The organism is Herbaspirillum sp. C9C3 (genome assembly GCF_013359625.1).
Lineage (GTDB): Bacteria > Pseudomonadota > Gammaproteobacteria > Burkholderiales > Burkholderiaceae_D > Herbaspirillum.
The window spans coordinates 1-114,799 of the sequence record NZ_JABFMQ010000002.1 but is presented as its reverse complement, the minus strand read 5'-3'; the positions used below and the strand labels follow the sequence as shown (position 1 = coordinate 114,799).

The window sequence follows — 114,799 nt, the reverse complement described above, 5'->3', positions numbered from 1 at the left end:
CATGTGAGATCGGACATCGTGGTTGAGCCATACCTTGAGGTTCTTATCCGTATACCATTTTTCAAGCGGAGAATCGTATGATCGCTCTCCCTTGGTTCGAGGATACCTTAGGGCGCCCGAGTCCATATCAGATGCGATTTTCCCCGCATACCTCCCAAGCTCGGCACGGATATCGGTCATTCCTCCGCTACCTGCCGTTGCGATTCGCATATCTTTGAGGTGCCGATTCACAGCGTCTGCCCAGAGCTCCGGGCTGTCCGCCTGCTTGCTGAGGCGGCTCCTCAGACGCGGCAGCGAGCCGATAGCATCTTCAACAGTCCGATATTCCATTTGCTTCTGCAAGGCGCTGGGAGCGACATCAATGTCATCCCTTACACCGATCAGAATGACGCGATGACGCGCTTGAGGAATGCCGTAGTCTTCTGCTCGTAATATGAAATCCTTCGGATTAATATCGTCAGGAACCATGGTCCGGTCAAAATACGTTTGGCACGACAGAGAATAAATACGATAGCCGTACTTTCCTGGCTTGTTGCCCATAGCCAAGTCTGGATCTGCCAAATCCCGCAAAATCGTTTCGAAGATAAGCTTCCCACCAACGGAAGCAGAAAGGATTCCCTTGACATTCTCCATGACAAACACCGATGGTCTGTAGCGCTGGATAATCTTCAAGTATTCCTTGTACAGAAAATGGCGGTGATCCTTTTCTGGCACGTAGTCAGCAGTTCCCATGTTGCGGGAGCGCCCGACCAAGGAATAAGCCTGACAAGGTGGGCCGCCGATCAATACCCACGGAATGCCGGGACCAATTTTCTGCTCTTTCAGCACACGCTCGAGGCGACGATTGTCCTCTTCGTTGCCCAACGTTAATTGGAGCGCTTCGCGCCCCGCACTTTCCCAGTCCGCGAGCGAAGCCATATCATAAGGAAGCTCCGCCTCGCCATTACAATAGAGATAATATGGGCGCAGCGCCTCCAAGCCTTTGCGTTTCAGGCTTCTGTAATAGGCTCTCAATCTAAGTGTTTGGTGAGCGGATGCCTCCATTTCAGCCGAAACGGCGATATGAAATGCGTTGTTAGGCAATCCGGAAAATCCTTCGCCAAGCCCCCCGGGGCCGGCAAACAGATCAACGATCGGAATAGAATTACTGGCGACTGGGTGAGTCATTCCCTGGGAGTCAATTAACTAAACGGCTAGGATACCAGGAAAGCATGGATGTAGTCGACAGATCCACACGATCGCGGATGATGGCTGGCATACGGTCTAAAAATACGCTACCCGAAAAGCAGGTCCGATTGTTCCTGCATGCGCGAGGATTCCGCTATCTGCTTCACGACAAAAGGCTTCCAGGTTCCCCTGATATAGTGCTTCCGAAGTACAGGGTTGCCATTTTCGTGCACGGTTGCTTCTGGCATCAACATCAACGATGCAAGAAAGCAGCTAAGCCCAAAACCAATCCAGAAAAATGGGCATCCAAATTTACGCAAAACGTCGAAAGAGACCGGAGCCATCTTGAAGCTCTTGAAAGTGCCAACTGGAAAGTGATCGTGATCTGGGAATGTGGACTCGGACGCTCTTCCGACAATTATGACGCCTTGCACTGGCTACCTGAGGCCATTCGTAACCCTTCCGTCTCCTTTAGGGAGTGGCCACTGATTAGCGACTGAGGCCGCTTACTCAAATCGCCCTCAGTCACCCTTGGTCCTGATGCCTCTGTGCAACTCATAAAGCGTCTAAGCCTCACAAAGAATGTTCATCGGCGATGCGCGATCGTTCCTACAGCTCCATTTTGAAAGCCCCACTTGGGATAAGCTGCTGGCCGTGGATCCAAGAGCAAGGTTATTCAGAACAGGTGGAATCGGTCGGTACGCCACTGACCAGACGCATTGATCACATGGTCGATCTGTCGCCACTGGCCTCCGGGTCACCCCGTCGTGAAATAAGGCACGATCATGAGCCAGTTTCCGAAATTCGTAAAATTTCAGACGATGTGCTCCAAAAGATTTCCTGAACACTGCCTGCCCCCGATCACTCACCCAACCCACCCGCCTCCAATACATCCCAGCACGCCCCCATGGTGTGATAGTCCACCTTCCCCGCTGGCGACTTGGTATCTTCCATCTTGCTGCCATCGGCAGCCAGAATACGAAACCAGCCCCCATGATGGTGATCGATCATGTGCGCCCAGCTCCACGCCCAGATGGCGTGATACTGCTGGCGGAAACGGACTTCCCCGGTCACGCGCCAAAGCCGCCACGCGCTGGCGAAAGACTCGGCCTGGACCCAGAAATATTTGTCCGTGTCATAGGGACGCAGGTCCGGATCGAAGCCGTAGATCAAGCCACCGTGGAGCGCATCCCAGCCGTGCTGCCACGCTGCATCCTGCAATTGCGCGGCACGCGTCACATAGGCCGGACGCGGCTCCTGCGCATGGGCGATCAGCAAGAGCTTGGCCCACTCGGTCTGGTGCCCGGTCTGGAAACCCCAGGGCTTGAAAATGTTCTCGCGGTTACCCCGGTTGTAGTCATGATCCAGGGACCAATCCTGCCGGTAATGCTCCCACACCAGATCCTGCGATTGCCGCGCCAGACCGAAAACGAAGCGTTCGATCAGCAATTGCGCGCGCTCCAGATAGAGAGCTCGTCCGGTGGCGACGTGGGCAGCCAGGCAGGCTTCGCACATGTGCATGTTGGCATTCTGACCGCGATAGGCGATCAGTTCACCGGCGGCTGTGATTTCATCTGCATACGCCTGATGCGCCGGCTCGAAGAAGGCACTCTCCATGCGCTCATACGCCAGCGCTACCTGCTGCGCATCGCACAAACCAATGCGATGCGCATGCGCCATCGCCAGCAGCACGAAAGCCTGACCATAAGCCATCACGGTGCCGTCTTCGATCTGCCCGTCACGCAAGGTCCACGCATACAGACCGGCCAGCGGCCCCGCTACATGACGGAAGCGCTCCAGGTGCGCCAGTGCATGGCGCGCCTGCTCCAGGTAGCGCGGCTGCGCCGTATGCAGGTAGGCCATCGATTGCGTGAAGACCAGGCGCGTCGCACTGACCAGATGACGATGACTGCGCTCATAGACGCTGCCATCGTCCTTCAGGTAATGAAAAAATCCGCCCTCGGGATCGATGGCATGACGATCATAGAAGGCCAGCGTATCGGCCACGTGCGCCTGCAGAAAGGCGCGGCTTTCGACATCGGGAAGAGGCATGGGGACTCCGGGGTGAGAAGAGCGTGTCATTGGGTCGCATCCTTCTGGCGCCATTTGTCGAGGATCACGGCCAGTACGATCACCGCCCCCTTGGCCACGTATTGCCAGAACGAGGACAGACCGAGAATGGTAAGGCCGTTGTTCATCACGCCGATGATGAGCGCCCCCACCACCGTGCCCCAGATCGTGCCCACGCCACCCATGAGGCTGGTGCCGCCCAGCACCACGGCGGCAATCGCATCGAGTTCATAGCCGCTGCCCCAGTTACCGTTGGCGCCATACAGGCGGCTGGCCGACATGGCCCCCGCCAGGCCGGAGAACAGGCCGCTGATCGAGTACACGAACAGCAGCACCAGCCCCACGCGGATACCTGTCAGGCGCGCCGCCTGCAGGTTGCCGCCGATGGCGTAGATGTGCATGCCCAGCACCGTCTTGCGCAGGATCACCCAAGACAGCAGCACCACTGCCACGGCCATCCAGATCAGCCAGGGCACGTGCAGGAAGTCGCCATTGCCGATCCATTCAAAACTGGGAATGTCATTGTTCAGGACCGTGGTGCCATCGGCCAGCAGGTAGGCCGCACCGCGAAAGGCCGTCATCGTGCCCAGCGTCACCACGAAGGCATTGATGTTGAGGAAGGCCACCATGCCACCATTGATCATCCCCATCAGCAGACCCGAGACGATGAACATGGGAATCGACCAGCCCGGTGCCGCGCTCAGCGATACCTGCATGCCCAGTACCGCCGACACCGCCAGGACCGAGCCGACCGACAGATCAATGCCGGCCGTGAGGATGACGAAGGTCATGCCGGCCGCCAGCACCAGATTGATGGCGACCTGGCGCAGGATGTTCATGGTGTTTTCCGCGCTGGCGAAGTTGGAGCTGCCGTCGCCGCTCAGATAAACCGTCAGGGCATAGAACAACAGGTATAGCACCACCAGCACCGGCAGCATGCCCAGCCGGTGCAGCAGCCATTGCGAAACAGTGGAAGAGACGCGCGTGGGAGCGCCGTTGTTATGTACAGGAGCAGAATGAGCCATGACTAGGAGGAATGAAAAGAGGAAGAAGACGGCAAGCCCGCACGCGGCATGCCGCAAGCCGGTTCGCCTTGGCCATGCGCAGCAGGCATGCCACCGGCATCCGTGGCCAGGTGCATGATGGCTTCCTGGGTGATGGCCGCACCGGCCAGTTCGCCGCTGATGCGGCCCTCACGCATGACCAGCACGCGATCACAGATGCCAATGACTTCCGGCAGCTCGCTGGAGATGACCACCACCGCCACGCCCTGTTCGGCCAGCTTGTGGACCAGTTGATAGATCTCGCTCTTGGCATAGATATCCACACCCCGCGTGGGTTCGTCCAGGATCAGGACCTTGGGCGCAATCTCCAGCCAGCGCGCCAGCAAGACCTTCTGCTGGTTGCCCCCGGAAAGCTTGCCCACGGTCACCTCGGGATGCGCGACCTTGACATTGAGGCGAGCGATGGCATCGCGCGCCACGCCCGCCAGCGCACGGCTGCGCAGCAGTCCCATCGTGCTGTGACGCGCGGCCACGTTCATGGTGGCGTTGGCGCCCACAGCCATCTGCAGAAACAGGCCCTGGCCCTTGCGGTCTTCCGGCACATAGGCGATACCGGCCCGCATCGCCGCACGCGGCCCGTCGATCCGCAGCCCCCGTCCTTCCAGCAGGACATGACCGCCACTGCGGGCATCGGCACCGAAGAGCAGGCGCGCCAGCTCGGTACGTCCGGCACCGACCAGTCCGGCAAAGCCCAGCACCTCGCCGGCCCGCACCGAGAAGCTGGCGGGCCTGACCTTGCCACCGGCCAGGTCCTGCACCTGCAAGACCACCGGCAGCGCCGCCGCGCGTTCCGGGGGCATGCGCTGGTGCTGATAGAACTCGCCCAGCGAGCGGCCCACCATCATCTGCACGATGCGCTCGGAATCGATCTGCTCGCGCGCCAGTTCGCCTACGAAACTGCCGTCGCGCAGCACCGTCACACGGTCGGCCAGGGCGTAGACCTCGGCCATGCGATGGCTGATGTAGATGATGGCCAGGCCTTCGTCACGCAGCCGCCGTACCACACCGAAGAGATGTTCGGTCTCGCGTTCGGAGAGCGCAGCCGTCGGCTCATCCATGATGACGATGCGGCTGCGATGCACCAGGGCGCGGGCGATCTCGACCTGCTGCTGTTCGGCGATGGAGAGTCGTCCGGCCTGGTCGGAGGCACGGAAGGCCGCGCCCAGTTGCCTGAGGACGGTATCGGTGCGCTGGCGCATGGCGGCGTGGTCGATCAGGCCCCAGCGGCTGCGCAGCTCGCTGCCCATGAAGACATTGGCGGCCACGCTGATGTTGGGCGCCACCGCCAGTTCCTGGTAGATCAGGTTGATGCCGGCGGCGCGGCTGGCACCGGGGTCGCGCAGCGACACCGGTTTGCCGTCCAGCAGGATCTGTCCGCCGTCCGGTGCATGCACGCCTGAGAGCACTTTCATGAGGGTGCTCTTGCCGGCGCCGTTCTCGCCCATGAGCGCATGGATCTCGCCGGGGCGAATGGTGAGCTGCATATCCGACAGCGCGCGCGTGGCCCCGAAGGACTTGCTGATGCCGGTCATCTGCAAAATGGGAGTGGAAGTCATGGCATTCGAAGAAAGCTGCCGCCTGGTGGCAGGAACGTCCCGAAACAGGGGCGTGTCCCGGCCGCAGGGACGGCGGATCCGGCTCGCCTGCCTGCGCGGCAAGCCGGTGCAGCGGCGGCCTCAGTTGGCCGGGACCCAGCCCTTGTAGTCGGCCACGTTGTCACGCGTGATCAGCTTGACCGGCAGCAGCTTGACGGCCTTCTCCGGGGTGTGCCCATTCATGACCTGATAGCCGATGGCCACGCTCTCGGCGGCCATGCCATAGGGGTCCTGCGCTGGCGATGCAGCAAAGAGCGACTTGCTGTCCTTGAGCGCGCGCTCGGCATCGGGCGCACCATCCACGCCGGTGATGAGCTTGATGTCGCTGCGCTTGGCCTGGCGGATGGCCAGTTCGGCACCGATGGCGGTGGGATCGTTGATGGCGAAGACACCGTCGATCTTGCCGTGCGCTGCCAGCAGGTTGGACATGGTGGTCATGCCGCCATCGCGACTGCCGCCGGCGTTCTGGTTGTCGGAGAGGATCTTGATGCCGGGCGACTTCTTGAACTCGGCCTTGCAGCCGGTGACGCGATCCATCACCGCCGATACCGGCGGCCCATTGACGATGACCACGTTGCCCTTGCCCTGCAGCTTGTCGACGATGAACTTGCAGGACTCGGCACCGGCCATGGTGTTGTCCGACATGACGGTCACGTCCGCGCCCTCTGCGGCCACGTCCACCGCCACCACGACGATGCCGGCTTTCTTCGCCTTCTTCACGGCCGGGCCGATGCCCTTGGAATCGGCCGCGTTGAGCACGATCATGTCGACCTTGTTGGCGATGAAGTTCTCGATCTGCCCCACCTGGGTGTTGAGGTCGTACTTGGAGGAGACCACGGTGACCTTGGCGGCCGGATTGATCTTGTGCGCGCCGCTCTCGGCCCCCTTGGCAATGGCCACGAAGAAGGGATTGGCGAGGTCGCCGAGGGTGACGCCAACGGATTTCAGGGGCTTGTCCGCTGCCTGCGACGGTATTGTGACGGCAGCCAGCCAGACAGTGGCGCAGGCAATGGCGAGGGTTTTCTTGATCATGCTTGTCTCCGTTCTTGTTGGAAGTGCGAGGGGGATGGCCGGGCCCGTTGCGGCCCCATTTCTTCTTGCTGCTTGCTGCTTGCTGCTTGCTGCTTACATGTGCGCCGGGCAGCTCAGTCCCGGCGGAAAATCTGGTCTGCGCGATTCCGCGTGGTCTCGATCAGCGCTGCATTGACTTCGTCGCTGTTCATGACCCAGGCCGCGGCTTGGTCGGCAGTGCGACCGAATTGCACGTGGCGGGCGATCAGGCGCTGCCGGCGCAGTGCCGGGTCAATATCGACGTACCACACCTCATCGAGCAAAGGCCGCACGTGCGCCCAGTGACCGCGGTCGAGCAGCAGATAATTGCCTTCGGTGATGATGAGCCGTGTCTCGGGGGCAATGGCGATGCTGCCGGCGATGGCTTCCTCGATCTCGCGCAAGAATTGCGGGGCGTAGATGACTTCATCGGCACCCTGCTGCCGCAAACGTGACAGCAGCCGGACATAGCCCGCACTGTCGAAGGTATCTTCCGCGCCCTTGCGTGAGGCGCGGCCCAGCCGTGCCAGCTCGGCATTGGCCAGGTGGTAGCCATCCATGGGCAAGATCACGGCCTGCCTCAGGCCCTGGTTATGAACATGCGCCAGCAGCGCCTGGGCCAGGGTGGACTTGCCGCTGCCGGGTGGGCCGGCAATGCCGAGTATGGTGCGCTGGCCACGGGCCAGCAGCGCCGCAAGCCGGTCGCTGAAGACTGCCGGAATCATGGTCGACTCATTCCTTTTTCTAAGGACCGCACCGAGGGCAGTCCGTACGCGCCAGGCGTATTACTTATTGAAATACAGCACAACAGCAAGGCCTTCTGCCGTGCTTGCCTCTCCCGTTGTCCAGGCTGCTGGCGGCTGTCGTGCCAGCCGGATGGCAGCATCAGAAAATTTCGGAAAGCCGATAAACTAAGCGATTCTTTCTCTCAAATCTCAGCGCTCCTGAATATTCATACGTAATTTCTAATTATTGCTAGTTCCGCGTCGTCAAGGCGATGAAATTTTCCTCGAATATTTTCAATATCGATCTGCTTATGAGTAAGTCAGAGACATGAAAAAAGGACGCTACCGGAGGGGGAGCGTCCTTGCTTGTTTCCTTAATGCGCCGGGAGGCGCAAGGAAGATTGCCGAACCCTTTCAGGCCATGGCCAGCGCTGCCGCGTCGGCCACGACGGTGGCATAGCGGTCGGCCAGCTCGGTCAGCGCCACGCGCTGGACCTCGGCTGCTTGCACCGGTGCACCGCCCAGCGGATCCGGCAGGTCGCGGGTGGCGCAGGCGGCGGCCACCACGGTCGAGGTATAGCCGTGGTCCAGCGCCGAACGTACGGTGGCGCTTACGCACATGTGGGTAGCGAATCCGGCCACGATCAGGGACTTGCGCCCGGTCTTGCCAAGGGCCGCATCCAGGGTGGTCCCGGCGAAGGCATTGGGCAGGCCCTTGGGCAGGACCAGCTCGTCACCCTGCGGCCCCACGCCATCGATGATGGCCACATGCGGCCCTTGCGGATCGAACATGGCCCCGCCCGGCTTGCCGTGGTGGACGACGTGGATCACCGGTGCACCGGCGGCACGGGCCTGGCGCAACAGCTCGGCGATCTGGCCGACGGCAGCATCGATGCCGGCCAGGGGCGCACGCCCGGTGGTGTATTCGGTCTGATGGTCAATGATGAGCAGGACGGCCTCTTGCCAGGTGGCGGCACGCGCGCTGCCACCGGCAATCTGGATCAGGGTCTGAGGTGTGGACATGGCGGTTCCTTGTGAAAAAAAGTTCGAGAAAATTGAAAAAAAACGCGGTAGCTGTTCGGAAATGCACAGGGACGGATCATCTTAGTCCGATAAAATTCGCACTGCCATTCACCGAAATCGCCACCCACCTGTGAAAAAATTAACAGCCTCCTCGAAGAACGTGCGCGTACCTGCGCACCAGACCGTGCATGCAGCCCTGGATGCCGACTGGGAGAGCCTGCGCAGTTTCGCCGCCTTCATCGAGGCCGGTAGCCTCTCAGGTGCGGCGCGTGCGCTGGGCGTCACGCATGCCACCATCGGCCGTCGTCTGCAGCAACTGGAAGACGCCCTGCAAGCCCCGCTGTTCCTGCGTCGCGCCGAGGATGTGGAACTGACGCGCCTGGGCGAGAGTGTCCTCACTGCCGCGCGCGCCATGCAGGAACAGACGCGCCAGCTGGCGCGCACTCTGGCAGGCGAGGACCTGCGCCTGGAAGGCAAGCTGCGCCTGGCCTGCACCGATGCCATCGGCACGATGTTCCTGGCCCCGCGCCTGCCGCAGCTGTTGCAGCAATGGCCGGCGCTGGATGTGGAACTGGCCATGGGGCACCAGACCCTGAGCCTGGCCCGGCGTGAGGCCGACCTGGCATTGCGCTTCGGCAAGCCGCAGGATGGCGAGCTGATCGCCAGGCCACTGGGTGCGGTGCGCTTCTACCTCTGTGGCACGGCCGAGAAGATTGCGCACTGGCGGCGCGCCCCCAGGTCGACGCCCTTCGTGGCCTATGACGATGGCGTGCCCGACATTCCGGAGACGCACTGGATCGCCGCCCATGCGGCCGGCAACCCGGTACGTTTTCGCAGCACCAGCCTGGTGGCGCAGTGCATGGCGGCGCGCGCCGGGGTCGGGATGGCCCTGCTGCCGAGCTATCTGCTGGCCCCGGAGCTGCAGACTGTGGAGTCCACGCCACAGCTGCAGCGCGAGCTGTGGGCGGTGTTCCATCGCGATCTGAAAGCCCTGCCGCGACTACGGGCGGTGCTGGCCTGGCTGCAAGACTGCTGCGCGCAACTGTGATATCTGCCTTGCAGACAAGCCCGGCGCGCCCTCGCGGGCGCTGGCCGCGACGCTCGGTGCTATAATCGCGAACCTCCGGGGATGGGCTCCTCCACCGCTGCAGCAACCGATTCCAGCGGCCCGCCGCCCTCCTCCTCGCCGGCGCGCGCATGTTCCATGCGTCCTTCCTGCGCTCTTGCCCTGATAACGATTTATGCAGAAAAAAGTATTCATCAAAACCTTCGGCTGCCAGATGAACGAGTACGACTCGGACAAGATGGCCGACGTGCTCCATGTCGCCGAAGGCCTCGTCAAGACCGACCGTCCGGAAGAGGCCGACGTGATCCTGCTCAACACCTGCTCCATTCGCGAGAAGGCGCAGGAGAAGGTGTTCTCCGACCTGGGCCGCCTGCGCGCGCTGAAGAAGGACAATCCTGATCTGTTGATCGGCGTGGGCGGCTGCGTGGCCTCGCAGGAGGGCGACGCCATCATCAAGCGCGCGCCCTTCGTGGACATGGTGTTCGGCCCGCAGACCCTGCATCGCCTGCCGCAGATGATTTCCGAGCGGCGCTACAGCGGCCGCCCGCAGGTGGACATCAGCTTCCCCGAGATCGAGAAGTTCGACCACCTGCCGCCGGCGCGGGTGGAAGGTGCCACCGCTTACGTCTCCATCATGGAAGGCTGCAGCAAGTATTGCAGCTACTGCGTAGTGCCCTATACGCGCGGCGAGGAAGTCTCGCGCCGCTTCGAGGATGTGCTCACCGAAGTGGCCGGACTGGCCGACCAGGGCGTCAAGGAAATCATGCTGCTGGGCCAGAACGTCAACGCCTATCGCGGCGTGATGGAAGATGGCGAGATCGCCGACTTCGCCCTGCTCATCGAATACATCGCCGAGCTGCCGGGCATCGAGCGCATCCGCTTCGTGACCAGTCATCCCAAGGAATTCTCGCAACGCCTGATCGACACCTACGCCAAGGTGCCCAAGCTGTGCAATCACCTCTACCTGCCGGCGCAGCATGGCTCGGACCGCACGCTGGCCGCGATGAAGCGCGGCTATACGGCGCTGGAATACAAGTCGGTGATCCGCCGCATGCGCAAGGTGCGCCCGGATATCACGGTGCAGTCGGACTTCATCGTCGGTTTCCCCGGCGAGACGGAGGAAGATTTTGAAGCGCTCATGAAACTGGTGGCCGATGTGGGCTTCGACAACAGCTTCTCCTTCATCTTCAGCCCGCGTCCCGGTACGCCGGCCGCCAACCTGGCCGACGACACCCCGCAGGAGGTCAAGCTGGCGCGCCTGCAACGCCTGCAGGCCGCGCTCAATGACAACGCGACAAAGATCAGTGCGGCGCAGATCGGCACGGTGCAAAAGGTGCTGGTGGAAGGCGTTTCCAAGCGCCGCGAGCATGAATTGCAAGGCCGTACCGAGAGCAATCGCGTGGTCAACTTCGACGGTGGCCCGAACGGTCAGCGCCTGATCGGCGAGATCATCGAGGTCCGCGTTACCGAAGCCTTCCCTTTCTCGCTGCGTGGCGAGATCGTGCCCCGTCATTGATGATTCAATCCCCCTAACCGGAATCGTGCGTTGAAAAAAATCCCCAACCAGCCCCATCACTTCACGCCCCAGCCGTTGGACAACAGGCGCCTGGCCAACCTGTGCGGTGCGCTCGATGAAAACCTGCGCCAGATTTCGGCCGCGCTGGACGTGACCATCTTCCGCCGTGGTGACCGCTTCGTGGTCACCGGCACCAATGCCGAGCGTGCGGTGGAAGTACTGGAACGCTTCTACGAGAAAGCCGACCGCCCCGTGGCGGTGGACGATATCCAGCTGGCCCTGGTCGAGCAGCGCGCCAACGCCGCCGCCGATGAAGAAGCTGGCCTGCCGCCGCTGCCCGCGCGGCGCGGCAGGGCAGCCGCTGCTGCCGCCGCTGCCGCTGCCGCCACCGAAGACAAGGACAGCCAGGACCCGCTGCCCGAGAGTCCCATCCTGAAGACCCGCAAGCATGACCTGCGCGGACGCACGCCGCACCAGAGCCAGTATCTGAACGCCATCCTGGAACACGACATTACCTTCGGCGTCGGCCCGGCCGGCACCGGCAAGACCTACCTGGCCGTGGCCTGCGCGGTCGATGCGCTGGAGCGCGACGCCGTGCAGCGCATCGTGCTCACCCGTCCGGCGGTGGAAGCCGGCGAGCGCCTGGGCTTCCTGCCGGGCGACCTGGCTCAGAAAGTCGATCCCTATCTGCGCCCGCTGTATGACGCGCTGTATGACCTGCTCGGTTTTGATCGTACGCAGAAGCTCTTCGAAAAGCAGGCCATCGAGATCGCACCACTGGCCTACATGCGCGGCCGCACGCTGAACCACGCCTTCATCATTCTCGACGAGGCGCAGAACACCACGCCGGAACAGATGAAGATGTTCCTGACCCGCATCGGCTTCGGCAGCAAGGCCGTCATCACCGGTGACGTGACACAGGTCGACCTGCATCACGGCCAGAAGAGCGGCCTGGTCGATGCACTGTCGGTGCTGCACGATGTGCGCGGCATCGCCTTCTCGCGCTTCACCAGTGCCGACGTGGTACGCCATCCGCTGGTGGCGCGCATCGTCGATGCCTATGATGCTGCCGGCAACGCCAAACCCGATACCGCGCGCGCCACTGCCCGCACTGCCACCAATCTCCTGACCAAATCCGCCAAGCCGCGCCATGCCAAAACATAAACTCACGCTGTCGGTGCAATATGCCGACGACCGCCTCAAGGACAGCATCACCCGCCCTCTCCTGCGCCGCTGGGTGCAGGCGGCCCTGTTTGCGCCGGCCGAACTGACGCTGCGCTTCGTCGGTTCGGAAGAAGGCCGCGACCTCAACCGCGACTATCGCGGCAAGGACTACGCCACCAACGTGCTGACCTTCGCCTATACCGAGGATGAGGACAGCGAAGTCACCGAAGCCGACATCATCTTCTGCACCGATGTGCTGGAGAAGGAAGCGGCCGAGCAGAAGAAGACCGTGGAAGAACATACCGCCCATCTGGTCGTGCATGGTGTGCTGCATGCGCAAGGGTATGACCACGAGGACGACGAGGAAGCCAACGAAATGGAAGCCCTGGAAACCGAGATCCTGGCGACCCTGGGTTATGACAATCCCTACAAGTCACGCTGAACGCGGCAGCGCTCTTGCCGTTGAGGCAAGAGCCGGCTGGTTGCTCCGGACGGTCTGCTGATGCAGGCCGTTTTTTTTCGGAGGCCTTTCCGCCGATTTTCATTTTTGTTGCTTTGCCTCACGTTATTGCTGATTTATCCATCAAAAAAGTGATCGGTTTTCCCGATGCGATCATCGAATTTTTCGTTTGATATCAGAGCAACAATCGAACCGTGATTTCCCTTGATGTTTAACTCCACATTTCAGGAAAATCCCGATGGGAAGCGCGTTCTGGCTGAACGAGAATGCTTGCATACCAATTCCTATCGGGGGGATGTCATGAAGAACTTGAAGATCGGCCAACGACTTGGCCTTGGTTTTGCCGCCGTACTGGTCCTGCTGGTGGCGGTGGCCGCCTTCGGCCTGCAGCAGGTATCGCGTCTGAATGATCGCATCGTCTTCCTGACCTCCGTCGATGAGGGCAAGCTGGAAGCCCTTTCCAAGGTGCAATTCGCCATCGGCCTGCGTGCCATTGCCGCACGCAACCTTGCGCTGGTGCAAGGGACTGCCGAGCAGAAGGGTGACCTGAACCTGGTTGGCAGCTCGCAGAAGGATATCGATGCCGGCATGAGCCAGTTGTCCCAGCTGATGCAGCATCCGGTCACCACACCGCAAGAGCGCGAGATGCTGGAGCAGTTGCGCAAGCTGGAAGCGCAATACCTGCCGATCGCCGTCAACATCGTCAATCTGGCGACCTCGCAGCAACAGGAGGCGGCACGCGCTTCTCTGGTCAAGGACTGCATGCCCATTCTCAACCGCGTGATTGCACACGTGGAACAGTTCAAGAAGGAGCTGCGCAAGAATTCCGAACACAACGTGGAACAGGCCGAAGCCGCCTACAACATGGCCAAGTGGACCATGATCGTGGCCTGCCTGGCAGCCCTGACGCTGGGGGGCCTGGTCGCCTGGCTGCTGACCCGCTCGATCTCCCGTCCGCTGGCCCAGGCCGTGAGCGTGGCGCAGAGCGTGCAGTCGGGTGATCTGGGCAGCCACATCGAAGTCACCAGCAAGGATGAGATGGGTCAGTTGATGGCAGCATTGAAGGGCATGAATGACAGCCTGGTACAGATCGTCGGTGAAGTGCGCCAGGGCACCGACACCATCGCCGTGGCCTCCGATGAAATCAAGCGCGGCAACATGGACCTGTCCCACCGTACCGAGCAGCAAGCCGGTTCCCTGCAGGAAACCGCCTCGGCGATGGAACAGCTGACGGCCACCGTCAAGCAGACTTCCGACAATGCCCGCCAAGCCAAGCTCCTGGCCGACAAGGCATCCGATGTGGCGACCCGGGGCGGGGCTGCGGTGGGCCGTGTGGTCGAGACCATGCACGCCATCAGCACCTCGTCGCACAAGATCGTCGACATCATCAGCGTGATTGACGGCATCGCCTTCCAGACCAACATCCTGGCTCTGAACGCGGCCGTGGAAGCCGCCCGTGCCGGCGAGCAGGGTCGCGGTTTCGCGGTGGTCGCCTCCGAAGTACGCTCCCTGGCCCAGCGCTCGGCCGTGGCCGCCAAGGAAATCGAGGCTCTCATCAATGAATCGGTCGCCAAGGTCGTCGCGGGTGAAAAGCAGGTCAGCGAAGCAGGCTCGACCATGGATGAGGTCGTCATGAGCATCCAGAGCGTGACCCACATCGTGCAGGACATCAGCGCCGCCAGCGCCGAGCAGACCGCCGGCCTGGAACAGATCAACAATGCCGTGGCCCAGATCGACGAAACCACCCAGCAGAACGCCGCCCTGGTGGAAGAGGCCGCCGCTGCCGCTGCCTCGATGCAGCAGCAGAGCGTGTCCCTGACCGAACTGGTGAGCGTGTTCAAGCTGGCACCGGCCCAGGCCACGGCCAATCCGGTCCGGTACCTGGAACAGGCACCGGCGCAGGCGCTGAGCGGCCGCGGGCTGCAAGAACTGGGCTACGCCTGAAGACCACACTGACGATTTTTCCCTGAGGACGTATTTGCCGGCATCGCGGATGCCGGTTTTTTTTTGCAGCCTGCAGCGAGATGAAGACGTCACCATTGCCAAGATGCAAGCAGGGCCGCAGCCCGCTGTGGCGGGGCCTTTAGTGGACTTGTCACATAATTGTTGTATCCTATGGCTCTTCGAAACTACGTCGGGCTCGCGCCTAACGCCATGCAAGATCACCCTAGTAGCGTCAAATCTGACGCTAAACCTCATCGTTCCCTGTTTGAACGACTCACCGCACTGATTTCCCCCGAGCCCGAGAACCGGGCAGAACTGCTCGAAGTGTTGCACGACGCCCACGAGCGCAATCTCATCGATGCCGACGCGCTGTCGATGATCGAAGGCGTGTTCCAGGTCTCCGACCTGGCCGTGCGCGACATCATGGTGCCGCGCTCGCAGATGGACACCATCGACATTTCCAAGCCGATCGAAACCTGGATGCCCGAAGTGCTGGCCACGTCCCACTCGCGCTTCCCCGCCGTGGATGGCGAGCGCGACAAGGTGATCGGCATCCTGCTGGCCAAGGACCTGCTGCGCTACTACGCCGAGGACTCCTTCGACGTGCGCGACATGCTGCGCCCGGCCATCTTCATTCCCGAATCCAAGCGTCTCAATGTGCTGCTGCGCGACTTCCGCGCCAACCGCAACCACATGGCCGTGGTGGTGGACGAATACGGTGGCGTAGCCGGCTTGATCACCATCGAGGACGTGCTGGAACAGATCGTCGGCGACATCGAGGATGAATACGATTTCGACGAAGCCGAAGACAATGTGCTGGCCCTCAAAGATGGCCCGCACGGCCCGCGCTGGCGCGTCAAGGCGCTGACCGAGATCGAACAGTTCAATGAAGAAGTGGGCAGCCGCTTCTCCGATGACGATGCCGACACCATCGGCGGCCTGGTCGCCAATCATGTGGGCCGCGTGCCGCGCAAGGGTGATGAATTCGACATCGATGGCCTGCACTTCGAAGTGCTGCGCGCCGATGCGCGCCAGGTGCATGTGCTGCTGGTGTCCAGGCTGCCAGCAGCGCCGCTGGACCAAGAATGATCGCCTGACCTGCCTGCCGTAGCCAACGTGACTTCCCCCTCTTCCCACAACCTGCCGCTGCCACGCGGCGCCACTGCTGCGCGCGGTCGCCTCGGTACGGCGCTGGCGCTGTTGCTGCCGGTACTGGCAGGTGCCGTCAACGTCTTCGCCTTTGCCCCCTTCAAGCTGTGGCCCCTGCAGATCCTGGCCCTGGCCTGGCTGTTCCATGGCGTGCTGGCGCAGCCGCAGGCGTCCACCGGCCGGCAATTCCTGCGCGGCTGGTTGTACGGATTCGGCTGGGCAGCAGCGGGCGTGCACTGGCTCTACATCAGCATGCACGACTACGGTGGCATGCCGGGCTGGATGGCGGCGCTGGCGGTGGGTCTGCTGGCACTCTACCTGGGCTTGTATGCCGGTGCGGCCACGGCACTGGCGGGCTGGCTGCGCCATCGCTGGTCGTCTTCTCCGCTGCTGCTGGCGCTGTTCATGCTGCCGGCACTATGGGCCTTGTCGGAATGGATGCGCGGCTGGGTGTTGACGGGCTTTCCCTGGCTGGTCTCGGGCTATGCCCACACGGTGGGTCCGCTGGCCGGTTTCGCGCCGCTGGGCGGGGTTTATTTCATCGGCTGGATCGCGGCGCTGATCGCGGGCAGCCTGGCACTGCTGTGGATGGGCCTGTCGCGCAAGGGCGTGGCCGGTACCGGCCAGCGCATCATCCTGCCATTGTGTGTCGCCGCCCTGCTGTGCGCCGGCGGCGTGGCGCTGCGACTGGTGCAGTGGACCACGCCGCAAGGCCAGCCGATCACGGTGCGCCTGTTGCAGGGAAATATTGCGCAGGAAATGAAATTCTCCAGCGATGCCCTGGTCGCTACCCTGGGCATGTATGAACAGATGATCAGCGCCGCCCCGGCCGACCTGATCGCCACCCCCGAAACCGCCATCCCGCTGCTGCCACAACAGTTGCCGCCGGATTACCTGGAGCGACTGGCCCGTTTCGCGCAGAACAGCGGCAGTCACCTGGCGCTGGGCATCCCCTTGTCCGACGGCCCGCAGCTCTACGCCAATTCGGTGCTGGGTTTCGGTCCGGGCGTGGGTTCTGCCTTGATGCCGTATCGCTACGACAAGCATCACCTGGTGCCCTTTGGTGAATTCATTCCGACGGGCTTTCGCTGGTTCGTCGACCTGATGCACATCCCGCTGGGCGACATGACGCGCGGAGCGCCGGTGCAGTCGCCCTTCGGCGTAAAGGACCAATGGGTGCTGCCCAACATCTGCTACGAAGACTTGTTCGGCGAAGAAATCGCCCAACAGCTGCGCGCTGCCTATCGCGCCGGGCAGCCGCAGGCCAGCCTGTTGCTGAACCTGTCCAACATCGCCTGGTTCGGCAATTCGATTGCCCTGCCCCAGCACCTGCAGATCTCGCAGATGCGCACCCTGGAAACGGGCCGTCCGATGCTGCGCGCTACCAACACGGGCGCCACGGCCGTGATCCTGCCGGGTGGTGCCACCAGCGAACTGGCTCCCTACACGCGCGGGGTGCTCTCCGGGCGGGTACAGGGCTATGCCGGCCAGACGCCCTACATTCTGCTGGGCAACAAGCTCGTCGTCGGACTGGCCCTGCTGATGCTGCTGCTGGCCTGGGGCCGCAACAAGGCCGCGCGCATCCGTCACTGAAATCCTCCCCGAGGGCCGGCCGGCGCCGCGCCCCGGCAAAACCGGGTCAAACGCCCCAAAAGGCGCTAAAATTCAAGGTTTTCGCAATTCCTCCGCCGGTTCGCCAGGCCACCACACACGATGCTGACATTTCAACAAATCATCCTCAAGTTGCAAGAATATTGGGACGCCCAGGGCTGCGCACTGCTGCAACCCTACGACATGGAAGTCGGCGCGGGGACCTCGCACACCGCGACCTTCCTGCGCGCCATCGGCCCGGAACCCTGGCGTGCCGCCTACGTCCAGCCCTCGCGCCGTCCCAAGGATGGCCGCTATGGCGAGAACCCCAACCGCATGCAGCATTATTACCAGTACCAGGTGGTCCTCAAGCCGGCCCCGGAAAATATCCTGGACCTGTACCTGGGCTCGCTGGAGGCGCTGGGACTGGATCTGAAGAAAAATGACGTGCGTTTCGTCGAGGATGACTGGGAAAACCCCACCCTGGGCGCCTGGGGCCTGGGTTGGGAAGTCTGGCTCAATGGCATGGAAGTGACGCAATTTACCTATTTCCAGCAGGTCGGCGGGCTCGACTGCAAGCCGGTGCTGGGCGAAATCACCTACGGCATCGAGCGTCTGGCGATGTACCTGCAGGGCGTGGAAAACGTCTATGACCTGGTCTGGACCGAATGGACCGAGAACGGCGTCAAGAAGCACCTGACCTATGGCGACGTGTTCCACCAGAATGAAGTGGAACAATCCACCTTCAACTTCGAGTATTCCAACACCGAGTTCCTGTTCTCGCTGTTTTCCAACTACGAAGCCGAAGCCAAGCGCCTCATGGAAGTGCCGCTGGCGCTGCCGGCCTACGAGCAGGTCCTCAAAGCCGCCCACACCTTCAACATGCTCGATGCCCGTGGCGCCATTTCGGTCACCGAGCGCGCGGCCTACATCGGCCGCATCCGCAATCTCTCGCGGGCGGTGGCGCAGGCCTATTTCGAATCGCGCGAGCGCCTGGGCTTCCCCATGCTGGGCGCAGGTCCGGCCAAGGCTGCGGCCTGAAGCGCAACGCCATGACATGATGCGGCGCCGGTCCGGTTTTCGCCGGACCGGCGTCCCGAGCAAGACAGCAAGACAGACAACATGAACCAGACACTCCTCGTAGAACTCGTCACCGAAGAACTCCCGCCCAAGGCGCTGGCCAAGCTGGGCGATGCCTTCGCCAACGGCATCTTCAATGGCCTGCAAAGCCGCGGCTATCTCGATGCCGGCGCTGCCGCCACCGCCTACGCGACCCCGCGTCGCCTGGCCGTCTCCATCACCCAAGTACGCGCCGCCTCGCCGGACAAATCGATCCGCGAAAAAGTGCTGCCGGTGGCCGTCGCACTGGACGCCGAAGGCCGCCCGTCGGCACCGCTGGTCAAGAAGCTGGCCGCACTGGCCGCCTCCACCGGTGCCACCGTCATCACCCCGGACCAGCTGGAACGCGCCCAGGATGGCAAGGCCGAGAGCTTCTTCTACACCTATACCGCCAAGGGCTCGGCCCTGGCCATCGGCCTGCAGGCGGCGCTCGACGAGAGCCTGTCCAAGCTGCCCATCCCCAAGGTCATGAGCTACCAGCGCCAGTTCGGCCGCGCCGCCGGTGAGACCGTGCACTTCGTGCGTCCGGCCCACTACCTGGTGGCACTGCTGGGCAACGACGTGGTGCCGATCAATACGCTGGGCCTGGATGCCGGCCGTACCACGCTGGGCCATCGTTTCCTGTCCTCGGGCGCGCTGCAGATCGCCTCGCCAGACGCCTATGTCGAGGCACTGGCCACCCAAGGCAAGGTCATCGCCAGCTTCACCGAGCGCCGCGAAAAGATCCGCACTGCGCTGCTGGCCAAGGCCGGTGGCGATCAAGTGCTGATGCCGGAATCGCTGCTGGACGAAGTCACTGCCCTGGTGGAATGGCCGGTAGTCTATGAATGCAGGTTCGAGGATGAATTCCTGGCCGTGCCGCAGGAATGCCTGATCCTGACCATGCAGACCAACCAGAAATATTTTGCGCTGACCGACGCCAATGGCCGTCTGCGTTCGCGCTTCCTGATCGTCTCCAACCTGGAGACCGATCGCCCCGAACACATCATCGGCGGCAACGAGCGCGTGGTGCGCCCGCGTCTGTCGGATGCCAAGTTCTTCTTCGAGCAGGACAAGAAAAAATCCCTGGCCGATCGCGTGCCGCAACTGGCCAACGTGGTCTACCACAACAAGCTGGGCAACCAGCTGCAACGCACCGAGCGCGTGCAGGCACTGGCCGGCAAGATCGCCAGCCTGCTGGGCGGCGACGTCAAGCTGGCCGAGCGCGGCGCACTGCTGGCCAAGGCCGACCTGCTCACCGATATGGTCGGTGAATTCCCCGAGCTGCAAGGCATCATGGGGACCTACTACGCCCGTCACGATGGCGAAGCCGACGAGGTGGCACTGGCCGCCTCCGAGCACTACCAGCCACGCTTTGCCGGCGATGCGTTGCCGACCACCGCCACCGGTACCGCCGTGGCCCTGGCCGACAAGCTGGAAACCCTGGTCGGCATCTGGGGCATCGGCCTGCAGCCCACCGGCGACAAGGACCCGTTCGCCCTGCGCCGCCATGCCCTGGGCGTGCTGCGCATGCTGGTCGAGAAGCGTCTGCCGCTGTCGCTGAGTGCCTTGCTGGATGCGGCGGTGGGGCTGTTTGCCGGCAACGCCAACTTCAAGGATCCGCGTGCCGATGTGCAGGCCTTCATCTACGACCGCCTGCGCGGCCTGCTGCGCGAGCGCGGCTTTGCGCAGAACGAAGTCGAAGCCGTGGTGGCCCAGCAGCCCGACGTACTGGACAACGTGGTCGAACGCCTGCAGGCCGTGCAAGCCTTCGCCGCCCTGCCCGAAGCCGAAGCGCTGGCTGCGGCCAACAAGCGCATCACCAACATCTTGAAGAAGATCGAAGGCGTAGCCATCGACGCCCATGGCGCCGTGCAGGAAAACCTGCTCAAGGAAGCTGCCGAGCAAGGGCTGTTCGCTGCCATGCAGACCACCCGTCCGCAGGTCCAGGCGGCCTATGCAGCGGGCGACTTCGCCGGTGCGCTCAAGGCCCTGGCCCAGCTGCGTCAGAATGTCGATGCCTTCTTCAATGACGTGATGGTCAACGCCGAGGACGATCAGCTGCGCAAGAACCGCCAGGCTCTGCTGGCATCGCTGCATGGCATGCTCAACCAGGTGGCTGACATTTCCAAGCTGGCGGCATAATCCATCACGCTACCAGTTGTCGCACCAGCAACACCGAACCGCCGCGCACGGGCTTGTCCTGGCGCGGCGGTGTTCATGAAGGAAAGCAGGAATGAAACTGATCATTCTCGACCGCGATGGCGTCATCAATCATGATTCCGACGCCTTCATCAAGTCGCCCGACGAGTGGATCCCCATCAAGGGTTCGCTGGAAGCCATCGCGCGCCTGAACCAGGCCGGCTATCGCGTGGTGGTGGCCACCAACCAGTCCGGCGTGGCGCGCGGCCTGTTCGACATCCAGACCCTCAACGCCATCCACCAGAAGATGCACAATGCGGCCCAGCAGGCCGGCGCCGATATCGACGCAGTGTTCTTCTGCCCGCACTCGGCCGATGACAATTGCGATTGCCGCAAACCCAAGCCGGGCATGTTCCACGAGATCGCCAGGCGCTTCAACATCAGCCTGCGCGGTGGCGTGGCCACCGTCGGCGATTCGCTGCGTGACCTGCAGGCTGGCTATGTGGCCGGTTGCGCGCCCTATCTGGTACTGACCGGCAAGGGCGAGAAGACCCAGGCCAAGGGCGGCTTGCCGCCGGGCACGCTGGTTTTCCCGGATTTATCGGCGGTGGTTGATTTCATTCTGAAGTCGCCCGTCGGGGTCTCGGTATAGTGCCGTCACTGCGACCGCGCAGCCAACCCCATTCATTACAACAACATGCTCCGGCATGGGAGAAACGATTTTGCGCCTTGTCCTGATTCTGCGTTCGGTGGTCTTCATGGTCCTGATGGCCGTGGCCACCATCATCTGGTCCTTCGCCTGCCTGCTGTCGGCCCCCTTCCCTTACGCCCAGCGCTACTGGTGGACGTCACGCTGGAACGTGTTCGTGATCTGGACCGCGCGCGTCATCTGCGGCATCCGCTACGAAATGCGCGGCACCGAGAACCTGCCTGATGCGCCGGTGATCCTGCTCTCCAAGCACCAGTCGGCCTGGGAAACCATCTTCTACGTCATCAACATGCCGCGTCCGCTGGTGTTCGTATTCAAGAAGGAACTGACCTACATTCCCTTCTTCGGCTGGGGCATCGGACTGTTGCGCATGATCCCGATCGATCGCAAGAAGGGCCGCGACGCCTTTGCGCAGGTGCTGGAACATGGCCGCCGCCGTCTGCGCGATGGCCAGTGGATCATGATGTTCCCGGAAGGCACACGCACTGCCGTGGGCTCGCAGGGCAAGTACAAGGCCGGCGGTTCGCGCCTGGCGGTGGAAACCAACACGCTGGTGGTGCCGGTGGCGGTGAACTCGGGCGAGTGCTGGCCCAAGGGCAGCTTCGTCAAGAAGCCGGGCGTCATCACGGTCTCGATCGGCAAGCCGATTTCGCCGGAAGGATTGAATCCCCAGGAGTTGAACGAGCGCGTCGAAAATTGGATAGAATCCGAGATGCGCGTGATTTCGCCGGACGTCTACAAAAACAGCGCGCCCCGGCCGGCCGCCTCGACTGCATCGCAGTAATGCCGCGCGGCCAACTCCTTAGCCAACAGCAACACAGGACGCCGCGACTGCCTTGATACTGCTCCGCAAACCCAAACCCAATCCCGACCAGCTCTCGCTGCAACTGGATTTGTTTGGCGCGCCCGCCGCTGCCCCGGCAGCGGCGCCCGTCGATCCGGGCCCGGCGCTGCCCTCGCCGACGGTGCAACCCCCGCTCATCGTGACACCGCATCCGGTCGTCCATGCGGCACCGCTGCCACCACCGCTCATTGCCGAACCGCCTGCGCCCCCCGGCCCGCTGCTGGCGCCGCCGACCACGGCCCGTCCGGCCGATGGCAAGCGCCGCATCCAGCTGGGCGAACACACCATCGATTTTGCGCTGTTGCGCTCCAAGCGCCGTACCATCGGCTTCCTGGTCAGTGACGAAGGCCTGCGCGTGACCGCGCCCAAGTGGGTCACGTTAGCCGAGATCGACAACGCCATCCGCGAAAAGCAGCGCTGGATACTGAGCAAACTCAACGAGCGCCGCGAGCGTTCGGCGCGCCGCCTGCAACCGCAGATGCAGTGGCGCGATGGCGCCACCCTGCCCTACCTGGGTGCCGACATCACGCTGCGCATCCGTACCGGCCAGCGCCAGGCGGTGTTGCTCGACGAGCTCACGCGCGAACTCAACATCAGCCTGCCGGCCGATGCCGGTGAGCAGCAGTTGAAGGATCGCGTGCAAGGGTGGATGCAGGCGCGGGCTGAAGAGCTGTTCGGCAAGCGCCTGATGATCTATGCAGAAAAACTGGGTGTACGCTATCGCTCCTATGCTCTGTCCTCGGCCACGACGCAATGGGGTTCCTGCACCTCGGACGCGCGCATCCGCCTGAACTGGCGGCTCATACACTTCGCCCTGCCACTGATCGATTACGTGATCGCCCACGAACTGGCACACCTGCGCGAGATGAACCACAGCCCGCGTTTCTGGGCGACGGTGCAATCGATCTTCCCCGAATTCGAATCGGCCAAGAAAGCCCTGCGCGACAGCGCACCGGAGACCCTGCCGATCTTCTGACCGGCCCGGTCCCGGCCATTGCGGCTCAGAACCGCACGTTGACGCCCACATCCAGCGAGCGCCCGTAGCCCGGCAAAGCTTGCAGGCTACCGCTTCTGGACTTGGCCAATCCCGACAGATAAACCCCGCCCAACGCATCCGCATAGTTGCGGTTGAACAGGTTGCTGATGCCTGCGCTCACGCTGATGGCCGCATTGAACTGATAGCTGCTGCGCAGATTGAACACCGTGTAGCTGGCCGTGACCGGTTCCAGACGATTGCTGTCCACCAGCGTCTTGCGGGCGACGTAACTGACTTCGGCACGATGGGTCCAGGGCCCCTGCTGCTGTTCCAGCGCGGCCAGTACGTTCAAGGGCATCATGTGATACAGGTTGCCGCCATCGACACGCTTGCCACGCGTGAGGCCGGCCTTGCCGGTGAAGGCGATGTCCCCCAGACCGGCCGAGCGCCACAGTGGCCACTTCCACGACGCATTGATGCCAAACAGGCGCGCATCGTGGTTGGCAAATTGCAGCAGTGCGCCGGAGGCCGTGCTGACGCTGTAAGGCTTGAAGGTGCCGATGACATCGGCATCGATATAGTTCTCCACATAGCTGAAATACGGTGTCAGCTTGAAGAACCAGCGCGGCTCGCTGCCCTGCTTGTCTGCCGCATGCCAGTCGGCGGTGGCCGAGAGCGTATGCGCCACTTCGGGCTTGAGGTCGATGTTGCCGACGTAACCGTTGCCATCACCGAACCAGTTGGTCATGGTCATGGCCATGGTGCCGCGTCCCCAGGTATAACGCTCGTACAGATTGGGGGAGCGCGTCTTGCGAGCGTATCCGAATTCCCAGCTCTGCCCGTCATCGGGCGTGAAGCGCGCCAGCGCGGTGAGGTCGATGTTGTTGTCGGTCTTCGCATGGCCGCGTGCGTTGAAGGCGTTGGCGGCCGTCAGATCAGCCATGTTCATCATGTTGGTGCCGTAGGACTGCACGTTGCCGGCGTCGGTCCTGACCAGCTCATCGCGCAGTCCCACGATTGTGCGCCAACGTTCACTCAACTTGCCCTCCCATTCGGCGAAAAGAGCGTAACGATCGCGTTTTCCGTCGTTGATGTTCACATAGGTGCGCGGGCCCATCATCATCGAACCCGGCACGGCGGGCCAGTCGTCATCCAGATGGAAGCTGTGGTACTCGTTGCCCAGGCGCAGCACGCTGCTGCCATCAGGCGCCAGGTCGATGTCGGCCCGCAAGCTGTAGCCCAGGTCGCGACCTCGCGTCTGCATGGGCATGGTGCCGGTGCGCTCGGCACTGAAGAAGCCCATCTCGTGCTCGGTACGCTGCCAGTAGAGACGCCCCATCAGCTTGCCCCAGTCGAAGCGGCGCTCATAGCCCAGGTTGGCGAAGGTGGAGCGGTTGCCGGTCATGTCCATGTACTGATTGGGGAAGCCCTGGTAGGGGATGTATTGCTGCCCGGCCTTGAACACCAGCTGCTGCCCGTCGCCGCGCGCGGCCACCGTCACTGCGTGGTTGTTGCTCTGGAACTGGCTGCCCAGCACCTTGTCGCCGCGGCCGTTGACGTAGCTCTCGGCACGCGACTGGCTGGCCACGTAATGGACCGAGAGACGGTCGCTGGCCACCGTGGCATCGACCGAGGCCGATACTTCCGAGTTGACGCTGCGTGCAGCCACCGAGAAGCCGCCCTTGGTCAAGAGTTCACCGGCTTGCGCGGCGAACTGCGGGGCCGGGGACGCCAGTTCGATGGTGCCGCCGATACTGTCGCCGCCCACGCTGACCGGCGTGAGACCGGCCATCACCCGCACCATCCCGACCTGCGCCGGCGGCATATAGGACATGGGGGCGTTCATCTGGTTGCCGCAGGCGGCCGTGACCTCCATGCCATCCAGGCGGATCTTGAGGCGGTCGGCGGCAAAGCCGTTCAAGACCGGCAGTGCCGAGACACCACCGGCCGCCGCACGGGAATAAGCCGCTTCATCGGCGAGCAGCGCATTGCTGTCGGCCTTGAGCGGCGTCGTCACGGCAGGCTTGTCGCCGCGCACGGTCACGGTGGGCAAGGATGCGCTGTCGGATTCTGAAGTGGTTTCGGCCAGGACGTGGCCGCAAGCGCTGAAGGCCAGCGCGATGGCGCAGGCGCGAGGAGTAAGCTGCATGGAAATCCCCAGGTTGTCGTTATCGAACTGCCCGTCTGCGCGGGCAGGTAGAGCGCGCGATTATGGGCGAGCAAAACGACGAGGGACTGCGACATATTGTCGCGTGCAGCACGACAATATGACGAAGGGGGCGGGCAGGTGCGTGGAGTGCGGGTATTGGCGGCTGCGTCAAATTGACGCAGCCTGTGAAGCAACGCCGGGGTCAGTGCTTGATGTAGCGTTCCGCGAGGGTTTCGTAGAGCGGCGGGGCGAACACCTTGGACACGGCCGAGGCAATGAGCGCCGTGGCCATCAGGGAAATCACCAGCGCATGGCCGTCAACCATTTCCATCACGATCACGAAGGCGGTGATGGGCGATTGCGTCACGGCCGCCAGGTAACCCACCATGGCCAGCGCCACCAGCATCGGCAGCGAGGTGCCGCCGAAGAGCAGGTGCAGCAGGTTGCCAAAGCCGGCACCGATGGACAGCGAAGGCGCGAAGATGCCGCCCGGCAGGCCCGGCAGGTAGGAACCAACCATGGAGGCGAACTTGAGGAAGGGATAGAACACCGACAGTTCCTGGCCATCATTGAGCAAGCCATGCGCCTGCTCGTAGCCGCTGCCGAAGGTGGCGCCGCCGGCCGCCACACCGATGACCGCGACGATGAAACCGCACAGCGCAGCGAAGGCGACGGGACGTTCGGCACGCAGGGTCACGATCGTGGCGGGAATCCAGCGCGTCGGATTGAGAATGCACCAGCAGAACAATCCACCGGCCACGCCCATGAGCACCGCCGTGACGATCACGGCCAGGATCAGGCGGCCGCTGGTTTCTCCAGGGAAGGAGATGGAGCCGAAATAGGTATAGTTGCCATTGAGTGACAGGGCCACCAGGCCGGCGAAGATGATGGTGGTGATGACCACGCCACTGGCCTTCTGCTCGAAGCTGCGCGAGAGTTCCTCGATGGCGAACACGATACCCGCCAGCGGCGTGTTGAAGGCGGCCGCCAGGCCGGCAGCGGCACCGGCCAGGATCAGACGGCGCTCCATGTGCTCGTATCCGGCCGGATACAGTCGGCGCAGGTTGTACATGATGGCCGCGCCGATCTGCACCGTCGGACCTTCACGACCGATGGTCATGCCACCGGCGATGGCCACGATCGACAGCACGATCTTGCCGACCATCACGCGCAGGGACAGCAGCACGCTGCCGCGTTCGGCGGTGTCGCCATGCAGGGTGGCGATGGCCTGCGGAATGCCGCTGCCTTCGGAGCCCTCGAAGTAGCGGCGCGTGAGCCAGACGCAGGCGGCGCAGACTGCTGGCGTGAGCAGCAGCGGCAGCCAGGGGGATTTGTGCTCGATGCTGCGGAAGACACCGAAACCGATTTCGATGGCCTGGGCATACAGCACCGCGACCAGGCCAACGATGATGGCGCCGCTCCAGAGGATGCCGTATTCGACCCACAGGCGGCGCAGATGACTTTTGGAGAGTTGGTAGAGGCTCAATTGGCGTTCCTGTTGTTGTTCTGTTGATGCACGGATGCACGTGCATCCTCGATGGACCGGACACGTGTCGCATCCATCCCGCGGCGCGTCCATGCCATGAAAAAAGCCCGCATGAGCGGGCTGGCAGGCTGACAGCAAGGCGCCTCAATCGGCGGCACTGTACTGTTCCTTCTTCTGGATGAACTCGATCTTGTAGCCATCCGGATCGGCGACGAAGGCGATCACGGTCTTGCCGTGTTTCATCGGACCGGCTTCGCGGGTCACCGTCCCGCCCTTGGCCTTGACTGCGTCACAGGCGGCATAGGCGTCATCGACCTCGATGGCGATGTGACCGTAGCCGGTGCCCAGATCATACGATTCGGTATCCCAGTTGTGGGTCAGTTCGAGCACGGTGTGATCGCGTTCTTCGCCGTAACCGACGAAGGCCAGCGTGAACTTGCCCTCGGGATAGTCATGCTTGCGCAGCAGTTTCATGCCCAGCACCTGGGTATAGAACTCGATGGAACGATCCAGATTTCCGACGCGCAGCATCGTATGCAGCATTCTCACTTGGCGACTCCTTTTCATGGCTAACGTGAAGCAAGCCGCTATTATCCCCGATTTGGCGAGCTCCCGCCGAGCCCGCTCCCCGGACTCAGTCCCGGTCGCTGCCGCGCAGGCGCCGGATCTGCTCTTCCAGGGCGCTGATGCGGTATTGCAGGCGGCGCTCCGTACTGATGTCGACGATCAGTCCATACCAGCGCTGGATGCGTCCCTCGCTATCGCTGTGGGGCGAGGCGCGGCTGCGCATCCAGCGCCACTGGCCATCGGGCCAGAGCACACGGAACTCGGTACGGAAGGGTCGTCCGCTGGGCAGGTTGGACAGCCATTCCTGACGTACCCGTACACGGTCTTCCTCCGGCATGCGCGCCAGCCACTGCTGGTGGCGCTGCGCCGTGGTCAGCTCGGGGAGCCATTCGAAGGTCGGCCCGATGTAGTCGATCACGCCCTGTGCATCGGCGGCCCAGGGGATATTGGGACTCAGGTCGATGGCCCGATGGAAATGTTCTTCACTGTCACGCACCGTCCGTTCGGCAGACACCCGGGCGGTGATATCCACGGCCGATCCCGAGATGCCCAACAGTTCACCCAGGTCGCTGCGCACTACCTGGAAGGCCAGCAACGAGGTGCGACCGGTACGTGAATTGAAGAATTCGATGGGAGCAGGCAAGACGCCATCGACCACCTCGGCCACCCTCTGCAGCAACGGGCGGTGTTCGCTGCGGTCCAGCAGGTCGATCACGGGGCAGCCCTCCAGCTCGCTGCCGGCGTTGCCACCGAGCAGGTCGATCATCATGGCATTGGCGCTGACCACGCGCAGCAAGGGATCGAGGAAGCACAGCCCCACCGGGGCGCTGCGATAGAGCGAATCGAGCTGGTGCCAGCGCTGGAAGGGTGAGGTGTCGATGCCCGCACTGTGACGCTGCCACACGCCGCGCTCGTCGATCAGGCGAGCCGCGTCGGTCAGCGGCAGCGGTCGGCCCAGATGGTAACCCTGACCGAACTCACAGCCCATGCGCCTCAACAGATGGGCATGATGCTCGGTCTCGATGCCTTCCGCGACCACGTGCATCTTCAGGCTCTGCCCCAGCCCGGCCACTGCCAGCACGATGCGGAAATTGTCCGGATCCTGGTCCATGGTGCGCACGAAACTGGCGTCGATCTTGATTTCGTCAAAGGGGTAGGACTGCAGCCGGGTCAGGCTGGAATAACCGGTGCCGAAATCATCCAGCGACAGGCTGGCACCGGCCTGGCGCGCGGCCAGAATGGTCTGCAGGGTGCGTTCGTGATCCTGTACCAGCACGGTCTCGGTGATCTCCAGCTGCAGGCGCGACAGCGACAGCCCGTGCGCAGACATGACTGCCGCCAGGCGCTCCAGCAGGCTGGTGTCGAGGAACTGGCCGGGCGACAGATTGATCGCCAGCCGCAGCTCGGGCGGCCAGTGGCGCAGGCTGGCGGCCACGGTATCGAGCAGTTTGAGCAGCAGGCCATCCAGCACCCCGCCGCGTTCGGCGACGTCGATGAAATCGATCGGCGCCACCACCCCGCGCTGCGGGCAGCTCCAGCGCGCCAGCATCTCGAAGCCCGCAATGCGCCCGGTACGCAGATGCACCAAGGGCTGCAGCGCCGGCCAGAGATGGCCAGCGTCAAGGGCAGTCCTGATGTCATCGGCGGCGATGGGAGCCATCATCGAGGATACGTCTCCTTGCTGGGTGGCAATGTGCGCGGCGTCGTCATTCTGACGAGACTTCACTCGCCATTATGCTGACAAAGTGACGACCGCTTCGTCATTATGTCGCGTTTTACTGACGTCTTGCTTGCTGGATTGCGCTCCCGGACACCGACAAAGCAAAACGGGCAACCTGCAAGGGTTGCCCGTTTTCCTCAAGATGGCTTGCGCCGGGATGTCCTGCCGCCAGGACCGCCGTCCTCCACGCCCCTCAGCGGCCGTAGTAGGAATAGTAATCCGGTCGATCATCGTAGCGGTAGGTACGCACCTCGGTGCGCTCCACGTAACGCACCGGACGCGGCGGCGGCGCGTAGTAGCGCGGCTGCTCATAGACCACCTGTTGCGGCGGCTGGTAGTACACCGGCTGCGGGGCCTGGTAATAGACCGGTTGCGGCGGCGCCTGGTAGACCGGCGCCGGAGCGGAATTGGCGATGAGCGATCCGATGGCGACCGCGCCGATGATGCCGGCAGCAATCGCCACGCCGTTGCCGCCCCGGTCATGCGCCATCGCAGGCGTGCTGACGACGGCGGCCGAAGCCAGAAGAGTAGTGGCGATCAATACCGATGCGATTTTTTTGCTGGCCATGATTGGCTCCTGTCAAAGAAGTCCGCGATCTGTCGCGGCACGATTCCAATATAAGACAGGTTCAGCTTTAAACCTCGGGATATGAAACTTCGTTACAGTTCTTACGGGTGGCGGCGCGCCTGTAATAAAGTGCAACAGCGGGGCGCCGTCAGGCCTGGCGCACCGCCAGCAAGTTGGCCAGGGCCACGAATTGCTCGACCGGCACGGCTTCCGGACGCGCCTGCGGATCGACGCCCGCCTGACGCAATTCGTCCTCGGTGAAGAGGCCCGCCACGCAGTTGCGGATCACCTTGCGGCGCTGCGAGAAGGCCTTGGTGACCACCTGTTCCAGCAAAGCCTGTGGGCAATCCATGGGCTGCGCCAGCGGAATCATGCGCACGATGGCCGAGTCGACCTGCGGGGGCGGGTCGAAGGCCGTCGGCGGGACCACGAACAGCAGTTCCATGTGATAGCGCCACTGCAGCATCACCGACAGGCGGCCATAGGCCTTGCCGCCCGGCTCGGCGACCATGCGCTCGACCACTTCCTTCTGCAGCATGAAGTGCTGGTCCTGCACGTTCGGCGCGATCTCGGCCAGGTGGAACAGCAAGGGGCTGGAGATGTTGTAGGGCAGGTTGCCGACCACGCGCAGCTTGCGGCCTTGCGGCACCGGGATGCTGGCAAAGTCGAACTTGAGGGCATCGGCCGAATGCACGGTCAGCCGCTCGGCGCTGAAACGCTTCTTGAGGCGCTCGACCAAGTCGCGGTCCAGCTCGACCACGTGCAGGTGGCGCAACTGTTCCAGCAGCAGTGCGGTCATCGCGGCCAGGCCCGGGCCGATCTCGACCATGGCGTCGTCGGCAGCGGGTGCGATGGCGCCGATGATGTCGTGCAGCACCACGTCGTCGGTGAGGAAGTTCTGGCCGAAGCGTTTGCGCGGGATGTGTTTCATGGGGATTCCAGTAAGTTCGTGCGATCTCAGGCGGTACAGCGGCGGCGTGCCATGTCGGCAGCGGCGCGGATGGCTACGCACAGGCTGCCATGGTCGGCGTGGCCCAGGCCGGCGGCGGCCAGGTCCAGGGCCGTGCCATGGTCGACCGACGTGCGGATGAGGGGCAGCCCGAGGGTGATGTTGATGCCATGGCCGAAGCTGGCGAACTTCAGGACCGGTAGGCCCTGGTCGTGATACATGGCCAGGACGCAGTCGGCTTCTTCCAGGTACTTGGGCTGGAACAGGGTGTCGGCCGGATAGGGGCCGCGTGCGTCGATGCCGCGCGCCCGGGCGGCTTCCAGAGCCGGCGTGATGACCTCGATCTCTTCGCGCCCCAGATAGCCGTTTTCACCGGCGTGGGGGTTCAGGCCGGTGACCAGGATGCGCGGATGGGCGATACCGAACTTGCCGCGCAGGTCGGCTTGCAGGATATCCAGCGTGCGCGCCAGGCTCGACGCGGTGATCGCGGCCGGGACATCCTTCAAGGCCAGATGCGTGGTCGCCAGCGCCACGCGCAGGTGCGGGTTCTCGCCGCCGGCCAGCATCATCACCACCTGCGGCGTTCCGGTGACCTCGGCCAGATATTCGGTATGACCGGTGAAGGCCACACCGGCATCATTGATGGTGCTTTTCTGCAAGGGCGCGGTCACGATGGCGGCAAAGGCGCCATCCAGTGCGCCCTGCACCGCCAGGTCCAGAGTCTGCAACACGGCGCGGCCATTGCGCGCATCCAGCACGCCGGCACGCACCGGTTCGGCCACCGGGCAATCGATGACGGTGAGGCAGTCGATCGGGAAATGCGGCAGGCCGCTGTTGCGCCAGGCCTGGATGGAGAGTGCCGCCACGCGCATCTGCGGATCGATCTCGTAAGCCGTCTGCGCCAGCAGGGCGGCATCGCCCAGCAGGATGCAGCGCGCTTGGTGGCGCAGTTCCCAGGCGGCACGCAGGGAAATTTCCGGGCCGATGCCGGCCGGTTCGCCGCAGGTCAGCGCGAGGATGGGGCGGTTCATGGTGATGTCACTCATGGCCTGTGAGGGCAAAAACGGGCTTCAAAAAGCAAGGGCCGGCGACATGGCCGGCCTCTTGCGCGCAATGGGGAAACCTGCGGCCTCCCCTGCCGGATGGACGATCAGTCGTCGTTGCGATATTCGACGTAGGCGCGGTCACGGATCTGGCGCATCCAGTCCTCGGTGGCTTCCTCGATCTTGCGCTCGCGGATGGCCTGACGGGCAGCCTGGCGGGCACGTTCCTTGGAGGCGTCGTCAGTCTTGCGCTCGACCACCTGGATCAGGTGATAGCCGAACGGGGTTTCGATGGGCTCGCTGACTTCACCCGGCTTCAACTTGTCCATGGCACGCTCGAACTCGGGCACGGTATCGCCCGGGTAGATCCAGCCGAGGTCGCCCCCCTTGGAGGCGGACAGGTCGTTGGAATACAGCTTGGCCAGTTCTTCGAAGGTGGCCGAACCGTGGTCCAGACGTTCCTTCAGTTCGGTCAGCTTGCGCTTGGCTTCGGCAGCCGTCACCACCTGGTTGACCTTGATGAGGATATGACGCACATGGGTCTTCTGCACTGCCGGGGCGGCAGCCTGGGTGGCGCCGGCAGCGCGACGGCCGACCAGCTTGAGGATGTGGAAACCGTTACCGCTCTTGAGCAGGCCGCTGACCTGGCCATCCTGCAACTTGGACACGCCATCCAGGAACAGCTGCGGCAGGCGGTCGGCCGGACGCCAGCCGAGGTCGCCACCGGAAAGGGCATCGGACGCATCGGAATAGGCGGCCGCGGTCTTGGCGAAGTCGGCGCCGGTCTTCAACTGGCGCAGCACGTCTTCGGCGCGTTCGCGGCGGGCGGACAACTGCTCGGGGGTGGCGTTCTCTGGCACACGGATCAGGATCTGGGCGATGTCCAGTTCCTGGCGTTGACCACCGGCATTGGCTTCGGCGGCGAGGTAGTTGTCGATCTCGGATTCGGTGACCACCACCTTGTTGTCCACTTCACGCTCGCGCAGGCGCTGGCTCAGGATTTCACGGCGGATCTCTTCACGGAAGCTGGCGTAGTTCATGCCCTCAGCTTCCAGGCGGGTGCGGAACTCCGGCATGGACAACTTGTTCTGCTCGGCGATGCGCTGCATGGCGCGGTCCAGCATGGCGTCGTCGACCACGATGCCGCTTTCCTTGGCCATCTGCGCCTGGGCGCGTTCGACGATCATGCGTTCGACCAGCTGGCGCACCAGCTGCGCTCGCGGCGGCAATTGCACGTTCTGCGCAGCCATGCGCTTTTCCACGCTGGCCAGGCGCTCGGCGACTTCCTGGCGGGTGATGACTTCGTTGTTGACCACCACCAGGATGGAATCCACCGGACGCGGTTCCACACGTGCCCGGGTCGCCGCCGGCGCCGGCGCCGGGGCAGCGGGCGCGGCCACCGGGGTGGCCGGCTTGCTGGCGGCAGCCTTGGGCGCGCTCTTGGCCGGTGCTGCCGGTGCGCTGCCGGTGGTTTCGGTCGGCGTCACCGGGATGATGGTGGTGGCGAACTGCGCATGCGCATTGCTGATCACGCCCAGCATGCACAGCAGCACGGTCACTGTTTTGGTTGTTGCGAGGAGTGGTGTACGCATATTACGCATGGACTAATCGTTGGTTCGGAAAAGGTTAGAAGTTGTTGCCGGTCATGGTGTCCGGCAGGTTCACGTTCTGGTAACCGGGCACGCTGCTCTTGATGGCCTCCATCGGGTTGGAACCGATCTTGGAGAAGCCGTTCAGTTCAAGCTGGATGAAGAAGCCCGTCGACGCCTTGGTGGACGAGGTCGGGATGCGTTGCGCCACCACCCGGAAGACCCAGCAATCGGCCTTGTATTCGAAGCCTGCCAGACCTTCTGCCACGGTGCGGTCGGGGATCGAATAGTTCAGGCGACCCACGGCATAGATACGCTGGGTGATCGGCCACTGTCCGGACACATCGACCTGCCTGAGCGGATCGAGCACGCCCGTGTAGGGGTTGATGTAGGTGCGGTCCAGCCGGTATTGCAGGTTCAGCACGCGCTTGGGCGCCGGCTGCCAGCGGATGCCGAAGGTCGAACGCACCATCTGGCGCAGCGTCTCGCTGTACTGCACCGTGTTGTCGGTGGAGAACTCGCGCGTGATCTGGCCGCCCAGCGACAGCAGCAGGTCGGACTTGCTGCCCAGCGTGGTAGTGGTGGTCCCGGTGATATCGACCTTGGGGTCGACAAAGTAATAGCGTTGTCCCACGGCTGCGCGCAGGCGTTCCAGGCCATTTTCCTCGATCAGGCGCGAGGTCACGGCGGCCGTGAGCTGGTTGGCGTCGCTGATGCGGTCGTGGCCGACGAAGCGGTTCTCGGTGAAGATCTGCGCGAAGTTGAAATCGGACAGGCCGGAATCGAACACCGGGAACTGCGACTGGTCGCGATAAGGCGTGCGCACGTAGAACAGGCGCGGCTCCAGCGTCTGGGTCATGCTGCGACCGAGCAGGTTGGACTCACGTTCGAAGATCATGCCCGAGTCCAGCGACAGGGTCGGCAAGGTCCGGCTGAAACTGGTCGGCTGGCCCGCCGTGACGTTGGTGAGGTTGTAGCTGGTGGCATCCAGGATCACCTTGGGGGTGATGAAGTAACCCGGCCGGATGATGGGATAGGACACCGTCTGCGTGACGTAGGCACGGTCACCGCCCACCAGGTCGCCACTGGCGAAGCGGGTGAAGTCAGCGGTGGTGCTGAAGTCGAAGCCGCCGATATCGTAGCGGTTGCCGTTGAAGGTGATCTGCGGCACGCGATCGTAGGGCTTGGTGATCGGTGCGTCGACGTCCTGCAGCAACTGGTACTTGGACACCAGCCCGGTCACGCTCCAGTAGGTGCTGCTGTAGCTGAGGCTGACGTTGCGCGCCAGCAGGCGCTGCGTACTGCCGGTGATCGAATGCGAGAAGTCCGAGGGATAGTCGTTGTCGGAGGCCTTGTTCAGGTTCCAGGCCAGTTGCAGGCCGGGTGCCAGGGTCTGGTTGTGGATCGAGGACAGCGAATAACGGCCCGTGCCGGTGACGCGGTCCTGGATGCCTTCCACGTTGGTCGAACCGCTGTAGGTTTCGCCCATGTAACGGGTCTCGGCGCCCAGTTGCAGGCCCCGCCGCGCAATGAGCTTGGGCACCAGCGTCAGATCGTAGTTGGGCGCCAGGTTGAAGTAGTACGGTACCGCGATCTCGGCGCCACCGTTGGTGGTCATGCCGATGGTCGGCGGCAGCACGCCTGACTTGCGCTCGCCCGAGAGCGGGAACGACATCCAGGGCGAACCCAGGATGGGGACATCCTTGAAATACAGCAGTCCGCCGTGCATGGTGCCGACGTCACGGCCGCTGTCGAGGTCCATGGTGCTGGCGCGCAGATACCAGTCGGGATCGGGGGCCTCGCAGGTACTGTAGGTACCCTGGGTGACCTTGGCCTCGTCATCGGAGAGGAAATCGATGCGCTCGGCCTTGCCCCGCCCGCCGCTCTTGCCCAGCAGATAAGTCGGGCTGGTGACGTAGCCGGAGCCGGTACCCATGTTCATCTCGGCGCGGTCGCCGGTGTACTGGTCCTGCAGACGACGCATCCAGACGTGGCCGGTGGCCTCGACTTCATCCTGGATGATGCGGTATTCGGCCTTGTCGGCCTTGATGGTGGTCGCCCCCTTGACCAGTTCCACGTCGCGGTCAAGGTTGACCTGGCGGTCGGGACGGCCGGTCATCTGCTCGGCGCTGACGTTGACCGGCGCATCCGCGTCCTGCGCCGGGACCGGCGTGGCCGCAGGCAGCGACATCTGGGCGTGCACCGACAAGGGCAACAGGGCAGAGGCCGAGGCCACCACCATTGCCGAAGAGAACAGACGCGCCAGCCGCCAGTTGACAGTACGTTCAGTGAAAGACTTGGAAAACCGGATCATGAAAAGAGAGGCTAGATACCGTGCAGGCGGATTTTTTGGGTTGAATCCCTTATTATATGGGAACTCAACCACGTCAAACGATTTCCTCAGATAGTTCATGTCTTCACCTGGTTCCACCCCCGATCTCCGCCTGTCCGAACTGCAAGCCTGGCTGGCCACCCTGGCCGATACCCCGGTGCTGTCCGCCACCCTGCGCCCGGCCTCGGCCGACGCCAGCTTCCGCCGCTATTTCCGGGTGGATACACCCGAGGGCGGCAGCGCCATCGTGATGGATGCCCCGCCGCCGCAGGAGGACGTGCGCCCCTTCGTGAAAGTCGCCGGCCTCTTCGGCGAGACCGGGGTGACCGTGCCGAAGGTACTGGCGCAGGATACCGAGCGCGGTTTCCTGCTGCTCTCGGACCTGGGTTCCACGACCTACCTCTCGCAGCTCTCGGCCGACAGCGCGCACGCACTATACATGGATGCGATCGAGGCCCTGGTACTTTTACAAGCGCAAAGCAAGCCCGAAGCCCTGCCCGAATACGACCGTGCCCTGCTGCTGCGGGAGCTGGAGCTGTTTCGCGAGTGGTACATCGGCAAGCACCTGGGCGTGACGCTCACCGACGAGCAGAACGCGGTGCTGGACAAGACCTTCGACGCCATCCTGGCCAACAACCTGGCCCAGCCGCAGGTCTACGTGCACCGCGACTACCATTCGCGCAACCTGATGGTGCTGCCCAAGGGCAACCCCGGCATTCTCGATTTCCAGGATGCGGTCTACGGCCCCATCACCTACGATCTGGTCTCGCTGCTGCGCGACGCCTACATCCAGTGGGATGAAGAGATGGTGCTGGACTGGGCCATCCGCTACTGGGAAAAGGCGCGCCGCGCCGGCCTGCCGGTCACGCCCGACATCGATACCTTCTACCGCGATTTCGAATGGATGGGCCTGCAGCGTCACCTGAAGGTGCTGGGCATCTTCGCCCGCCTGTGGCACCGCGACGGCAAGGATGGCTACCTGAAGGACATCCCGCTGGTGATGGAATACACCCTCAAGACCGCGCGCCGCTACGTGGCCTTCACGCCCCTGGTGCGCCTGATCGAGAAGCTGGAGCAGGAACACGCGCCCAAGTTCGGCTACACCTTCTGAGGCGGCGACCATGAAAGCCATGATCTTCGCAGCCGGGCGCGGCGAGCGCATGCGTCCGCTGACCGATACCTGCCCCAAGCCGCTGCTCAAAGTCCGTGGCCGCCCATTGATCGTCTGGCAGATCCTCTCGCTGGTACGCGCCGGCATCACCGAGATCGTCATCAACCACGCCCACCTGGGCCAGATGATCGAAGACACCCTCGGTGACGGCAGCCGCTTCGGCGCCAGGCTTTTTTATTCACCTGAAACCACGGCCCTGGAAACGGCAGGCGGTATCGCGCAGGCGCGCCACCTGTTGGGTGAAGAAGCTTTCATAGCGGTCTCCGGCGACATCTGGTGCCCGCATTTCGACTACAGCGAACTGCTGACCGTGCTGGAAGACGAAGACCCCTGGGGCAATCCGCTGCCGCAAGACCAGCGCGACATGGCCTGGCTGTACCTGGTCAAGAATCCGCCCTTCCATCCCGAAGGTGACTTTGCACTGAACAACTTCGCCATTGCCAACGAAGGCCAGCCCAAGCTGACCTTTGCCAACATCGGCGTGTATCGCCCGCAGATGTTCGACGGCATCGCCCCCGGTACCCATGCCAAACTGGGTCCGCTGCTGCGCCAGTATGCCGACCAGGGCCGCATCGGCGGCGACGTCTACCGGGGCCAATGGCACAACGTCGGCACCACCGAACAACTGGAAGCACTGAACCTGCCACCGCAAGGAAACCGACCATGAGCTTCGACGCCTCCCCCTTCGCCGCCCGCCGCGCCCGCCTGTTGGCCAGCCTGCAACAAGCCGGGGGGGGCGTGGCCATCATCCCGACCGCGCCCGAGGTGATGCGCAATCGCGATGCCGATTATCCGTATCGCCATGACAGCTATTTCTACTACCTGACCGGCTTTACCGAACCCGAAGCAGTACTGGTGCTGGTGGCCGGCCAGGAAAACCGCAGCATCCTGTTCTGCCGCGACAAGAACCTGGAACGCGAGATCTGGGATGGCTACCGCCACGGCCCGCAGGCCGCGCAGCAAATGTTCGCGCTGGATGCAGCCCACCCCATTGAGGAGCTGGACAAGAACATGCCCGCCCTGCTCTCCGACGCCCGCGCCGTCTATTACGCGCTGGGCCAGGATGAGAAGCGCGATGCCCAGTTGCAGCGCTGGCTGCAAGGCGTGCGCGCCCTGGCACGCAGCGGCGTGTCCGCGCCCGGTGCCGTGGTCGATGTGAGCGTGCTGCTGGACGATATGCGCCTGTTCAAGGATCCCTACGAGATCGACGTCATGAAGCGCGCCGGCATCATCTCCGCCGAAGCGCATTGCCGCGCCATGCGCATCTGCCGCCCCGGCCTGCGCGAATACCATCTCGAAGCCGAACTGCTGCACGAATTCCGTCGCAACGGTTCGCAATATCCGGCCTACGGTTCCATCGTCGCCACCGGTGCCAACAGCTGCGTGCTGCACTATCGCGCGGGCGATGCCGAAATCAAGGACGGTGACCTGGTCTTGATCGATGCCGGCTGCGAACTGGACAGCTACGCCTCCGACATCACCCGCACCTTCCCCGCCAATGGCAAGTTCAGCGGTCCGCAGAAGGCGCTCTACGAGATCGTGCTGGCCGCACAAGCCGCCGCCGTCGCCGAGACGGCGCCCGGCAAGCGTTTCATGGATGGCCATGACGCCGCCGTGCGGGTGCTGGCGCAAGGCATGCTCGACACCGGTCTGCTGGACAAGTCCAAGGTCGGCTCGCTGGACGACGTCATCGAAAAAGGCGACTACCGCCAGTTCTACATGCACCGTACCGGTCACTGGCTGGGCATGGACGTGCATGACGTGGGAGATTACCGCGACCCGGCCACGGCCGACGGCAACAAGCCATGGCGCACGCTGCAACCGGGCATGGTGCTCACCATCGAGCCGGGCATCTACGTGCGTCCCGGTGAAGGTGTGCCGGAGCAGTTCTGGAACATCGGCATCCGCATCGAGGATGATGCCCACGTCACGCCATCGGGCTGCGAACTCTTGACCACGGGCGTGCCCAGCAAGGTCGAGGACATCGAAGCGCTGATGCGCCAGGGCTGAAGCGAGCGCCTGTGCAGACCGCGCATGCGCCGGATCAAGCCCGGCCAGCGCGGCTCCGCTACAATGATGCCTTCCTGAATCTTCTGTAGAAGGCATCTCCCGGCATCATGGAATCCGTCGATTTCGACCTGATCATCTGCGGCGGCGGCCCGGTCGGCCAGAGCGTGGCCGGCCTGCTGGCCCGGCGCCAATTGCCTGCCGAGCGCATCGCCCTGGTCGACATGAAGTCGCCCGAGCAAGCCGCCGCCGACCCGCGCACCATCGCCCTCTCCTACGGCAGCCGCCAGATCCTCGACGAACTGGGCGCCTGGAACGATATCGGCCGCAGCGCCACTGCCATCGAACAGATCCACGTCTCGCGCCGAGGCCACTTCGGGCGCACCCTGCTGGACCGCAAGGATTACCAGCTGCCCGCGCTGGGCTATGTGGCGCGCTATGGCCAGGTCAACCGCGCCCTGGCCTCAGCCATCACGCCGCTGGGACTGAGCCTGATGCGCCCGGCCGAAGCGCAGGAGATTGTCGAGGAAGACGATCACGTCGCCGTCACCCTGAAGGATGGCCGCGTGCTGCGCGCGCAATTGCTGATCCAGGCCGAGGGCGGTGTCTTCGGCGAGCAGCAGCAAAAGACTTTGCAGCGCGATTACCATCAGTTGGGCATCATCGCCCACGTGCTGGCCGATGGCGTCATCGCCCATCGCGCCTTCGAACGCTTCACCGATGAAGGCCCGCTGGCCCTGCTGCCGCAGGACGACGGCTATGCGCTGGTCTGGTGTGTGCGCCCGGCCACCGGCGAGCAATTGATGGCGCTGGACGATGCGGCTTTCCTGGCGGCCTTGCAGCGCACCTTCGGCCAACGGGTCGGCCGCTTCACCCGCATCAGCGCGCGCCATGCCTTCCCGCTTGGCTTGAATGCCCGTCCCGGCCAGAGCCGGCGCGTGGTGGCCATCGGCAATGCCGCGCAAACCCTGCATCCGGTAGCGGGCCAGGGCTTGAACCTGGGCCTGCGCGATGCCCGCGTGCTGGCCGACGTGCTGGCGCGCGAGATTTCTCCCCAAGCCTTGCAGGCGTTCGAGCGCCAACGCGGCCAGGATCGCGGCCTGACCATCCGCCTGACCGACCTGATGGCCCGCATCTTTGCCGGATCGCCCCAGGGCTCGCCTCTGCAGGCCGCCCTGGGCTTGTCCCTGGGCGCCATCGACCTGCTCCCGGCAGCACGCGGGCTGCTGGCGGAACAGATGATGTTCGGTCGCCGATGAGGTGAACAATGCTGCATATGCGCGACGTCCTGTCGTCGCGCAGGCGGTCAGGAAATGCGACAATGCTGACTTGCGGCGCCCGCCGCTCCACTGAGCACTCCATCCAGCAGACACGCATTTGCCATGAAACAAGACCCGCGCTTCAAGAATCTCTTCATCCTCGACCACCCGCTGATCCAGCACAAGCTGACGCACATGCGCGACAAGCGCACCTCCACCCGCACCTTCCGCGACCTGCTGCGCGAGATCACGCTGCTGATGGGCTATGAAATCACGCGCGACCTGCCGCTGACCACCGAGACCATCGAAACCCCGCTGGTAACCTATGAAGCCCCGGTGATCGCCGGCAAGAAGCTGGCCGTGGTGCCGGTGCTGCGCGCGGGCGTGGGCATGAGCGATGGCCTCCTGGAACTGATCCCCTCGGCGCGCGTGGGCCATATCGGCGTCTATCGCGACGAGAACCACAAGCCGGTGGAATACCTGGTGCGGCTGCCCGACCTGCAAGACCGCATCATGATCCTGTGCGACCCGATGGTGGCCACGGGCAACTCGGCCGTCTATGCCGTGGATGCGCTCAAGAAGCGTGGTGTGCCGGCTTCGCACATCGTTTTCGTGGCGCTGGTGGCGGCCCCGGAAGGCGTACAGGTGTTCGCTGATGCGCATCCGGATGTGAAGCTTTACGTCGCTTCTCTGGATTCCCACCTGGATGAGGATGCCTACATCGTCCCAGGACTGGGCGATGCGGGGGATCGCATTTTTGGTACCAAGTAAGCGGCACTCTCCGCCTGGGCTGAAGCAAAGAAAAACGGGCTGCGCAATCACTGCGCAGCCCGTTTTTCATTTCTGCTGGAGCAGACCAGACTCAGTCCACCGCCTTGACCATATCCTCGATGACCTTCTTGGCATCGCCAAAGACCATCATGGTCTTGTCCATGTAGAACAGTTCATTGTCCAGGCCGGCATAACCGGCGGCCATGGAGCGTTTGTTCACGATGACGGTCTTGGCCTTGTAGGCTTCCAGGATCGGCATGCCGGCAATGGGTGACTTGGGATCCTTCGCCGCCGGGTTGACCACATCGTTGGCGCCCAGCACCAGCACGACGTCGGCCTGGGCGAATTCGCTGTTGATGTCTTCCATCTCGAACACCTGGTCATACGGCACTTCGGCTTCAGCCAGCAGCACGTTCATGTGGCCGGGCATGCGACCCGCCACCGGGTGGATCGCGTATTTCACGGTCACGCCGTTGTGGGTCAGCTTTTCGGTCAATTCCTTCAGTGCGTGCTGCGCACGTGCCACGGCAAGCCCGTAACCCGGCACGATGATGACGGTTTCTGCATTTCCCATCAGGAACGCCGCATCATCGGCCGATCCCGACTTGACGCTGCGCTGCTGCTGCGCCCCGCCACCGGCGGTCGCCGTCTCTCCGCCAAAGCCGCCCAGGATCACGTTGAAGAAGGAGCGGTTCATCGCCTTGCACATGATGTAGGAGAGGATCGCTCCGGATGAACCCACCAGCGAACCCGCGATGATCAGCATGGAGTTGTTCAGCGAGAAGCCGATACCCGCCGCTGCCCAGCCGGAATAGCTGTTCAACATCGAGACCACCACCGGCATGTCCGCCCCGCCAATCGGGATGATGATGAGCACGCCCAGCGCAAAGGCGATGGCGGCCATGATGATGAAGGGCAGCCAGTTTTGCGTCAGCACGAAGATGATGCCGAAGCCGATCATGGCCACCGCCAGCAGCAGGTTCAGGAAATGCTGGCCGGCGAAGTTGACCGGCGCCCCCTGGAACAGGCGAAACTTGTACTTGCCCGAGAGCTTGCCGAAGGCGATCACCGAACCGGAGAAGGTGATGGCGCCCACGAAGGTGCCGATGAACAGTTCCACCCGGTTACCCACGGGGATCAGTTGCCCGTGCGCCGAAATGCCCAGCGCCCACGGCTCGGCCACCGCCGCCACCGCGATACAGACCGCCGCCAGACCGATGAGCGAGTGCATCGCCGCCACCAGTTCGGGCATCTTGGTCATCTCCACACTGCGCGCCAGATAGGCGCCGATGCCGCCACCGACGATCACGCCACCGGCCACCAGCAGGTAACCGATGTCGCCGGAAGGATTGCCGCCCTCGCCCTTGAGCTTGACGATCAGCGCCAACGTGGTCAGCACCGCGATGACCATGCCGGCAATGCCGAAGCTATTGCCACGACGCGCCGTGGCCGGGTGCGAGAGGCCCTTCAAGGCCTGGATGAAACAGATCGATGCGATCAGGTACAGCAGGGTCACCAGGTTCATGCTCATGCTTGTTCTCCCGACTTGGCCTTGGGCTCTTTCTTCTTGAACATTTCCAGCATGCGCTGGGTCACCATGAAGCCGCCGAACACGTTGACCGCCGCCAGCGCCACGGCCAGCGTGCCGGCGATGCGGCCGACCGTGCCTTCAGTGAGGCCCGCCGCCAGCATGGCGCCGATGATGATGATGGCCGAGATGGCATTGGTCACCGCCATCAGGGGCGTGTGCAAGGCCGGGGTCACCGTCCAGACCACGTGGTAGCCGACGTAGATGGCCAGCACGAAGATGATCAGGTTGATGATGGTGTGGCTGACTTCCATGGTGTTCCTCCTTGTGAGGCAGCCCGCCGGTGAAACGGGCCGCATGGTTCTTGTCGAGGGTCAGATTGCCTTGAGGCTGGTGATGCGGTTCTTGTCGTCCACGAAGACCACCTTGGGCTTGTAGGTGGCGACTTCTTCATCGCTCATCGGGGCATAGGTACAGATGATGAGCAGGTCGCCCAGGTGCGCCAGGCGGGCAGCCGCGCCATTGAGTGAAATCTCGCCGCTGCCGCGCTTGCCGCGAATGGCATAGGTGGAGAAACGTTCACCATTGTTGACGTTGTAGAGTTCGATCTTCTCGAACTCGCGGATGTCGGCCGCTTCCAGCAGGTCTTCGTCGATCCCGCAGGAACCTTCATAGTTCAGGTCGCACTGGGTGACCGAGGCGCGATGGATCTTGGCGCGCAGCATGATGCGTTGCATGGACTTCTTCCTTCTTGATTCTGAATGTAATGGACTTGAGGGGGGCTAAACGCCCGGGTTTTCTGCCGACCCGGGCCGGCAGATTCATTTGCGCAGGATCTCGCCGCCCTGGCAGAGCAGCGTGGCCGCGACGATATCGTCTTCCTTGTTGATGACCAGCTTGCCCTCGGCGTCGATGATCAGCTTGAGGAAATCCAGCACGTTGCGCGCATACAGCGCCGAGGCGTCGGCTGCCACCAGGGCCGCCAGATTGCCTTCGCCGATGATGTGCACGCCGTGCTTGATGACGGTCTTGCCGGGTTCCGACAGGGGACAGTTGCCGCCCTGGTCGACTGCCATGTCCAGGATCACTGAACCGGGCTTCATGGCCTTGACCGTGTCTTCGCTGATGAGCACCGGTGCCTTGCGGCCGGGGATCAGGGCGGTGGTGATGACGATGTCGGCCTGCTTGGCGCGTTCGTGGACCAACTCGGCCTGGCGCTTCATCCAGTCCGCAGGCATGGGGCGGGCATAGCCGCCCACGCCCTGGGCAATTTCTTTTTCTTCCTCGGTCAGGAAGGGCACGTCAAGGAATTTGGCGCCCAGCGATTCGATCTGTTCCTTGACCGCCGGACGCACGTCGGAAGCCTCGATCACCGCCCCCAGGCGCTTGGCCGTCGCAATGGCTTGCAGGCCCGCCACCCCGGCGCCCATGATCAACATGCGCGCAGCCTTCACGGTGCCGGCTGCTGTCATCAGCATGGGCATGAAGCGCTGATAGGTGTTGGCGGCCATCAGCACGGCCTTGTAGCCGGCAATGTTGGCCTGCGAGGACAGCACGTCCAGCGATTGCGCGCGGGTGGTGCGGGGTGCGGCTTCGAGAGCGAAGGCGGTGAGGCCGGCGGCGGCCATGGCGGCGATGTTGTCGGCATCGAAGGGATTCAACATGCCGATGACCACGGTGCCCGGCTTGAGGCGAGCCCGTTCGGCCTCATTGGGGGCGCGCACCTTGAGCAGGATCTCGGCGGTGTAGACGGCTTCGGCGCTGCCGATGCTGGCACCGACGGCCACATAGGCCTCGTCGGGAATGCTGGACTTCACCCCGGCGCCGGACTCCACCATCACTTCGTGCCGGGCCGCCACCAGTTTCTTGACGGTTTCGGGGGTGGCGGCGACACGGGTTTCGCCGTCCCGGCTTTCGGCGGGGATCGCTATCCTCATTCCTGACTCCTTTTTTTGTGGATTCTTGGCCCAATCTTACACGACTCGCCTTGCCGGGCGAGAAATTGTCCAGCCTGCAAGAAAGCCGCGCGATGCCGCGCCACAGCGGCGCTGGCGCTGAAGAATGGGCCTCGACAGGGTAAAATGAGGGATTCACGAGGTCATCAATGTCTGAAGTCTGGAAACCCTCTGTCACCGTAGCCGCCATCATCGAGCGCGACGGGCGCTTTCTGATGGTGGAAGAACATAGCGCCGGCGGGCTGCGCATCAACCAGCCGGCCGGCCATCTGGAACCGGGCGAATCCCTGATCGAGGCGGCTGTCCGCGAGGCGCTGGAAGAATCGGCGCATGTCTTCACACCCACGGCGTTGGTGGGGACTTATCTTTCGCGTAACGTGTCGTCCTCGCGCGGTGGCCTGTCGGTCACCTACCTGCGCTTTGCCTTTGCGGGAACGGTCGGCGAGGCCCTGGACCGGCCGCTGGACGAGGGCATCGTGCGTGCCGTCTGGATGACACGCGACGAACTGGCGGCCTGCGCCGGACGACATCGCAGCCCATTGGTGTTGCGTTGCGTGGACGATTACCTGGCCGGCCAGCGCGCAGCGCTGGAACTGGTGCATACGGATCCCAGCGCCATCGGCACCCTGCCCGCCTGACGCGGGCGCATCACCTGGCGGACCTCTTTACGGGAGGCCGCATTGAACGGAAACAACATGAGCAAGAAAAGAGTAGTCATCGGCATGTCGGGCGGCGTGGATTCGTCGGTATCGGCATGGCTGCTGAAGGAACAGGGCTATGAAGTCATCGGCCTGTTCATGAAGAACTGGGAAGATGACGACGATTCGGAATACTGCTCCACCCGCGAAGACTGGATCGACGCGGTCAGCGTGGCCGATGTGGTCGGGGTGGATATCGAGGCAGTCAATTTTGCTTCCGAATACAAGGATCGCGTCTTCGCCGAATTCCTGCGCGAATACCAGGCTGGCCGCACGCCCAATCCGGATGTACTGTGCAATGCCGAGATCAAGTTCAAGGCTTTCCTCGACCATGCCATGAAGCTGGGGGCCGACCTGATCGCCACCGGCCACTACGCGCGAGTGCGCCAGGGGCCGCAGGGTGACTTCCAGCTGCTCAAGGCGCTCGACGCCAGCAAGGACCAGAGCTATTTCCTGCATCGCCTGAACCAGGAGCAACTCTCGCGCACCGTCTTCCCCTTGGGCGAGATCCACAAGACCGAAGTGCGCAAGATCGCCGAGCAGTTGCAACTGCCCAATGCGAAGAAGAAGGACTCGACCGGCATCTGCTTCATCGGCGAGCGGCCTTTCCGTGAATTCCTGAACCGTTATCTTTCCTACAAGCCCGGCCCCATCAAGACCGCCGATGGCAAGACCGTGGGTGAACACGTGGGCCTGTCCTTCTATACGCTGGGCCAGCGCAAGGGCATCGGCATCGGCGGCCTGAAGGCGCACCAGAACGCCGATGGCCATGGCGATGCCTGGTACGTGGCGCGCAAGGATGTGGACAACAACACCCTCTATATCGTCCAGGGACATGAGCATCCCTGGCTGCTCTCGCCGACGCTGTCGGCCGGACAGATCAGCTGGGTGGCCGGCCACGCGCCGCAACTGCCGGCACTGTCGGCCAAGACGCGCTACCGCCAGGCTGACGTACCCTGTGGCTTTGCCGATGCCGGCAGCAGCTTCTCGCTGGCCTTCGACACGCCGCAATGGGCGGTCACCCCGGGACAGTCGGCAGTGCTGTACGACGGCGACGTCTGTCTGGGTGGCGGCATCATCGAAAGCGCTGCCCTGCCGGACTGATCTTTCATCAAGGCAATTCTTGAACGCCCCGTGCGCGAACTTCGCGGCGGGGCGTTTTCTTTTGGGCAAGCTTGACAGCCTTGTTAGCCTTGAAGTGTTTCCCGCAAGACCCTAAATGATAAAAATTATCAATCAGGGCGATAAAAGGACTTGCAATCCCGCCGCAAATCGCAAATAATCTAAATAAGAATTGTTCGCATTTAATAGGAGGTGATTGTAATGAGCCAACTGAACGACAACAGCATGGACCGTCGCAACAAGCCGGGCACGACCGCCAACGGGACTCCGATCACACGCATCAAGAGCACGGACCTGTTCCGTCAGATGCGCGAACTGGAGATCGATCATGGCGGCCGCATCTACAAGCTGCGGCTGACGCAGTTGAACAAGCTGATCCTGACGGCGTAAGCCGGCAGCATCAAGACCAGGTGGATCCATAAACAGGCCAGCCAGTGTCGTCCGTCATGACGCACCGCCAGCCAAGCTAGCCCAGCGAGGAGAGTTTGATGGTCAACGAGAACATGACGTCCACATTCGTGGAACCGAGCAACGCACCGGCCCAGCCTGAACTTCTGGTGTCCGCCGTGCTGCATCTGATGTCGCACTACACCGCCAACAACAGCCAGGAAACGCAGAGCTGCGTGAAGCTGGCTTCGGTGATCGAAAGACACCTGAAGGCGCTGGCGGATTTGCCCAATCTGGCACCGGTGCTGCGGGCGACCTGCCAGCAGTTGTCGGAACAGTGGGCGCATGTGGTGGAACGGACGATGCCGCCGCAGGAAAAATTCAACTTCTTCTCGCGCATGGTTGCAGGAGCGAGATCCTAGCCATCGTCAAGACAAGAGCCTGATGAAGCAGGCAGCAAGGCGTAAAATGATCGTATGTGTTTGTAACAACATCTCTGAAGGCAAGATCCATCAGGCGGTCGACGCAGGCATGACCTCCATGGCCGAGCTGCGCAAGCAGCTTGGCGTGGGGACTTGCTGCGGCAAATGCCATTCCTGCGCCAAGAACGTCCTGCGCGAATGCCTCAGCAGTTCCCGTCAAACACAGCAAGGTGCGCGTCCGATGGTGTTCCATCCCTCGCTGGTCGCCGCCTGATTCAGATCAATGAACGCCATTTCACCGTCTCTCATGAGTATCAGCCCACCCAGCGCCCTGATGCGCCAGGCACGCAAGATCGGCCCCCTGGGCCTGATCATCCTGTTGCACATCGCCTTTTTCTGGGCGCTGCAAAGCGGCCTGGTCCACCAGGTTGCCAGCGCCGTCCCCAAGGAAGTGATCGCCACCTTCATCGTCCCCGAGAAGGCGCCCGAACCCGCGCCGCCCAAGGCCGAGCCGGCCCCGCCCAAACCGGTGAAGATCGTCAAGAAGGTCGTGACCCCGCCCAAACCGATCCCGGTGACCGAAACCCCGGCCCCGACCGCCATCACCGCACCGCCCCAGCCGCCGCAACCGGCTGCGCCCGCGCCGCAGGTGGCCGCCGAACCGACCCCGGCCCCGGCCGCCCCACCCGGCCCGGTACTGCCCAAGCAGATCACCTCCGGCATCGAATACATCGAGAAGCCCAACCCGACCTATCCCAGCGTCTCGCGCCGCATGGGTGAAGAAGGCGTGGTGGAGTTCCGCGTGACGGTCAACACCAGCGGTCGTGCCGAAAAGGTCGAGATCACCAAGTCTTCCGGTTATTCGCGCCTGGATGATGCTGCCCGCAACGCCATCATGCGTGCCGTCTTCAAGCCGTACATCGAAAACGGCCGTGCGATCACCGTCAGCACGGTCGGCAGCCTGGCCTTCCGCCTGAACTGAGCAAAGCATCTGGCCTGGCCGGGGTTTTCCCGGCCAGGCAGTCATTTCGTTTCATCATTCCCCATCTGATAGCCAAAAATAGAAGGAAACATCATGGAAGTTAGTCCGTACGGATTGGAAAGCCTCTGGGCCCAAGGCGATTTCGTTACCAAGGGCGTCGCCGTCCTGTTGCTGGCCATGTCGATTGCGTCCTGGTACGTGATCTTCACCAAGGCCTTCCAGCTGCTGCGTTTCCGCAAGGCCTCGGCCGCTGCCGGTCACCAGTTCTGGGATACCACCAGCCTGCCGGAAGGCGTAGCCACCTTGGGTCATGACAATCCCTTCGCCGAAGTGGCCAAGGCCGGTGTTACCGCCATGAGCCACCACACCGCCCACAAGGGTCACCTGCATGACCAGCTGTCAGTGAGCGACTGGGTCACCCTGTCGCTGCGCCAGGCCATCGACGAAGCCTCCGGCAAGCTGCAGACCGGCATGGCCGTGCTGGCCTCGGTCGGCTCGACCGCACCCTTCGTTGGCCTGTTCGGTACCGTCTGGGGCATCTACCACGCGCTGGTGTCCATCGGCACCACCGGCCAGGCCAGCATCGACAAGGTCGCCGGTCCCGTGGGCGAAGCCCTGATCATGACCGCCCTGGGTCTGGCCGTGGCCATTCCCGCCACCTTCGGCTACAACGCTCTGGTGCGCGGCAACAAGACCACCATCGCCAAGCTCAACAAGTTCGGCTTCGACCTGCATGCCCTGTTCGTCACCGGTGCCCGTGCGGCCGGTGAAGATGGCCAGCCCAATGGCGGCAAGGCCAAGCTGACCGCCGTCGGGAGAGCATGATGGGCATGGGTTCCCTGTCCGATTCGGACGACGATTTCAATCCCGAGATCAACACCACGCCGCTGGTGGATGTGATGCTGGTCTTGCTGATCATCTTCATCATCACCATCCCGGTGATGAACCATGCGGTCAAGATCGATCTGCCCAAGGCCAGCAGCCAGCCGGACCAGGTCAAGCCGGAAAGCATCAATCTTTCCATCGACGCGGCCGGCAACGTGTTCTGGAATGAGGAAAAGATCGACAGCAGCGCATTGAGCGTGCGCATCGCCACAGCGGCACAAAAGCAGCCGCAACCCGAAATCCACCTGCGCGCCGAGCGCACCACCCAGTATGAAAAGGTGGCGCAGGTGATGTCGGCCGTGCAATCCGGGGGACTGACCAAGATCGGTTTCGTGACCGATCCTGACAAGAAGTAATCCCCCATCGCAAGCCCACCAGGGACTGCTGCCCGGCAAGGCGCATCCCCGCATGCGCCTGCCAGGCGGGCCTGCTCCCGGAAAACCTCCCTCGCGTCGCGAGGGAGGTTTTTTTTGATTTTCAGTCAACGAGACAATCAAGGTAAGAATGATTACTGCTAATTCTTGATGAACAATCAAACCAACTCGACTATCATCCGACCGTCCGCGGTCCGGCAGCTATACGTCACCCATAATTAACGCGGTTTTCCTCTCACATCATTTTTAAAGGTAATCCCCATGAAAGGCGATCCCGCAGTCATCAAGTTGCTCAATGCTCAACTGACCAATGAGCTCACCGCCATCAACCAGTACTTCCTGCATGCGCGCATGTACAAGCACTGGGGCCTGGACAAGATCGGCGCCAAGGAATACGCCGAATCCATTGGCGAAATGAAGCACGCTGACAAGCTGATCGACCGTATCCTGATGCTCGATGGCCTGCCCAATCTGCAAGCGCTGCACAAGCTGATGATCGGCGAAAACACCCAGGAAATGCTGCAATGCGACCTGAAGCTGGAACAGGCGGCCCACAAGACCGTCAAGGAAGGCATCGCCACCTGCGAGCAGCATGGCGATTACGTCTCGCGCGAACTGTTCCAGATGATCCTGGACGACACCGAAGAACACATCGACTGGCTGGAAACCCAACTGGATCTGATCGACAAGGTCGGCATCCAGAATTACCTGCAAAGCCAGATGTCCCCGGCCAGCGAGTAATCGCCAGCCCCGGGCAAACAAAAAGCGCGCTCATCCGGGCGCGCTTTTTTCATGGGTCCATCACCAGGACGGCAATGTTGCCATGCCTCACAGATGCGGCACGGTCTCCTTGAAGCTGGCCCGTTCCGACACTTTGTCAAACAGGCGTGCCAGCTGGGGATGATCCTCGCGCCACGCCAGGTCCGGGAAACGGAATGCCAGCCAGCCCAGTGCACAACCCACGGCCACGTCGGCCAGGGTGTAGTGGTTGCCCACGCAGAAGGGCTTTTCCCCCAGGCCATCGGCCATCGCCTTCAACGACGCCTCGACCTTGCTCCATTGGCGCTTGATCCATTCCGGACTCTGTTGCTTGGTTGGACGCAAGGTCTTTTCCAGACGTACCAGCACGGCCGCATCCAGCGCGCCGTCGGCCAGCGCCTCCCAACACTTGATCTCGGCGCGTTCGCGACCGTTCGGCGGCAGCAGCTTGCCTACCGGCGTGAGAGTATCGAGGTATTCGACGATCACCCGCGAATCGAACATGGCACCGCCATCATCCATCAACAGGCAGGGCACCTTGCCCAGCGGATTGCTTTCCTGGATGGTGGTCGATGCACTCCAGACATCTTCCAGGAGGAATTCGTAATCGATCTTTTTTTCGGCCATCACGACGCGCACCTTGCGCACGAACGGACTGGCATTGGAGCCGATGAGTTTTAGCATAGCGTGTGGAGTAATGATCTCGTTCGATTATAACATTCGCATTTCCTGACAAATTTATGAAGAATCAAGCCAGGAACGGAAAGCAACGGTCCCTGCGGACCGCACCGGACGGGAAAATTGGGCCGTCCGGCGTGCCGATGGTAAAATGCTTGGCTCGGGCGGTTCGGGTTTTGGCACAAAAGCCTGCCAAAACTCGCCAATCTTCAGTCAACGCATCTCATCCGTTTTCATCTTTTCCATCATGTCCCTCTCTGCTCTCTCGGCCCTGTCCCCGCTGGATGGCCGCTACGCCTCCAAGACCGATCAACTGCGTCCGCTGCTGTCTGAAGCGGGCTTCATGCACCATCGCGTGAAGGTCGAGATTGCCTGGCTGCAAGCGCTGTCCGAAGCCGGTTTTGCCGAGATCAAGCCGTTCTCGGCCCAGGCGCGCGCGCTGCTGGACAAGCTGGCCGCCGACTTCACCGAAGCCGACGCCGCCCGCATCAAGGAAATCGAAGCCGTCACCAACCACGACGTGAAGGCGGTCGAATATTGGCTCAAGGAAAAAGTGAAGGATGTGCCCGAACTGGTGGCCGCTTCCGAATTCATCCACTTCGCCTGCACCTCCGAAGACATCAACAACACCTCGCACGGCATGATGTTGAAGGCCGCGCGTGACACCGTGCTGCTGCCCTCGCTGCAAGCCGTCATCGCCAAGCTCACCGCGCTGGCCCACGAACACGCCGCCGTGCCGATGCTCTCGCGTACCCACGGCCAGCCGGCCAGCCCGACCACCCTGGGCAAGGAAGTGGCCAACGTCGTGGCGCGCCTGCAACGCGCAGCCAAGCGCATCGCCGCCGTCGAGATCCTGGGCAAGATGAACGGTGCCGTGGGCAACTACAACGCCCACCTGTCGGCCTACCCGCAGACCGATTGGGCCGCCTTCTCCAAGGATGTCGTGGAAAAGCGCCTGGGCCTGACCTTCAACCCCTACACCATCCAGATCGAGCCGCACGACTACATGGCCGAGCTGTTCGATGCCGTGGCCCGCACCAACACCATCCTCTTGGACCTGAACCGCGACATCTGGGGCTACATCTCCCTGGGCTACTTCAAGCAGCGCACCAAGGCCGGCGAAATCGGCTCCTCGACCATGCCGCACAAGGTCAATCCGATCGACTTCGAAAACTCCGAAGGCAACCTGGGCATGGCCAATGCGGTCCTGAAGCACCTGGCCGAGAAGCTGCCGGTCTCGCGCTGGCAGCGTGACCTGACCGATTCCACCGTGCTGCGCAACATCGGCGTGGGCTTCGGCTACACCCTGCTGGCCTACGACAGCTGCCTGCGCGGCCTGAACAAGCTGGAAGTGAATCCGCAACGCCTGGCCGACGACCTCGACGCCACCTGGGAAGTGCTGGCCGAGCCGGTACAGACCGTCATGCGCCGCTATGGCATCGAGAATCCGTATGAGCAACTCAAGGAGCTGACCCGCGGCAAAGGCATCTCCAAGGACGCCCTGCGCGACTTCATCAATGGCCTGGCCATCCCGCAAGAGGCCAAGGATCATCTGCTGGCCATGACCCCGGCCAATTACATCGGCACCGCCGTGGAACTGGCCAAGCAAATCTGATCGTTCCTCTTCAAGATCCACAAACTGAACGAATGGCGCACAGCAATGTGCGCCATTTTTCATTTATGCCATCAAAATAGTGAAGCATTCTTAGGATTACTCGCAAAACCGGACGGCTGAAGTGCCATTTCAGCGAGTAATGCGAGCAGCCAAAGCTCTTTATACTCGGCAAGGTCAAAAAAAGTGGCATGATCGCCTGCCGCCAGGAATCTTTCGGGATTTCTCGACGCCAGCCCGGCCCGCCCGCCTGCAGAACCATTGCAGAGCCAGCCGCTCCAAATGCCACCTACGCTCGCCACATCCTATGGAACGCTATACCAAACCCGCCGTGCTGCTGCACTGGCTGATTGCCCTGTTGATCATCTCCGCCTTCGGTCTGGGACTGACCATGGTCAACATTCCCGGCCTGACGCCGACCAAGCTGAAGTATTTTTCCTGGCACAAGTGGCTGGGCGTGACCGTGCTGGCCCTGGTCTGCGTGCGACTGCTGTGGCGTCTCACGCACAAGGCCCCGGCCTATCCGGCCAACATGCCGGGCTGGCAGCAATCGGCCGCGCATGGTCTGCACCTGGGGCTGTATGTGCTGATGTTCGCCATTCCGGTCTCGGGCTATTTCTACAGCCTCTCTGCGGGCGTTCCGGTGGTGTATCTCGGCGTGGTGCCGCTGCCGGTGCTCATGGCCCCCAGCCCTGAGCTCAAGCCGCTGCTCAAGGAGGTGCACTACTGGCTCAACATGACCCTGCTGGCCGCCTTTGCCCTGCACGTGCTGGCTGCGCTGAAGCATCAGTTCATCGATCGCGACAATATCTTCAAGCGCATGCTGCCCTGATGCCCTGCAAGCCGCTTGTTACGCAAGAACATTCATATTGCTCGTTTTTTTTACGGAACCCGACATGACCGCCACTTCCTCCCTCCACTTCCTCAAGCCCACCCTGCTGGCCCTCGCCACGGCCTGCTTCACCCTCTCCGCCCAGGCGGCCCCGCTCAAGGTGGATGCCGCCAAGAGCACTGTCGTCGCCACCTTCAAGCAACTGAACGTGCCGGTCGATGCCAAGTTCAAGAAGATCAACGCCGCCATCGACTTCGACGCCGCCAAGCCGGAACAGGGCAAGGCCTCGGTGGACATCGACGTCTCCAGCTTCGACCTGGGTGAAGCCGAGTACAACAAGGAAGTGCAGAAGAAGGAATGGTTCAACGCCGCCCAGTTCCCCAAGGCCAGCTTCGTGAGCAGCAGCATCAAGGCCGCCGGGGCAGGCAAGTATGACGTGGCCGGCAAGCTGACCATCAAGGGCAAGACCACCGATGTCAGCTTCCCGCTGACCGTCAAGAAGGACGGTGCTGCGCAAGTCTTCGACGGTGTGCTCCCCATCAAGCGCCTGACCTACAACATCGGCGAAGGTGAATGGAAGGATACCGGCATGGTGGCCGATGAGGTGAGCATCAAGTTCCACATCGTCGCCCAGTAATTCGACCCGACAACATCACAAGAAGTCGTTCCGCGCCATGACGCACCGCCCTGCAAGGGGCGGGCTCCCCAGCGGTTTTTCTCACTCAAGGAATCAATACACATGAAACTGAATCACCTCCTGCTCGCTCTGCTCACGGCCACTGCCGCCGTCTCCGCCAACGCGGCTGACACCTACAGCATCGACCCCAGCCACACCTATCCCAGCTTTGAAGCGGACCACATGGGCGTGTCCATCTGGCGCGGCAAGTTCGACAAGACCAGCGGTACCGTCACCCTGGATCGCGCCGCCAAGACCGGCACCGTGGACATCATTGTCGACACCGCCTCGATCGACTTCGGCATGGCCAAGATGAACGATCACGCCAAGAGCGCCGACATGTTCGACGTCGCCAAGTACCCCACCGCCGAATACAAGGGCACGATCAAGTTCAACGGCGACAAGCCGGCCACGGTCGAAGGCAAGCTGACCCTGCACGGCGTGACCAAGCCGGTCACCCTGACCCTGAACAAGTTCACCTGCATCCAGCATCCCATGCTCAAGCGCGAAGTCTGTGGCGGCGATGCCTCGGCATCCTTCAACCGCGCCGACTTCGGTATCGACTACGGTGCCAAATATGGCTTCTCGATGGAGACCAAGCTGGCCATCCAGGTCGAAGCCATCAAGACCAACTGATCTTTCCCGGTACGGGCGGGACCTGGTTCCGCCCAGGCCAGGCGTGAAAGCCGATGCGATAATGCATCGGCTTTTTTATTGGCGTGCCTTGCTTGCGATCATGGAGCAATCGGCTGCCAGGCCGCACAATGGCTCGCATTCGCCGTTTTGCTGCTCTGCAAAACATTTTGAAACGCGCTAATCTAGCGCCACTCCCCAAGGAGCAAGAAGCATGTCGTTAGCAGACCTACGTAAAGACTACAGCCGCGCCAGCCTGTCCGAAGTCGACACGGCCGCCGACCCGATAGACCAGTTTGCCGTCTGGTTCGAGGAAGCGACCAAGGCCCAGGTCCCCGAGCCCAACGCCATGAGCGTGGCCACCGTCGGGGCCGATGGGCGGCCTTCTTCGCGCATCGTGCTGATCAAGCAGTTCGATGCGCAGGGCTTTACCTGGTTTACCAACTACGACAGCCGCAAGGGCGTCGATGTAGCGGAAAATCCCTACGTGGCGCTGCTGTTCCACTGGGTAGAACTTGAACGCCAGGTCCGCATCGAAGGAAAGATCGAGCGCGTGAGCATGGAAGAAAGCGACGCGTACTTCTACAGTCGCCCGCTGGCCAGCCAGCTCGGCGCGATCGCCTCGCAGCAGAGCCGGACCGTGGCCAGCCGCGAGGCACTGGAGCAGCAATACGAAACGACCAAGCAACAGTTCGGGGAGCATCCGACCCGTCCGCAGCACTGGGGCGGTTACCGCGTGATTCCCGATCGCATTGAATTCTGGCAAGGCCGCCCCTCCCGCATGCACGACCGCGTGCTCTATACGCGTTCCGATGCGGGCCAGTGGCAACGGCAGCGCCTGCAGCCCTGACGACATCCCCATGCCAGGCAGGGCCGTACAGCATTCATCACTGACGCGGAGGACATCGTGTTTTGGGAAAAGAAGCTAGACGCCTGGGTAGAAAACATTCGCAACGTGTCGGCCCTGCCACTGCGGCTGGAGCTATGGAACGGACAGCATTACGACTTCAGCAGCGGCACGCCCGAAGTCACGCTCAAGGTTCCTCATGCCTCAGCCATCACTTCACTGCTCACGCCCTCGCTGGCCAACCTGGGCGAAGCCTACGTCGAGGGCAAGATCGAGGTCGAGGGCAAGGTCAAGAGCATCATTCAGGTCGCCAACGGCCTGGCTTCCAACACCCTCAAGGCCGAGGGCCGGCTGGGCCGCATGGTGCGCAACGTGACGCACACCAAGAAGCGCGACGCCGAAGCCATCCAGTATCACTACGATGTCTCCAACGACTTCTACAAGTTGTTCCTGGATGAGAACATGGTGTATTCCTGCGCCTACTTCGAGAACGGCGACGAGGACCTCGCCACGGCCCAGCTCAAGAAGATCGACCACATCCTGCAGAAGATCCAGTTGAAGCCCGGCCAGACCCTGCTCGACATCGGCTGCGGCTGGGGCGCGCTGGTATTGCGGGCGGCGCAGAAATTTGGCGCGCGCTGCGTGGGGGTGACGCTCTCCAGGAACCAGTACGCCCTGGCACGTGAGCGGGTGGAAGCGGCCGGTCTCAGCGACCGCATCGAAATCCGCCTGCAGGACTACCGCGACGTCACCGGCACCTTCGACCGCATTACCTCCGTGGGCATGTTCGAGCATGTGGGCATCAAGAATTTGCCGACGTATTTTGCCCAGATCAGGAAGCTGCTGGCCGATGGCGGCATGGCCATGAACCACGGCATCACCAGCACCGACATCGAGAATGGCGAGTCGCCCTATGGCGCCGGTGAGTTCATCGACAAGTACGTCTTCCCCGCCGGTGAACTGCCGCACATCAGCACGGTACTACGGACCATGCAGGAAGGCGGACTGGAAGCCTTTGACGTGGAAAACCTGCGGCGCCACTATGCCCGCACCTGCGGTATCTGGGCCGACAATTTCGAAGCCAATGCCGAGGCCATCCATCGCGTGACCGACGAGAAGCGCTACCGCATCTGGCGCGTCTACCTGGCCGGCAGTGCTTACGGTTTCGAACGTGACTGGATTTCGCTGCATCAGGTCATCTGCACCAAGGCCGGCCGCAGCGCACAGCAGCTGCCCTGGTCGCGCAAGTACATCTACGCACAACAATAAGCATTCGCCAGCCCCATGAAGCAACGGGCCTGCCCTCTTCCGGGGGCAGGCCCGTTGTACGTCATACGTGGTAAGTAGTGATGCGCAGCGAGGCTTTATTCAGGCTTGCTCTTCTCGGCAAACACCTCCCGCAACTTGGCCACCTTGGGCGCCACCACGAAGGCGCAGTAGCCCTGGAAGGGATGCTGCACGAAGTAGTTCTGATGGTAGTCCTCGGCACGATAATAGGTTTGCGGCGGCGAGAGTTCGGTCACGATGGGGGCATCCCATACCAGCGCCATCTCGGCGATGATGTGTCTGGCCGTGTCGTGCTGGATGTCGTCCTGATAGTAAATAACTGAACGATATTGCGTGCCCACGTCATTGCCCTGTCTGTTGAGCGTGGTCGGATCATGGATGGTGAAGAAAATTTCCAGAATCTCGCGGAAGCTGATCTGCTGCGGATCGAAGGCCAGCTTGACCACTTCCGCATGCCCGGTCTGACCGCCACACACCTGTTCATAACTGGGATTGGCGACGCTGCCGCCGGTATAGCCAGACTCCACCGACTGCACGCCCTTGACCTGCTGGTAGACCGCTTCCAGGCACCAGAAGCAACCGCCGCCCAGTACTGCAATTTCCGTGGCCATGATGTTCTCCCGTTAAGTTGCTTGTTGCCAAACTTTACCCCAATTCAGTGCTTCAGGTGCGGTCGATGTGAAGCAGTGTCAAGCTGCCAGGCAACCGTGACCGGCCAGCACGGCAAGACTGCGCGCGATCCGCTATCATGTGCATCTCTGCGCATTGACCGGCTGTCCGCAAGGCAAATGCCGGGCGCTTCGACCTCCAACCAGACTCCCGATGCACACACGTTTCCCCCGCGCCGAAGCGCGTCAGTTCGACGCGGCGCACTTTCGCCAGGCCCTGTCGCAGTTCGCCACGGGCGTCACCGTCATCACCACCCGACTGGCCGATGGCAGCTTGCTGGGACTGACCGCCAGCTCCTTCAACTCGGTCTCGCTGGACCCGCCCCTGGTGCTGTGGAGCCTGGGTACGCGCGCCAACAGCCTGCCGGTGTTCTCCGGCAATTCGCATTACGTCATCAACATCCTCGGCGCCGACCAGGCACATCTGGCGCAACAGTTCGCCAGCAAGATGGAAAACCGCTTCGAAGGCGTGCCCTACTCCCTCTCGCGCACCGGCCAGCCCGTGCTGGATGGCGCCTCGGCCTGGTTCGAATGCCACAACCGCAGCCAGTACCCGGAAGGCGACCACGTCATCTTCGTCGGTGAAGTCGAACACTGCGAAGTCGATCCGAAGGCTGCCCTGGTCTTCCACAATGGCCGCTTCGTCAAGACCGAAACATTCTGAACACCAGGGCCGGCGCTGTTGCCGGTCGCATCAATGAAAATGGCGCCCGGATTTGCTCCGGGCGCCATTTTTTTGCAGCGGGTTTTCAGTCTTAGAACTTGTAGCCCACCGACAGGAAGGTCACGATCGGATTGATCGTCAGGCTGGTGCTGGAGTGCGTAGTACCACCGGCCAGTGCTGGCAACTCGGTGGTAATCGTGGCATCCGTCTTCAAGGGAATGTACGACACGGACAGACCCACGGACCAGCTCTTGTCGAAGTTGTAGTTGGCACCCACGGTCAGCACCGGCGCCCACGATGAGCTCAGGCTGGCGCTGGACTTGGCGCTGGTAACGGCACCATTGGTGTACTTGCTGGAGATGGTGCTCTGGAAGCCATTGGTCAGCTCAACGCTGTCGTACCAGACGTAGGTCACGCCGGCACCGACGAAGGGGCGGAAGGCGCTGTTGGCATCACCGAAGTGATACTTCGCCACAATCGCCGGGCTCCACTGCTTGGCCTGGCCGATCTTGCCCACGCCGGCCAGCGTGCCGGTGCCGTCGAGCTCGAAGGTCGGCGGAATGCCCAAGTCAGCAGTCAGCGAAATGTTGTCGGTGAAGAAGTGGGTGAAGGCGATACCCAGTGTATCGGCGTTGCCGATGGTGGCGCCCGAACCAGCGACCGGGCCAGCGCCAGGACCATCGTTCTTGCGCAGGGTCTCGCTGGAATCCTGCGGCGCCAGATGGAACCAGCCCAGGTTGACGATATTGCTGCCCGCCGTCTGCGCCATGGCCGGTACAGCGCACGCCGCCATCACGGACAGGGCGGCGATTTTGGGCAGGAAGGAAAATTGTTTTTGCATTGCTGTCTCCAAGAGTTGCGGGCAGTGCCCGGATTTTTTATTCCCGACGTCTGGCGTCTGACGGGATTGGGTTCACGGCTGGTTACCGTTTTTTCATTATTCTGCGTAAGTTCACGTAACTGATGGATACGCGTTTTTACGCTGACGAAACAAAAAGAACGCACGTGCTATTTCGTGGAGATACTATGCCAGCTTTGTCACAGTTTGTATAGAAGATGTGAAGAGCACGACCGTGCTTGTCTTCTTTTGGCAACCGAGTACTGACCCGAAAGTCAGTACCAGAGCGGCAGACCGGGATAGGGCCGGACAAGGGAGGGACTGCAGCGACCAGACCGGGGGGGCTTTGCAAGCACGATACGAGCGCCGTCGCGCTAGTGGCGTGCAATGGCGTGTGCGCTGCCGTGGTGTTGCGGTTCAGCGCTCCAGCAGGCGCGCCAGCACACCCTGCGAATCAAAAGCGGCGCGCCGCAGGCGGTCATTGACGCCCTGCCATTCTGCAGCCGGCGGCAAGGACTCCACCACGATCAGGTCAGCCCCGGCATGATCCATGTCACGCAGCGCGGCGTAGAGGTCATGGGCATAGGCATCGGCGCTCTGGGGCATGGTACGGGTGGCCATCACTGCGGGCAGCTCTTCGCCACGGAATTGGCGTTGAATCAGGGCGAGCTTCTGGCCGATGCCAGCCAGCCTGTGCAACAGATCAGGGAGCTCGCTCACCGCCGCCTGCACCACCGGCGTATGCGGCGCGTAATGAGCATCGAGCGTCCCCGAAGCACGCGGTGCAGTGGCATCGGGCGTGGCCAGGGGAACGCCCAGTACCGCAGCGATACGGTCGGCGCTGATCTGGCCTGGACGCAGCAGCACCGGACCATGCGTGTCGATGCGGGACAGATCGACGATGGTGGACTCGATGCCCACTTCACTCTGCCCACCATCGAGCACGTAATCCACCAGGCTGTGGGCATCGTTGCCGAATTCCTCGCGCACATGCTCGGCGGTAGTCGGGCTGACATGTCCGAACTTGTTGGCCGAGGGACCGGCGATGCCGCCCTTGCCGCCGCGGAATTCCCGCAGCAGCGCCTGCGCCACCGGATGCGAAGGGCAACGCACACCTACCGAATCCTGGCCACCGGCCACGGCATCGGGAATGTGCGCCGCACGCTTGAGAATGAGCGTGAGCGGACCCGGCCAGAACGAGGCAATCAGGCGACGCGCTTCCACCGGTACCGAGGCGGCCCAGTAAGCGATATCAGCTTCGGGCGACACGTGCACGATCACCGGATGATTGGCCGGTCGTCCCTTGGCCGCATAGATGGCGGCAATCGCGGCCGGGTTCTCGGCATCGCCACCGAGGCCGTAGACGGTCTCGGTCGGGAACGCCACCAGGCCACCCTGCTCCAGCTTGCGGGCGGCATACATGATGGCCGCCGCATCGATGACCGGTGTGGAAGAAGCGCGCTTGTCGTTCATCACCCGCCTCGCTTACAACGTGATGCCGAGGATGGCGCAGGCTGCTGCCAGCTGGCGCTGCGCATCAGCCAAGGTAGCAGCGGTGAAGGTGACATGGCCCATCTTGCGGCCACGGCGCGCTTCGGCCTTGCCGTACAGGTGCAGGTGCGCACCGGGCAGCGCCAGCACCTGATCCCAGGCAGGCTCGCGCTGCTGATCGCCCTCGCCTTCGTACCAGACATCACCCAGGATGTTGAGCATCACCGAAGGCGAATGCTGGCGCGTATCGCCCAGCGGCAGGCGCGCCATGGCGCGGGCCTGTTGTTCGAACTGGCTGGTGACGCAGGCATCGATGGTGTAATGACCGCTGTTGTGCGGACGCGGGGCCATCTCGTTGACCACCAGCGCGCCGTCTTCCAGCACGAAGAATTCGATGCACAGCACGCCCACGTACTGCATCGCACCGATGATCTGCAAAGCCGCCTGCTGCGCACGCTCGGCGGCATCGGCCTTGATGTTGGGGCCGGGTACGGTGGTGGTGAAGAGGATGCCATCGCGATGCACGTTCTCGGCAATCGGATAGACCACGGCCTGACCATCATGGCCGCGCGCCACCAGTACCGAAACTTCATAGGCCAGCGGCAGCATCTTCTCCAGCACGCAGGTCACGCCCTTCATGGCCGCGAAGGCGCTGCGCACTTCTTCCACCGAACGCACGCGTACCTGGCCCTTGCCGTCATAACCCATGCGGGCCGTCTTGAGGATGCCCGGCAGCAGGTTGGCATCGAGGCCATCGATGTCGGCCTCGCTATTGATCACCAGGTGCGGTGCCGGCAGCACGCCGGACTGCGATCCGCATTCGGTGAAGAAAGCCTTCTCGGCCGTGCGGTCCTGCGCAATCGACACACCAGACGCAGCCGGTGCCACGAAGGTCTGCGCCGCCAGCGTGGCCAGGCTCCTGGCCGAGACATTTTCAAACTCGGTCGTCACCGCTGCACACAGCGCACCCAACTCCGCCAGCGCCGCACCGTCGTCGTAGGCGGCGTTGATGAGGCGGTCCGCCACCTGCCCGGCCGGGCAGTCGGCATCGGCTTCCAGCACGGCGACCTTGAAGCCCATGCTCTGCGCCGCGTGGGCGAACATGCGACCGAGCTGGCCACCGCCCATCACGCCCAGCCAGGTGGCCGGGGTGGTCGAGGGAACGGCGGGACGAAGGGTGGAGGCGGACTGCTGGGTCATACAGGCAACTTCATGTCGAGGGCGACTTGCGTCTGGGTCTTGCGGAAGGCTTCCAGCTTTTCAGCCAGAGCCGCGTCGGTGGTGGCCAGCATGGCGATGGCGGAGAGCGCCGCATTGGCGGCACCGGCTTCACCGATGGCATAGGTGGCCACCGGAATGCCCTTGGGCATCTGCACGATGGACAGCAGCGAATCCTCGCCACGCAGGTACTTGGAGGGCACGGGCACACCCAGCACCGGCACGATGGTCTTGGCCGCGATCATACCCGGCAGGTGCGCGGCACCGCCGGCACCGGCGATGATGGCGCGCAGCCCGCGCGCGCGGGCGCTCTCGGCGTAGGCAAACATCTGGTCCGGCATGCGGTGTGCGGAAATCACCTGGGCTTCGAAGGGCACGCCAAAGTCCTTCAGGATGGCGACCGCATTCTGCATCACCTCCCAGTCCGAGGACGAGCCCATGACCACGCCGATCAGCGGTTTGACAGTATCGTTCATATCCGCCCCCGTCAGTCCTTGAGCTTCTCGCCGGTGAGGCGTTCCAGCGCCTCGCGGTACTTGGCGCCGGTCTTTTCGATCACATCGGCCGGAAGCGCCGGTGCAGGCGGGGTCTTCTGCCAGCCCTCGACGGTTTCCAGGTAGTCGCGCACGAATTGCTTGTCGAAGGACGGTGGCGAGATGCCGACCTGGTAGCTGTCTGCCGGCCAGAAGCGCGAAGAGTCCGCAGTCAGCACTTCATCCATCAGGTGCAGCACGCCATTGTCATCCAGGCCGAATTCGAACTTGGTATCGGCGATGATGATGCCACGCGTGGCCGCATAGTCAGCGGCTTCCTTGTAGAGCTGGATGGCGACGTCGCGGATCTTGTGGGCCAGCTCGGAGCCGATGCGCTTTTCGGTTTCTTCAAAGCTGATGTTTTCGTCGTGTTCGCCCAGGTCGGCCTTGGCGGCCGGGGTGAAGATCGGCTGCTCCAGCTTGGAAGCCTGTTGCAGACCGGCCGGCAGCTTGATGCCGCAGATCGCACCGGTGGCCTGGTAATCCTTCCAACCGGAACCGATGATGTAGCCGCGCACCACGGCTTCCACCAGGATCGGCTTCAAGCGCTTGGCCACCACGGCGCGTCCGCGCACCTGCTCCACTTCGGCCGGGCTCACCACGGACTCGGGATCGACGCCGGTCAGGTGATTGGGCACGATGTGGCCCAGCTTGTCGAACCAGAAATCGCTCATCTGGTTCAGGACCTTGCCCTTGCCGGGGATCGGTTCATTCATGATGACGTCGAAGGCCGACAGGCGGTCGGTGGTCACGATCAACAGCTTGTCGTCGCCGACGGCATAGTTTTCGCGGACCTTGCCTGTGCCCAACAGCGGCAGGGAAGTGATCGAGGATTTGTAGAGACTGCTCATGGTGGTCTTCTCGTAAAGTCAAAAACCGGAATCGCCATTTTCAGGGCGATTCCGGTCGGTGGGGCCTTGCGTCCGGCGTAGGCCGATGAACGCTTGTGCGCTTACTGGACGATCTGTGCCAGTTCGCCGCTCTTGTACTTCTCGGCGATCTTTTCCAGCGAGACCGGCTTGATCTTGCCAGCCTGGCCTTCGCAACCGAAGGACAGGAAACGCGCCTTGCAGACCAGCTTGGCGGCTTCGCGGGCGGGCTTGAGGTAGTCGCGCGGGTCGAACTTGGACGGGTTCTCGAACAGGTAGCGGCGGATCGCACCGGTCATGGCCAGACGGATGTCGGTGTCGATGTTGATCTTGCGCACGCCGTGCTTGATACCTTCCTGGATTTCTTCGACGGGCACGCCGTAGGTTTCCTTCATGTCACCGCCGAATTCGCGGATCTCGGCCAGCAGTTCCTGCGGCACCGACGAAGAACCGTGCATCACCAGGTGGGTGTTGGGGATGCGGGCGTGGATTTCCTTGATGCGATCAATCGCCAGGATGTCGCCGGTGGGCTTGCGCGAGAACTTGTAGGCACCGTGCGAAGTACCGATGGCAATGGCCAGCGCGTCGCACTGGGTGGCCTTGACGAAGTCGGCAGCCTGATTCACGTCGGTGAGCAGCTGTTCGCGGGTCATGGTGCCGTCGGCGCCGTGGCCGTCTTCCTTGTCACCCTTCATGGTTTCCAGCGAACCCAGTACGCCCAGTTCGGCTTCCACGGTCACGCCGATGGCGTGCGAGAACTCCACCACCTTGCGCGAGACTTCGACGTTGTACTCGTAGCTGGCCACGGTCTTGCCGTCGGCTTCCAGCGAACCATCCATCATGACCGAAGAGAAACCGGACTTGATGGCGGCCATGCAGACGGCCGGCGACTGGCCGTGATCCTGGTGCATCACCACCGGGATGTGCGGATAGGCTTCCACGGCCGCCGAGATCAGGTGGCGCAGGAAGGCTTCACCGGCATATTTGCGGGCACCGGCGGAGGCCTGCATGATCACGGGCGCGCCGACTTCGTTGGCGGCTTCCATGATGGCGGTGACCTGCTCCAGGTTGTTGACGTTGAAAGCCGGCAGGCCATAACCGTTTTCAGCGGCGTGGTCCAGCAATTGACGCATGGATACGAGAGGCATGATGAAACTCCAGAACGATGAAAAAATCAGTACTCGCCAACGCGCAGGATCTTCAGCGCATTGGTGCCGCCGACCTGACCGATGGGCTCGCCCCAGGTCACGACGATGAGATCACCCTTCTGCACCACGCCTTGCGCCAGCAGCAGATCCTGGGCGCCCTTCAACATGGCTTCGGTGTCGGGCGCCTGGGCCAGTTCCAGCGTGTGCACATTGCGGAACAGGGCCGCCTTGCGGCGCGTGGCGACATTGGGGGTGATCGCGAAGATCGGGATATCGATGTTGTGACGGCTCATCCACAGCGCCGTCGAACCGGATTCGGTGAGCGCGGCAATCGCCTTCACGCGCAGGTGGTGCGCGGTGAACAGTGCGCCGTAGGCAATGGACTGGTCCACGCGGGTAAAGCGCAGGTTCAGGAAGTCCGCATCCAGCTGCACATTCTCGGAGCGCTCGGCTTCCAGGCAGATGGCCGACATGGCTTCCACGGTTTCTACCGGATACTTGCCGGAGGCGGTCTCGGCCGAGGTCATGACGGCATCGGTGCCATCGAGCACGGCGTTGGCCACGTCCGAGACTTCGGCGCGGGTCGGCACGGCGTTGACGATCATGGACTCCATCATCTGGGTCGCGGTGATGGTCAGCTTGTTGGAGGCGCGCGCCATCTTGATCATGCGCTTCTGCAAGCCCGGCACGGCGGCATTGCCCACTTCCACGGCCAGGTCGCCACGGGCCACCATGATGCCGTCGGAGGCATCCAGGATTTCCTGCAGCAGGGGGATGGCTTCGGCGCGCTCGATCTTGGCGATCATCATCGGCTTGTGGCCGAAGGGCTCACCGGCCACGTTGGAGAGCTGACGCGCCATTTCCATGTCGGTGGCGTTCTTGGGGAAGGACACGGCCACGTAATCAGCCTGGAAGCTCATGGCGGTCTTGATGTCGTCCATGTCCTTGGCCGTCAGCGCCGGTGCGGACAGGCCGCCACCCTGGCGGTTGATGCCCTTGTTGTTGGACAGCTCGCCGCCGATCTTGACCACGGTGTGAATCTCGTTGCCGATCACGCGCTCGACCTTGAGCACGATCAGGCCATCGTTCAACAGCAGGATGTCGTTGCCCTTCAGGTCACGCGGCAGTGCCTTGTAGTCCAGGCCCACGCGTTCCTGATTGCCCATCTGGCAATCGGAATCGAGGATGAACTTGTCGCCGTTGGCCAGCATGATCTTGCCATTCTCGAACTTGCCCACGCGGATCTTGGGACCTTGCAGGTCGGCCATGATGGCGACCTTCTTGCCGCATTCGTCGGCCACTTCGCGCACCAGGGTAGCGCGGTCGATGTGGTCCTGCGGCTTGCCGTGCGAGAAATTGAGGCGCACGACGTCAACGCCGGCGCGGATCATGCGGGTCAGGGTCTCACGGTCGCTGGAAGCGGGACCGATGGTGGCGACGATTTTTGTTGCTCTGGACATGAATACCTTCTGGTTGCGACTTGGTGATAGAAGCCCGCTGCCCGGCCCGATGCAGGGCCGATCAGGCGGAGAGCTTCCGCCCCGAACGCGCGTCTCGGACGCGTTCATCATTGGTGGTGCTACAGACTCAGAATCCGGATGGAACAGCCGGGCGCCGCGCCCGGCAACAGGGCGCAGCGCCGGTCATGCTTACTGCGCGCGTTGCAGCAGGATCTCGACAGCCGGCAGGGTCTTGCCTTCCAGGAATTCCAGGAAAGCGCCACCACCGGTGGAGATGTAGCCGACCTTGTCGGCGATGTCGTACTTGGCAATGGCGGCCAGGGTGTCGCCACCACCGGCAATCGAGAAGCCCTGGGAAGCCGCGATGGCGCGGGCCAGGGTCTCGGTGCCACGGCCGAACTGGTCAAACTCGAACACGCCCACCGGACCGTTCCAGACGATGGTGCCGGCGCGGCCCAGCTGCTCGGCCAGGGCGGCCGCAGTTTCGGGGCCGATGTCGAAGATCATGTCGTCGTCGGCCACGTCGCTAGCCGCCTTCACGGTGGCCGCTGCGGTCGGAGAGAATTCCTTGCCCACCACGACGTCGGTGGGGATGGGCACCGAAGCGCCGCGCTTGGCCATCAACTCGATGATGGCCTTGGCGTCATCCACCAGGTCAGGCTCGGCCAGCGACTTGCCGATCTTCAAACCGGCAGCCAGCATGAAGGTGTTGGCGATGCCGCCACCGACGATGAGGTTGTCGACCTTCTCGGCCAGGGTCTTCAGGATGGTCAGCTTGGTGGAGACCTTGGAACCGGCCACGATGGCCACCAGCGGACGGGCCGGCTGATTCAGTGCCTGGCCCAGGGCATCGAGCTCGGCGGCCAGCAGCGGGCCGGCGCAGGCGATGGGGGCAAACCTGGCTACACCATAGGTGGTGGCTTCGGCACGGTGTGCGGTACCGAAAGCATCGTTGACGTAGATATCGCAGAGCTTGGCGATCTTTTGCGCCAGCTCGTCGCTGTTCTTCTTTTCGCCCTTGTTCAGGCGGCAATTTTCCAGCAACACGACCTGGCCCGGCTGCACATCCACGCCATCAACCCAGTTGGCGATCAGCTTGACTTCACTGCCCAGCAGTTCGGAGAGACGCCGGGCCACCGGGGCCAGCGAATCCTCGGGCTTGAACTCGCCTTCGGTGGGACGGCCCAGGTGGGAGGTCACCATCACTGCAGCACCTGCCTGCTGGGCCTCGCGAATGGCCGGGACCGACGCGCGGATACGCGTATCTTCGGTGATATTGCCGGCATCATCCTGCGGGACGTTCAGATCAGCACGGATGAAGACGCGTTTGCCTTGCAATTGGCCAGCGGAAATCAGATCGCTCAGTCGGTTGAATTTCATAGGTAGGAATTCGAAGAAGGGGGCGAAAAACGTCGTATTTTACTCCAGCCTGACCCGCTCCTGACGGCTTTTTGGCAGCCTGAACAACATCCGGAGCGGCGCCTGCGGGTCTGCGCAAAACTTCACAAGAACCAGCGCAGCAGTGTAAAGAGTGACATTCCTGCCACAATAGTTCCCAAAAGATGACGTGTTGCCACAAAGAAAGCGCCGGCACCGATGCCGGCCAGCAACTTGGGATTGGCCAGGCTGATCTCGACGGCACCGCCCGTGGTCACCAGATCGGGGAAGATGATGGCCGCCATGGCGGCCGCCGGCGCATAGCTCAGCGCATGCTTGAGCCGAGGTGGCAGCTTGACCGCATGGCCGAACAGGAAGAAACCGCTGCGGGTGATGACGGTGGAAACGGTCATCAGCACGATGGCACCCCAGACATACCACTCATTCATGCTGCCGCCTCCACATCGCCATCATTACCGGGAAGCAATTTGTCGACCAGCATTGCCGTGGCCATGCCCAGCACCATGGCCAGCAACAGGCCCAGCCGGTAGGGCAGCCCCAGCGCCAGCACCGCCACTGAGCCCGACACCACCACGCCGGCCAGGGCCGGCAGACTGCTGGTCATCGGAATCATCACCGCAATCAGGGCCAGGGTGCCGGCAAAGCCGATGTTCCAGCTTTCCGGAATCTGGCTGCCCAGCAGGATGCCGATGGTCGCCCCCAATTGCCAGGCAAGCCAGCCGGGGTAACAGATCGCCGCAAAATAACCGACTTTGCCAGCGGGTTGATGAAACGTAGACGGAGGATAGCGCTGCGGAAAGAAGGCCATCGAGATATCGCCGTTGAAGAAGCCGTACCAGACCCGGCGATACCAGGGCAGATGCTCGAAGTGCGGCGCCACCGCCGCCGAGAAGATCACGAAGCGCAAGTTGACGATCATGGCCGTGAAGAACACCACCAAGAGCGGCACCCCGGCCGCCAGCAGCGGCAGCGCGGCAAACTGGGCCGAACCGGCGTAGACCAGGAGGCTCATGCCCAGCGACTGGTAGATCGTCAGTCCCGACTTGACCATGGCCATGCCCGAGACCATGCCCCAGGCCAGCACGGCCGGAATGGTCGAGGCACTGGCGCGCCAGCCTTCCTGGAAAGCTTCCTTCTCGATGCGGCGGGCGGCTTCGGAACCGGGCGCGCGGGTGCGCGGCGCTGCTCCTGAATCGTCCTCGCCTGTCTCCTTCTGCATGCTTGTTCCGTGACGGGATGGATGACGCGACCGGCGTCGGGGCGCGCGGTGATGTGTGCATTTTCGCTCAGTACTTTCATTCTACAGATGAAAGTTTTTACTCGCGTGAATCCGCTAGAATGGAGCTCTTTGCTCAGTTCTTCATGACCGAACTGAGGTCCATTTCAGGAAATCTGCAATCACTGCACAGAGGGAGACCACCATGTCCATGGCTGACCGCGACGGCAAGATCTGGAAGGATGGCGCGCTGATCGACTGGCGAGACGCCACCATCCACGTACTGACCCACACCCTGCACTACGGCATGGGTGTCTTCGAGGGCGTGCGCGCCTACAAGACCCCGGAAGGCACGGCCATCTTCCGCCTCAAGGAGCATACCCAGCGCCTGTTCAACTCGGCCAAGATCTTCCAGATGGAAGTTCCGTTCGACCAGGCCACCCTGGCCGAGGCGCAGTGCCAGGTGGTGCGCGAGAACAAGCTGGAATCCTGCTACATCCGCCCCTTGATCTGGATCGGCTCGGAAAAGCTGGGCGTGTCCGCCAAGGGCAACCAGATCCACGTGGCCATCGCCGCCTGGCCGTGGGGTGCCTACCTGGGCGAGGATGGCATCAACAAGGGCATCCGCGTGAAGACCTCTTCCTTCACCCGCCATCATGTCAATGTGTCGCTGGTGCGCGCCAAGGCCAGCGGCTACTACATCAATTCCATCCTGGCCAACCAGGAAGCGCTGGCCGACGGCTACGATGAAGCCCTGCTGCTGGATACCGACGGCTATGTCTCGGAAGGTTCGGGTGAAAATGTCTTCATCGTCAAGAACGGCAAGATCTATACTCCCGACCTGGCCTCCTGCCTGGATGGCATCACCCGCGACGCCGTGCTGACCATGGCGCGCGACCTGGGCATCGAGGTCATCGAGAAACGCATCACCCGCGACGAAATGTATTGCGCCGATGAAGCTTTCTTCACCGGCACCGCCGCCGAAGTCACGCCGATCCGCGAACTGGATCGCCGCATCATCGGCAATGGCGCCCGCGGCCCCATCACCGAGAAGCTGCAGACCCTGTTCTTCGACGTGGTCTCGGGGCGGGCACCGCAGTACAAGCACTGGCTCACGCTGGTGTAAGCGCGGCCGATCAGCGCGGGTTTTCACGTATCAACTTCAGTCAATTGCAAGCAACGGAGAACAACATGAGCCAAGCTCAAGCATCGCAGGGCGTGATCCTGCTCGAAGGCAAGGACCTCCCGGCCCATTGCCCCAACCCCAGCATGTCGGCCTGGAACTCGCACCCGCGCGTGTTCCTGGAACTGGACGCGCACGGCGCGGCCAAATGTCCTTACTGCGGAACCCAGTACCAGCTCAAACCGGGCACCGTGGTCAAAGGCCATTAAGATTCAGGTTTCGCACCAGACACGAGAGGGCCCACAAGGCCCTCTTTTCATCTGATCCGGAGATTCTCATGTCCCGCAACAAACTGATCCATGGTTCGCCCGATGAAATCGAAGCTGCCTACTACGACGCCCTGGCCCGCGCCGATCTGGACGCGCTGATGGACCTGTGGGCCGATGATGAGGAAATCGTCTGCATCCATCCCGGCGCACAACGCCTGGTCGGCCATGCGGACATCCGCGCCGTGTGGGAAGACATCCTCTCCAACGGCGGCCTGCATATCCGCCCGCGCCAGCTGCACGCCACCCAGAACATGATGACCGCCGTGCACAGCGTGGTGGAAGACATCGACCACGGCGGCGAGCCGCAACCGGACGTGCACGTCATCGCCACCAATGTCTACCTCAAGACCGCCCTGGGCTGGCGCCTGGTGATGCACCACGCGTCGGTAGCCCCCGGTGCGGCACCGCTGGAGCCGGTGATCAGCGGGGCCATGCTGCATTGACGGCAGCCTGATTTATCCACAGGCGCTTGCGCCATCCGATTCCGAGCAAGGCTGCATCATGCTTTACGTCCCACCCCGCTGGCTTCCCGGCGGCCATCTCCAGACCATCTATCCGTCCACCTTCCTGCCCAAGCCGCAGGTGGCCTACCGGCGCGAGCGCTGGGAAGCCCCGGATGGCGACTTCATCGACATCGATTTCGTCGATGGTCAGCCGGGACGACCGCTGCTGCTGCTGTTCCACGGGCTGGAAGGCTCGTCCGACAGCCACTACAGCCGCGCACTCATGGCAGAGGTGGAGCGGCGTGGCTGGCATGGGGCAATTCCGCATTTTCGCGGCTGCTCGGGTGAAATCAACCTGGCACCGCGCTTCTATCACTCGGGCGATAGCGCCGAGCTGGACTGGATCATCCGTCGCCTCAAGCTGCGCCAGCAAGACCTGGCCGCCACCCACCTGTACGCCTGCGGTGTGTCGCTCGGTGCCAATGCGCTGCTGCGCTGGCTGGGCGAATCGCAGCACCAGGCCGAGATCGTCGATGCCGCCTGCGCGGTATCGGCCCCGCTGGATCTGGCCGGTGGCGGCGCGGCCCTGGCCAGCGGCTTCAACCGGCTCTATACCTGGGTTTTCCTGCGCACCATGCGGCCCAAGTGCCTGGCCAAGCTGGAGCAGTTCCCGGGCCTGTTCGACCGCGACGCCCTGCTGTCGGCGCGCGATCTGTATGCCTTCGACAACGTGGTCACCGCGCCCCTGCACGGCTATCGCAATACCGACGATTACTGGGACCGCGCCAGCGCCAAGCACATCCTGCACGACATCAGCGTGCCCACGCTGGTATTGAATGCGCAGAACGATCCCTTCCTGCCGGCCCGCCATCTGCCACGCTCGGCGGCGCCGGAAGTGGTGCTGGAATATCCCGAACAGGGCGGACATGTCGGCTTTGCCGCAGGGGGGCCGCCGGGCAGCCTGGCGTGGCTGCCGCAGCGACTACTGCATTTCCTCGAAGGCCGGGCCGAGAGTGCCTTCGACGTCCGCCCGGAGCTGGCCCATGGATGAGATCGTCCACCAGGCCATGGCCCGCTGGCCCAACGTACCGCACTGCTTCGGCTGGCTGCGGCTGGACGCGCGCGGCCAGTGGCGCATGCGCGATGAACGCGCGCAGCAACTGAAGCTGGCCGGCGATCCGATTCGCCACCCTGCCCTGCTGGCCTTCATCGAACGCAACTATGCCGCCGACGACACGGGACGCTGGTATTTCCAGAACGGGCCGCAGCGGGTCTATGTCGATCTGGAATGGATGCCGCATCTGCTGCGCACCCAGCCCGGCGCGGACCAGAATGCACCCGCCCTGCTGCTGCATACGCAGGGCGTGGTGGAGCAGGTCGATGCCGCCTGGATGGATGAGCGCGGACGGCTCTATCTGCGCAGTGACCAGATCGTTGCCGGGGTCGATGACCGTGACCTGGCCAGCTTGCTACCCTGTCTGCATCCGGCCGATCATGCCGACGAAGACGCCCTGCTGCGGTGGCTGGAGGGCAGCGACGATTTGACACTTTCCTTCATCTGGAAGGGACAGGAACTGGCGCTGCAACGCATCACCAGCGACCACCTGGAAGAAACCTTCAGATTCGTCGCCAACCCCCGCCAGTACTGACTTTCCGGCCGGTGCTCAGCCGCGCTCTTTCAGATCTTTCTGCTCATCCTTCCAGCGCGCCTTCCATTCGCGCTCGAGGGCATCGACCTGCGACTGGTCGTAGAAGGTCGCATCCGGTGCCTTGCGTGCAATTCCCAGCTGATCGATGGCGGCCAGCAGGCTGCCGTTGAGCGCATAGGATTGCGCCAGTGCCAGGTGCTGCAAGGCCTGCTTGCCCTGGGCGGCGTAGACCTTGGCCAGCAACTCCTGCACCTGGGCGTCCGAGCGATACAGCTGCGCCTGGTCGCGCAGGTAGGCCACGGCCTGGTCATAGCGCCTGGCGGCGATCAGGGCATCGGCATACTGGCGCGCGATGGCGCGCGAGATGGGAAACTGCTGGCGCAAGGTCTCCGCCACCTGCAGAGCCTGCTGGGTCTGCTTGCGGGCGATCTTGATATCGATGTCCAGACTGCCGAAGAAGATGCCGGTCTTCATCGGAACGGCTGCCTCCTGCGCCTCCTTCAAGGCCGTCTCGGCCTGCTCGAAACGGTTCTGGCGATAGTAGGCGTAGGCCAGTCCGTACTTGGCGGCGGCCGTCATGAGCTTGGTATTGCCTTTGGCCTGGTCGGTGAACTTGGCGACGTTGTCGCGCAATCCCTGTACGCCGTCATTCTGCAAGACCTGGGTACGGGCGCGCGCCAGCTGGAATTCGGGGCTGTCCACCCGCTGCTTGTAGCGCTGCTCGCGGATGCGGGCCTGGATGTCGGCGATGCGTTCGGTGGTCAGCGGGTGCGTCATCAGGTAGGGCGGCACGGCATCGCTGTAGTTGCGCGAGGCCGCTTGCAGTCGACCGAAGAAGGTCACCATGCCGGACGGATCAAAACCGCCGTCGCGCATGATCTGCAGGCCGATGCGATCAGCTTCGCGTTCGGCGTCGCGGCTGAAGTTGAGCTGGCGCTGCACGGCCAGCCCGGTGCCCCCCATCATGGTCGCCATGGCGGCATCGCCCCCGGCCTTGGACACGCCGGCCAGTGCGCCCAGCACGATGGCGGCCAGCTGGATCATCGAATTCTGCTTCTGCTGGCCCAGCATGCGGGCGATGTGGCGCTGGGCCACGTGGCCGATTTCGTGCGACATCACACCGGCCAGTTCGGACTCCGACTGCGCCGCCAGCAGCAGCCCGCTGTTGACGCCGATGAAGCCGCCCGGCAGCGCGAAGGCATTGAGCATGGGATCACGCACCATGAAGAACTGGAAGTCGAACCCCGCCTCGCCACGCACTTCAGGATGAATCGAGACCAGGTGCTGGCCGAAATTGTTGAGGTATTCCGAGACCGGACCATCGTCGACGTAATCACGATCGGTGCGGATGTCGCGCATGATCTCTTCGCCCAGCTTGCGCTCCATCAGTGGCGAGAGCCCTTCCCGTTCGGTATCGCCCAGCGTCGGCAAACCCTGGGCCACGCCGGGATGCGGCAGCAGCGTCAACGGGGCAGCGGGCAGCAAGAAACAGGCGGCACTCACGGCAGGCATGAGCAGGCGACGCAAGGGTCGGCGGGAAGGATCAGTCACGGTTCGCTGCATGGACCAGTCATCAATGTCGGACAGGAAAAAGGAGAGGCAGCGTGCGCTGCGGGCTGCCTGCTATGATACCCGCTCCTTTCCCTTCATTTCATCTTCAGTACATCACCATGAGCACATCCGGCGAACCCGCGCCCAACGGCGGCCTCACTCACTTCGACCAGGGCGGACAAGCGCACATGGTCGATGTCGGCGGCAAGAACGAGACTCACCGCGTGGCCCTGGCCACGGGCGTGATCCGCATGCAGCCGGCCACGCTGGCCATCATCGAAGCCGGCACCGCCAAGAAGGGAGACGTCCTGGGCATCGCCCGCATCGCCGCCATCATGGCGGCCAAGCGTACCGGTGAACTGATCCCGCTGTGCCATCCGCTGGCGTTGACGCATGTGTCGGTGGAGTTCGAGACTGATGCGGCCAGCTCATCGGTGCGCTGTACCGCGCGCGTGGAAACCTTCGGCAAGACCGGGGTGGAGATGGAAGCGCTGACGGCCGTCCAGGTAGGACTGTTGACGGTCTATGACATGAGCAAGGCGGTCGACAAGAGCATGGTCATGACCGATATCTGCGTGACCGAAAAGCGCGGCGGCAAGAGTGACATCAACATGGCGCGGCCCTGAGCCGGGGCTGCGGTCGATGCTCCCGTGGATAAGACAAACGCGCCCGAGGGCGCGTTTTTTCTTGCCGGAATCCGCAGCGTGCACCTGCGAATCAACCGCGGCAGTTGGCCGGTGCAAATTTGGCCGGCAGGGTACCGGCGACGAAACCGGTGTTGGGCGTGGCGCCTTCCGGAGTGGGGGCTTGCTTGACATCCTTGGCTGCGCATTGCCACTGAATCGTGCCGGAGGTGATGGTGGGCGTCAGTGTCAGGGTGCCGCCGTCACCCACGCGCGGGCCGTAGGTGATGGTGATGACGCCGCCCACGCCACGCTTTTCCATGGGAGAGACCTCGATCTTGCTGACGTTGTCGGTCGCCGTGAAGGCCGGCAGGCCCAGTTGCGCCACGGTGAAGACACCATTGTTGGAGCTGATCTGCTCGGTCACGGCCAGCTTGTAGGGCTCGGCCAGGTTGAAGCCTTCCGAAACGCGCGCACGGGCGATGTAGTCCTGATATTGCGAGGCGCCCAGCATCGCAAGAATGCCGATGATGGCCAGCGTGACCATCAGTTCGAGCAAAGTAAAGCCTTGTTGGGGGCGACGGGTGACGACGGGTTTCATGGGATCCTCGTAAAAAAGAAAAGGGCGTTGCCAGTATCGGCAGCGCCGGTCATGCGCACTAGCGAAAAAATTGCAAAGCTATCAGGTTTGTGGGGCCATGGCGCTGATATGGCTCAAGCAGGGAGAGCGGGCTTGGGCGGATCAGAGGGCAGGCCCCTGCCGCTCCTGCTTCCTGCGCTTGAGCGTGAGGCCGGTCAGCACCACCCCCAGCGAGCCGACCAGGCCCGGCAGACTCAGGTGGACGGCTGCGCCCGGCAGCACGAATTCGGTGTCGGCGATGAGGCCCTTGAGCCAGCCCTGCACGGCCACGTCGCTGAAGATCATGCCACCTGCGATGTAGCCCAGCAAGGCCGCGCCGAGGGTGACGATGACCGGGAATTTCTCCATCAGCTTCAATACCAGGGTGCTGCCCCAGACGATGATGGGGATACTGACCACAATGCCGAACACCACCAGCAGCAACTGGTGCTCGCCCGCCGCTTGCTCGGCCGCACTGGCGATGGCAATCACGTTGTCCAGGCTCATCACCAGGTCCGCCACGATCACCGTCTTGACCGCACCCCACAGGCGGTCACTGCCGTTGATGTCGGCGTGATCGTCGTCTTCATTGAGCAGCTTGATGCCGATCCACAGTAACAGGACGCCGCCGACCAGCTTCAGGAAAGGCAATTGCAGCATCGTCACGGCAAAGGCGATGAGCGCAATGCGGATGCCGATGGCGCCCACGGTACCCCAGACGATCCCCTTCATGCGCAGCTTGTCGGGCAGGTTGCGACAGGCCAGCGCAATGACGATGGCATTGTCGCCGCCGAGCAGGATGTCGATCAGGATGATCTGTGCCACTGCCACCCAGTTCAGGTTGGTCAGGAATTCCATGTATGTCCTCTTGGAAAAACAGCGCCTCGGGTTGGGCACATGGCTGGATGACCGCGCCGTGCGCGATGAGTGCCCGCCCTTTAGGACAGCTCTCCAAAAATGACATGGGGAGCCGGAGCTCCCCATGCTGGTCTTGCGGGTACTGATCTTGCTGCTGTGGCTGGTTCAGCCAGACGCCGATTACAGCACCGACTTCAGCAGACGGCCCATTTCGGACGGGTTGCGGGTGACCTTGATGCCGCACTCTTCCATGATGGCCAGCTTGGCTTCGGCGGTGTCAGCACCACCGGAGATCAGGGCACCTGCGTGGCCCATACGCTTGCCCGGGGGCGCGGTCACGCCGGCGATGAAGCCAACCACCGGCTTCTTCATGTTGTCCTTGATCCAACGAGCAGCGTTGGCTTCGTCAGGACCACCGATTTCACCGATCATGATGACGGCATCGGTGTCCGGATCGTCGTTGAAGGCCTTCATGACGTCGATGTGCTTCAGACCGTTGATCGGGTCGCCACCGATACCGACGGCGGAGGACTGGCCCAGGCCAAGGGCGGTCAGCTGGCCCACGGCTTCATAGGTCAGGGTGCCCGAGCGGGAAACCACGCCGATGCGGCCCTTCTTGTGGATGTGGCCGGGCATGATGCCGATCTTGATTTCGTCCGGGGTGATCAGGCCGGGGCAGTTCGGGCCCAGCAGCAGGGTCTTGGAACCGGCCTTGGCCATGCGGTCCTTCAGGGCCAGCATGTCGCGCACGGGGATGCCTTCGGTGATGCAGATGGCCAGGTCCAGCTCGGCTTCAACGGCTTCCCAGATGGCAGCAGCAGCGCCGGCGGGCGGCACGTAGATCACGGAAACGGTGGCGCCGGTGGCGTTCTTGGCTTCGGTGACGTTGGCATAGATGGGAATGCCTTCGAAGTCTTCGCCGGCCTTCTTCGGGTTCACGCCTGCGACGAAGGCATTCTTGCCGTTCGCGTAGTCGCGGCACATGCGGGTGTGGAACTGGCCGGTCTTGCCGGTGATACCTTGGGTGATGACCTTGGTGTCTTTGTTGATGAGGATCGACATTTCTCTTCCTTGACTGTGATGCCTGCGCCGCGGGCGGCGCCTGGGCTGCAATGGCTTGCAGCCGGCGGCTCGCGCCGCGCAGGCTTGCGTGTTGGGTTACTTACTTGGCAGCTGCCACGACCTTTTGGGCGGCTTCTTCCATGGAATCGGCCGAGATGATCGGCAGACCGGAATCGGCCAACAGCTTCTTGCCCAGGTCTTCGTTGGTGCCCTTCATGCGGACCACCAGGGGCACCTTCAGCGAAACGGCCTTGGAAGCCGCGATCACGCCTTCGGCGATCACGTCACAGCGCATGATGCCGCCGAAGATGTTGACCAGGATGGCCTTCAGTTCGGGGTTCTTCAGCATGATCTTGAAGGCTTCGGTGACCTTCTCGGTGGTGGCACCGCCGCCCACGTCCAGGAAGTTGGCCGGCTCGCCGCCGAACAGCTTGATGGTATCCATGGTGGCCATGGCCAGGCCGGCGCCGTTGACCAGGCAGCCGATGTTGCCGTCCAGGGAGATGTAGGCCAGATCGAACTTGGAGGCTTCGACTTCAGCCGGATCTTCTTCGTCCAGGTCACGGTAGGCGACGATTTCCGGGTGGCGGAACAGGGCGTTGGAGTCGAAGTTGAACTTGGCGTCCAGGGCGATGACCTTGCCGTCGCCGGTCAGGATCAGGGGGTTGATTTCAGCCAGGGAAGCGTCGGTTTCCCAGTAAGCCTTGTACAGACCTTGCAGGTTCTGGCGAGCAGCCGGGATCGATTCGGCAGGCACGCCGATCTTGGCGGCCACGTCGTCGGCTTGCGCGTCGGTCAGGCCATCGATCGGATCGATGATGACGTTGTGGATCTTTTCCGGGTTGCTGTGGGCGACTTCTTCAATGTCCATGCCGCCTTCGCTGGAGGCCATCAGCACGACCTTTTGCGAAACGCGGTCGGTCACCAGGGAAACGTACAGTTCCTTCTTGATGTCAGCGCCTTCTTCGATCAGCAGGCGACGGACCTTCTGGCCTTCAGGGCCAGTCTGGTGGGTGATCAGCTGCATGCCCATGATCTGGTTGGCGTATTCCTTGACCTGCTCGATGGACTTGGCCACCTTCACGCCACCGCCCTTGCCGCGACCGCCTGCATGGATCTGGGCCTTGACGACCCACACCGGGCCGCCGAGCTTCTGGGCTGCCGCTTCGACTTCGTCGACCGACATGCAAGGAATGCCGCGCGGCACGGTTACGCCGAACTGGCGCAGGATTTCTTTACCCTGATACTCATGGATTTTCATGGGAGCTTCCCTTTAGACACTGAATGAATGAAACTTGCCGGATTGAAATTCGGTAGCCGGCATCGAGCCGGCCGACCAGAAAGCAGACTGCAACCCGCAGGCGGGTGTCGCATCCGTTGCCGGATGGAGTCGGGCGCAGGCGTGAGCTGCGCGGGTTGCGAGTGAATTCGTAGAATTGGGCATGTTCATGCCGTCTGCTTTAGTTGGTCTGATATTCGAAACGCGCCAGCTTGCGCCGAAGCGTTCGCATTATCCATTCCTGCTCCTGACGTGGGCCTTGCACCGTTGCGCCGTTTTAACGAACCGGCAACATGCAGTATCTCCTCAGGCTTGCGCGCCGCAGCAAAAACTTCCGAATTCTAGCACACGCCACGCAGCCTGTTGGCTGGTAGCGCTATCAGCAACTGCAAAGCCGCTGGATTACCATGTGACGGGATCAGGACGGGCTGTCCTGGCGGATTTTGTGAGAACAACTGGAAAGCTGTACCGAGCAGGTCTATCCTGCTATTGGCGCTGTCAGAGGGCGTCTTCATCATCCGCCCAGGCCTTCTGGAAGGCTTCGCGGATGCTGCGATGGGAAAAGCCGCGCTGCTGCAGGAAACGCATCTGTTTCGCCCGGGTTTCGGCATCCGCTGGGGGGGCGTCATACTTGCGGCGCAACACCTGCGCGGCACGCTCGCCCTCGCCTGCCGCCAGATCGGCCTTCAATTCGGCAATGGCTTCACCTTCGATGCCGTGACCATGAAGCTCGGAAAAGATGCGCTGATTGCCGTAACGCGCCGAGCGACGATGCACCAGCGATTCGGAAAAACGTTCCTGGGAGAGAAAACGGGATTGCTCCAGCCATTGCAGGAGGGCTTCGATGTCATCGCCCTCTTGCGCGTAAGGGGCAAGCTTACGCGCAAGTTCCAGGCGACTATGCTCACGTGAAGAGAGATATTTGAGCGCCCGTGCTTTCAGGCTGATCGGGGGTCTTGGCATGTTGCGAACTTGCAGTACTGCGGTATTGCCTCTCTCCGAGACCGCCAACACGGCGCGGCACAGAGAGATCAACAAGCACCATCACGGCCTCCAAGGCTCAGGCAAACCCTGTCGCCGCGATAGCGCTTGAATCCTTTAGGCGGGGACTCAGGAAGCCTTGGCTTCCGCTTCGCCACCGGCCAGTTCCGGCACGCCCAGGGCGACGCGGACCTTGTTCTCGATCTCGCGGGCCAGTTCCGGATGTTCCTTGAGATAGTTGCGGGCGTTGTCCTTGCCCTGGCCGATACGTTCGCCGTTATAGCTGTACCAGGCGCCGGACTTCTCGACCACCTTGTGCTCGGAACCCAGGTCCAGAATTTCGCCTTCGCGGGAAGTGCCTTCGCCATACAGGATGTCGAAGTGGGCTTCGCGGAACGGCGGCGCGACCTTGTTCTTGACGACCTTGACCTTGGTTTCGCTGCCGATGACTTCGTCACCCGACTTGATCGACCCGGTGCGGCGGATATCCAGGCGCACGGAGGCGTAGAACTTCAGCGCATTGCCGCCGGTGGTGGTTTCCGGGTTGCCGAACATGACGCCGATCTTCATGCGGATCTGGTTGATGAAGATGACAGTGGTGTTGGTACGGTTGATGCTACCGGTCAGCTTGCGCAGCGCCTGCGACATCAGGCGGGCTTGCAGGCCGGGCAGGGAATCGCCCATGTCGCCTTCGATTTCAGCCTTGGGGGTCAGCGCGGCCACGGAGTCGACCACGATCAGGTCCACGGCACCCGAACGCACCAGGGCGTCGCAGATTTCCAGGGCCTGTTCGCCGGTATCTGGCTGCGAAATCAGCAGGTCGTTCAGGTTCACGCCCAGCTTTTGGGCGTAGGTGACGTCGAGGGCGTGCTCGGCGTCGATGAAGGCGCAGGTACCGCCCAGCTTCTGCATCTCGGCGATCGACTGCAGGGTCAGGGTGGTCTTGCCGGAGGATTCCGGACCGTAGATCTCGATGACCCGGCCACGCGGCAGGCCACCGATGCCCAGGGCGATGTCCAGGCCCAGGGAGCCGGTGGAAACGGCCTGGATTTCCTCGGCGATGACGCCGTCTTCCATGCGCATCACCGAGCCCTTGCCAAACTGCTTTTCAATCTGTGCCAACGCGGCGGCCAGCGCCTTGCTCTTTTCAGAGTTGTTCGCAGCTTTTTTGTCGTCCATAAATCTCTCTCGGCAAAATGTCGTGAAGACGGGTGTCAGGGGGAGGTCTTGCTGATAGGTCTTGCTGATGTTGCTCGGCGACAGTGGATGACCGCCCCGATAGAGCGATACTGTATAAAAAAACAGTGCCCGGTGCAAGCCTTTTTCTCGGCTCTCGATTCATCCCGAGGCGAAAACCACAATTATACGAGAGCCCGCCCAGCCAAAAACTTCATAAATCGCAGAGGAATGATGCGTGGAAGGAAAAAAAGCGGCACACTCGCGCATTGGTAGGAATAATTGGTCAGCCGAGGTCAACTGGCATGCAATCGTCGTCATCGTGCACGATATTGCGCTGCGGCAATCATGCTGCCCCGGCTTTCCGCAATCCCGAACAGATCGTCTCACAGATCGCTTTACAGAACGTTCTCATGAGTTTAGTGCCTTTCAGCCATATCAGCGCCCTGCGCTGCCTGGTCATCGACGACATGCCGACGATGCGCCAGAACATCCGCATGCACCTCGGGCAGCTTGGCGTGACCAAGGTCGACCAGGCCGCCACGCCCGACGAAGCGATCCGCTTCGTGCAATCCGGTACCTATGACCTGATCATCTGCGACTACAACCTCAACAAGGAAAGCAACGGCCAGCAGCTGCTGGAGTTCTTCCGTACGCAGAACATGCTCTCGCCGACCTGCATGTTCATCATGGTGACCGCCGAGAGCGGCTACAACCTGGTAGCCAGCGCAGCCGAGTTCCAGCCCGACGCCTACATGTTGAAGCCGCTGACGGCCAGCCGCATCGCCGAGCGCGTGGACCGCCTGCTGGAAAAGCAGCACGCCATGCTGCCGGTGACCGAGAAGATGAAGCGCAAGGACTTCGCCGGTGCCATCCTCGAATGCGACAGCGTGCTCAAGGCTGCGCCCAAGTGGATCGTGGAAATCATGAAGACCAAGGGCACGCTCTTGATCGAGCAGCGCCGCATCGACGAGGCGCGCGAGGTCTACAAGCAGGCCCTGGCCATGCGCGACGACCTGGTGTGGGCCAAGATCGGACTGGCCCGCTGCAATATCGTGGCCGGCCAGATGGATGATGCGCGCGTGATCGTGGAGGACGTGCTGGCGCAGAACAAGCAGTTCATCGCCGCCTACGACCTGCTGGCGCAGATCGACGAAGCCCAGGGCAACCAGGAAGGCGCGCTGGAGGCGCTGACCAAGTCCTCCGAGATCATTCCCTCGGCGCGCCGCAGTCGGCTGGTAGGCGACGTGGCCTACCGCAGCGGCCACCTGGATCAGGCGCGCGAAGCCTATGACCGCGTCCTCAAGCACACCAAGGGTTCGCTCACGGCACAGCCGACCGACCTGCTCTCGCTGGCCCAGGTTCACATCGACAGCGGCGATCCCGATGCCGCCCTGCGTCTGCTGGAAAGCGCGCCACGTCGCTACGAGGAATCCAACATCTTCGTCTCCGCCCAGGCCGCAGTGCAAGCCCAGGCCTACGTTCAGTTGGGCGATACCATTTCGGCCCAGCAGGCCTTCGAGACGGCCCGCCAGGCCGCCGGCAAGGAAGCCTCGGATACCGCCACCCTGGCCCTGGCCAAGGCCGCCTTCTCGATGGGCAAGGACGAGGAAGGCGCCAAGCTGATCGCCGAGGCAGTCAAGTCCGACCACGAGAACAAGACCCTGCAGATGCTGGCGCGCAAGGTGCTGGCCGATACCGGTCGCGCCAACCTGGCCGAGGAGCTCATCGACGGTGCCGTCAAGCAGTGCATGAGCATCATCGCCGAAGCCAATGCCTTGATGCGCAGCGCCAAGCCCGACGAGTCGCTGGCCAAGCTGGAGCAAGCGCTGGCCAGCATGCCCGAGAATACCGGCGTGCTGCTGGCCTCGGCCCAGTTGCACCTGCTCTGGATGAGCCAGCGCGGCTGGAACGAAGACTATGTCAAGCGCGTGCGCCGCTACCTGGCCACCCTGGACCGTCTGATTCCCGGCAACGATAGAGTCGCCAAGATGCACAAGTTCCTGCGCGACACCCTGACCAAAGTAGCCCCGAAGAGCTGACCATGGATCCCAAGCTTGCCGCGATCATCATTCACGACATCAAAAACTCCCTGGGCGTGCTGGAGGGGGAATTGCGCCGCCTGTCCGACGACGTGCCGCGCGTCCAGCAGGCCCATGTCACCTGTCTGGCCCTGCAGGAAAAGCTGATCGCCTTCCTGACCCTCTACAAGGCAGACTCCCAGGGCCTGCGCGCGCAGGTCGAGGCGGTCTCGCCGCTGGACTTCCTCGATGCGCTGGTGCGCGAGCATGGCGTGGCCCGCAGCAGTGACATCCTGCTGCAGGTGGACGAAACCGACATGCCGCTCATCGGCTTCTTCGATGAACACCTGGTGGCACTGGCGCTGGAAGCGGCACTCCAGAATGCCAGCCGCTTTGCGCGTTCGCAGATCGCGCTGGGCTGCCGCAAGCATCCGGAGGGTGGGGTGATCTTCACGGTACGCGACGACGGCCCCGGCATCGGCACCCAGGAAAAGAAGCCCTCCACCGGACTGGGCATGGACTTGTGCAATGCGATTGCCACCGCCCACAACAAGGAGACCCGGCACGGGGAAGCGCGGCTATCCAATCATCCCGAGGGCGGTGCGCTGTTCGAATTGTGCCTGCCGTAAGTCCATGGGAAGTCCCCGGGCACCAGCACCACTAGCACCACAAGCACCGCCAAGGCGGTGCTTTTTTATTGGCGAGCAGCAACAGGAAGGAAAAGGACGGGAGCGCAGAGGAAAGCCGCGCCATCTGGGCGGTTCCGGGCCGAAATGAAGAGAAATTCAGGCGCGCAATGACAAACGAAGTGAACAAAAAAAACCGCCGGCAAAAGCCGGCGGTAAAACGGACTGGCGACGCTCATCCACTAACCGCCGCCTTCCGCGCCAAACAAATACGTACTACGTGAACGTTCTTGCCAATTCTTGCGGGCTACTAGCCCAGAGCTCAGGCCTGGACTGCATCGAGCTGCTGGATACCTGCCAGCACCCAGCCGCCCTGACCGGCAGCCGGCTTGGACAGGTTCCAGATCTCGGCGAACTGGACTGGCGAGGCGGTCGGGTCTTCCTTGATGAAGCCGAAGAACTTCACGCTGGCCAGGTAATCATTGCCCACCGTTTCCACGCCCAGCACTTCCGCATCCAGCGAGACCACATCGGTCTGATTGGCGACCGCACCGCGTTCCTGGATCTGCAGGCGCAGCTCGGCAAACATCTCGGGGGTGGTGAATTCGCGGATGTCGTTGATGTCAGCCTTGTCCCATGCCGCTTGCAGGCGGATGAAGTAGGTCTTGGCATTGCGCACGAAGCCCACGGTGTCGAAACCGGCCGGGATGCCGTAGGCAGGGGCTGCCTCGGCGTTGCCGAAACCGCCACCAAAACCGCTCTGGGTGGTCGCTGCGGCGGACTGGTCGGTCTTGAGCATGGAGCCGATCTGCGGCGTGGCCGATTGGGTATCAGCTGCTTGCGGTGCGGCGCTGGCCCAGGCCGGTGCCGGTTGCGAGGCTTGTGCCGACTCCGACTTGCGGCGGAACATGCGGATGACGAACATGATCGCCAGGGCGATCAGGGCTACGGTCAGGATGGTGCTGATCATGCTGGCCAGTGCGCCACCCAGGCCGAAGTGCGACAGCAGCGCGCCCAGACCCAGGCCCAGCAGGGCGCCACCCAGCAGGCCCTTCCACATGCTCGGTTTGGCGGCTGCGGCAGCCGGAGCCGCAGCAGGAGCGGCCGGCTTGGCGGCGGCCGCCTGGTTCTGCTGCATCGGCGCAGGGCTCTGCGCCTGACGGCTGGCGCTGGAAGACTGTTTGCCGATCGAACCGCCACCGCCAAGACGCTTGGCTTCGACGGCCGACATGCCAACAGACAGCGTCATGACCGCCACTATCAGCGCGACAAATGCTTTTTTCATGCTATCTCCTAGAGGATTCTGATGATGTGATGCGGTCACATCGGCCGTGATTCTGGAATGTCTGGAACAGGTGTGCCCGGCGGTATCAGCAGCGGCGCGGGCAGGCCGGCGCTGGTCGCACACGCGCAGGATCCTGCTGTCGCACGACGCGAAGCCTCAGGCAATATCAGGGGCAGTTCAGCGGGCGCTGCAAGTCCTGTCGCGCGTGGCGACGGGATCAGGCCCGGGGGGGACGTCCTGCGCGCGGCAGGAACGGGGGTTGCAGGGCGGCATCGCTACGCAGAGCGGGCGCCAGGCGGGAGGTTTGCGGCACCATGGCCAGGGATTGCATCAGCACGGGCTCGTCACCGATACCGGCGTGCGTGGAGAAGTCTTCACCGTTGTCGGCATAGCCGGTGCTGTCGTCGTCGTTGCCAGCCACGTCGGAGAGCGCGGCATGGGACTGGTCCTCACCCACGGCGGGGGCCTGGTCGGACAGGGAAACGGTCTTGGAAACCAGATGCTGGGTCGCCACGGCGGCTTGCACCGGGGCCGGTACCGAGAAGTCGGTGGCGGCCATCGAGCTGGCGTACGTCAGCACCGCTGCAAAAACTTGCACCGGTAACAGACAGATCAGCAGGAGGACCCACAAACGTTTCATCAGATTTTTCCAGCAATGGATGCGAGAAATTATATCAACAAAAATTGCGCCGTCAGCAAGTAAATCTTGCTGACGCTCACTACTATAAGGCCTAAGCGCCCAACTTCAATGACCCGCCTTCAATTGTTACACTTAAAGGCAACAAGATGACCTCCGTCAAGGACAGGCTGCCTCAGGATATCCCTGATTTGCATTGAGATTGCAATTAGTGGAATATGAATGAAAAGCCAGCACAATAATTCAACCATCCGAGACATTTCAGCCGGGCCGCCCCGCTGACCGATTCCTATGCGCATCCTCCTTGCTGAAGACGACAGCGTACTGGCCGACGGCCTGACCCGTTCCCTGCGCCATTCCGGCTATGCAGCCGACTGTGTCAAGAACGGGGTGGAAGCTGATTCGGCCCTGTCCACCCAGGATTTCGACCTGCTGATCCTGGACCTGGGCCTGCCCAAGATGTCCGGCCTGGAAGTACTGCGCCGCCTGCGCGCGCGCAATTCGCGCCTGCCGGTGCTGATCCTGACGGCGGCGGACTCGGTGGAACAGCGCGTCCAGGGACTCGATCTCGGTGCCGATGATTACATGGCCAAGCCCTTCGCCCTCTCCGAACTGGAAGCGCGGGTGCGCGCCCTGACCCGGCGCGGTGCCGGTGGTGGTCCGACCGTCATCCGGCATGGACCGCTGTCCTTCGACCAGGTCGGCCGCATCGCCTACATCGGCGAGCAGATGCTGGAGCTGTCGGCACGGGAACTGGGCCTGCTGGAAGTATTATTGCAACGTACGGGTCGCCTGGTCTCCAAGGAACAGCTGGTGGACCACCTGTGCGAATGGGGAGAGGAAGTCAGCAACAATGCCATCGAGGTCTATGTCCATCGTCTGCGCAAGAAAATCGAGGTCGGCGGCGTACGCATCGCCACCGTGCGCGGACTCGGCTATTGCCTGGAAAAGCTGCCCGAGACCGGTGCCGCACCGCTGGCAGTCTCCAGCGGCGCGGCTTGACGGCGCGCCCTCCGCGGCACTGGCCCCGACAGCCGCGCGCTGAGAACCGATGACCGCGCGCGATCCCTCCCCTGCTGCTGCCTCACCTGCCGAGCCGGCACAGGAGGCGCCTGCCGCCCCAGCCCCCCGCAAGAAACGCCGCGCCGCCCTGGCCACGCAGCCGGTCGAACGCATCCAGCGTTCGCTCTTCGGCGAGATCCTTGACTGGATGCTGGCGCCGCTGCTGCTGCTGTGGCCGATGAGCATCGCCATCACCTATCTGATTGCACAGTCGATCGCCAACCAGCCCTTCGACCGCGCCCTGGAAGACAGCGTGACCGTGCTCGCGCAGCAGGTCTCGGAAGTCAATGGCAAGGTGGTGGCGAGATTGCCGGTGTCGGCGCGCGACCTGCTGCGCGCCGATGACATCGACAACATCTACTACAAGGTCACCGGCCCCAACGGCGAATATGTGGAGGGCGACGTCGACATGCCCCAGCCGCCTGGAGAAGATGAACGCGCCACGCTGGGCACGGTGCAGTTCCGCAATGACATCCTGCACGGCAGCGACGTACGCATCGCCACCCTGCAAGTAGACCTGCGCCGCAGCCCGGCCCAGCGCGCTGCCCAGCACGAGCCGCGCCTGGCCACGGTGCAGGTCGGCGAGACGCTGGAAAAGCGCGCCCAGCTCGCCAATGAAATCATCAAGGGCGTGATCCTGCCGCAGTTCGTGATCCTGCCGGTGGCGCTGGCGCTGGTGTGGTTCGCGCTCTCGCGCGGGCTGTCTCCGCTGTCGGAATTGCAGCAACGCATCCGCGCACGCCGCCCCGATGATCTCTCCCCCATCGATTCCGGCCAGGTCCCCGAAGAAATCTCGCCCCTGGTGCGCTCGCTCAACGACATGCTGGCGCGGCTGTCGCAGACCATCGCCATCCAGAAGCGCTTCATCGCCGATGCTGCGCACCAGATGAAAACCCCACTGGCCGGTATGCGCATGCAGTCCGAACTGGCGCTGCGCCAGGAGGACCAGGACGACGTGCGCCGCTCGCTGGAGCAACTGGCCAAGAGTTCGGAAACCGCCACCCGCCTGGTCAATCAGTTGCTCTCCCTGGCACGTGCCGAAAACCAGCAATCACAATCCGGCGGCATGTTGCCGCTGGAACTCAACGAACTGGCGCGCAGCGTGGTGCAGGACTGGGTGCCGATGTCCTTCACCCAGCGCATCGATCTGGGTTTCGAGCAGCCCGATCACCCCATCCTCATCACCGGCAATGCCGTGATGCTGCGCGAATTATTGTCCAACCTGCTGGACAATGCCCTGCATTACACACCGCACGACGGCAATGGCCGGGTCACGGTGCGCGCCCGTACCGACGAGGGCGGTGGCCTGGCCATCCTCGAAGTGGAAGACAACGGTCCCGGCATCCCGGCCGCCGAACGCACCAACGTCTTCGAGCGCTTCTATCGCATCCTCGGCACGCCCAGTACCGGCAGCGGCCTGGGCCTGGCCATCGTGCGCGAGATTGCGCAGCAGCACGAGGCCGCAGTCGAGCTCACGCACAATCCGCGCAGTACCGATCCCCGCTACCCGGGCAGCCTGTTTCGCGTGTGCTTTCGCATGATGCCGCACACGCCCTTCTTCGACGACATCACCTGACATGGACCACGGCGCCCCTCCCAACGACCCCGGCAACCAATGGCACCGCACTCGCCGCATGACGGCCTGGCTGCTGGCACTGTGGTTCCTGGCCACGTTCTTCTTCATCTATTTCGCGCGCGAGCTGGATCAGGTACACCTGTTCGGCTGGCCGATCTCCTTCTACATGGCCGCGCAGGGCATGATGCTGGTCTACCTGGCCATCGTGGTGATCTACCTGCGCCGCATGCGCCGCATCGAACAACTGGTCAGACGTGAACAAGGTGAGCCCTGGCATGGAGAGTAACAAGGATTTCTTCCGGCGCCTGTGCCGTTACTACGGCCTCTACACGCTGGGCTTCATCATCTTCCTGTGCGTACTGGCCATCCTGGAGCACGAAGGCATGCCGCGCTCATGGATCGGCTATCTGTTCCTGTTCGTCACCATCGGCCTGTATGCCGGCATCGGTGTGGTCTGCCGCACCTCCGACGTGCCCGAATACTATGTCGCCGGACGACGCGTGCCGCCGCTGTTCAACGGCATGGCCACCGCCGCCGACTGGATCTCGGCGGCGACCTTCATCAGCCTGGCCGGCGGCCTCTACCTGCAGGGCTTCGACGGCCTGGCCTACATCATCGGCTGGACCGGCGGCTACTGCCTGGTGGCCTTGCTGATCGCACCCTACCTGCGCAAGTTCGGGCAATACACCATCGCCGATTTCCTCGCCGCGCGCTATCCGGGCAAACCCGGCAGCCACGGTGTGAACGTGATCCGCATCCTGGCGGTGGCAGCAACCATCCTGATCTCCTTCACCTATGTGGTCGCGCAGATCTATGGCGTGGGCCTGATCACCTCGCGCTTTACCGGCATCGACTTTTCCATCGGCATCTTCCTCGGACTGGCCAGCATCCTGGTGTGCTCCTTCCTCGGTGGCATGCGCGCCATCACCTGGACCCAGGTGGCGCAATACATCATCATCCTGTTGGCCTACCTGATCCCGGTGATCTGGCTGTCGGCCAAGCATGCCACCGTACCGGTACCGCCGGTGGCCTATGGCGCGGTGCTGCCCAAGCTCTCGGCGCTGGAACACCGGCTGGAGAGTGATCCCAAGGAACAGGAAGTGCGTCAGATCTTCCAGGCGCAGGCCGATGACTACGACCGCCGCCTGAAGCACCTGCCGCAATCCTGGCTTGACGGCCGCGTGGAAGCGCAGAACCACGCCGCTCAGGTGCGCCGCAATACGCACGCCTCGCTGGCCGACATCAAGGCCGCCAGCCGGGCGCTGTCGGCCTATCCCAAGTCGCCCGAGGAAGCCGAACGCAAATGGACCGAGGCGCGTGCGGCCAATCTGGCGCGAGCGCAACCACCGGTGTCGCAGACCGAACCCTTCCCCGGGCGCGACCAGCAAAGCTCGGACATCAAGCGCAACAACTTCCTGGCGCTGGTGTTCTGCCTGATGCTGGGCACCGCCGCCTTGCCGCACATCCTCATGCGCTACTACACCACGCCCACCGTGGCGGGGGCGCGCAGTTCGGTATTCTGGACGCTGTTCTTCATCATGCTGATCTACCTCACCGTGCCGGCGCTGACGGTACTGGTGAAATACGACATCTACACCTCGCTGGTGGGCAGCAGCTACAGCCATTTGCCGGACTGGGTGTATTACTGGGCCAACATGGACAAGCTCAATCCGCTGGTCTCCATCCATGATCTCAACCACGACGGACTGGTGCAGCTGGGCGAGATTTCCATGGATGGCGACATCATCGTGCTGGCCATGCCGGAGATCGCCGGGCTGCCGTATTTCGTTTCCGGACTGGTGGCCGCAGGTGGCCTGGCCGCGGCGCTGTCGACGGCGGACGGACTGCTGCTGACCATCTCCAATGCCCTCTCGCACGACGTCTATTACAAGGTGGTCGACCCGAGCGCCTCCACACAGAAGCGCGTGACCATCTCCAAGCTGCTCTTGCTGGTGGTGGCCTTGCTGGCGGCCTATGCGGCCTCGCTCAAACCGGGCGACATCCTCTCCATGGTCGGCGCAGCCTTTTCGCTGGCAGCCTCCACGCTGTTCCCGGCACTGGTGCTGGGGGTCTTCTGGAAACGCGCCAACCAGCCCGGAGCGATTGCCGGCATCGTCTGCGGCTTCCTCATGTGCGTGTATTACATGCTGCATACCAATCCCTCCTTCGGCGGCAGCGTGGCCGGGCAGTGGTTCCATATCGCACCGATCTCGGCAGGCATCTTCGGCGTGCCGGTCGGCATCGCCGCCATGGTCATCGTCAGCCTGCTCACGCCGCCGCCGGATGAAGCCACCATCGCGCTGATCGATCATATCCGCACGCCCTGAGCAGAACCGGCTGAGGCCGGCGCGCATGCTGCGCTCCGGTTTTGGACAATTTCCTTCATCCAAGCTTCTCCCCCTGCCTGCCGCGGTCCGGCCGGCGGGGGCCTTTGTGCTTTCCTTCACAAAACACGATTTTGTTCGCCTACCGCACAGATGCGCAATGACCGAACACATTCGTTCGGCATTGTTTTATACTTTTCGCACAAAAAAACAAAACAGCCGTACCCCCCAACAATCAGAAGAGAGAGACATGAGACCGCAAACCCCTGCCCTGGACGTCCAGGCTTTCATCAACCGCGAGCCCTTCTCGCGTTATCAATGGCTGATCTTTGCGCTGTGCTTCTTCGTCGTCCTGCTGGACGGCTTCGACACGGCTGCCATCGGCTTCATCGCCCCGTCGCTGCTCAAGGACTGGGGCATCGCCAAGCCGGACCTGGCGCCGGTACTCAGTGCCGCCCTGTTCGGCCTGGCCGCCGGTGCGCTGACCTCAGGTCCCTTGGCCGACCGCTATGGCCGTCGCAAGATCTTGCTGCTGTCGGTACTGGTGATGGGCACCGCCTGCATGGGCTCGGCCTTCGCCGGCAACCTGCAGGAGCTGACCATCCTGCGCTTCCTGACCGGCCTCGGCCTGGGCGCGGCCATGCCCAATGCCGTCACGCTCACCAGTGAGTACAGCCCGGCGGCCCGCCGCGCCATGCTGACCAATGCCATGTTCTGCGGCTTCCCGCTGGGAGCGGCGTTGGGAGGCTTCCTGGCCGCGTGGATGATCCCGCTGTGGGGCTGGCGCAGCGTGTTGATGCTGGGTGGTGCCGCTCCCCTGCTGCTGTTGCTGGTGATGCTGCCCAGCCTGCCGGAGTCGGTGCGCCACATGGTGGCCAAGGGTTACCCGGCCGGGCGCATCGCTGCGGTCCTGCGTCGCATCTCCTCCTCGGCGGCCAATGTCAGTCGTTTCACCCTGACCGAGACCGGCCCGCAGGGCGACGTCGCCAATGGCAAGAGCGGCATCGCCATGCTGTTCGAACCGCGTTACCTGATCGGCACCTGCATGCTGTGGCTGGCTTACTTCATGGGGCTGGTGATCTTCTATGCGCTGGTGAACTGGATGCCGGTGCTGTTCAAGGATGCCGGCCTGGCCCCCAGGACGGCCACGCTCATTGCTGCACTGTTCCCGCTGGGCGGCGTGGGGGCCATCCTGGCCGGCTGGCTGATGGACCGCTACAACGCCAACCGGGTCATCGCCATCGGCTTTGCCGCCACCGCCGTGGCCGTGTTTGCCATCGGCCAGGCGGCGGGAAATGTGGGTGTACTGACGGTGGTAGTCTTCGTCGCCGGCAGTCTGATGAATACCGCGCAATCGTCCCTGCCGGCGCTGGCCGCCGCTTACTACCCGACCCGTGGTCGTGCCACCGGCGTGGCGTGGATGCTGGGCGTGGGCCGCTTTGGCGGCATCGCCGGTTCCTTCCTGGTAGCCGAACTGACGCGCCGTCAACTGGGCTTTGGCGAAGTGTTCGCGGTGGTGGCCACGGCTGCATTGGTCTCGACCGTGGCGCTGCTGGTCAAGCAGGCTTCGGACCGCAACCGTCCTGACGGCGGCAAGCCGCTGATGGTCGCCGATGCCGGAGCGCACTGACCTGCCAGCCTGAAATGAAATGGCCACTGATCTCGCGATCAGTGGCCATTCTTTTTGCGTACTCATGTGACACCATAACCGTTCTACCGTGGGCTGGCACCAAAAGGAGGAAGTCATCCTGGCGGTGAATATTGCGATGATGTCAGGCTGGAAGAAGAGCGTTTCTGCGTGCCGAGCATAGCCCACACGTAACTTGCCTGCTATTGACTTGCCTGGCTCATGCGCGGCATTTGCATCGTATCCTGCATCTGTTTGATGCGGGCGGCATTGGCATCGTCTTGCTTGCGGGTTTCATCTTCTTCCTTGGCATCGGTCACGCCGAAGGCATCGGTCGCACGCGTCTGGAAATAAAGCGTCGAAGACAGCAAGTGATCGTGCCAACTGGTCAACATCGTGTCGTGCACCAGCAGATCGAACAGCGCCATGACATCGTCCGGCAGTGTTGTCTTGCCGCTGGAGGCTGCGATCCAGGCGTCACCCAACAGGAACTCTTCGGGGCTCATCAGGGGGCGGGCGGGGCGGTAAGTCGGCGGCATTCCAGGCGGACTCATTCCCTTTGCCCGCCAGGGGGCTTCACGTTCATCCATCAATTTTTGCCATTGGCTCTTGCGGCGTGGCTCATCATCGATCCGCTTTTGCTCTTGTGCGCGCATCTCGACGATTTTTTTGGACTCTGAATCAAGCCGTTCCCACACGCTGACGAAAGGACGATGCGCTGTAATGACCCAGCCAAACCTGCTCACCTCAAGCAGCTAAAGCAAACGCCTCAGCTGGTGTCTTCATCCCCAGCGCCTGATGCGGCCGGCGGTGGTTATAGAAGCCGATCCAGTCGCCAATGATGCGACTGGCATGCTGCAATGTTTCGAAGCGATGTCGATGAGCACACTGCTCCTTCAGGGTTCTGATGACGCGTTCAACCATGCCATTCTGCTGCGGGCAATGCGGCGTGATGAACTCTTGCTGCAGTCCGTAACTGCGGACCAACGCTGTGTAACTACGGCTGGTGAACACTAGCCCATTGTCAGACCTCAGCAAGAACGGGGCCGTCACGCGACCCAGCGAGCCATAACGTGCGATCAGCGCTTGCTCCAGGGCCGACTCTGCCGTCTTCGACTTGCCCGAACGCGACAGATGCCAGCCCAGTAATTCCCGCGTGTGGCAATCAATCACCAGGGCTAGCACCGCCCAGCCATCGCGCCCTGTCCAGATCCGACACAGATCGGTTGCCCAGCGCTGGTCTGGTCCTGTGGCTACCGACGGCAAGGCCTTCACCCTGGGACGGAAACCAATGGGCCGCTTCTTGACCTGCCAACCTTTGATCTGGAAGATCCTTTGCACCGTGTTCTTATTGAACCCGAGCAGGCCAGCCACCGTGCGATAGCCGAAGGACGGCTCTTCCAGGATCATCTTGCGAATGGGTTCGGCAAAGCGCTCCTGCACCTTGGTTCCGATCTTGGTCGGAGAAGCCAGCTTTGCGACACCATCCAGCTTGTCTACGCCGGTGGCCTCCTTGGCGGTGGACTTTGCTTTGTCCATCACCGCCTTGCCGGTGTTTGTCGCGACCTTCAATGCGCCGGAGACAATGGCGTTACTTGCTGCATCATCATTCAGGGGCGTACCTAGTCCGGAATAGTAAAAGGGGTACCAGAATTCATTCGGCGTATTTTTTCTTCGCCTATCATTGTTATCACGATAAGCCTCCCATAAGCGGGAAATGTTCGAGTAGCGGGAACTGGTTGGATCATCCAAATCTTTGGAACGTCCGAAACCATCAAAAAAGAATCCCATGTGAATATCGCACTGACAAGTGAGCTTTTCAGCCTTTCGCGTTGCTGCAATATGTGCCGCCATTCCAAGAACGACCTTGGGCGGAGTCTTATCCGCGGGACTGATAGCGCCATCATCCGAGGTCTGGACTTCAGCCATTGCTTTCCCCGGTTTTGGCATGTTTAAATTTATTAGCTTTTATTTCACGTCGCGTTTCCGCTGAAAGCGTCTCTAACTCACGTCCGAATTCGCCGGGCTTTCCTTTTGTAGACTTAATGATTTGCTGCACCACCGGATGCTGATCAAAATCCTTGTTAACAAAGAGGGTGTAATAAACATACTGCTCCAAATCGCCATTATCAGTCAGACGATACTTTTTCCATCCTTCGGCGGCGACGCGAGCCGTGCGGCGAAAGACAGCGAACTCATCAAGTTTCCCCTGAGGATTCATGAGATCTTTATGTTTCTGCATGAGGCGATAATCGACCTCTGCGAAATCAATACGCGAACCTCTCAAATCCGTTCGGAACTCAAATTCGATGTGATCATCCGGATAAAAATGCAGCCCTAATATTCTGGTGCCGGCTCCTCCTTCGACTTTGGTGGGAGGTAGATGCACCTCCGTTTTTTTCTCTATGTATTTAATCGGAGCGTATAAGTCCTTAATTGCTTCATCAGCGTCATACACCCGCCAGTCAACGGTAAATTCTGTTCCTTTCAACGAGTAACAACAACTAAGACGGCCCTCTCCGGAACCGGGCGGCAAATCTCCACCGCCGCTGGCCCTGTTGCCGTATTTGTCCGTGACGACAAAACGGCTCAAGTTATATGGCGTGTAATTAAACCCCTCAACACTCAAGCCCTTATAGGTCGGTTCCGATGAAAAGGCATCACAGCCGGCCAATGAGACAAGCAGCGCGAGACACGGCGAGACGAGACCTGCTTTTTTCATGCTTTTTCCTTGAAACCAAGTTGGTGTGCCGTTCAGCTCGTGCCGCCGACGGCGATCCCTGGAGGACGTATATTTTTTCTGATGTTGCCCGAGATTGAACATGTCGATGCGCCTTGACGGGCGTTTTGACGATGCGTGATGCGGATTGTTCCCGCAGTGCAGGAATTCATGGTGCGCGGCATGAAGGCTGCGCGAGGCGCGCAAGGCTGGCTTGAGCGCGGGAACGCGAGAGAATCTAGAACCCATTTCATAAATAGGCGTGAGATGCGTTCTAATGAAGTGCAAGGCCTGCGGCAAATGCGATACCGTCTCCCCCAGAAGAGCAGAGAGGCATTCCACGGAAATCCGTGACGGGCCATTTTTCTTGGGTTCGAAAAGAACGACGCGGCTCAGATCGACAGCTGCAAACCCTGCGCTTCCTCCCCTGGCAACACCGTCACGGCCACCTGCATGCTCTGCTGCCCCCCACCGATGAGCACGCCGCGCAAGGGCGAGATGTCGAGGAAATCGCGTCCCCAGCCCAGCGTGATGTGACTGGTATCGGGGAAGACGCCATTGGTCGGGTCGGCATCGATCCACGTCCCTTCGCCACCGTCCGCACCGGGGCAATACACCGAGACCCACGCATGCGAGGCATCGGCACCGATCAGGCGCGGCTGCCCGGGCGGCGGTTCGGTCAGCAGATAACCGCTGACGTAGCGCGCGGCCAGTCCCATGGAACGCAGGCAGGACAGCATCAGATGCGCAAAATCCTGGCACACGCCACGGCGATTGACGAAGACTTCGGTCACCGGTGTGGAGACGGTGGTCGCTGCCGGATCGAAAGCGAATTCCTCATGGATGCGCATCATCAATGCGCGCACCCCCTCCACCACCGACAGGCCGGGACTGAAGCACTCGGCCGCATAGCGGATGAACTCGCGCTTGATGCGCACGTGCGAGGATTCGAACAGGAAATTGGACGCCTCCAGCATGCCCGGCGCCATCAGGCGCCCGCCGTGATAGGCCATCACCGTGACGGCTTCTTCCCACGGCATGCCCGGCTGCGGCTGGGCACGCGGCGTGAGCGCAACCCAGGAATCGGCCTGCACATCCAGGCTGGTGTGATCGGTATCGAGCGAGAAAGCCTTGATGACATTGCCGAAATTGTCCTCGTAGCTGCGCACCAGTTGCGGCCCCGGCAGGATGTTGACGGTGTGCGAGAGACACTGCTGCCACGGCAGTTCGCGCGGCGTCAGGTGCAGTACCTGATGCGACAGCCGCACCGGCAGCGAATACTGGTAAGTGGTCTGGTGATGGATGCGGTAGACGTAGCGTTGGTGCCGGGCAGTCATCTCATACCCCCTGGCTGACCGGTGCGGTCAGCGGCGTGAAGTAATGGCGCGAGAGATCGTCGGAGAGCATGTAGCCACCGCTGACGGCATCGCGCATCAATTGCGTCAGGCGTGCATTGGCCTGCGCGACATGGGGATGATCGTGCGCAAACTCGTTGAGGTTCATCGCTTCGAGCTGGGTGGACAGATGCGAGGGAATGGTCATGCTCAGCAAACCCAGCTGCTGCGCAATCTCGCGCATGTATTGCTGCAGCATGCGGAACTGGTAGGCCATGCCATGCGGATTGCTCACGTCGAACACCAGCAGGTGCAGCACCGGCAGCCACTCCGGCGTGCGCCGATAACGCACGCGATAGGTGACGATGCTGCTGGCCGCCTCCAGCAACCACGAGAGCGCGGCGGTCTGGCGCTGCGGCGGCAGGCGCAGGAAGTTGTCCAACAGCGCAGCCATGTTGGCCATGCGTTCGATGTGACGGCCCACCATCAGGAACTGCCAGCCGGCATCGCGCGTCATGTCGTCCAGCGCATGACCGGCCAGGCCCGAGCAGGCATCGATCACGTTGCCCAGCACGTGCTGCGCGGCGGCGGGCGTATTGATGCGTTCCTGCACCATGGCCGGCATTTTGGTCAGCGCGTGCCAGTTGTCCAGAGAAAGATGTTCGCGCACCTGATAGGCGGCATTGGCGAGCTGGCGCAATTGCGTGGCCACGCTCACCGGTGCGGACGGATCGACCACCGCAGCCTGCAGACTCTGCTGCAGGCCGGTGATGGTCGGGCGCGGTTCGGATTTGGGCATCTGCACACCCAACTGACTGCAGATCCACGACACGCTGCCCAGCATGCCGCGACTCTCGGTCTGGCCATCCATCGTGTATTGCAGCGTGGTGCGCAAGAGGCGCGAGAGATTCTTCACGCGCTCCGAATAGCGCCCCATCCAGAACAGGTTCTCGCCCGAGTGCGAGGAGACGTCGACCGTGCCCCTGATGACCGTGACGTTTTCTGCACCATGACGCTCATCGGCCATGGAGGCGTCGGGCCGCTCCTCTTCGCGCAGTACCCACACATCCTTGCTGGTGCCGCCCTGCTGCATCGAGACCACATCGCGCCGCTGGCGCGGCGCCACGCGCGTGAGACCGCCCGGCATGACCTGATACCCCCCCTGACCATCGGCTACCGCAAAGACGCGCAGACTGATGGTGCGGTTCATCAGGCGATAGTCACCACTGCGCGACATCACCGGTGCCTGCGACAGCCGTACCCATTCCTGGGCGGCATAGGCATGCGGCTGCAATTGCAGGCTTTCGATCAGACGACGACGCGCCGCCCCCGTGACGGTATGCCCGAAGACCGGCTGCATGCGCATCGAAGAAAATGCCGGCACGATCACTAGCTCATCGAGATGCGCCAGTGTGTAATCGAGCGCCGGTTTCTCGCCACACCACCACGACGCCACCGAGGGCAGCAGCAGCGATTCGCCATACAGGCGTTCGTTGATGGCCGGCAGGAAACCGTGCAGCGCCGTCGACTCCAGCACGCCACTGCCCAGCGAATTGGCGATGACCACATTGCCCAGCCGTGCGGCCTGCGTCAGGCCCGGCACACCGAGAGCGGAATCGGCGCGCAGTTCCAGCGGATCACAATAGTCATCGTCCATGCGGCGCAGGATGGCGTGCACGCGGCGCAAACCGTTGAGCGTCTTCAGGAACACCTGGTCGCTGCGCACCGTCAGGTCCACCCCTTCCACCAGCGGGAAGCCCAGCGTATGGGCAAGGAAGGCGTGTTCGGAATAGGTTTCGTTGTAGGGGCCCGGCGTGAGCAGCACGATCAGCGGCACCTCGCCCTGGGCCGGTGCCAGGCGCGTCAACATCGCGCGCAGGGTATGGAAGTAGCGGTGCGGCGACTCCACGTGCATGTCGCGCAGCGCCTCGGGCATGGCGCGCGCCATGATCTGGCGGTTCTGCAGCGCATAGCCGGTACCGGACGGACCCTGCGTGCGGTCCGACACCACCCACCAGGTACCATCGCCCGAGCGCGCCAGATCGATCGCATAGGCATGCAGATGCACGCCGCCCGGTGGCTGCCAGCCGTGGCAGGGCATCAGGTAGCCGTGCTGGCCGAACACCAGCGCGGGCGGCAACAGACCTTCGGCGATCAGGGTCTGGGGGCCGTAGATGTCGGCGAGCAGGCCATTCATCAGACGCGCCCGCTGGGCCACGGCGCGCTCCAGGAAATCCCATTCCTCGGAGGACACCAGGTGCGGCAGCAGATCCAGCTCCCAGGGGCGGTTGGCGCCCTTGGGGTCGGCATAGACGTTGTAGGTCACGCCATCGGAGGCGATGGCGTCGCGTACCTCGTTGGCGCGCCGGCGCAGCATCTCCGGCGAGAGGTTTTCAAGCTGGTCGATCAGCGTTCGCCAGTGCGGGCGCAGGCGGCCGTCGGCGGCCAGCATCTCGTCATAACGATCGCTGGCGACCGAATAGCTTTCCAGTAGACGCTGGGGCATAAGTCAGTGAGTGGCCGGGCTGCGCGCCGCGCCTGCAACGGCGCCCGGCTCAGTTTTAGAAGTAGCGTAAGTCTAACGTAAAAGGAAACTCGATAGACGCCCGCGCCGGGGTGAGCTGCCATTTTCCCGGGGTATGGTTCATGCGGAAATAGCGCGCCAGGCGGCGGCTTTCCGCCTCGAAGGCATTGACCGGGAAGGTTTCGTAATTGCGACCGCCCGGATGCACCACATGATATTGGCAACCGCCCAGGCTGCGGCCATTCCACGTATCGATCAGGTCGAAGGTCAGCGGCGAATCCACCGGGATGGTCGGATGCAGCGCCGACGGCGGCTGCCAGGCCCGATAACGTACACCGGAGACGAACTGCCCGACGGTACCGGTCGGCTGCAGCGGCACCGGAACGCCATTGCAGGTCAGCACGTAACGGTCGGAGGCCATGCCGGTGATCTTGACCTGCAGGCGTTCCAGCGAGGAATCCACATAGCGCGCCGTGCCGCCACCGCTGTTTTCCTCGCCCAGCACGTGCCAGGGTTCGAGCGCAGTGCGCAATTCGACCTGCATGCCCTTGACGGCATAGTCGCCGATCTTGGGGCAGCGGAATTCCATGTGCGGCGCGAACCATTCGGCCCGCATGGGATAGCCGGCCTCGTTCATGTCGGCCATCACGTCGGCAAAATCCTGCTCGATGAAGTGCGGCAGCAGGAAGCGGTCATGCAGTTCCGTGCCCCAGCGCACCAGGCGCGCCGGCTTGTAGGGCTCCTTCCAGAAGCGCGCCACCAGACCACGCAGCAGCAGTTGCTGGGTCAGGCTCATGCGCGCATGCGGCGGCATTTCGAAGGCGCGCAGCTCCAGGAGGCCCAGGCGGCCGGTGGCGCTGTCGGGGGAATACATCTTGTCGATGCAGAACTCGGCGCGGTGGGTGTTGCCGGTCACGTCGATCAAGAGATTGCGCAGCAGGCGGTCCACCAGCCAGGGCGGGCATTCCCCTTTGGCGACCTGCTTGTCCATCTCGCTGAAGGCCAGTTCGATTTCCACCGTCGAATCGTTGCGCGCCTCATCGATGCGCGGCGCCTGCGAGGTCGGACCGATGAACATGCCCGAGAACAGGTAGGACAACGAAGGATGATTGTGCCAGTAGGAGATCAGGCTGCGCAGCAGATCGGGGCGTCGCAGGAAAGGTGAATCACTGGTCGTGATGCCGCCCAGGACCATGTGATTGCCGCCCCCGGTGCCGGAATGATGGCCATCGAGCATGAACTTTTCTGTCGTCAGGCGCGAGGCCCGTGCGGCCTCATACAGGTGGGTGGTCTGCTCGACCAGTTCGCTCCAGTTGTTGGCCGGCTGGATGTTGACCTCGATCACGCCCGGGTCGGGCGTGACGCTGAACTTGCGCAGACGCGGATCGTGCGGCGGCTCGTAGCCTTCCAGCAGGACCGGCTGCTTGAGCTCCTCGGCCACGGCCTCGATGGCGGCCACCAGTTCCAGATAATGCTCCAGCTGCGCCAGCGGCGGCATGAAGAGGTAGAACACGCCATTGCGTACCTCGGCACACAGCGCGGTGCGGGTCAGCCAGTTGGCTGATTCGAAGGGGGCGGGCACGGTCTGGGTAGCGGTGCTGGCCGCCGTAGTGGCTGCACTGCTGCGGCCTTCGCCAGTGATGGCAGCGGCCGCGCTGGCAGCCTTGTCCGGGCGCGCCGCCGGTTCCTGCGGACTGCCCAGCTGGCGGCGGATCTCGGCGCTGCTGGGCAAGGGGCGGAAGTTCTGGGTGGGATCGGCCGGATGGACGGCGGGATACTCGCCCTCCTTGACCCAGGGCAGCGAATCCAGCGGCAGGCGATAACCCAGGGGAGAGTCGCCCGGATACAGGTAGCAGCGCTCACTGCGCAGGAACCACGCACCGCTCTGCCAGCCGAGCCCATCGTCGCGACGCGCCAGCGGCAGCACATGGCCGACCGCACTTTGCAGGCCCTGCGTGAAGACCTTCATCAGGCGCTCGCGCTCCTGCTTGTCATCCACGCGCGAATCGAAGGGATCGACGTTGCCCGGCAGGCGGCGCTCGCGCCACATGTAGTAGAACACGTCTTCATAAGCCGGGAAGACGTTCTTGCCATCCACCTGCAAACGCTGCGCCACGCGATGCAGGAAATGGCTGGTGACGATCTTGTCGATCACGTTCGGCCGGGTCTCGTCACCGATCAGGGCCGGATTGAGCCAGATCGGTTCACCGTCGCGGCGCCAGTAGCAATTGAGCGCCCAGCGCGGCAACTGCTCGCCCGGATACCACTTGCCCTGGCCGAAATGCGGCAGACCCTGCGCGGCGTACTTGTTGCGCATGCGGTGATACAGCTCGGCCGCCAGCGGCTTCTTGGTCGGGCCCATGGCGGCGGTGTTCCACTCCGGCTCGTCCGGGTGGTCCAGCGAGACGAAGGTCGGTTCGCCGCCCATGGTCAGGCGCACGTCATTGGCCTGCAGGTCAGCATCGATGGCATGGCCCAGTTTCTCGATGGCGGCCCATTGTTCTTCGGTATAGGGCTTGGTCACGCGCGGCGCTTCCCAGATGCGCCGGACCGACATCAGGTGCTCGAACTCCACCTCGCAGGGATCGACCAGGCCGCTGACCGGCGCAGCCGAGGCCGGCTCGGGTGTGCAGGACAAGGGGATGTGGCCTTCCCCGGCGAACAGGCCCGAAGTCGGGTCCAGCCCGACCCAGCCGGCACCGGGCAGATAGACCTCGCACCAGGCGTGCAGGTCGGTGAAGTCGGCCTCGGGACCGGAGGGACCATCCAGCGATTTCTGGTCGGCGGTCAGCTGGATCAGGTAGCCGGAGACGAAGCGCGCGGCCAGGCCCAGGTGGCGCAGCAACTGCACCAGCAACCAGGAGGAGTCACGGCAGGAGCCGGACTTCAGGGTCAGCGTTTCTTCCGGCGTCTGCACGCCGGGTTCCATGCGGATGGTGTAGCCGATGTGATTGGCCAGCTTCTGGTTCAAGGCCACCAGGAAATTGGCGCTGCCCACCTTCTCGCGTGGAACGCTCTTGAGGAATTGCTCGAACAACGGCGACAACGGCAGTTTCTGGCGATAGGGCAACAGCTCGTTCTGCAGGTCCTCGGCATACTCGAAAGGGAACTGCTCGGCGTAAGGTTCGAGGAAGAAATCGAAGGGATTGATGACCGACATCTCGGCCACCAGATCCACCTCGATCTTGAATTCGGTGGTCTTCTCGGGGAACACCAGGCGTGCCAGGTAGTTCGATTCCGGGTCCTGCTGCCAGTTGATGAAATGCGGCTCGGGCAGCACGCGCAGCGAATAGCTCAGGATGCGGGTACGACTGTGCGGGGCGGGACGCAAGCGGACGACTTGCGGACCCAGGTTGATGGCACGGTCGTACTTGTAAGAGGTGACATGGTTCAGGGCCACGTGGATCGACATGGAATTCCTTTACGACAAGCAAATGGTCAAGCGCGGGGCTTGGTTGTTGGCGATATGCGGAGCAGTTCTCCTGCATACCTTGTTTTTCTTACCGCCTGATTACTTTCCTGATGACTATCCTGTTGGAGCTACCTCGTTGTGAGTGTATGTGAGAGTGTTAGTGCCGGGCGAAGAAAAACTTAAACTTTCGATCCTGAAGACTAAGTTTTTCACTCGCGTCGGTAAGCACGCCGCAAGCTCACCGGTGATTCATGTTAATGAAATCCCGCAGCCGCGGATAGATCTCGTTGTCCCAACGTCGTCCGTTGAAGACACCGTAATGCCCCACCGCCGTCTGAACATGGTGCAGACGCCTGTAGGGCCGGATGCTGCTGCACATTTCCTGTGCGGCCACGGTCTGGCCGACCGCACAGATATCGTCCTTCTCGCCCTCGATGGTGAATAGCGCGGTGCGACGGATGGCGCGCGGGTCGACCACGCGTTCGCGGTAGGTCAGCTTGCCCAGCGGCAGCGCATGTTCCTGGAACACCGTGCGGACCGTTTCCAGATAGAACTCCGCCGGCAGGTCGGCCATGGCGAAATACTCTTCGTAGAAATCCCTGATCTGTGCCGCCTGCGCCTGCTCGCCCTCGACCAGATGATGATAGAGCTTGCGGAAAGCCTCGATGTGGCGGTTCAGGTTCATGTTCATGAAGGCGCCCAGCTGCACGAAGCCCGGATAGACACGCCGCCCGGCCCCGACATGGCGCGCCGGAACGGTGCTGATCATGTTCTTTTCGAACCAGCTGATCGGCTTGCTCTTGGCCAGCGCGTTGACCGCGGTCGGATTGACCCGGGTATCGAGCGGCCCGGCCATCAGGGTCAGGGTGCGCGGCTGCGCGGGGTGATTGTCCTCGGCCATGATCGAGGTGGCAGTCAGTGCGGCCACCGTGGGCTGGCACACGGCCAGCAGATGCGCGCCGGGACCGAGCACCGCGAGAAAATCGATGACATGGGAAACGTATTCATCCAGACCAAAGCGACCATGCTCCAGGGCAACATCGCGCGCATTGCGCCAGTCGGTGATGTAGACATCATGGTCACGCAGGAGCGTCCTGACGGTCCCGCGCAGCAGCGTGGCGAAGTGGCCCGACATCGGCGCCACCACCAGCACCTTGGGTTGGGCATCCGAGGTTTCCTTGCGGAAACGCAGCAGGCCACAGAAGGGCGTGGCGCTGATTTCCTCCTCGTGCACCGCAATTGTGCGCCCACCATCGACCACCTCGACGATGTCGAAGGGCGGGCGTGCATGGGTCAACTGGGTGCGCGCAAAGACCTCGCAGGCCGAGGCCATCTTGCGCAGGGCCGGATTGACCGGCATGCCGGGCCAGGTCGCTCCCAGCAGGGGCGCCATCATGCGGGCACAGGCCCGCAGCGGATCGGTGGCGTCGGCGTAGTTCTGGTAGAGCTGATAGGTATTGATCATGAAGCGCCGCCCTCGGTTGTCTCTTTTTGGTGTCCGCTCGCCCCGCCATCGATGCAATTGTCGTGCCATTGATGGTGACGCAAGCCCCGCGCGGACGGCATTTGTGCAATGCCGGATGCGCCAGATGGCTGCGCACATCACCTCGCGCACGCTCGATCGACTTTTCCCGCGAGCTGGCACAAGCCTTGCAAGTAGCGGTAGGCGGTCCGCTCCGGTGGCCCGTGTCCGCCCCGAGCGCAGACGGTGCGGACGATGAAGATGATGAACAAGACACCGCCGCTCACGCGGCCGCGTGCCCAAAGTCAACCTGCACAAAACAGATAAGGGACTGACATGCCTAAGACGACTTTGCGCATCACCAGCAAGAACTACTCCTCGTGGTCCCTGCGCGGCTGGCTCATGGCCAGGTTCGCCGGGCTCTCTTTCGAGGAAGACATCGTACCGCCGGACGATCCGTCGGCACGGGCAGAGATCCTGCTGCTGTCTTCCTCCATCCTGGTACCCAGCCTGCACCATGGCGACGTACTGGTATGGGATACGCTGGCCATTGCCGAATATCTCAACGAAATCCGCCCCGGTGCAAAGCTGCTGCCGGCCGACCTCGCCGCCCGTGCGCATTGCCGCTCGGTATGCGGTGAAATGCACTCGGGCTTCTCGGCCCTGCGCGCAGCGCTGCCGATGAATCTCAAGGGCCACTTCCCCAACTTCAAGGTGTGGTCCCGCGCCGAAGCCGACATCGTACGCATCACCACCATCTGGAAGGAATGCCTGGCCAAGTATGGCGGCCCCTTCCTGTTCGGCGAACAGCGCACCATGGCCGATGCCATGTACGCGCCCGTGGTGACGCGCTTCATGACCTATGACGTCAAGCTCGATCCGATCTGCACCGCCTATGCCAAGCGCATCATGGCCATGCCGGAGATGCAGGAATGGATCGCGGCAGCCAAAAAGGAACCGGAGGATATCGACGAACTGGACGTGGAATTCTAGGGCGCAGAAGCATCAGCACCAATGAGCAAAGGCAGCAAAGTCGCGCCCGTTTTTTGTCGCAGGCCCATGGCGGGAGACCGCAGAAAGGATGGATGTGATGAATACCGTAGCTGATCCAAGCGTACTGGCGCAAAACACCTTCTCGCATGTGAGCGAGGGCGACACGCCCTATGAAACCGGCGGTCTGCGCGACTTCTTCCTGTATCGCGACCTGGGCATTGCCGCCGCTACCGGCGGCCAGGTGGTGGCCCAGCTGGTCAAGGCCAACATGGCGCCCCAGACGGGTACCGGGTGGCACCGACACGAAGCCAACTTCCATATCGTCATCATGTTGAAAGGCTGGGCGCGCTTCATGTATGAAACCGAGGTCACGCTGGTCAAGGCGGGCGATTGCGTGCACCAGCGACCGGGCATCGTGCACTTCCTGTTCGACTATTCGCCCGACATGGAATATCTCGAAATCGTTAGTCCGGCCGACTTCAAGACCATCGATATGCCGGCCCCCTGTGCGGTTCCCGCAGCCACGCCATGGAATAACTGAAGCCGCTGCGGGTCTGCGTTTGATGGCAGCAGACCCGCACGGGCGAGGAGCAAAAGCATGCAATTTTCCTCTGTCAAAAATTTCAAGCCTCTGTTAGTCTTTCTTCATGCACGCTGGCTCTGGCGTGCAGGTGCAGTTCCTTAGCGCCATCGCTTCATGCCGTACCCACGCTGTAGTTTTGCCGTACCCACCGCCTCTGTTTTCGTTACAACCCACTTAGAAAGATTCCCGCTCCCCACGGGAACACGAAGCAAATCTATGGCACATTTTTTTGATGAGATGTATTCAGGAGGCGCCGGCAGCGAAGCAGGTCAAGTGCGTCAGCACTATGCAGAATTCGCCAGCTGGCTTTCCGCGCAATCGCCGGAAATCATCGCCCGCAAACGTGCCGAATCCGACCTGATCTTCCGCCGCGTCGGCATTACCTTTGCCGTCTATGGAAACGATGCCGGCACCGAGCGCCTGATCCCCTTCGACATCATCCCGCGCATCATCCACAAGGCCGAATGGGCCAAACTGGAAGCGGGACTGGTCCAGCGCGTCAAGGCGCTCAACATGTTCATCCACGACATCTACCACGAGCAGAAGATCGTCAAGGCCGGCATCATCCCGCCCGAGCAGATCTTCCAGAACGCCCAGTACCGGCGCGAGATGCAGGATGTGAACGTGGTCAACGACATCTACGCCCACATCGCGGGTGTCGATATCGTGCGCGCGGGCGAAGGTGAATTCTACGTCCTGGAAGACAATCTGCGCGTGCCGTCCGGAGTCTCCTACATGCTGGAGAACCGCAAGATGATGATGCGGCTCTTCCCCGACCTCTTCAAGCGCCACAAGATCGCGCCGGTCGATCACTATCCCGACCTGCTGCTGGACAACCTGCGTTCGGTGGCCCCGGCCGGGGTGACCGATCCGACCGTGGTGGTGATGACTCCCGGCATGTACAACTCGGCCTACTTCGAGCATGCCTTCCTGGCCCAGCAGATGGGGGTGGAACTGGTGGAGGGGCAGGATCTGTTCGTCAAGGACAACGTGGTCTACATGCGCACCACGCGCGGCCCCAAGCGGGTCGACGTGATCTATCGCCGCATCGACGACGACTTCCTCGATCCGCTGGCCTTCCGTCCCGATTCGGCCCTCGGTGTGCCGGGCCTGCTGCAGGCCTATCGCGCCGGCAAGGTGACGCTGACCAATGCCATCGGTACCGGCGTGGCCGACGACAAGTCGATCTATCCGTATGTGCCGGACATGGTGCGCTTCTATCTGACCGAAGAGCCCATCCTCAACAACGTACCGACTTACCAGTGCCGCAAGAAGGAAGATCTCTCCTACACCCTGGCCAATCTGGAAAAGCTGGTGGTCAAGGAAGTGCACGGTGCTGGTGGCTACGGGATGCTGGTCGGCCCGGCCTCCACCAAACAGGAAATCGAGGACTTCCGCGCGCGCATCATCGCCAAACCCGATGGCTACATCGCCCAGCCCACGCTGGCCCTGTCGGTGTGCCCGACCTATGTGGAGTCCGGCATCGCGCCGCGCCACCTGGATCTGCGTCCCTTCGTCTTGTCGGGCAAGCAGATCACCATGGTCAAGGGCGGCTTGACGCGCGTGGCCTTGAAGGAAGGCTCGCTGGTGGTGAATTCGTCGCAAGGCGGCGGCACCAAGGACACCTGGATTCTGGAGAAATAAGATGCTCAGCCGTACCGCCGATCACCTCTTCTGGATGGCCCGCTACACCGAGCGCGCCGAGAACACCGCCCGCATGCTGGACGTGCACGTACAGACCGCGCTGCTGCCGCAATCGGTGGATGACGCCGAGCAGGGCTGGCGTGCCGTGCTGGGCATCTCGGAACTGCTCTATGGCTACAACCAGAAATACGACAAGCTCACGCAAAAGGATGTCATCGACTTCATGGTGCGTGACCCCAACAATCCGTCCTCGATCGCCTCCTGCCTGCGCCAGGCGCGCGAGAATGCGCGCGCCGTGCGCGGCGCGCTGACCACCGAAGCCTGGGAGATCCAGAACGCCACCTGGATCAAGATGCAGTCCTACCTGCAAACCAATGCGCTGGAACAGAACCCCAGCGACTTCTTCGAATGGGTCAAGCATCGTTCGCATCTCTCGCGCGGTGTCACCATCGGCACCATGCTGGAGGACGAGGCCTTCCACTTCATCCGCCTGGGCACCTTCCTGGAACGTGCCGACAATACGGCGCGCATCATCGATGTCAAGTTCCACGGCACCAAGGAAGCGCAGTCGCAGAAGCTCAATGGCCAGTCGCAGTCGCAAAGCCAGGCCGCCCGCGATGAAGCAGGACAGCTGGACTTCTACTACTGGGCGGCGATCCTGCGTTCGGTGTCGGGCTTCGAGATCTACCGCAAGGTCTACCGCGACGTCATCACGCCTGAACGGGTGGCCGAGCTGCTGATCCTGCGCGCGGACATGCCGCGTTCGCTCTTGGCCTGCATGGGCAACGTGATCTCCAACCTGCACCATGTGCGCAACGATGTCTCGGCCGATACCGAGCGCTTTGCCGGCAAGCTCCACGCCGACCTGAAGTTCGCCCGCATCGAGGAAATCCTGGAGGCCGGATTGCACGATACGCTCACCGAGTTCCTGGAGCGCATCTTCGAGCTGGGCAATCGCATCAGCCGCGATTTTCTTGTTCCTTTGGCAGCGTAAGCCGCTCCGGCTGTGCCTGGCGCGCAAGAAAGAAGCACAGCCGCTGTCATCTTTTCGGGAAACAGGCCGTTACTGTAGGTACGTCACGACAGATGCCCCCGGCGCGCACGCTCTGGCGCCGGGCCTTACGGTAAAATCCGGCTTTCCGTTTCCACGTATCACGTTGCCATCATGACCTACTGCGTAGCCATGCGCCTCAACAGCGGCCTGGTGTTCCTGTCCGATTCGCGCACCAATGCGGGAGTGGACCACATCGGGACCTTCCGCAAGATGAGTGTTTACGAAAATCCGGGCGACCGCGTGATGGTCTTGATGACCGCCGGCAACCTGTCGATTTCGCAATCCATCCGCCAGATGCTCACCGAGCGCACCAATGCCGAGGGACGCAGCATCTGGACCGCCACCACCATGTACGAAGCCGCGCAGATCCTGGGCGACGCCATTCGCGCCGTGCATGACCGCGAAGCCGCCGAGCTGAGCAAGTTCGGTATCGATTTCAACGTCAGCATCATCTTTGGCGGACAGATCCGTGGCGAGCGTTGCCGCCTGTTCCAGATGTATTCCGCAGGCAACTTCATCGAATCGCACGATGAGAACACCTACTTCCAGATCGGCGAATCCAAGTACGGCAAGCCCATCATCGACCGCGTGGTCACCCCCCAGACCTCGCTGGACGAGGCGGCCAAGTGTGCGCTCATCTCCATGGATTCGACCTTGAAGTCCAACATCTCGGTGGGCCTGCCGCTGGACCTGCTGGTCTACGAAAGCGAAGACCTGGCCGTGACGCGCTTCGTCACCATCGATGAGCAGAACCAGTATTTCCAGATGATCCGGCGCAGCTGGGGTTCGCAATTGAAGCGCGTCTTCGAGGCCATCGATGATCCGGTCTGGGATGCCCCACCGGAAGACACCCTCAATGTGCTCTCGACGGCCACCGACATCAGCGAGCCGGTGCGCGTGCCGCCGCCGAATGGCGTGGCGAGGGGACTGCAGGCGGTGCCGCGGCAGATCCTGGCCGAACAGGATGGGGATGTCGGGCAGGCGAGCTGAACTGTTAGATTTTTCTTTTTGGAAACTTAGTTTTTGTTTTGACAAAACTAAGTTAAAACCAAGTTTTCATCTGGCGGGAAATGTTCTGCCGGAAATAAAAAAGGCTGCATTCCGAAGAATGCAGCCTTTTAAACTTTGTAAATCCTTAAAAGGATTTACATGATTTTCATGGCTTTGCCTGTCCGGCTTAGCGCACGATGGTCTGCGCTTCGCCTTCGGCGCGGGCGCGGATGGTACCGATACGGTAGACGGTTTCACCAGCGGCCTTCAGGTGAGCTTCAGCAGCGTCAGCGTTTTCCCGGGAGACGATCACGGTCATGCCGATGCCACAGTTGAAGACGCGGTGCATTTCCGCATCGGCCACGCCACCGTGCTGCTGCAGCCAGGTGAACAGCGGCGGCATGGTCCAGGACTTGGCATCCAGTTCAGCGGTCAGGTGATCCTGCAGCACGCGCGGGATGTTCTCGACCAGGCCGCCACCGGTGATGTGGACCATGCCCTTGACTTCCAGCTTCTCCATCAGCGACAGCAGCGGCTTGACGTAGATGCGGGTCGGGGCCATCAGTACATCGGCCAGCTTGCGGCCGTGGAAATCGGCGTCCAGGTCCGGCTTGGCCACCTCCAGGATCTTGCGCACCAGCGAATAACCGTTGGAATGCGCACCCGACGAGGCCAGGCCCAGCACCACGTCGCCCGGGGCAATCTTGGTGCCGTCGATGATCTTGGACTTTTCCACCGCGCCCACGGCAAATCCTGCCAGATCGTATTCACCATCGGGGTACATGCTGGGCATTTCAGCGGTTTCACCGCCGATCAGGGCGCAGCCGGCCTGTTCGCAACCGGCGGCGATGCCCTTGATGACATCGGTGGCCGAGGGCACGTCCAGCTTGCCGCAGGCAAAGTAATCCAGGAAGAACAGCGGCTCGGCGCCCTGCACCAGGATGTCGTTGACGCTCATGGCCACCAGGTCGATACCAACCGTATCGTGACGATTGAGGTGGAAGGCCAGCTTGAGCTTGGTGCCCACGCCGTCGGTACCGGAGACCAGCACCGGCTCCTTGTACTTCTTGCTGATCTCGAACAGGGCACCGAACCCGCCAATGCCGCCCAGCACGCCTTCGCGGGTGGTGCGCTTGGCGAACGGCTTGATCGCTTCGACCAGGGCGTCACCGGCATCGATATCGACGCCAGCGTCACGGTAGGAGAGGGAGACATTGGAAGGTGAAGTCATGATGAAATATTGCCAGTGAAGACGGTAAAATAGGGGATTCAGGGGCGAAGCCGCCCTGCCAAGCCGTGATTTTAACAAAACCGACACTCCCGAACTCCGAATCCATGCCTTTTTCTTTATCCGAAGAGCAAAAACAGAACCTGGCGTGGCTCATTGTCGGCATTTTGCTATTGACGCTGCTGGTGGCGCTGGGGCCGATGCTGTCCCCCTTTGTTGCCGCCGGCATCATCGGTTATGCGCTCAACCCCGGCGTGGACTGGATCGCCAGCCGTCGCATCGGTCCGGTCCGCATCCCGCGTTTCGTGGGCGTGACGATCATGGTGTTGCTGCTGATCCTGGCCGGCCTGGCCCTGGTGCTGATCGTGGTACCGCTGGTGCTGCGCCAGATCCCGCTGCTGCAGGCCCAGATACCGCCGCTGCTGGACAAGTTGAATGCCTTCCTCTCGCCGCGCCTGCACCAGCTGGGTATCGACGTGCGACTGGACCTGGCCGGCATCAAGGCCTTGCTCACGCAACAGATCAGCACCAGCGGCGACGAGCTGTGGAGTTCGGTGCTGGCCTCGGCCAAGGTAGGCGGCACGGCGCTGCTGGCCTGGCTGGCCAATCTGCTGTTCGTGCCGATGGTGCTGTTTTACCTGCTGCAGGACTGGCATCCCTTCCAGAAACGCCTGCAGATCCTGATCCCGCGCCGCTGGGCCGGTCGCGTCAACACCATGGCGACCGAGGTCGACAGTCTGCTGGGACAGTACCTGCGTGGACAATTGCTGGTGATGCTGGTGCTGGCGGTCTATTATTCGGTTGCGCTCAGCGTCGCCGGATTCGACAGCGCCCTTCCCGTGGGCGTGTTGACGGGCCTGCTGGTGTTCATCCCCTACGTGGGTTTTGGTCTCGGGCTGGTGCTGGCGATACTGGCGGCCATCCTGCAATTCGATGGTGCCATCGGCCTGTTGTGGGTAGCCCTGATTTATGGCGTGGGACAGGTGCTGGAAAGCTTCATCCTCACGCCCAAGCTGGTGGGCGAGCGTATCGGCCTGCATCCGCTGGTGGTGATTTTCGCCTTGCTGGCCTTCGGCCAGTTGTTCGGCTTCGTCGGCGTGCTGCTGGCGCTGCCGGCCTCGGCCATTGTCTCGGTGATCGCCATCCATGTGCGGCGCGAGTATCTGGCCAGCAATTTTTACAACCGTTGAAGAGTCTATGATTGATCACAGCCCCCCCTGCCCTTGCAGGACGCTGCGCAGGCCCGGGCGCTTGGCGCCGTCCTGCATTAACTGGCTGCCATACCCTGACAGCCGCCGTAGCTGATACACGCCGATGAAACAGATTCCGCTCGATTTGAGCGCGGACCAGCCGCAAAGCTTCGACAGCTTCGTGACCGGCCGCAATGCAGAACTGCTGGAGCGCTTGAAGCTGCTGGCCACGGCCGGCGCGGAGCAATCCGCCCAGCGCGGCAGCGCCAGCACCGACCGCTTCATCTACCTCTGGGCCGAAGCCGGTGCCGGCAAGACCCACCTGCTGCATGCCCTGGCCACCAAGGCCGGACAGGAAGGCCAGCGCGCACGCCTGATCGGTGCCGACTCTCCCGACGCCGCCTTCGACTATCACCCGCAGACCAGTCACTACCTGCTCGACGATGTCGATCAGCTGTTCGAGGAACAGCAGATCGCTGCCTTCAACCTGTTCAACCAGATCCGCGAACAGGGCGGCTGCATGGTCTGCACCGGCACCCTGCCACCGACCCGCCTGGAGTTGCGCGAAGACCTGCGCACCCGGCTCGGCTGGGGCCTGATCTACCAGGTGCATGACCTGTCGGACGACGAGAAGATCGCCGCCCTGCTGCAGATCACCCTGGACCGCGGCCTGGAGATCCCTCCCGCCGTGATGATGTACATGCTCACCCACTACCGACGCGACATGCCCTCGCTGTCGCGCATGCTCGACGCGCTGGACCGCTACTCGCTGGCCACCAAGCGCGCCATCACCCTGCCCTTGCTACGCGAACTGTTACAACAGGAATCCGAAGAACAATGAACCTCGCCCTTTTCGATCTCGACCATACCCTGCTGCCGCTCGACTCCGACCACGAGTGGGGCGAATTCATGGCGCGCATCGGCGCCGTGGATGCCGACAGCTTCCGCAAGGCCAATGACGAATGGTTCGCCCATTATCAGAACGGCACGCTCGATCCGGTGGCCTACCTGGAGTTTGCGCTGGGCAACCTGTCGCGCTTCACGCGTACACAGCTCGACGAGATGCACCTGCAATTCATGGACGAAGTGGTCAAGCCCGCCATCCTGCCGCAAGCCGTGGCCCTGGTGAAGAAGCATCTCGACGCCGGTGACCTGTTGGCCATCGTCACCGCCACCAACCACTTCGTGACCAAGCCCATCGCCTCGCACTTCGGCGTGGAACACCTGATCGCCGCCCTGCCCATGCTCGATGAAAAGGGCAACCTCACCGGCAAGCTCGACGGTACGCCTACCTTCGGCCCGGGCAAGATCGTGCATACCGAAGCCTGGCTGGAACGCCTGGGCTTCAAGCTGGCCCAGTTCGAGCGCAGCTACTTCTACAGCGATTCGCAGAACGACATTCCGCTGCTCGAACGCGTAACCGATCCCATCGCCACCAACCCCAACGACAAGCTGCTGGCCCATGCCCAGGCGCGCGGCTGGCCGGTGCTGAACCTCTTCGCCGACGGCCACGCGCAATGATCAAGAAACTGATTCGCTCCATTCTGGGCCGGGGCAAGACCGCCGCTGCCGAGGGCACCGAGCCGCCCAAGAAATCGCGCGCCAAGGCGAGTGCCAACGGGGGGAAGATCGAGCCCGATGTGCTCGGCCCCAAGCAGCACGGCATTGATCCGGCGCTGGTTTCGCCCAATGCGGTGCGTGTGACGCAGACCCTGCAGGAAGCCGGCTACAAGGCCTTCATCGTCGGCGGTGCGGTACGTGACCTGCTCCTGGGCATCAAGCCCAAGGACTTTGATGTGGCCACCAATGCCACGCCGGAACAGGTCAAGCAACTGTTTCGCCGCGCCTTCATCATCGGGCGCCGCTTCCAGATCGTGCATGTGATGTTTGGTCAGGAACTGATCGAAGTCACCACCTTCCGTGGTGCCTCGGCCGAAGCGGCGCCCAAGGATGAGCACGGCCGCGTGCTGCGCGACAACACCTTCGGCGAGCAGCATGAGGATGCCACCCGGCGCGATTTCACCATCAACGCGATGTACTACGATCCGGCCAGCCAGGCGGTGCTGGATTATCACGGCGGCATCGCCGACATCCGCGACAAGAAACTGCGCATCATCGGCGAACCGGAAGCGCGCTACCGCGAAGACCCGGTGCGCATGTTGCGCGTGGTGCGCTTCGCGGCCAAGCTCAAGTTCACCATCGACCCGGCCAGCAGCGCGCCAATCCGCGTGATGGCCCCGCTGATCGACAACGTACCCGCAGCGCGTGTCTTCGATGAAATGTTGAAGCTGCTCATGAGCGGCCATGCCCTGGCCTGCCTGCAGCAGTTGCGCAAGGAGGGTCTGCATCACGGCCTGCTGCCGCTCTTGGATGTGGTGCTGGAACAGCCGCTGGGGGAGAAGTTCGTCAGCCTGGCGCTGGCCAATACCGATGCCCGCGTCAAGGAAGGCAAGGGGGTCTCGCCGGGCTTCCTGTTCGCTTCGCTGCTGTGGCATCAGGTGCTGGAGAAATGGCGTGCCTACCAGGCTGCCGGTGAGTATCCGATCCCCGCGCTGCATCTGGCCGCCGATGACGTGCTCGATGCGCAAACCGAGAAGCTGGCACTGCAACGCAAGATCGCCTCCGACATGCGCGACATCTGGGCCATGCAGCCGCGCTTTGAACGTCGCGTCGGCAAGGCGCCCTACAAGCTGTTGGAACATCTGCGCCTGCGCGCCGGTTTCGATTTCCTGCTGCTGCGCTGCCAGTCCGGTGAACTCGATGCCGAACTCGGCGAATGGTGGGAAGCCTTCATCGCCGGCAACGGTGCCGAGCGTGAAGAACTGATCGCCCGCAAGCCGGCCGATGCCGCCGGCGGCGGTGCCGGCCCCAAGAAGCGCAAGCGCCGAGGCGGACGTAGCCGCAGCAAGTCTGGCGCCGACATGGGCGGCAACGACAGCGGTATCGAGCAGGAGAGCACGCCGCCCGCAGAGACCCGCACACCCACCCTCAAGGAAACGGCCGAGAGCGCCGCTGAACCGGCCGACGCCGGGACCGCAGAAGCTCCCAAGCGCCGTCGCCGTCGTCGCAGCAGTAGTGGCGCTGGTGGTAGCGCCGCGGGTGGTGACAGTACGCCTGCGGGCGACGACTGAGCCGCGTGGCGTCCTCTTTCACGCGGGCCTGGATCGGTATCGGTGGCAACCTGGGCGATGCCCGCGCCACCGTCGAAGAGGCGCTCGCCCACCTGGCCCGGCTGCCGCAGTCGCAACTGCTGCGCAGCTCCTCGCTCTATCGCACCGCCCCCATCGATTCCAGCGGCGATGACTACGTCAACGCCGTGGCGTTGCTCAGTACCTCACTCACGGCGCTGGATCTGCTGCACGCCCTGCAGGCCATCGAACTGCAGCACGGACGTGAACGCCCCTATCGCAATGCCCCCCGCACGCTGGATCTGGATGTGTTGATGTACGGAGATGCACGCCTGCAGGAAGAGGCACTGATCGTCCCGCATCCGCGTATGACGCAGCGCGCCTTCGTGCTGGTGCCCATGCTGGAGATCGATACGGACGTGGTGATCCCGGGACTGGGACCGGCCCGCGATTTTCTCGATGCGATCAGGAACCAGGCCATTAGCCGGCTATGACTTGCTTGCCGCGACAGGAAAATTGCATTCCTGCCCGATGGGCTCCCCTCCTGCGCTGACGTACAAGCAAGCCCAACAGGCCGGGAAAGCCCGGTCGTCATCGATTCACAACCGATAGGCATCTCATCAAAATCATCTTGCAGCTTCGCAATGAATTGATATTCGAAAGCGATCGAATTGCTTGAAACCTGCGTTCTTTAGTTTCCAGCAAATGAGACATTTCTGATTTTTAGCGCCGATACAAAAAAATAGACTGCTGCTCCGATCGTCTTGCCCTTTCGCAAGGCGGGTATCACGGAGGAGAGTCCTTTGAACCGGCTGCGCTACAAACTGATCTTCAACCGTCATCGCGGCATGGTGATGGCAGTGGCAGAAACCGCGTCTGTCATCAGTGCCAAGAGGCGAGGAACGGCCCGAGCCGCAGTGGTGCCGCTCACGCTGCTGCCATGGCGCACCGCGCGCATTGCACTGTGCGTGGCACTGGCATGGCAGAGCCTGTCGCATGCGCAGATCCTGGTCGACCGCAACGCCCCGCGCGAACAGCAGCCGTTGGTGGTCAAGGCGGCCAATGGCGTGCCGGTAGTCAACATCCGGCAGCCCAACGCAAGAGGACTCTCGGTCAACAGCTATCGGCGCTTCGATGTCGATGAGCGGGGCGCCATCCTCAACAACGCGGGCGGCTCCAGCAAGACCGAACTGGGCGGCTACATCGCCGGCAATCCCTGGATGCCCCAGGGTGGCGCGCAGGTCATTCTCAACCAGATCAACTCATCGGACCCGAGCTACCTGCGTGGCTTCATCGAGGTCGCCGGCAACCGGGCGCAGGTGATCATCGCCAACCCCTCCGGCATCACCTGTGCCGGTTGCGGTTTCATCAATGCGCAGCGCGCCACCATGACCACGGGGACGCCGGTCATCCGACAGGGCAACCTGGAGAGCTATCGTGTTGGCGGCGGCGTCATCAGCTTTGAAGGATCCGGCCTGCGAGCCGGTGACACGACATATGCGGAGGTGATCGCCCGAGCGGTCCGTGTTCATGCTGCCTTGCGC

The 114,799-nt window shown here is 62.5% G+C and carries 107 protein-coding genes (1 of these 107 cut by a window edge); 58 read left to right on the top strand and 49 right to left on the bottom strand.

The features are described from left to right. Window positions 1-1,167, bottom strand: partial view of a DNA cytosine methyltransferase gene (locus HNO82_RS02815; protein WP_175342676.1) — the 5' portion only. 420 nt of this gene lie to the left of the window's left edge; 1,167 of the gene's 1,587 nt are visible here — the first part of the coding sequence; the start codon lies at window positions 1,165-1,167; its stop codon lies beyond the left edge, outside the window. Between the two features lie 44 nt (window positions 1,168-1,211). Between HNO82_RS02815 and HNO82_RS02810 the strand changes: the two genes are divergently transcribed. Then, a complete protein-coding gene (locus HNO82_RS02810; protein WP_175342675.1) occupies window positions 1,212-1,667 on the top strand; it encodes a very short patch repair endonuclease in 456 nt (151 codons plus the stop codon). A 361-nt stretch (window positions 1,668-2,028) separates the two neighbouring features. On the opposite strand, the gene HNO82_RS02805 is transcribed toward HNO82_RS02810, so the two are convergent. The 6 genes from HNO82_RS02805 to HNO82_RS02780 all read right to left on the bottom strand — a co-directional run bounded on the left by HNO82_RS02805 (window position 2,029) and on the right by HNO82_RS02780 (window position 8,694). After that, the gene (locus HNO82_RS02805; protein WP_175342674.1) at window positions 2,029-3,219 is read right to left on the bottom strand and encodes an AGE family epimerase/isomerase; all 1,191 of its coding nucleotides are present in this window, start codon (window positions 3,217-3,219) and stop codon (window positions 2,029-2,031) included. A gap of 26 nt (window positions 3,220-3,245) precedes the next feature. After that, window positions 3,246-4,262 (bottom strand): ABC transporter permease subunit, encoded by a 1,017-nt coding sequence (locus HNO82_RS02800; RefSeq protein ID WP_034349684.1) that lies wholly within the window; start codon window positions 4,260-4,262, stop codon window positions 3,246-3,248. A gap of 2 nt (window positions 4,263-4,264) precedes the next feature. After that, entirely contained in the window at window positions 4,265-5,857 is a 1,593-nt protein-coding gene (locus tag HNO82_RS02795; protein ID WP_175342673.1) for a sugar ABC transporter ATP-binding protein, read from the bottom strand. 120 nt (window positions 5,858-5,977) lie between these two features. Then, on the bottom strand, window positions 5,978-6,928 hold the full coding sequence (locus HNO82_RS02790; RefSeq protein WP_175342672.1) for an ABC transporter substrate-binding protein: 951 nt from the start codon (window positions 6,926-6,928) through the stop codon (window positions 5,978-5,980). A gap of 113 nt (window positions 6,929-7,041) precedes the next feature. After that, entirely contained in the window at window positions 7,042-7,671 is a 630-nt protein-coding gene (locus tag HNO82_RS02785; protein WP_175342671.1) for a nucleoside/nucleotide kinase family protein, read from the bottom strand. A gap of 414 nt (window positions 7,672-8,085) precedes the next feature. Next, a complete protein-coding gene (locus HNO82_RS02780; RefSeq protein ID WP_175342670.1) occupies window positions 8,086-8,694 on the bottom strand; it encodes a cysteine hydrolase family protein in 609 nt (202 codons plus the stop codon). Window positions 8,695-8,890: 196 nt separating this feature from the next. Here HNO82_RS02780 and HNO82_RS02775 point away from each other — a divergent pair, with 196 nt between their 5' ends. The 12 genes from HNO82_RS02775 to HNO82_RS02720 all read left to right on the top strand — a co-directional run bounded on the left by HNO82_RS02775 (window position 8,891) and on the right by HNO82_RS02720 (window position 23,352). Further along, window positions 8,891-9,742: a LysR family transcriptional regulator gene (locus HNO82_RS02775; protein WP_175342819.1), complete on the top strand. Its 852-nt coding sequence runs from the start codon at window positions 8,891-8,893 to the stop codon at window positions 9,740-9,742. Between the two features lie 193 nt (window positions 9,743-9,935). Further along, window positions 9,936-11,276 carry a tRNA (N6-isopentenyl adenosine(37)-C2)-methylthiotransferase MiaB gene (gene miaB, locus HNO82_RS02770; protein WP_175342669.1) on the top strand — a complete coding sequence of 447 codons (1,341 nt, stop codon included), beginning with the start codon at window positions 9,936-9,938 and terminating at the stop codon, window positions 11,274-11,276. Window positions 11,277-11,306: 30 nt separating this feature from the next. Then, on the top strand, window positions 11,307-12,440 hold the full coding sequence (locus tag HNO82_RS02765; protein WP_175342668.1) for a PhoH family protein: 1,134 nt from the start codon (window positions 11,307-11,309) through the stop codon (window positions 12,438-12,440). Beyond that, on the top strand, window positions 12,427-12,882 hold the full coding sequence (ybeY, locus tag HNO82_RS02760) for an rRNA maturation RNase YbeY (RefSeq protein ID WP_008325707.1): 456 nt from the start codon (window positions 12,427-12,429) through the stop codon (window positions 12,880-12,882). Before HNO82_RS02765 ends, ybeY begins: the two co-directional genes overlap by 14 nt. A gap of 318 nt (window positions 12,883-13,200) precedes the next feature. Further along, the gene (locus HNO82_RS02755; RefSeq protein ID WP_249776919.1) at window positions 13,201-14,844 is read left to right on the top strand and encodes a methyl-accepting chemotaxis protein; all 1,644 of its coding nucleotides are present in this window, start codon (window positions 13,201-13,203) and stop codon (window positions 14,842-14,844) included. A gap of 210 nt (window positions 14,845-15,054) precedes the next feature. Then, entirely contained in the window at window positions 15,055-15,933 is an 879-nt protein-coding gene (locus tag HNO82_RS02750; RefSeq protein ID WP_034349678.1) for a CorC family transporter, read from the top strand. Between the two features lie 27 nt (window positions 15,934-15,960). Continuing rightward, window positions 15,961-17,586 carry an apolipoprotein N-acyltransferase gene (gene lnt / locus HNO82_RS02745; RefSeq protein WP_175342666.1) on the top strand — a complete coding sequence of 542 codons (1,626 nt, stop codon included), beginning with the start codon at window positions 15,961-15,963 and terminating at the stop codon, window positions 17,584-17,586. A 120-nt stretch (window positions 17,587-17,706) separates the two neighbouring features. After that, a complete protein-coding gene (gene glyQ / locus HNO82_RS02740; protein WP_175342665.1) occupies window positions 17,707-18,624 on the top strand; it encodes a glycine--tRNA ligase subunit alpha in 918 nt (305 codons plus the stop codon). Between the two features lie 81 nt (window positions 18,625-18,705). Continuing rightward, window positions 18,706-20,826, top strand: coding sequence for a glycine--tRNA ligase subunit beta (glyS, locus tag HNO82_RS02735; protein ID WP_175342664.1), 2,121 nt, complete (start codon window positions 18,706-18,708; stop codon window positions 20,824-20,826). Between the two features lie 91 nt (window positions 20,827-20,917). Beyond that, window positions 20,918-21,475, top strand: coding sequence for a D-glycero-beta-D-manno-heptose 1,7-bisphosphate 7-phosphatase (gene gmhB, locus HNO82_RS02730; protein ID WP_175342663.1), 558 nt, complete (start codon window positions 20,918-20,920; stop codon window positions 21,473-21,475). A 55-nt stretch (window positions 21,476-21,530) separates the two neighbouring features. Beyond that, a complete protein-coding gene (locus tag HNO82_RS02725) occupies window positions 21,531-22,316 on the top strand; it encodes a lysophospholipid acyltransferase family protein (RefSeq protein WP_175342662.1) in 786 nt (261 codons plus the stop codon). Between the two features lie 52 nt (window positions 22,317-22,368). Then, on the top strand, window positions 22,369-23,352 hold the full coding sequence (locus HNO82_RS02720; RefSeq protein ID WP_175342661.1) for a M48 family metallopeptidase: 984 nt from the start codon (window positions 22,369-22,371) through the stop codon (window positions 23,350-23,352). Window positions 23,353-23,377: 25 nt separating this feature from the next. On the opposite strand, the gene HNO82_RS02715 is transcribed toward HNO82_RS02720, so the two are convergent. From HNO82_RS02715 to HNO82_RS02675, 9 genes are all read right to left on the bottom strand, one after another. After that, window positions 23,378-25,501, bottom strand: a complete 2,124-nt coding sequence (locus HNO82_RS02715; RefSeq protein ID WP_175342660.1) for a TonB-dependent receptor — start codon at window positions 25,499-25,501, stop codon at window positions 23,378-23,380. A gap of 202 nt (window positions 25,502-25,703) precedes the next feature. Beyond that, window positions 25,704-26,987 (bottom strand): chloride channel protein, encoded by a 1,284-nt coding sequence (locus HNO82_RS02710; protein WP_175342659.1) that lies wholly within the window; start codon window positions 26,985-26,987, stop codon window positions 25,704-25,706. 144 nt (window positions 26,988-27,131) lie between these two features. Beyond that, window positions 27,132-27,536, bottom strand: coding sequence for a lactoylglutathione lyase (gene gloA / locus HNO82_RS02705; protein WP_034349675.1), 405 nt, complete (start codon window positions 27,534-27,536; stop codon window positions 27,132-27,134). Between the two features lie 85 nt (window positions 27,537-27,621). After that, on the bottom strand, window positions 27,622-29,217 hold the full coding sequence (locus HNO82_RS02700; protein WP_175342658.1) for a sensor domain-containing phosphodiesterase: 1,596 nt from the start codon (window positions 29,215-29,217) through the stop codon (window positions 27,622-27,624). Between the two features lie 250 nt (window positions 29,218-29,467). Next, on the bottom strand, window positions 29,468-29,842 hold the full coding sequence (locus tag HNO82_RS02695; RefSeq protein ID WP_008325678.1) for a hypothetical protein: 375 nt from the start codon (window positions 29,840-29,842) through the stop codon (window positions 29,468-29,470). Between the two features lie 148 nt (window positions 29,843-29,990). Beyond that, window positions 29,991-30,773, bottom strand: coding sequence for a 16S rRNA (adenine(1518)-N(6)/adenine(1519)-N(6))-dimethyltransferase RsmA (gene rsmA, locus HNO82_RS02690; RefSeq protein WP_175342657.1), 783 nt, complete (start codon window positions 30,771-30,773; stop codon window positions 29,991-29,993). A gap of 26 nt (window positions 30,774-30,799) precedes the next feature. After that, complete coding sequence (gene pdxA, locus HNO82_RS02685) at window positions 30,800-31,822, bottom strand: 4-hydroxythreonine-4-phosphate dehydrogenase PdxA (RefSeq protein ID WP_175342818.1); 1,023 nt, start codon at window positions 31,820-31,822, stop codon at window positions 30,800-30,802. Between the two features lie 119 nt (window positions 31,823-31,941). Beyond that, a complete protein-coding gene (locus HNO82_RS02680) occupies window positions 31,942-33,435 on the bottom strand; it encodes a peptidylprolyl isomerase (protein ID WP_175342656.1) in 1,494 nt (497 codons plus the stop codon). Between the two features lie 25 nt (window positions 33,436-33,460). Then, entirely contained in the window at window positions 33,461-35,737 is a 2,277-nt protein-coding gene (locus HNO82_RS02675) for an LPS-assembly protein LptD (RefSeq protein ID WP_175342655.1), read from the bottom strand. A 97-nt stretch (window positions 35,738-35,834) separates the two neighbouring features. Between HNO82_RS02675 and HNO82_RS02670 the strand changes: the two genes are divergently transcribed. The 5 genes from HNO82_RS02670 (at window position 35,835) to upp (ending at window position 40,963) form a co-directional block, all read left to right on the top strand. After that, entirely contained in the window at window positions 35,835-36,866 is a 1,032-nt protein-coding gene (locus tag HNO82_RS02670) for an aminoglycoside phosphotransferase family protein (RefSeq protein ID WP_008325660.1), read from the top strand. A gap of 10 nt (window positions 36,867-36,876) precedes the next feature. Beyond that, a complete protein-coding gene (gene murU / locus HNO82_RS02665; RefSeq protein WP_175342654.1) occupies window positions 36,877-37,593 on the top strand; it encodes an N-acetylmuramate alpha-1-phosphate uridylyltransferase MurU in 717 nt (238 codons plus the stop codon). Further along, complete coding sequence (pepP, locus tag HNO82_RS02660) at window positions 37,590-38,936, top strand: Xaa-Pro aminopeptidase (RefSeq protein ID WP_175342653.1); 1,347 nt, start codon at window positions 37,590-37,592, stop codon at window positions 38,934-38,936. The genes murU and pepP overlap by 4 nt, the downstream gene beginning before the upstream one ends. Window positions 38,937-39,043: 107 nt before the next feature. Continuing rightward, window positions 39,044-40,192 (top strand): FAD-dependent monooxygenase, encoded by a 1,149-nt coding sequence (locus HNO82_RS02655; RefSeq protein ID WP_175342652.1) that lies wholly within the window; start codon window positions 39,044-39,046, stop codon window positions 40,190-40,192. 123 nt (window positions 40,193-40,315) lie between these two features. Then, window positions 40,316-40,963 carry a uracil phosphoribosyltransferase gene (gene upp, locus HNO82_RS02650; protein ID WP_175342651.1) on the top strand — a complete coding sequence of 216 codons (648 nt, stop codon included), beginning with the start codon at window positions 40,316-40,318 and terminating at the stop codon, window positions 40,961-40,963. 91 nt (window positions 40,964-41,054) lie between these two features. On the opposite strand, the gene HNO82_RS02645 is transcribed toward upp, so the two are convergent. From HNO82_RS02645 to HNO82_RS02630, 4 genes are all read right to left on the bottom strand, one after another. Further along, window positions 41,055-42,494, bottom strand: coding sequence for an NAD(P)(+) transhydrogenase (Re/Si-specific) subunit beta (locus HNO82_RS02645; RefSeq protein WP_175342650.1), 1,440 nt, complete (start codon window positions 42,492-42,494; stop codon window positions 41,055-41,057). Beyond that, on the bottom strand, window positions 42,491-42,805 hold the full coding sequence (locus HNO82_RS02640) for an NAD(P) transhydrogenase subunit alpha part 2 (RefSeq protein ID WP_006461707.1): 315 nt from the start codon (window positions 42,803-42,805) through the stop codon (window positions 42,491-42,493). The genes HNO82_RS02645 and HNO82_RS02640 overlap by 4 nt, the downstream gene beginning before the upstream one ends. Window positions 42,806-42,865: 60 nt before the next feature. After that, a complete protein-coding gene (gene panD / locus HNO82_RS02635) occupies window positions 42,866-43,228 on the bottom strand; it encodes an aspartate 1-decarboxylase (RefSeq protein ID WP_006461708.1) in 363 nt (120 codons plus the stop codon). Window positions 43,229-43,312: 84 nt separating this feature from the next. Then, entirely contained in the window at window positions 43,313-44,428 is a 1,116-nt protein-coding gene (locus HNO82_RS02630; RefSeq protein WP_175342649.1) for a Re/Si-specific NAD(P)(+) transhydrogenase subunit alpha, read from the bottom strand. Between the two features lie 167 nt (window positions 44,429-44,595). On the opposite strand from HNO82_RS02630, the gene HNO82_RS02625 reads away from it, so the two are divergent. From HNO82_RS02625 to bfr, 9 genes are all read left to right on the top strand, one after another. Continuing rightward, window positions 44,596-45,084, top strand: coding sequence for an NUDIX hydrolase (locus HNO82_RS02625; RefSeq protein ID WP_008325648.1), 489 nt, complete (start codon window positions 44,596-44,598; stop codon window positions 45,082-45,084). 57 nt (window positions 45,085-45,141) lie between these two features. Continuing rightward, window positions 45,142-46,248, top strand: a complete 1,107-nt coding sequence (gene mnmA, locus HNO82_RS02620; protein WP_008325643.1) for a tRNA 2-thiouridine(34) synthase MnmA — start codon at window positions 45,142-45,144, stop codon at window positions 46,246-46,248. 219 nt (window positions 46,249-46,467) lie between these two features. Then, window positions 46,468-46,656 (top strand): hemin uptake protein HemP, encoded by a 189-nt coding sequence (hemP, locus tag HNO82_RS02615; protein WP_008325641.1) that lies wholly within the window; start codon window positions 46,468-46,470, stop codon window positions 46,654-46,656. 98 nt (window positions 46,657-46,754) lie between these two features. Next, window positions 46,755-47,075 carry a hypothetical protein gene (locus tag HNO82_RS02610; protein ID WP_008325640.1) on the top strand — a complete coding sequence of 107 codons (321 nt, stop codon included), beginning with the start codon at window positions 46,755-46,757 and terminating at the stop codon, window positions 47,073-47,075. Window positions 47,076-47,121: 46 nt separating this feature from the next. After that, window positions 47,122-47,349: a (2Fe-2S)-binding protein gene (locus tag HNO82_RS02605; RefSeq protein WP_008325638.1), complete on the top strand. Its 228-nt coding sequence runs from the start codon at window positions 47,122-47,124 to the stop codon at window positions 47,347-47,349. Window positions 47,350-47,358: 9 nt separating this feature from the next. Beyond that, window positions 47,359-48,057, top strand: coding sequence for an energy transducer TonB (locus HNO82_RS02600; protein ID WP_008325637.1), 699 nt, complete (start codon window positions 47,359-47,361; stop codon window positions 48,055-48,057). Window positions 48,058-48,150: 93 nt separating this feature from the next. After that, a complete protein-coding gene (locus HNO82_RS02595) occupies window positions 48,151-48,882 on the top strand; it encodes a MotA/TolQ/ExbB proton channel family protein (RefSeq protein ID WP_039786252.1) in 732 nt (243 codons plus the stop codon). After that, complete coding sequence (locus tag HNO82_RS02590) at window positions 48,882-49,298, top strand: ExbD/TolR family protein (protein WP_008325633.1); 417 nt, start codon at window positions 48,882-48,884, stop codon at window positions 49,296-49,298. The genes HNO82_RS02595 and HNO82_RS02590 overlap by 1 nt, the downstream gene beginning before the upstream one ends. 279 nt (window positions 49,299-49,577) lie before the next feature. Beyond that, on the top strand, window positions 49,578-50,057 hold the full coding sequence (gene bfr / locus HNO82_RS02585) for a bacterioferritin (protein WP_008325625.1): 480 nt from the start codon (window positions 49,578-49,580) through the stop codon (window positions 50,055-50,057). 87 nt (window positions 50,058-50,144) lie between these two features. Here the strand turns inward: bfr and HNO82_RS02580 are convergent, their stop codons facing one another. Next, on the bottom strand, window positions 50,145-50,759 hold the full coding sequence (locus tag HNO82_RS02580; protein WP_008325623.1) for a glutathione S-transferase family protein: 615 nt from the start codon (window positions 50,757-50,759) through the stop codon (window positions 50,145-50,147). Between the two features lie 241 nt (window positions 50,760-51,000). Between HNO82_RS02580 and purB the strand changes: the two genes are divergently transcribed. The 6 genes from purB to HNO82_RS02550 all read left to right on the top strand — a co-directional run bounded on the left by purB (window position 51,001) and on the right by HNO82_RS02550 (window position 56,622). Beyond that, window positions 51,001-52,368 (top strand): adenylosuccinate lyase, encoded by a 1,368-nt coding sequence (gene purB / locus HNO82_RS02575; protein ID WP_034349750.1) that lies wholly within the window; start codon window positions 51,001-51,003, stop codon window positions 52,366-52,368. A 304-nt stretch (window positions 52,369-52,672) separates the two neighbouring features. Next, the gene (locus HNO82_RS02570) at window positions 52,673-53,197 is read left to right on the top strand and encodes a cytochrome b (protein ID WP_175342648.1); all 525 of its coding nucleotides are present in this window, start codon (window positions 52,673-52,675) and stop codon (window positions 53,195-53,197) included. Between the two features lie 64 nt (window positions 53,198-53,261). After that, window positions 53,262-53,834, top strand: a complete 573-nt coding sequence (locus tag HNO82_RS02565) for a YceI family protein (protein ID WP_175342647.1) — start codon at window positions 53,262-53,264, stop codon at window positions 53,832-53,834. A 102-nt stretch (window positions 53,835-53,936) separates the two neighbouring features. Beyond that, window positions 53,937-54,509, top strand: a complete 573-nt coding sequence (locus HNO82_RS02560; protein WP_008325614.1) for a YceI family protein — start codon at window positions 53,937-53,939, stop codon at window positions 54,507-54,509. A gap of 211 nt (window positions 54,510-54,720) precedes the next feature. Then, window positions 54,721-55,356 (top strand): pyridoxamine 5'-phosphate oxidase, encoded by a 636-nt coding sequence (gene pdxH, locus HNO82_RS02555; protein WP_008325612.1) that lies wholly within the window; start codon window positions 54,721-54,723, stop codon window positions 55,354-55,356. A 57-nt stretch (window positions 55,357-55,413) separates the two neighbouring features. Further along, window positions 55,414-56,622 carry a class I SAM-dependent methyltransferase gene (locus HNO82_RS02550; RefSeq protein ID WP_175342646.1) on the top strand — a complete coding sequence of 403 codons (1,209 nt, stop codon included), beginning with the start codon at window positions 55,414-55,416 and terminating at the stop codon, window positions 56,620-56,622. Between the two features lie 95 nt (window positions 56,623-56,717). Here HNO82_RS02550 and msrA read toward each other — a convergent pair whose 3' ends face one another. Next, on the bottom strand, window positions 56,718-57,251 hold the full coding sequence (gene msrA / locus HNO82_RS02545; RefSeq protein WP_008325606.1) for a peptide-methionine (S)-S-oxide reductase MsrA: 534 nt from the start codon (window positions 57,249-57,251) through the stop codon (window positions 56,718-56,720). A gap of 211 nt (window positions 57,252-57,462) precedes the next feature. On the opposite strand from msrA, the gene HNO82_RS02540 reads away from it, so the two are divergent. Continuing rightward, window positions 57,463-57,972: a flavin reductase family protein gene (locus tag HNO82_RS02540; RefSeq protein WP_008325604.1), complete on the top strand. Its 510-nt coding sequence runs from the start codon at window positions 57,463-57,465 to the stop codon at window positions 57,970-57,972. Between the two features lie 91 nt (window positions 57,973-58,063). On the opposite strand, the gene HNO82_RS02535 is transcribed toward HNO82_RS02540, so the two are convergent. From HNO82_RS02535 to HNO82_RS02490, 10 genes are all read right to left on the bottom strand, one after another. Then, entirely contained in the window at window positions 58,064-58,813 is a 750-nt protein-coding gene (locus HNO82_RS02535; protein WP_175342645.1) for an OmpW/AlkL family protein, read from the bottom strand. Between the two features lie 414 nt (window positions 58,814-59,227). Further along, on the bottom strand, window positions 59,228-60,283 hold the full coding sequence (locus HNO82_RS02530) for an L-threonylcarbamoyladenylate synthase (RefSeq protein WP_175342644.1): 1,056 nt from the start codon (window positions 60,281-60,283) through the stop codon (window positions 59,228-59,230). A gap of 12 nt (window positions 60,284-60,295) precedes the next feature. Next, window positions 60,296-61,501 carry a 5-(carboxyamino)imidazole ribonucleotide synthase gene (locus HNO82_RS02525; RefSeq protein WP_175342643.1) on the bottom strand — a complete coding sequence of 402 codons (1,206 nt, stop codon included), beginning with the start codon at window positions 61,499-61,501 and terminating at the stop codon, window positions 60,296-60,298. Then, window positions 61,498-61,995, bottom strand: a complete 498-nt coding sequence (gene purE, locus HNO82_RS02520) for a 5-(carboxyamino)imidazole ribonucleotide mutase (RefSeq protein WP_008325593.1) — start codon at window positions 61,993-61,995, stop codon at window positions 61,498-61,500. The genes HNO82_RS02525 and purE overlap by 4 nt, the downstream gene beginning before the upstream one ends. Window positions 61,996-62,006: 11 nt before the next feature. Beyond that, on the bottom strand, window positions 62,007-62,903 hold the full coding sequence (locus HNO82_RS02515; protein WP_175342642.1) for a phosphoribosylaminoimidazolesuccinocarboxamide synthase: 897 nt from the start codon (window positions 62,901-62,903) through the stop codon (window positions 62,007-62,009). Window positions 62,904-63,004: 101 nt separating this feature from the next. Beyond that, entirely contained in the window at window positions 63,005-64,069 is a 1,065-nt protein-coding gene (fba, locus tag HNO82_RS02510; protein WP_006461735.1) for a class II fructose-bisphosphate aldolase, read from the bottom strand. Between the two features lie 26 nt (window positions 64,070-64,095). After that, window positions 64,096-65,529 carry a pyruvate kinase gene (gene pyk, locus HNO82_RS02505; protein ID WP_008325578.1) on the bottom strand — a complete coding sequence of 478 codons (1,434 nt, stop codon included), beginning with the start codon at window positions 65,527-65,529 and terminating at the stop codon, window positions 64,096-64,098. 189 nt (window positions 65,530-65,718) lie between these two features. Next, on the bottom strand, window positions 65,719-66,909 hold the full coding sequence (locus tag HNO82_RS02500) for a phosphoglycerate kinase (RefSeq protein ID WP_175342641.1): 1,191 nt from the start codon (window positions 66,907-66,909) through the stop codon (window positions 65,719-65,721). Window positions 66,910-67,031: 122 nt separating this feature from the next. Continuing rightward, entirely contained in the window at window positions 67,032-67,355 is a 324-nt protein-coding gene (locus tag HNO82_RS02495) for an AzlD domain-containing protein (protein WP_175342640.1), read from the bottom strand. After that, window positions 67,352-68,146 (bottom strand): AzlC family ABC transporter permease, encoded by a 795-nt coding sequence (locus HNO82_RS02490; RefSeq protein WP_175342639.1) that lies wholly within the window; start codon window positions 68,144-68,146, stop codon window positions 67,352-67,354. Before HNO82_RS02490 ends, HNO82_RS02495 begins: the two co-directional genes overlap by 4 nt. Before the next feature lie 202 nt (window positions 68,147-68,348). On the opposite strand from HNO82_RS02490, the gene HNO82_RS02485 reads away from it, so the two are divergent. From HNO82_RS02485 to HNO82_RS02465, 5 genes are all read left to right on the top strand, one after another. Beyond that, window positions 68,349-69,269: a branched-chain amino acid transaminase gene (locus HNO82_RS02485; RefSeq protein WP_008325572.1), complete on the top strand. Its 921-nt coding sequence runs from the start codon at window positions 68,349-68,351 to the stop codon at window positions 69,267-69,269. A 65-nt stretch (window positions 69,270-69,334) separates the two neighbouring features. After that, entirely contained in the window at window positions 69,335-69,535 is a 201-nt protein-coding gene (locus HNO82_RS02480; protein ID WP_008325571.1) for a zinc-finger domain-containing protein, read from the top strand. 68 nt (window positions 69,536-69,603) lie between these two features. After that, window positions 69,604-70,038, top strand: a complete 435-nt coding sequence (locus HNO82_RS02475; RefSeq protein WP_175342638.1) for a YybH family protein — start codon at window positions 69,604-69,606, stop codon at window positions 70,036-70,038. A gap of 58 nt (window positions 70,039-70,096) precedes the next feature. Further along, window positions 70,097-71,089, top strand: a complete 993-nt coding sequence (locus tag HNO82_RS02470) for a YheT family hydrolase (RefSeq protein ID WP_175342637.1) — start codon at window positions 70,097-70,099, stop codon at window positions 71,087-71,089. Then, the gene (locus HNO82_RS02465; RefSeq protein ID WP_175342636.1) at window positions 71,082-71,687 is read left to right on the top strand and encodes a DUF2946 family protein; all 606 of its coding nucleotides are present in this window, start codon (window positions 71,082-71,084) and stop codon (window positions 71,685-71,687) included. Before HNO82_RS02470 ends, HNO82_RS02465 begins: the two co-directional genes overlap by 8 nt. A gap of 15 nt (window positions 71,688-71,702) precedes the next feature. Here the strand turns inward: HNO82_RS02465 and HNO82_RS02460 are convergent, their stop codons facing one another. Continuing rightward, window positions 71,703-73,250 (bottom strand): M48 family metalloprotease, encoded by a 1,548-nt coding sequence (locus HNO82_RS02460; RefSeq protein WP_008325562.1) that lies wholly within the window; start codon window positions 73,248-73,250, stop codon window positions 71,703-71,705. Between the two features lie 107 nt (window positions 73,251-73,357). On the opposite strand from HNO82_RS02460, the gene moaC reads away from it, so the two are divergent. After that, on the top strand, window positions 73,358-73,864 hold the full coding sequence (moaC, locus tag HNO82_RS02455; RefSeq protein ID WP_175342635.1) for a cyclic pyranopterin monophosphate synthase MoaC: 507 nt from the start codon (window positions 73,358-73,360) through the stop codon (window positions 73,862-73,864). 91 nt (window positions 73,865-73,955) lie between these two features. Here moaC and HNO82_RS02450 read toward each other — a convergent pair whose 3' ends face one another. The 6 genes from HNO82_RS02450 to recA form a co-directional block, all read right to left on the bottom strand. After that, window positions 73,956-74,462 carry a pilin gene (locus HNO82_RS02450; RefSeq protein WP_008325560.1) on the bottom strand — a complete coding sequence of 169 codons (507 nt, stop codon included), beginning with the start codon at window positions 74,460-74,462 and terminating at the stop codon, window positions 73,956-73,958. 141 nt (window positions 74,463-74,603) lie between these two features. Further along, window positions 74,604-75,338 carry a TerC family protein gene (locus HNO82_RS02445; protein ID WP_175342634.1) on the bottom strand — a complete coding sequence of 245 codons (735 nt, stop codon included), beginning with the start codon at window positions 75,336-75,338 and terminating at the stop codon, window positions 74,604-74,606. A 180-nt stretch (window positions 75,339-75,518) separates the two neighbouring features. Continuing rightward, window positions 75,519-76,400, bottom strand: coding sequence for a succinate--CoA ligase subunit alpha (gene sucD / locus HNO82_RS02440; protein ID WP_013232695.1), 882 nt, complete (start codon window positions 76,398-76,400; stop codon window positions 75,519-75,521). Between the two features lie 100 nt (window positions 76,401-76,500). Continuing rightward, window positions 76,501-77,661: an ADP-forming succinate--CoA ligase subunit beta gene (gene sucC, locus HNO82_RS02435; RefSeq protein ID WP_008325557.1), complete on the bottom strand. Its 1,161-nt coding sequence runs from the start codon at window positions 77,659-77,661 to the stop codon at window positions 76,501-76,503. 516 nt (window positions 77,662-78,177) lie between these two features. Beyond that, window positions 78,178-78,642, bottom strand: coding sequence for a recombination regulator RecX (gene recX / locus HNO82_RS02430; RefSeq protein WP_008325556.1), 465 nt, complete (start codon window positions 78,640-78,642; stop codon window positions 78,178-78,180). A gap of 147 nt (window positions 78,643-78,789) precedes the next feature. After that, entirely contained in the window at window positions 78,790-79,839 is a 1,050-nt protein-coding gene (gene recA / locus HNO82_RS02425; protein WP_008325554.1) for a recombinase RecA, read from the bottom strand. 410 nt (window positions 79,840-80,249) lie between these two features. On the opposite strand from recA, the gene HNO82_RS02420 reads away from it, so the two are divergent. Further along, on the top strand, window positions 80,250-81,878 hold the full coding sequence (locus tag HNO82_RS02420) for a tetratricopeptide repeat-containing response regulator (RefSeq protein WP_175342633.1): 1,629 nt from the start codon (window positions 80,250-80,252) through the stop codon (window positions 81,876-81,878). A gap of 2 nt (window positions 81,879-81,880) precedes the next feature. After that, on the top strand, window positions 81,881-82,486 hold the full coding sequence (locus HNO82_RS02415) for a sensor histidine kinase (RefSeq protein ID WP_008325551.1): 606 nt from the start codon (window positions 81,881-81,883) through the stop codon (window positions 82,484-82,486). A 319-nt stretch (window positions 82,487-82,805) separates the two neighbouring features. Here HNO82_RS02415 and HNO82_RS02410 read toward each other — a convergent pair whose 3' ends face one another. Together HNO82_RS02410 and HNO82_RS02405 are read right to left on the bottom strand one after the other, a co-directional pair. Beyond that, window positions 82,806-83,768 carry a Tim44 domain-containing protein gene (locus HNO82_RS02410; protein WP_008325550.1) on the bottom strand — a complete coding sequence of 321 codons (963 nt, stop codon included), beginning with the start codon at window positions 83,766-83,768 and terminating at the stop codon, window positions 82,806-82,808. 217 nt (window positions 83,769-83,985) lie between these two features. Then, window positions 83,986-84,408: a hypothetical protein gene (locus tag HNO82_RS02405; protein ID WP_034349661.1), complete on the bottom strand. Its 423-nt coding sequence runs from the start codon at window positions 84,406-84,408 to the stop codon at window positions 83,986-83,988. Between the two features lie 288 nt (window positions 84,409-84,696). Here HNO82_RS02405 and HNO82_RS02400 point away from each other — a divergent pair, with 288 nt between their 5' ends. The 5 genes from HNO82_RS02400 to HNO82_RS02380 all read left to right on the top strand — a co-directional run bounded on the left by HNO82_RS02400 (window position 84,697) and on the right by HNO82_RS02380 (window position 90,997). Continuing rightward, window positions 84,697-85,407: a response regulator gene (locus tag HNO82_RS02400; protein WP_008325548.1), complete on the top strand. Its 711-nt coding sequence runs from the start codon at window positions 84,697-84,699 to the stop codon at window positions 85,405-85,407. Window positions 85,408-85,456: 49 nt separating this feature from the next. After that, a complete protein-coding gene (locus HNO82_RS02395) occupies window positions 85,457-87,043 on the top strand; it encodes a sensor histidine kinase (protein WP_175342632.1) in 1,587 nt (528 codons plus the stop codon). 1 nt (window position 87,044) lies between these two features. Further along, window positions 87,045-87,329, top strand: coding sequence for a DUF4212 domain-containing protein (locus tag HNO82_RS02390; protein ID WP_034349659.1), 285 nt, complete (start codon window positions 87,045-87,047; stop codon window positions 87,327-87,329). Beyond that, window positions 87,319-89,370, top strand: coding sequence for a sodium:solute symporter family protein (locus tag HNO82_RS02385; protein ID WP_175342631.1), 2,052 nt, complete (start codon window positions 87,319-87,321; stop codon window positions 89,368-89,370). Before HNO82_RS02390 ends, HNO82_RS02385 begins: the two co-directional genes overlap by 11 nt. 247 nt (window positions 89,371-89,617) lie before the next feature. Beyond that, the gene (locus HNO82_RS02380) at window positions 89,618-90,997 is read left to right on the top strand and encodes an MFS transporter (RefSeq protein ID WP_175342630.1); all 1,380 of its coding nucleotides are present in this window, start codon (window positions 89,618-89,620) and stop codon (window positions 90,995-90,997) included. Between the two features lie 200 nt (window positions 90,998-91,197). Here HNO82_RS02380 and HNO82_RS02375 read toward each other — a convergent pair whose 3' ends face one another. From HNO82_RS02375 to HNO82_RS02340, 7 genes are all read right to left on the bottom strand, one after another. After that, window positions 91,198-91,740 (bottom strand): hypothetical protein, encoded by a 543-nt coding sequence (locus tag HNO82_RS02375; protein ID WP_249776918.1) that lies wholly within the window; start codon window positions 91,738-91,740, stop codon window positions 91,198-91,200. A 1-nt stretch (window position 91,741) separates the two neighbouring features. After that, a complete protein-coding gene (locus tag HNO82_RS22165; RefSeq protein ID WP_249776917.1) occupies window positions 91,742-92,923 on the bottom strand; it encodes an IS3 family transposase in 1,182 nt (393 codons plus the stop codon). Then, window positions 92,916-93,716 (bottom strand): DUF3304 domain-containing protein, encoded by an 801-nt coding sequence (locus HNO82_RS02360; protein WP_175342817.1) that lies wholly within the window; start codon window positions 93,714-93,716, stop codon window positions 92,916-92,918. Before HNO82_RS02360 ends, HNO82_RS22165 begins: the two co-directional genes overlap by 8 nt. Window positions 93,717-94,105: 389 nt before the next feature. Next, window positions 94,106-95,050, bottom strand: a complete 945-nt coding sequence (locus HNO82_RS02355) for a transglutaminase family protein (RefSeq protein WP_175342629.1) — start codon at window positions 95,048-95,050, stop codon at window positions 94,106-94,108. Between the two features lies 1 nt (window position 95,051). Then, on the bottom strand, window positions 95,052-97,553 hold the full coding sequence (locus HNO82_RS02350) for a circularly permuted type 2 ATP-grasp protein (RefSeq protein WP_175342628.1): 2,502 nt from the start codon (window positions 97,551-97,553) through the stop codon (window positions 95,052-95,054). 55 nt (window positions 97,554-97,608) lie between these two features. Beyond that, on the bottom strand, window positions 97,609-100,983 hold the full coding sequence (locus tag HNO82_RS02345; RefSeq protein WP_175342627.1) for a transglutaminase family protein: 3,375 nt from the start codon (window positions 100,981-100,983) through the stop codon (window positions 97,609-97,611). A 238-nt stretch (window positions 100,984-101,221) separates the two neighbouring features. Further along, window positions 101,222-102,448: a polyhydroxyalkanoate depolymerase gene (locus HNO82_RS02340; RefSeq protein ID WP_008325526.1), complete on the bottom strand. Its 1,227-nt coding sequence runs from the start codon at window positions 102,446-102,448 to the stop codon at window positions 101,222-101,224. 333 nt (window positions 102,449-102,781) lie between these two features. Here HNO82_RS02340 and HNO82_RS02335 point away from each other — a divergent pair, with 333 nt between their 5' ends. The 5 genes from HNO82_RS02335 (at window position 102,782) to HNO82_RS02315 (ending at window position 107,709) form a co-directional block, all read left to right on the top strand. Further along, window positions 102,782-103,438, top strand: a complete 657-nt coding sequence (locus tag HNO82_RS02335) for a glutathione S-transferase family protein (protein WP_008325524.1) — start codon at window positions 102,782-102,784, stop codon at window positions 103,436-103,438. Between the two features lie 97 nt (window positions 103,439-103,535). After that, window positions 103,536-103,979, top strand: coding sequence for a cupin domain-containing protein (locus HNO82_RS02330; RefSeq protein WP_008325522.1), 444 nt, complete (start codon window positions 103,536-103,538; stop codon window positions 103,977-103,979). A 258-nt stretch (window positions 103,980-104,237) separates the two neighbouring features. Further along, window positions 104,238-105,665: a circularly permuted type 2 ATP-grasp protein gene (locus HNO82_RS02325; RefSeq protein ID WP_008325520.1), complete on the top strand. Its 1,428-nt coding sequence runs from the start codon at window positions 104,238-104,240 to the stop codon at window positions 105,663-105,665. Between the two features lies 1 nt (window position 105,666). Then, on the top strand, window positions 105,667-106,659 hold the full coding sequence (locus HNO82_RS02320; protein WP_008325514.1) for an alpha-E domain-containing protein: 993 nt from the start codon (window positions 105,667-105,669) through the stop codon (window positions 106,657-106,659). A 171-nt stretch (window positions 106,660-106,830) separates the two neighbouring features. After that, window positions 106,831-107,709 (top strand): proteasome-type protease, encoded by an 879-nt coding sequence (locus HNO82_RS02315; protein ID WP_034349656.1) that lies wholly within the window; start codon window positions 106,831-106,833, stop codon window positions 107,707-107,709. A 187-nt stretch (window positions 107,710-107,896) separates the two neighbouring features. Here HNO82_RS02315 and purM read toward each other — a convergent pair whose 3' ends face one another. Beyond that, window positions 107,897-108,940, bottom strand: coding sequence for a phosphoribosylformylglycinamidine cyclo-ligase (gene purM / locus HNO82_RS02310; protein WP_008325512.1), 1,044 nt, complete (start codon window positions 108,938-108,940; stop codon window positions 107,897-107,899). A 104-nt stretch (window positions 108,941-109,044) separates the two neighbouring features. Here purM and HNO82_RS02305 point away from each other — a divergent pair, with 104 nt between their 5' ends. The 6 genes from HNO82_RS02305 to HNO82_RS02280 form a co-directional block, all read left to right on the top strand. Beyond that, window positions 109,045-110,127 carry an AI-2E family transporter gene (locus HNO82_RS02305; protein WP_175342626.1) on the top strand — a complete coding sequence of 361 codons (1,083 nt, stop codon included), beginning with the start codon at window positions 109,045-109,047 and terminating at the stop codon, window positions 110,125-110,127. Window positions 110,128-110,251: 124 nt separating this feature from the next. Next, on the top strand, window positions 110,252-110,968 hold the full coding sequence (gene hda, locus HNO82_RS02300; protein WP_175342625.1) for a DnaA regulatory inactivator Hda: 717 nt from the start codon (window positions 110,252-110,254) through the stop codon (window positions 110,966-110,968). After that, window positions 110,965-111,648 carry a histidinol-phosphatase gene (locus tag HNO82_RS02295; RefSeq protein ID WP_175342624.1) on the top strand — a complete coding sequence of 228 codons (684 nt, stop codon included), beginning with the start codon at window positions 110,965-110,967 and terminating at the stop codon, window positions 111,646-111,648. Before hda ends, HNO82_RS02295 begins: the two co-directional genes overlap by 4 nt. Beyond that, entirely contained in the window at window positions 111,645-113,258 is a 1,614-nt protein-coding gene (gene pcnB, locus HNO82_RS02290) for a polynucleotide adenylyltransferase PcnB (protein ID WP_175342623.1), read from the top strand. The genes HNO82_RS02295 and pcnB overlap by 4 nt, the downstream gene beginning before the upstream one ends. A 5-nt stretch (window positions 113,259-113,263) precedes the next feature. Then, the gene (gene folK / locus HNO82_RS02285) at window positions 113,264-113,749 is read left to right on the top strand and encodes a 2-amino-4-hydroxy-6-hydroxymethyldihydropteridine diphosphokinase (protein WP_175342622.1); all 486 of its coding nucleotides are present in this window, start codon (window positions 113,264-113,266) and stop codon (window positions 113,747-113,749) included. 309 nt (window positions 113,750-114,058) lie between these two features. Continuing rightward, window positions 114,059-114,799: two-partner secretion domain-containing protein (locus HNO82_RS02280; RefSeq protein WP_175342621.1), on the top strand; the 741-nt coding region annotated here is incomplete at its 3' end.

Coding starts and splice junctions, on each gene's coding strand:
- recA (WP_008325554.1), bottom strand. CDS start 79,839: ATGGACGACAAAAAAGCTGCGAACAACTCTGAAAAGAGCAAGGCGCTG.
- glyS (WP_175342664.1), top strand. CDS start 18,706: ATGAACCAGACACTCCTCGTAGAACTCGTCACCGAAGAACTCCCGCCC.
- HNO82_RS02515 (WP_175342642.1), bottom strand. CDS start 62,903: ATGAGCAGTCTCTACAAATCCTCGATCACTTCCCTGCCGCTGTTGGGC.
- panD (WP_006461708.1), bottom strand. CDS start 43,228: ATGCAACGCATCATGCTGCGCGCCAAGATCCATCGCGCCTCGGTCACC.
- HNO82_RS02340 (WP_008325526.1), bottom strand. CDS start 102,448: ATGATCAATACCTATCAGCTCTACCAGAACTACGCCGACGCCACCGAT.
- HNO82_RS02805 (WP_175342674.1), bottom strand. CDS start 3,219: ATGCCTCTTCCCGATGTCGAAAGCCGCGCCTTTCTGCAGGCGCACGTG.
- HNO82_RS02485 (WP_008325572.1), top strand. CDS start 68,349: ATGTCCATGGCTGACCGCGACGGCAAGATCTGGAAGGATGGCGCGCTG.
- pdxA (WP_175342818.1), bottom strand. CDS start 31,822: ATGAACCGCCCCATCCTCGCGCTGACCTGCGGCGAACCGGCCGGCATC.
- HNO82_RS02680 (WP_175342656.1), bottom strand. CDS start 33,435: ATGCGTAATATGCGTACACCACTCCTCGCAACAACCAAAACAGTGACC.
- HNO82_RS02570 (WP_175342648.1), top strand. CDS start 52,673: ATGGAACGCTATACCAAACCCGCCGTGCTGCTGCACTGGCTGATTGCC.
- HNO82_RS02470 (WP_175342637.1), top strand. CDS start 70,097: ATGCTTTACGTCCCACCCCGCTGGCTTCCCGGCGGCCATCTCCAGACC.
- HNO82_RS02610 (WP_008325640.1), top strand. CDS start 46,755: ATGGTCAACGAGAACATGACGTCCACATTCGTGGAACCGAGCAACGCA.
- HNO82_RS02395 (WP_175342632.1), top strand. CDS start 85,457: ATGACCGCGCGCGATCCCTCCCCTGCTGCTGCCTCACCTGCCGAGCCG.
- HNO82_RS02655 (WP_175342652.1), top strand. CDS start 39,044: ATGGAATCCGTCGATTTCGACCTGATCATCTGCGGCGGCGGCCCGGTC.
- HNO82_RS02810 (WP_175342675.1), top strand. CDS start 1,212: ATGGATGTAGTCGACAGATCCACACGATCGCGGATGATGGCTGGCATA.
- pyk (WP_008325578.1), bottom strand. CDS start 65,529: ATGTCCAGAGCAACAAAAATCGTCGCCACCATCGGTCCCGCTTCCAGC.
- rsmA (WP_175342657.1), bottom strand. CDS start 30,773: ATGAAACACATCCCGCGCAAACGCTTCGGCCAGAACTTCCTCACCGAC.
- sucC (WP_008325557.1), bottom strand. CDS start 77,661: ATGAAAATCCATGAGTATCAGGGTAAAGAAATCCTGCGCCAGTTCGGC.
- HNO82_RS02675 (WP_175342655.1), bottom strand. CDS start 35,737: ATGATCCGGTTTTCCAAGTCTTTCACTGAACGTACTGTCAACTGGCGG.
- fba (WP_006461735.1), bottom strand. CDS start 64,069: ATGCCTCTCGTATCCATGCGTCAATTGCTGGACCACGCCGCTGAAAAC.
- murU (WP_175342654.1), top strand. CDS start 36,877: ATGAAAGCCATGATCTTCGCAGCCGGGCGCGGCGAGCGCATGCGTCCG.
- HNO82_RS02630 (WP_175342649.1), bottom strand. CDS start 44,428: ATGAGGATAGCGATCCCCGCCGAAAGCCGGGACGGCGAAACCCGTGTC.
- HNO82_RS02495 (WP_175342640.1), bottom strand. CDS start 67,355: ATGAATGAGTGGTATGTCTGGGGTGCCATCGTGCTGATGACCGTTTCC.
- HNO82_RS02400 (WP_008325548.1), top strand. CDS start 84,697: ATGCGCATCCTCCTTGCTGAAGACGACAGCGTACTGGCCGACGGCCTG.
- HNO82_RS02420 (WP_175342633.1), top strand. CDS start 80,250: ATGAGTTTAGTGCCTTTCAGCCATATCAGCGCCCTGCGCTGCCTGGTC.
- hda (WP_175342625.1), top strand. CDS start 110,252: ATGAAACAGATTCCGCTCGATTTGAGCGCGGACCAGCCGCAAAGCTTC.
- hemP (WP_008325641.1), top strand. CDS start 46,468: ATGAGCCAACTGAACGACAACAGCATGGACCGTCGCAACAAGCCGGGC.
- HNO82_RS02590 (WP_008325633.1), top strand. CDS start 48,882: ATGGGCATGGGTTCCCTGTCCGATTCGGACGACGATTTCAATCCCGAG.
- recX (WP_008325556.1), bottom strand. CDS start 78,642: ATGCCAAGACCCCCGATCAGCCTGAAAGCACGGGCGCTCAAATATCTC.
- HNO82_RS02445 (WP_175342634.1), bottom strand. CDS start 75,338: ATGGAATTCCTGACCAACCTGAACTGGGTGGCAGTGGCACAGATCATC.
- HNO82_RS02750 (WP_034349678.1), top strand. CDS start 15,055: ATGCAAGATCACCCTAGTAGCGTCAAATCTGACGCTAAACCTCATCGT.
- HNO82_RS02385 (WP_175342631.1), top strand. CDS start 87,319: ATGGAGAGTAACAAGGATTTCTTCCGGCGCCTGTGCCGTTACTACGGC.
- HNO82_RS02725 (WP_175342662.1), top strand. CDS start 21,531: ATGGGAGAAACGATTTTGCGCCTTGTCCTGATTCTGCGTTCGGTGGTC.
- HNO82_RS02415 (WP_008325551.1), top strand. CDS start 81,881: ATGGATCCCAAGCTTGCCGCGATCATCATTCACGACATCAAAAACTCC.
- miaB (WP_175342669.1), top strand. CDS start 9,936: ATGCAGAAAAAAGTATTCATCAAAACCTTCGGCTGCCAGATGAACGAG.
- msrA (WP_008325606.1), bottom strand. CDS start 57,251: ATGGCCACGGAAATTGCAGTACTGGGCGGCGGTTGCTTCTGGTGCCTG.
- HNO82_RS02640 (WP_006461707.1), bottom strand. CDS start 42,805: ATGGAAGTCAGCCACACCATCATCAACCTGATCATCTTCGTGCTGGCC.
- pepP (WP_175342653.1), top strand. CDS start 37,590: ATGAGCTTCGACGCCTCCCCCTTCGCCGCCCGCCGCGCCCGCCTGTTG.
- HNO82_RS02625 (WP_008325648.1), top strand. CDS start 44,596: ATGTCTGAAGTCTGGAAACCCTCTGTCACCGTAGCCGCCATCATCGAG.
- HNO82_RS02525 (WP_175342643.1), bottom strand. CDS start 61,501: ATGACCCAGCAGTCCGCCTCCACCCTTCGTCCCGCCGTTCCCTCGACC.
- HNO82_RS02450 (WP_008325560.1), bottom strand. CDS start 74,462: ATGAAACCCGTCGTCACCCGTCGCCCCCAACAAGGCTTTACTTTGCTC.
- HNO82_RS02315 (WP_034349656.1), top strand. CDS start 106,831: ATGACCTACTGCGTAGCCATGCGCCTCAACAGCGGCCTGGTGTTCCTG.
- HNO82_RS02305 (WP_175342626.1), top strand. CDS start 109,045: ATGCCTTTTTCTTTATCCGAAGAGCAAAAACAGAACCTGGCGTGGCTC.
- HNO82_RS02295 (WP_175342624.1), top strand. CDS start 110,965: ATGAACCTCGCCCTTTTCGATCTCGACCATACCCTGCTGCCGCTCGAC.
- HNO82_RS02490 (WP_175342639.1), bottom strand. CDS start 68,146: ATGCAGAAGGAGACAGGCGAGGACGATTCAGGAGCAGCGCCGCGCACC.
- HNO82_RS02380 (WP_175342630.1), top strand. CDS start 89,618: ATGAGACCGCAAACCCCTGCCCTGGACGTCCAGGCTTTCATCAACCGC.
- HNO82_RS02465 (WP_175342636.1), top strand. CDS start 71,082: ATGGATGAGATCGTCCACCAGGCCATGGCCCGCTGGCCCAACGTACCG.
- HNO82_RS02355 (WP_175342629.1), bottom strand. CDS start 95,050: ATGACTGCCCGGCACCAACGCTACGTCTACCGCATCCATCACCAGACC.
- HNO82_RS02790 (WP_175342672.1), bottom strand. CDS start 6,928: ATGATCAAGAAAACCCTCGCCATTGCCTGCGCCACTGTCTGGCTGGCT.
- HNO82_RS02565 (WP_175342647.1), top strand. CDS start 53,262: ATGACCGCCACTTCCTCCCTCCACTTCCTCAAGCCCACCCTGCTGGCC.
- HNO82_RS02475 (WP_175342638.1), top strand. CDS start 69,604: ATGTCCCGCAACAAACTGATCCATGGTTCGCCCGATGAAATCGAAGCT.
- pcnB (WP_175342623.1), top strand. CDS start 111,645: ATGATCAAGAAACTGATTCGCTCCATTCTGGGCCGGGGCAAGACCGCC.
- HNO82_RS02715 (WP_175342660.1), bottom strand. CDS start 25,501: ATGCAGCTTACTCCTCGCGCCTGCGCCATCGCGCTGGCCTTCAGCGCT.
- HNO82_RS02530 (WP_175342644.1), bottom strand. CDS start 60,283: ATGAACGACAAGCGCGCTTCTTCCACACCGGTCATCGATGCGGCGGCC.
- HNO82_RS22165 (WP_249776917.1), bottom strand. CDS start 92,923: ATGGCTGAAGTCCAGACCTCGGATGATGGCGCTATCAGTCCCGCGGAT.
- HNO82_RS02410 (WP_008325550.1), bottom strand. CDS start 83,768: ATGAAAAAAGCATTTGTCGCGCTGATAGTGGCGGTCATGACGCTGTCT.
- HNO82_RS02600 (WP_008325637.1), top strand. CDS start 47,359: ATGAACGCCATTTCACCGTCTCTCATGAGTATCAGCCCACCCAGCGCC.
- HNO82_RS02785 (WP_175342671.1), bottom strand. CDS start 7,671: ATGATTCCGGCAGTCTTCAGCGACCGGCTTGCGGCGCTGCTGGCCCGT.
- purB (WP_034349750.1), top strand. CDS start 51,001: ATGTCCCTCTCTGCTCTCTCGGCCCTGTCCCCGCTGGATGGCCGCTAC.
- HNO82_RS02500 (WP_175342641.1), bottom strand. CDS start 66,909: ATGAAATTCAACCGACTGAGCGATCTGATTTCCGCTGGCCAATTGCAA.
- ybeY (WP_008325707.1), top strand. CDS start 12,427: ATGCCAAAACATAAACTCACGCTGTCGGTGCAATATGCCGACGACCGC.
- HNO82_RS02645 (WP_175342650.1), bottom strand. CDS start 42,494: ATGAGCATGAACCTGGTGACCCTGCTGTACCTGATCGCATCGATCTGT.
- sucD (WP_013232695.1), bottom strand. CDS start 76,400: ATGTCGATCCTCATCAACAAAGACACCAAGGTCATCACCCAAGGTATC.
- glyQ (WP_175342665.1), top strand. CDS start 17,707: ATGCTGACATTTCAACAAATCATCCTCAAGTTGCAAGAATATTGGGAC.
- HNO82_RS02405 (WP_034349661.1), bottom strand. CDS start 84,408: ATGAAACGTTTGTGGGTCCTCCTGCTGATCTGTCTGTTACCGGTGCAA.
- HNO82_RS02350 (WP_175342628.1), bottom strand. CDS start 97,553: ATGCCCCAGCGTCTACTGGAAAGCTATTCGGTCGCCAGCGATCGTTAT.
- HNO82_RS02535 (WP_175342645.1), bottom strand. CDS start 58,813: ATGCAAAAACAATTTTCCTTCCTGCCCAAAATCGCCGCCCTGTCCGTG.
- HNO82_RS02780 (WP_175342670.1), bottom strand. CDS start 8,694: ATGTCCACACCTCAGACCCTGATCCAGATTGCCGGTGGCAGCGCGCGT.
- HNO82_RS02670 (WP_008325660.1), top strand. CDS start 35,835: ATGTCTTCACCTGGTTCCACCCCCGATCTCCGCCTGTCCGAACTGCAA.
- pdxH (WP_008325612.1), top strand. CDS start 54,721: ATGTCGTTAGCAGACCTACGTAAAGACTACAGCCGCGCCAGCCTGTCC.
- HNO82_RS02345 (WP_175342627.1), bottom strand. CDS start 100,983: ATGTCGATCCACGTGGCCCTGAACCATGTCACCTCTTACAAGTACGAC.
- HNO82_RS02360 (WP_175342817.1), bottom strand. CDS start 93,716: ATGAAAAAAGCAGGTCTCGTCTCGCCGTGTCTCGCGCTGCTTGTCTCA.
- HNO82_RS02335 (WP_008325524.1), top strand. CDS start 102,782: ATGCCTAAGACGACTTTGCGCATCACCAGCAAGAACTACTCCTCGTGG.
- HNO82_RS02695 (WP_008325678.1), bottom strand. CDS start 29,842: ATGGCCAGCAAAAAAATCGCATCGGTATTGATCGCCACTACTCTTCTG.
- gmhB (WP_175342663.1), top strand. CDS start 20,918: ATGAAACTGATCATTCTCGACCGCGATGGCGTCATCAATCATGATTCC.
- HNO82_RS02595 (WP_039786252.1), top strand. CDS start 48,151: ATGGAAGTTAGTCCGTACGGATTGGAAAGCCTCTGGGCCCAAGGCGAT.
- moaC (WP_175342635.1), top strand. CDS start 73,358: ATGAGCACATCCGGCGAACCCGCGCCCAACGGCGGCCTCACTCACTTC.
- purM (WP_008325512.1), bottom strand. CDS start 108,940: ATGACTTCACCTTCCAATGTCTCCCTCTCCTACCGTGACGCTGGCGTC.
- HNO82_RS02605 (WP_008325638.1), top strand. CDS start 47,122: ATGATCGTATGTGTTTGTAACAACATCTCTGAAGGCAAGATCCATCAG.
- HNO82_RS02330 (WP_008325522.1), top strand. CDS start 103,536: ATGAATACCGTAGCTGATCCAAGCGTACTGGCGCAAAACACCTTCTCG.
- HNO82_RS02755 (WP_249776919.1), top strand. CDS start 13,201: ATGAAGAACTTGAAGATCGGCCAACGACTTGGCCTTGGTTTTGCCGCC.
- HNO82_RS02460 (WP_008325562.1), bottom strand. CDS start 73,250: ATGCAGCGAACCGTGACTGATCCTTCCCGCCGACCCTTGCGTCGCCTG.
- HNO82_RS02320 (WP_008325514.1), top strand. CDS start 105,667: ATGCTCAGCCGTACCGCCGATCACCTCTTCTGGATGGCCCGCTACACC.
- HNO82_RS02560 (WP_008325614.1), top strand. CDS start 53,937: ATGAAACTGAATCACCTCCTGCTCGCTCTGCTCACGGCCACTGCCGCC.
- HNO82_RS02580 (WP_008325623.1), bottom strand. CDS start 50,759: ATGCTAAAACTCATCGGCTCCAATGCCAGTCCGTTCGTGCGCAAGGTG.
- mnmA (WP_008325643.1), top strand. CDS start 45,142: ATGAGCAAGAAAAGAGTAGTCATCGGCATGTCGGGCGGCGTGGATTCG.
- upp (WP_175342651.1), top strand. CDS start 40,316: ATGAAACAAGACCCGCGCTTCAAGAATCTCTTCATCCTCGACCACCCG.
- HNO82_RS02480 (WP_008325571.1), top strand. CDS start 69,335: ATGAGCCAAGCTCAAGCATCGCAGGGCGTGATCCTGCTCGAAGGCAAG.
- bfr (WP_008325625.1), top strand. CDS start 49,578: ATGAAAGGCGATCCCGCAGTCATCAAGTTGCTCAATGCTCAACTGACC.
- purE (WP_008325593.1), bottom strand. CDS start 61,995: ATGAACGATACTGTCAAACCGCTGATCGGCGTGGTCATGGGCTCGTCC.
- HNO82_RS02325 (WP_008325520.1), top strand. CDS start 104,238: ATGGCACATTTTTTTGATGAGATGTATTCAGGAGGCGCCGGCAGCGAA.
- HNO82_RS02390 (WP_034349659.1), top strand. CDS start 87,045: ATGGACCACGGCGCCCCTCCCAACGACCCCGGCAACCAATGGCACCGC.
- HNO82_RS02795 (WP_175342673.1), bottom strand. CDS start 5,857: ATGACTTCCACTCCCATTTTGCAGATGACCGGCATCAGCAAGTCCTTC.
- HNO82_RS02540 (WP_008325604.1), top strand. CDS start 57,463: ATGCACACACGTTTCCCCCGCGCCGAAGCGCGTCAGTTCGACGCGGCG.
- HNO82_RS02800 (WP_034349684.1), bottom strand. CDS start 4,262: ATGGCTCATTCTGCTCCTGTACATAACAACGGCGCTCCCACGCGCGTC.
- HNO82_RS02700 (WP_175342658.1), bottom strand. CDS start 29,217: ATGATGGCTCCCATCGCCGCCGATGACATCAGGACTGCCCTTGACGCT.